This is a genomic window from Foliimonas ilicis, assembly GCF_039939195.1.
In the GTDB taxonomy this organism is placed as follows: Bacteria; Pseudomonadota; Alphaproteobacteria; order Rhizobiales; family Rhizobiaceae; genus Foliimonas; species Foliimonas ilicis.
The window spans coordinates 388,324-503,666 of the sequence record NZ_JBDUUH010000002.1 but is presented as its reverse complement, the minus strand read 5'-3'; the positions used below and the strand labels follow the sequence as shown (position 1 = coordinate 503,666).

Annotated in this window: 95 protein-coding genes and 1 tRNA gene (2 of these 96 only partly in view); 55 read left to right on the top strand and 41 right to left on the bottom strand. The window is 59.1% G+C overall.

Annotated features, from left to right (window positions below; genetic code table 11):
• A protein-coding gene (ileS, locus tag ABFT80_RS07955; RefSeq protein ID WP_347971334.1) for an isoleucine--tRNA ligase crosses the window boundary here: on the top strand, nt 1-2,255 show its 3' portion. Its footprint begins 817 nt before the window's first position; 2,255 of the gene's 3,072 nt are visible here — the last part of the coding sequence; its start codon lies off the left edge, out of view; it ends in the stop codon at nt 2,253-2,255.
• Between the two features lie 179 nt (nt 2,256-2,434).
• Nucleotides 2,435-3,121, top strand: a complete 687-nt coding sequence (locus tag ABFT80_RS07950) for a hypothetical protein (RefSeq protein ID WP_347971333.1) — start codon at nt 2,435-2,437, stop codon at nt 3,119-3,121.
• A gap of 309 nt (nt 3,122-3,430) precedes the next feature.
• On the opposite strand, the gene ABFT80_RS07945 is transcribed toward ABFT80_RS07950, so the two are convergent.
• The gene (locus ABFT80_RS07945) at nt 3,431-3,883 is read right to left on the bottom strand and encodes a nucleoside deaminase (RefSeq protein ID WP_347971332.1); all 453 of its coding nucleotides are present in this window, start codon (nt 3,881-3,883) and stop codon (nt 3,431-3,433) included.
• Nucleotides 3,884-3,960: 77 nt separating this feature from the next.
• Here ABFT80_RS07945 and ABFT80_RS07940 point away from each other — a divergent pair, with 77 nt between their 5' ends.
• The 5 genes from ABFT80_RS07940 to ABFT80_RS07920 all read left to right on the top strand — a co-directional run bounded on the left by ABFT80_RS07940 (nt 3,961) and on the right by ABFT80_RS07920 (nt 10,719).
• Entirely contained in the window at nt 3,961-6,096 is a 2,136-nt protein-coding gene (locus tag ABFT80_RS07940) for a pseudouridine synthase (protein WP_347971331.1), read from the top strand.
• Nucleotides 6,077-6,628 carry a 16S rRNA (guanine(966)-N(2))-methyltransferase RsmD gene (gene rsmD, locus ABFT80_RS07935; RefSeq protein ID WP_347971330.1) on the top strand — a complete coding sequence of 184 codons (552 nt, stop codon included), beginning with the start codon at nt 6,077-6,079 and terminating at the stop codon, nt 6,626-6,628. The genes ABFT80_RS07940 and rsmD overlap by 20 nt, the downstream gene beginning before the upstream one ends.
• Before the next feature lie 388 nt (nt 6,629-7,016).
• Nucleotides 7,017-8,501, top strand: a complete 1,485-nt coding sequence (locus ABFT80_RS07930) for a M16 family metallopeptidase (RefSeq protein WP_347971329.1) — start codon at nt 7,017-7,019, stop codon at nt 8,499-8,501.
• A 5-nt stretch (nt 8,502-8,506) separates the two neighbouring features.
• Nucleotides 8,507-9,850 carry a M16 family metallopeptidase gene (locus ABFT80_RS07925; RefSeq protein ID WP_347971328.1) on the top strand — a complete coding sequence of 448 codons (1,344 nt, stop codon included), beginning with the start codon at nt 8,507-8,509 and terminating at the stop codon, nt 9,848-9,850.
• Nucleotides 9,847-10,719 (top strand): patatin-like phospholipase family protein, encoded by an 873-nt coding sequence (locus tag ABFT80_RS07920; protein WP_347971327.1) that lies wholly within the window; start codon nt 9,847-9,849, stop codon nt 10,717-10,719. Before ABFT80_RS07925 ends, ABFT80_RS07920 begins: the two co-directional genes overlap by 4 nt.
• 100 nt (nt 10,720-10,819) lie before the next feature.
• Here the strand turns inward: ABFT80_RS07920 and ABFT80_RS07915 are convergent, their stop codons facing one another.
• The 4 genes from ABFT80_RS07915 to ABFT80_RS07900 form a co-directional block, all read right to left on the bottom strand.
• Nucleotides 10,820-11,686, bottom strand: a complete 867-nt coding sequence (locus ABFT80_RS07915) for a hypothetical protein (protein WP_347971326.1) — start codon at nt 11,684-11,686, stop codon at nt 10,820-10,822.
• A 106-nt stretch (nt 11,687-11,792) separates the two neighbouring features.
• Nucleotides 11,793-12,737, bottom strand: a complete 945-nt coding sequence (locus ABFT80_RS07910) for a lysozyme inhibitor LprI family protein (RefSeq protein ID WP_347971325.1) — start codon at nt 12,735-12,737, stop codon at nt 11,793-11,795.
• Nucleotides 12,738-12,947: 210 nt separating this feature from the next.
• Complete coding sequence (locus ABFT80_RS07905; RefSeq protein WP_455189900.1) at nt 12,948-14,324, bottom strand: MATE family efflux transporter; 1,377 nt, start codon at nt 14,322-14,324, stop codon at nt 12,948-12,950.
• Nucleotides 14,325-14,419: 95 nt separating this feature from the next.
• Complete coding sequence (locus tag ABFT80_RS07900) at nt 14,420-14,836, bottom strand: VOC family protein (protein ID WP_347971323.1); 417 nt, start codon at nt 14,834-14,836, stop codon at nt 14,420-14,422.
• 283 nt (nt 14,837-15,119) lie between these two features.
• On the opposite strand from ABFT80_RS07900, the gene ABFT80_RS07895 reads away from it, so the two are divergent.
• The 6 genes from ABFT80_RS07895 to lpxK all read left to right on the top strand — a co-directional run bounded on the left by ABFT80_RS07895 (nt 15,120) and on the right by lpxK (nt 20,700).
• Nucleotides 15,120-16,463 carry a TldD/PmbA family protein gene (locus tag ABFT80_RS07895; protein ID WP_347971322.1) on the top strand — a complete coding sequence of 448 codons (1,344 nt, stop codon included), beginning with the start codon at nt 15,120-15,122 and terminating at the stop codon, nt 16,461-16,463.
• On the top strand, nt 16,450-17,250 hold the full coding sequence (locus ABFT80_RS07890) for a 3'(2'),5'-bisphosphate nucleotidase CysQ (protein ID WP_347971321.1): 801 nt from the start codon (nt 16,450-16,452) through the stop codon (nt 17,248-17,250). Before ABFT80_RS07895 ends, ABFT80_RS07890 begins: the two co-directional genes overlap by 14 nt.
• 75 nt (nt 17,251-17,325) lie before the next feature.
• Entirely contained in the window at nt 17,326-17,577 is a 252-nt protein-coding gene (locus ABFT80_RS07885) for a DUF4170 domain-containing protein (RefSeq protein ID WP_347971320.1), read from the top strand.
• Nucleotides 17,577-18,368: a lysophospholipid acyltransferase family protein gene (locus tag ABFT80_RS07880; RefSeq protein ID WP_347971319.1), complete on the top strand. Its 792-nt coding sequence runs from the start codon at nt 17,577-17,579 to the stop codon at nt 18,366-18,368. The genes ABFT80_RS07885 and ABFT80_RS07880 overlap by 1 nt, the downstream gene beginning before the upstream one ends.
• Nucleotides 18,365-19,681 carry a lipid IV(A) 3-deoxy-D-manno-octulosonic acid transferase gene (waaA, locus tag ABFT80_RS07875; RefSeq protein ID WP_347971318.1) on the top strand — a complete coding sequence of 439 codons (1,317 nt, stop codon included), beginning with the start codon at nt 18,365-18,367 and terminating at the stop codon, nt 19,679-19,681. Before ABFT80_RS07880 ends, waaA begins: the two co-directional genes overlap by 4 nt.
• Before the next feature lie 2 nt (nt 19,682-19,683).
• The gene (gene lpxK / locus ABFT80_RS07870; RefSeq protein ID WP_347971317.1) at nt 19,684-20,700 is read left to right on the top strand and encodes a tetraacyldisaccharide 4'-kinase; all 1,017 of its coding nucleotides are present in this window, start codon (nt 19,684-19,686) and stop codon (nt 20,698-20,700) included.
• A 25-nt stretch (nt 20,701-20,725) separates the two neighbouring features.
• On the opposite strand, the gene ABFT80_RS07865 is transcribed toward lpxK, so the two are convergent.
• Together ABFT80_RS07865 and ABFT80_RS07860 are read right to left on the bottom strand one after the other, a co-directional pair.
• Nucleotides 20,726-20,959 (bottom strand): DUF2093 domain-containing protein, encoded by a 234-nt coding sequence (locus ABFT80_RS07865; RefSeq protein WP_347971316.1) that lies wholly within the window; start codon nt 20,957-20,959, stop codon nt 20,726-20,728.
• Nucleotides 20,960-21,029: 70 nt separating this feature from the next.
• Nucleotides 21,030-21,956, bottom strand: coding sequence for a LysR substrate-binding domain-containing protein (locus tag ABFT80_RS07860; RefSeq protein WP_347971315.1), 927 nt, complete (start codon nt 21,954-21,956; stop codon nt 21,030-21,032).
• A gap of 93 nt (nt 21,957-22,049) precedes the next feature.
• Here ABFT80_RS07860 and ABFT80_RS07855 point away from each other — a divergent pair, with 93 nt between their 5' ends.
• Entirely contained in the window at nt 22,050-22,943 is an 894-nt protein-coding gene (locus ABFT80_RS07855; RefSeq protein ID WP_347971314.1) for a DMT family transporter, read from the top strand.
• A 228-nt stretch (nt 22,944-23,171) separates the two neighbouring features.
• Here the strand turns inward: ABFT80_RS07855 and mutL are convergent, their stop codons facing one another.
• Together mutL and ABFT80_RS07845 are read right to left on the bottom strand one after the other, a co-directional pair.
• Nucleotides 23,172-25,016, bottom strand: a complete 1,845-nt coding sequence (mutL, locus tag ABFT80_RS07850; RefSeq protein ID WP_347971313.1) for a DNA mismatch repair endonuclease MutL — start codon at nt 25,014-25,016, stop codon at nt 23,172-23,174.
• Nucleotides 25,017-25,078: 62 nt separating this feature from the next.
• Nucleotides 25,079-27,154, bottom strand: a complete 2,076-nt coding sequence (locus tag ABFT80_RS07845) for a putative bifunctional diguanylate cyclase/phosphodiesterase (protein WP_347971312.1) — start codon at nt 27,152-27,154, stop codon at nt 25,079-25,081.
• Nucleotides 27,155-27,406: 252 nt separating this feature from the next.
• Between ABFT80_RS07845 and ABFT80_RS07840 the strand changes: the two genes are divergently transcribed.
• The 4 genes from ABFT80_RS07840 to ABFT80_RS07825 all read left to right on the top strand — a co-directional run bounded on the left by ABFT80_RS07840 (nt 27,407) and on the right by ABFT80_RS07825 (nt 31,663).
• Nucleotides 27,407-28,609 (top strand): acyl-CoA dehydrogenase, encoded by a 1,203-nt coding sequence (locus ABFT80_RS07840; protein ID WP_347971311.1) that lies wholly within the window; start codon nt 27,407-27,409, stop codon nt 28,607-28,609.
• A 103-nt stretch (nt 28,610-28,712) separates the two neighbouring features.
• Nucleotides 28,713-29,900, top strand: coding sequence for a glycine C-acetyltransferase (locus ABFT80_RS07835; protein ID WP_347971310.1), 1,188 nt, complete (start codon nt 28,713-28,715; stop codon nt 29,898-29,900).
• 160 nt (nt 29,901-30,060) lie between these two features.
• Complete coding sequence (tdh, locus tag ABFT80_RS07830; RefSeq protein WP_347971309.1) at nt 30,061-31,095, top strand: L-threonine 3-dehydrogenase; 1,035 nt, start codon at nt 30,061-30,063, stop codon at nt 31,093-31,095.
• A 64-nt stretch (nt 31,096-31,159) separates the two neighbouring features.
• Complete coding sequence (locus ABFT80_RS07825) at nt 31,160-31,663, top strand: HPP family protein (RefSeq protein WP_347971308.1); 504 nt, start codon at nt 31,160-31,162, stop codon at nt 31,661-31,663.
• Here the strand turns inward: ABFT80_RS07825 and ABFT80_RS07820 are convergent.
• Nucleotides 31,596-32,114, bottom strand: a complete 519-nt coding sequence (locus ABFT80_RS07820) for a MarR family winged helix-turn-helix transcriptional regulator (protein ID WP_347971307.1) — start codon at nt 32,112-32,114, stop codon at nt 31,596-31,598. The two genes, ABFT80_RS07825 and ABFT80_RS07820, sit on opposite strands and share 68 nt — an antisense overlap.
• 78 nt (nt 32,115-32,192) lie before the next feature.
• Between ABFT80_RS07820 and hmgA the strand changes: the two genes are divergently transcribed.
• Genes hmgA through ABFT80_RS07800 form a run of 4 tightly spaced genes read left to right on the top strand, consistent with a single transcriptional unit; the run spans nt 32,193 to nt 35,930 of the window.
• Nucleotides 32,193-33,506, top strand: a complete 1,314-nt coding sequence (gene hmgA / locus ABFT80_RS07815) for a homogentisate 1,2-dioxygenase (protein ID WP_347971306.1) — start codon at nt 32,193-32,195, stop codon at nt 33,504-33,506.
• On the top strand, nt 33,503-34,363 hold the full coding sequence (locus ABFT80_RS07810; protein WP_347971305.1) for an MBL fold metallo-hydrolase: 861 nt from the start codon (nt 33,503-33,505) through the stop codon (nt 34,361-34,363). Before hmgA ends, ABFT80_RS07810 begins: the two co-directional genes overlap by 4 nt.
• Nucleotides 34,364-34,384: 21 nt before the next feature.
• Nucleotides 34,385-35,398: a fumarylacetoacetate hydrolase family protein gene (locus tag ABFT80_RS07805; protein ID WP_347971304.1), complete on the top strand. Its 1,014-nt coding sequence runs from the start codon at nt 34,385-34,387 to the stop codon at nt 35,396-35,398.
• 1 nt (nt 35,399) lies between these two features.
• Nucleotides 35,400-35,930: a DinB family protein gene (locus ABFT80_RS07800; protein WP_347971303.1), complete on the top strand. Its 531-nt coding sequence runs from the start codon at nt 35,400-35,402 to the stop codon at nt 35,928-35,930.
• On the opposite strand, the gene ABFT80_RS07795 is transcribed toward ABFT80_RS07800, so the two are convergent.
• From ABFT80_RS07795 to hppD, 3 genes are read right to left on the bottom strand one after another with little or no spacing between them, the layout of a single operon-like run.
• A complete protein-coding gene (locus ABFT80_RS07795; protein WP_347971302.1) occupies nt 35,927-36,304 on the bottom strand; it encodes a type II toxin-antitoxin system VapC family toxin in 378 nt (125 codons plus the stop codon). The genes ABFT80_RS07800 and ABFT80_RS07795 overlap by 4 nt on opposite strands.
• Nucleotides 36,301-36,549: a type II toxin-antitoxin system Phd/YefM family antitoxin gene (locus ABFT80_RS07790; RefSeq protein WP_347971301.1), complete on the bottom strand. Its 249-nt coding sequence runs from the start codon at nt 36,547-36,549 to the stop codon at nt 36,301-36,303. Before ABFT80_RS07790 ends, ABFT80_RS07795 begins: the two co-directional genes overlap by 4 nt.
• Nucleotides 36,550-36,606: 57 nt before the next feature.
• A complete protein-coding gene (hppD, locus tag ABFT80_RS07785) occupies nt 36,607-37,719 on the bottom strand; it encodes a 4-hydroxyphenylpyruvate dioxygenase (protein WP_347971300.1) in 1,113 nt (370 codons plus the stop codon).
• A 116-nt stretch (nt 37,720-37,835) separates the two neighbouring features.
• On the opposite strand from hppD, the gene ABFT80_RS07780 reads away from it, so the two are divergent.
• The gene (locus ABFT80_RS07780) at nt 37,836-38,354 is read left to right on the top strand and encodes an Lrp/AsnC family transcriptional regulator (protein WP_347971299.1); all 519 of its coding nucleotides are present in this window, start codon (nt 37,836-37,838) and stop codon (nt 38,352-38,354) included.
• Between the two features lie 203 nt (nt 38,355-38,557).
• On the opposite strand, the gene ABFT80_RS07775 is transcribed toward ABFT80_RS07780, so the two are convergent.
• From ABFT80_RS07775 to aztA, 7 genes are all read right to left on the bottom strand, one after another.
• Nucleotides 38,558-38,896, bottom strand: coding sequence for a TIGR01244 family sulfur transferase (locus ABFT80_RS07775; RefSeq protein ID WP_347971298.1), 339 nt, complete (start codon nt 38,894-38,896; stop codon nt 38,558-38,560).
• A 14-nt stretch (nt 38,897-38,910) separates the two neighbouring features.
• Nucleotides 38,911-40,995 carry a 3-hydroxyacyl-CoA dehydrogenase NAD-binding domain-containing protein gene (locus tag ABFT80_RS07770; protein WP_347971297.1) on the bottom strand — a complete coding sequence of 695 codons (2,085 nt, stop codon included), beginning with the start codon at nt 40,993-40,995 and terminating at the stop codon, nt 38,911-38,913.
• A gap of 54 nt (nt 40,996-41,049) precedes the next feature.
• On the bottom strand, nt 41,050-42,276 hold the full coding sequence (gene zigA, locus ABFT80_RS07765) for a zinc metallochaperone GTPase ZigA (protein ID WP_347971296.1): 1,227 nt from the start codon (nt 42,274-42,276) through the stop codon (nt 41,050-41,052).
• Between the two features lie 77 nt (nt 42,277-42,353).
• Nucleotides 42,354-44,102, bottom strand: a complete 1,749-nt coding sequence (gene aztD, locus ABFT80_RS07755) for a zinc metallochaperone AztD (protein WP_455189892.1) — start codon at nt 44,100-44,102, stop codon at nt 42,354-42,356.
• A 138-nt stretch (nt 44,103-44,240) separates the two neighbouring features.
• Complete coding sequence (aztC, locus tag ABFT80_RS07750) at nt 44,241-45,185, bottom strand: zinc ABC transporter substrate-binding protein AztC (RefSeq protein WP_347971295.1); 945 nt, start codon at nt 45,183-45,185, stop codon at nt 44,241-44,243.
• Between the two features lie 19 nt (nt 45,186-45,204).
• Entirely contained in the window at nt 45,205-46,071 is an 867-nt protein-coding gene (gene aztB, locus ABFT80_RS07745; protein WP_347971294.1) for a zinc ABC transporter permease AztB, read from the bottom strand.
• On the bottom strand, nt 46,071-46,865 hold the full coding sequence (gene aztA, locus ABFT80_RS07740) for a zinc ABC transporter ATP-binding protein AztA (RefSeq protein ID WP_347971293.1): 795 nt from the start codon (nt 46,863-46,865) through the stop codon (nt 46,071-46,073). Before aztA ends, aztB begins: the two co-directional genes overlap by 1 nt.
• A 189-nt stretch (nt 46,866-47,054) precedes the next feature.
• Between aztA and ABFT80_RS07735 the strand changes: the two genes are divergently transcribed.
• Complete coding sequence (locus ABFT80_RS07735) at nt 47,055-47,399, top strand: RidA family protein (protein ID WP_347971292.1); 345 nt, start codon at nt 47,055-47,057, stop codon at nt 47,397-47,399.
• Nucleotides 47,400-47,460: 61 nt separating this feature from the next.
• Here ABFT80_RS07735 and hutC read toward each other — a convergent pair whose 3' ends face one another.
• Nucleotides 47,461-48,189: a histidine utilization repressor gene (hutC, locus tag ABFT80_RS07730; protein ID WP_347971291.1), complete on the bottom strand. Its 729-nt coding sequence runs from the start codon at nt 48,187-48,189 to the stop codon at nt 47,461-47,463.
• On the bottom strand, nt 48,189-49,544 hold the full coding sequence (locus ABFT80_RS07725; RefSeq protein WP_347971290.1) for a formimidoylglutamate deiminase: 1,356 nt from the start codon (nt 49,542-49,544) through the stop codon (nt 48,189-48,191). The genes hutC and ABFT80_RS07725 overlap by 1 nt, the downstream gene beginning before the upstream one ends.
• Before the next feature lie 84 nt (nt 49,545-49,628).
• Between ABFT80_RS07725 and hutI the strand changes: the two genes are divergently transcribed.
• From hutI to ABFT80_RS07685, 8 genes are all read left to right on the top strand, one after another.
• Entirely contained in the window at nt 49,629-50,858 is a 1,230-nt protein-coding gene (hutI, locus tag ABFT80_RS07720) for an imidazolonepropionase (RefSeq protein ID WP_455189899.1), read from the top strand.
• A gap of 174 nt (nt 50,859-51,032) precedes the next feature.
• Complete coding sequence (hutH, locus tag ABFT80_RS07715; protein ID WP_347971288.1) at nt 51,033-52,568, top strand: histidine ammonia-lyase; 1,536 nt, start codon at nt 51,033-51,035, stop codon at nt 52,566-52,568.
• Nucleotides 52,569-52,630: 62 nt separating this feature from the next.
• On the top strand, nt 52,631-54,307 hold the full coding sequence (hutU, locus tag ABFT80_RS07710; protein WP_347971287.1) for a urocanate hydratase: 1,677 nt from the start codon (nt 52,631-52,633) through the stop codon (nt 54,305-54,307).
• 31 nt (nt 54,308-54,338) lie between these two features.
• Nucleotides 54,339-55,664 carry a YjiH family protein gene (locus ABFT80_RS07705; protein ID WP_347971286.1) on the top strand — a complete coding sequence of 442 codons (1,326 nt, stop codon included), beginning with the start codon at nt 54,339-54,341 and terminating at the stop codon, nt 55,662-55,664.
• The gene (locus tag ABFT80_RS07700) at nt 55,665-56,231 is read left to right on the top strand and encodes a HutD/Ves family protein (RefSeq protein ID WP_347971285.1); all 567 of its coding nucleotides are present in this window, start codon (nt 55,665-55,667) and stop codon (nt 56,229-56,231) included. It abuts the gene before it with no gap.
• A gap of 290 nt (nt 56,232-56,521) precedes the next feature.
• A complete protein-coding gene (locus ABFT80_RS07695; RefSeq protein ID WP_347971284.1) occupies nt 56,522-65,092 on the top strand; it encodes a GH36-type glycosyl hydrolase domain-containing protein in 8,571 nt (2,856 codons plus the stop codon).
• Nucleotides 65,093-65,338: 246 nt separating this feature from the next.
• On the top strand, nt 65,339-67,108 hold the full coding sequence (locus ABFT80_RS07690) for a glucan ABC transporter ATP-binding protein/ permease (protein ID WP_347971283.1): 1,770 nt from the start codon (nt 65,339-65,341) through the stop codon (nt 67,106-67,108).
• Between the two features lie 83 nt (nt 67,109-67,191).
• Complete coding sequence (locus tag ABFT80_RS07685; protein ID WP_347971282.1) at nt 67,192-67,953, top strand: heme ABC transporter permease; 762 nt, start codon at nt 67,192-67,194, stop codon at nt 67,951-67,953.
• Between the two features lie 4 nt (nt 67,954-67,957).
• On the opposite strand, the gene ABFT80_RS07680 is transcribed toward ABFT80_RS07685, so the two are convergent.
• Together ABFT80_RS07680 and ABFT80_RS07675 are read right to left on the bottom strand one after the other, a co-directional pair.
• Nucleotides 67,958-68,194, bottom strand: coding sequence for an Lrp/AsnC ligand binding domain-containing protein (locus tag ABFT80_RS07680; RefSeq protein WP_347971281.1), 237 nt, complete (start codon nt 68,192-68,194; stop codon nt 67,958-67,960).
• 85 nt (nt 68,195-68,279) lie between these two features.
• Complete coding sequence (locus tag ABFT80_RS07675) at nt 68,280-69,182, bottom strand: alpha/beta hydrolase (RefSeq protein ID WP_347971280.1); 903 nt, start codon at nt 69,180-69,182, stop codon at nt 68,280-68,282.
• Nucleotides 69,183-69,248: 66 nt separating this feature from the next.
• Between ABFT80_RS07675 and ABFT80_RS07670 the strand changes: the two genes are divergently transcribed.
• The 13 genes from ABFT80_RS07670 (at nt 69,249) to ABFT80_RS07610 (ending at nt 85,908) form a co-directional block, all read left to right on the top strand.
• Nucleotides 69,249-71,543 carry a bifunctional salicylyl-CoA 5-hydroxylase/oxidoreductase gene (locus tag ABFT80_RS07670; protein WP_347971279.1) on the top strand — a complete coding sequence of 765 codons (2,295 nt, stop codon included), beginning with the start codon at nt 69,249-69,251 and terminating at the stop codon, nt 71,541-71,543.
• Complete coding sequence (locus tag ABFT80_RS07665; RefSeq protein WP_347971278.1) at nt 71,540-72,295, top strand: SDR family NAD(P)-dependent oxidoreductase; 756 nt, start codon at nt 71,540-71,542, stop codon at nt 72,293-72,295. Before ABFT80_RS07670 ends, ABFT80_RS07665 begins: the two co-directional genes overlap by 4 nt.
• Entirely contained in the window at nt 72,292-72,786 is a 495-nt protein-coding gene (locus tag ABFT80_RS07660) for a MarR family winged helix-turn-helix transcriptional regulator (protein ID WP_347971277.1), read from the top strand. Before ABFT80_RS07665 ends, ABFT80_RS07660 begins: the two co-directional genes overlap by 4 nt.
• Complete coding sequence (locus tag ABFT80_RS07655) at nt 72,779-73,591, top strand: enoyl-CoA hydratase family protein (protein ID WP_347971276.1); 813 nt, start codon at nt 72,779-72,781, stop codon at nt 73,589-73,591. Before ABFT80_RS07660 ends, ABFT80_RS07655 begins: the two co-directional genes overlap by 8 nt.
• Before the next feature lies 1 nt (nt 73,592).
• Nucleotides 73,593-74,750: an acyl-CoA dehydrogenase family protein gene (locus tag ABFT80_RS07650; RefSeq protein ID WP_347971275.1), complete on the top strand. Its 1,158-nt coding sequence runs from the start codon at nt 73,593-73,595 to the stop codon at nt 74,748-74,750.
• 1 nt (nt 74,751) lies between these two features.
• Complete coding sequence (locus tag ABFT80_RS07645) at nt 74,752-76,377, top strand: AMP-binding protein (protein ID WP_347971274.1); 1,626 nt, start codon at nt 74,752-74,754, stop codon at nt 76,375-76,377.
• Nucleotides 76,377-77,576, top strand: a complete 1,200-nt coding sequence (kynU, locus tag ABFT80_RS07640) for a kynureninase (protein ID WP_347971273.1) — start codon at nt 76,377-76,379, stop codon at nt 77,574-77,576. Before ABFT80_RS07645 ends, kynU begins: the two co-directional genes overlap by 1 nt.
• Before the next feature lie 171 nt (nt 77,577-77,747).
• On the top strand, nt 77,748-78,962 hold the full coding sequence (locus ABFT80_RS07635) for an ABC transporter substrate-binding protein (protein WP_347971272.1): 1,215 nt from the start codon (nt 77,748-77,750) through the stop codon (nt 78,960-78,962).
• Nucleotides 78,963-79,093: 131 nt separating this feature from the next.
• Complete coding sequence (locus ABFT80_RS07630) at nt 79,094-79,876, top strand: ABC transporter ATP-binding protein (protein ID WP_347971271.1); 783 nt, start codon at nt 79,094-79,096, stop codon at nt 79,874-79,876.
• Nucleotides 79,873-80,586, top strand: coding sequence for an ABC transporter ATP-binding protein (locus ABFT80_RS07625; protein ID WP_347971270.1), 714 nt, complete (start codon nt 79,873-79,875; stop codon nt 80,584-80,586). Before ABFT80_RS07630 ends, ABFT80_RS07625 begins: the two co-directional genes overlap by 4 nt.
• Nucleotides 80,586-81,608: a branched-chain amino acid ABC transporter permease gene (locus ABFT80_RS07620; RefSeq protein ID WP_347971269.1), complete on the top strand. Its 1,023-nt coding sequence runs from the start codon at nt 80,586-80,588 to the stop codon at nt 81,606-81,608. The genes ABFT80_RS07625 and ABFT80_RS07620 overlap by 1 nt, the downstream gene beginning before the upstream one ends.
• A complete protein-coding gene (locus ABFT80_RS07615) occupies nt 81,608-82,876 on the top strand; it encodes a branched-chain amino acid ABC transporter permease (RefSeq protein ID WP_347971268.1) in 1,269 nt (422 codons plus the stop codon). The genes ABFT80_RS07620 and ABFT80_RS07615 overlap by 1 nt, the downstream gene beginning before the upstream one ends.
• A gap of 149 nt (nt 82,877-83,025) precedes the next feature.
• The gene (locus ABFT80_RS07610) at nt 83,026-85,908 is read left to right on the top strand and encodes a hybrid sensor histidine kinase/response regulator (protein WP_347971267.1); all 2,883 of its coding nucleotides are present in this window, start codon (nt 83,026-83,028) and stop codon (nt 85,906-85,908) included.
• 303 nt (nt 85,909-86,211) lie between these two features.
• On the opposite strand, the gene ABFT80_RS07605 is transcribed toward ABFT80_RS07610, so the two are convergent.
• The 8 genes from ABFT80_RS07605 to ABFT80_RS07570 all read right to left on the bottom strand — a co-directional run bounded on the left by ABFT80_RS07605 (nt 86,212) and on the right by ABFT80_RS07570 (nt 94,135).
• Complete coding sequence (locus tag ABFT80_RS07605) at nt 86,212-86,379, bottom strand: hypothetical protein (RefSeq protein ID WP_347971266.1); 168 nt, start codon at nt 86,377-86,379, stop codon at nt 86,212-86,214.
• A gap of 67 nt (nt 86,380-86,446) precedes the next feature.
• On the bottom strand, nt 86,447-86,710 hold the full coding sequence (locus tag ABFT80_RS07600) for a DUF1488 family protein (RefSeq protein WP_347971265.1): 264 nt from the start codon (nt 86,708-86,710) through the stop codon (nt 86,447-86,449).
• 88 nt (nt 86,711-86,798) lie between these two features.
• Nucleotides 86,799-87,140 carry a hypothetical protein gene (locus tag ABFT80_RS07595; protein WP_347971264.1) on the bottom strand — a complete coding sequence of 114 codons (342 nt, stop codon included), beginning with the start codon at nt 87,138-87,140 and terminating at the stop codon, nt 86,799-86,801.
• A 59-nt stretch (nt 87,141-87,199) separates the two neighbouring features.
• Nucleotides 87,200-88,045 carry a sugar phosphate isomerase/epimerase family protein gene (locus ABFT80_RS07590; RefSeq protein WP_347971263.1) on the bottom strand — a complete coding sequence of 282 codons (846 nt, stop codon included), beginning with the start codon at nt 88,043-88,045 and terminating at the stop codon, nt 87,200-87,202.
• Nucleotides 88,042-89,388, bottom strand: coding sequence for a DUF6005 family protein (locus ABFT80_RS07585; protein ID WP_347971262.1), 1,347 nt, complete (start codon nt 89,386-89,388; stop codon nt 88,042-88,044). The genes ABFT80_RS07590 and ABFT80_RS07585 overlap by 4 nt, the downstream gene beginning before the upstream one ends.
• Nucleotides 89,385-90,653 carry an AMP-binding protein gene (locus tag ABFT80_RS07580; protein ID WP_347971261.1) on the bottom strand — a complete coding sequence of 423 codons (1,269 nt, stop codon included), beginning with the start codon at nt 90,651-90,653 and terminating at the stop codon, nt 89,385-89,387. Before ABFT80_RS07580 ends, ABFT80_RS07585 begins: the two co-directional genes overlap by 4 nt.
• 16 nt (nt 90,654-90,669) lie before the next feature.
• Entirely contained in the window at nt 90,670-92,382 is a 1,713-nt protein-coding gene (locus tag ABFT80_RS07575) for an IucA/IucC family protein (RefSeq protein WP_347971260.1), read from the bottom strand.
• Nucleotides 92,366-94,135, bottom strand: a complete 1,770-nt coding sequence (locus ABFT80_RS07570) for an IucA/IucC family protein (protein ID WP_347971259.1) — start codon at nt 94,133-94,135, stop codon at nt 92,366-92,368. The genes ABFT80_RS07575 and ABFT80_RS07570 overlap by 17 nt, the downstream gene beginning before the upstream one ends.
• 485 nt (nt 94,136-94,620) lie before the next feature.
• Here ABFT80_RS07570 and ABFT80_RS07565 point away from each other — a divergent pair, with 485 nt between their 5' ends.
• Nucleotides 94,621-96,081, top strand: a complete 1,461-nt coding sequence (locus ABFT80_RS07565; protein WP_347971258.1) for a phospholipase D-like domain-containing protein — start codon at nt 94,621-94,623, stop codon at nt 96,079-96,081.
• Nucleotides 96,082-96,154: 73 nt separating this feature from the next.
• A complete protein-coding gene (locus ABFT80_RS07560; RefSeq protein WP_347971257.1) occupies nt 96,155-96,982 on the top strand; it encodes an endonuclease/exonuclease/phosphatase family protein in 828 nt (275 codons plus the stop codon).
• Here the strand turns inward: ABFT80_RS07560 and ABFT80_RS07555 are convergent.
• The 6 genes from ABFT80_RS07555 to ABFT80_RS07530 form a co-directional block, all read right to left on the bottom strand.
• On the bottom strand, nt 96,979-97,419 hold the full coding sequence (locus tag ABFT80_RS07555; protein ID WP_347971256.1) for an acyl-CoA thioesterase: 441 nt from the start codon (nt 97,417-97,419) through the stop codon (nt 96,979-96,981). The two genes, ABFT80_RS07560 and ABFT80_RS07555, sit on opposite strands and share 4 nt — an antisense overlap.
• Complete coding sequence (locus ABFT80_RS07550) at nt 97,419-98,576, bottom strand: iron-containing alcohol dehydrogenase (RefSeq protein WP_347971255.1); 1,158 nt, start codon at nt 98,574-98,576, stop codon at nt 97,419-97,421. The genes ABFT80_RS07555 and ABFT80_RS07550 overlap by 1 nt, the downstream gene beginning before the upstream one ends.
• A 147-nt stretch (nt 98,577-98,723) precedes the next feature.
• Nucleotides 98,724-99,209 (bottom strand): hypothetical protein, encoded by a 486-nt coding sequence (locus tag ABFT80_RS07545; protein WP_347971254.1) that lies wholly within the window; start codon nt 99,207-99,209, stop codon nt 98,724-98,726.
• On the bottom strand, nt 99,206-100,108 hold the full coding sequence (locus ABFT80_RS07540) for a hypothetical protein (protein WP_347971253.1): 903 nt from the start codon (nt 100,106-100,108) through the stop codon (nt 99,206-99,208). Before ABFT80_RS07540 ends, ABFT80_RS07545 begins: the two co-directional genes overlap by 4 nt.
• Nucleotides 100,109-100,445: 337 nt before the next feature.
• Nucleotides 100,446-100,519, bottom strand: a tRNA-Gln gene (locus ABFT80_RS07535).
• Nucleotides 100,520-100,670: 151 nt separating this feature from the next.
• The gene (locus ABFT80_RS07530) at nt 100,671-101,612 is read right to left on the bottom strand and encodes a lysylphosphatidylglycerol synthase domain-containing protein (protein ID WP_347971252.1); all 942 of its coding nucleotides are present in this window, start codon (nt 101,610-101,612) and stop codon (nt 100,671-100,673) included.
• A 273-nt stretch (nt 101,613-101,885) separates the two neighbouring features.
• Between ABFT80_RS07530 and ABFT80_RS07525 the strand changes: the two genes are divergently transcribed.
• Entirely contained in the window at nt 101,886-103,259 is a 1,374-nt protein-coding gene (locus ABFT80_RS07525) for a Ppx/GppA phosphatase family protein (protein ID WP_455189898.1), read from the top strand.
• Nucleotides 103,256-103,960 (top strand): RlmE family RNA methyltransferase, encoded by a 705-nt coding sequence (locus ABFT80_RS07520; RefSeq protein ID WP_347971398.1) that lies wholly within the window; start codon nt 103,256-103,258, stop codon nt 103,958-103,960. Before ABFT80_RS07525 ends, ABFT80_RS07520 begins: the two co-directional genes overlap by 4 nt.
• Here the strand turns inward: ABFT80_RS07520 and ABFT80_RS07515 are convergent, their stop codons facing one another.
• The gene (locus tag ABFT80_RS07515; protein ID WP_347971250.1) at nt 103,961-105,376 is read right to left on the bottom strand and encodes an MFS transporter; all 1,416 of its coding nucleotides are present in this window, start codon (nt 105,374-105,376) and stop codon (nt 103,961-103,963) included.
• Between the two features lie 165 nt (nt 105,377-105,541).
• On the opposite strand from ABFT80_RS07515, the gene ABFT80_RS07510 reads away from it, so the two are divergent.
• The 4 genes from ABFT80_RS07510 to ABFT80_RS07495 all read left to right on the top strand — a co-directional run bounded on the left by ABFT80_RS07510 (nt 105,542) and on the right by ABFT80_RS07495 (nt 109,200).
• Nucleotides 105,542-106,522 carry an MBL fold metallo-hydrolase gene (locus ABFT80_RS07510; protein ID WP_347971397.1) on the top strand — a complete coding sequence of 327 codons (981 nt, stop codon included), beginning with the start codon at nt 105,542-105,544 and terminating at the stop codon, nt 106,520-106,522.
• Between the two features lie 193 nt (nt 106,523-106,715).
• Complete coding sequence (gene guaB, locus ABFT80_RS07505) at nt 106,716-108,218, top strand: IMP dehydrogenase (RefSeq protein WP_347971249.1); 1,503 nt, start codon at nt 106,716-106,718, stop codon at nt 108,216-108,218.
• A 9-nt stretch (nt 108,219-108,227) separates the two neighbouring features.
• Nucleotides 108,228-108,764 (top strand): hypothetical protein, encoded by a 537-nt coding sequence (locus ABFT80_RS07500; RefSeq protein ID WP_347971248.1) that lies wholly within the window; start codon nt 108,228-108,230, stop codon nt 108,762-108,764.
• 16 nt (nt 108,765-108,780) lie between these two features.
• Complete coding sequence (locus ABFT80_RS07495) at nt 108,781-109,200, top strand: MAPEG family protein (RefSeq protein WP_347971247.1); 420 nt, start codon at nt 108,781-108,783, stop codon at nt 109,198-109,200.
• Between the two features lie 500 nt (nt 109,201-109,700).
• Here the strand turns inward: ABFT80_RS07495 and rnd are convergent, their stop codons facing one another.
• Nucleotides 109,701-110,852, bottom strand: coding sequence for a ribonuclease D (gene rnd / locus ABFT80_RS07490; RefSeq protein ID WP_347971246.1), 1,152 nt, complete (start codon nt 110,850-110,852; stop codon nt 109,701-109,703).
• A 75-nt stretch (nt 110,853-110,927) separates the two neighbouring features.
• Nucleotides 110,928-112,178, bottom strand: a complete 1,251-nt coding sequence (locus ABFT80_RS07485) for an MFS transporter (protein ID WP_347971245.1) — start codon at nt 112,176-112,178, stop codon at nt 110,928-110,930.
• A 194-nt stretch (nt 112,179-112,372) separates the two neighbouring features.
• Between ABFT80_RS07485 and aspS the strand changes: the two genes are divergently transcribed.
• Entirely contained in the window at nt 112,373-114,163 is a 1,791-nt protein-coding gene (gene aspS, locus ABFT80_RS07480) for an aspartate--tRNA ligase (protein WP_347971396.1), read from the top strand.
• Nucleotides 114,164-114,417: 254 nt separating this feature from the next.
• A protein-coding gene (locus tag ABFT80_RS07475) for a magnesium transporter CorA family protein (protein ID WP_347971244.1) crosses the window boundary here: on the top strand, nt 114,418-115,343 show its 5' portion. The gene runs 55 nt beyond the window's last position; 926 of the gene's 981 nt are visible here — the first part of the coding sequence; its start codon is at nt 114,418-114,420; the stop codon falls past the right edge of the window.

Genomic DNA, 115,343 nt, shown 5'->3' with positions numbered 1-115,343 from the left:
GTGCGGTCAATTTTTCACCGCGCGTTTCCTACGGTCTTTATGAAGTCACGGCAGCCGAGAACGATTTCGGCCCGCAACCCGGTGAAAAGCTGATCTTCGCGTCCGCGTTGGCAGAAGATGCTGCCACGAAAGCGAAAGTGACATTGAATCACATTCGTAGCGTCACGGCGGAAGAGCTTGAAGCGACTACGCTTTCACACCCGTTCGCTGGCCTCGGCGGCGGCTACGATTTTGTTGTGCCGATGCTTCCCGGCGATCACGTCACAGACGATGCAGGCACCGGCTTCGTGCACACGGCACCAGGCCATGGTCGCGAAGACTTTGAAGCATGGATGGACGCGGCGCGCGGGCTTGAGGCGCGCGGTATCTCGTCCAAAATCCCCTTCACCGTGGATGATGGCGGCTATTTCACCAAAGATGCGCCGGGCTTTGGCCCGGATCGCGAAGGCGGAGCCGCGCGCGTTATCGACGACAATGGCAAAAAGGGCGACGCCAACAAGGTCGTTATCGAAGAGCTGATCAAGCGCAATGCGCTGTTCGCGCGTGGCCGGTTGAAGCACTCCTATCCGCATTCCTGGCGCTCAAAGAAGCCGATCATCTTCCGCAACACGCCGCAATGGTTCGTCCATATGGACAAGGAACTGGACGGTTACGGGAAGAACAACTCCTCATCCGACCCTTCGGGCCACCTTCTCCCACAAGGGGAGAAGGAAGGGGGCGGCATCGATGCAGGTGCCAAGCCCGACACGCTGCGCAATCGTGCGCTTGCCGCGATCGACGCCACGCGCTTCGTACCCGCAGCAGGCCAGACCCGTCTGCGCGCCATGATCGAAGAGCGCCCGGATTGGGTTCTTTCGCGCCAGCGCGCATGGGGCGTTCCGATCTGCGTTTTTGCCGATGTCGACGGAAACGTCCTGCATGACGCAGCCGTCAATGCCCGCATCATCGAAGCTTTCGAGGCGGAAGGCGCGGATGCGTGGTTCGCGGAGGGCGCAAAGGAGCGTTTCCTCGGCAATGATCACGACCACGCGAAATGGCAGCAGGTAACCGACATTCTGGACGTCTGGTTTGATTCGGGCTGCACCCATGCCTTCACGCTGGAAGATCGCCCCGATCTGAAATGGCCGGCGGACGTCTATCTCGAAGGCTCCGACCAGCATCGCGGCTGGTTCCATTCCTCGCTGCTGGAAAGCTGCGGAACGCGCGGCCGTGCGCCCTACAATGCAGTCGTCACCCATGGGTTCACCATGGACGAGGACGGTCGCAAGATGTCGAAGTCGCTCGGCAACACGGTCGTTCCGCAGGATGTCATGAAGCAGTCGGGCGCCGATATTCTGCGCCTCTGGGTCATGACGACCGATTATTGGGAAGACCAGCGCCTCGGCAAGAATGTGCTGCAGACCAACATCGATGCGTATCGCAAGCTGCGCAACACGGTGCGCTGGATGCTCGGCACGCTGGCGCATGATGAGGGCGAAAACATTCCGCTGGCCGAAATGCCGGAACTGGAGCGGCTGATGCTGCACCGGATCGCCGAACTGGATGATGCCGTGCGGGCAGGCTACGACGCGTTCGAATTCAAGCGCATCACACGTCTGCTGATCGACTTCATGGTGGTCGAGCTTTCGGCCTTCTATTTCGACATCCGCAAGGATTCGCTCTATTGCGACGCACCTTCGAGCCGCAAGCGCAAGGCGTCCGTCCAGGTCGTGCGCCATCTGTTCGACCATCTGGTCACCTGGCTGGCGCCGATGCTTCCCTTCACCACGGAGGAAGCGTGGCTTGAGCGCTATCCTTCGTCCGAATCGGTGCATCTGGAACAGTTCCGCGACGTGCCTGCCGAATGGCGCAACGATGCGCTGGCCGCGAAATGGCGCAAGGTCCGTCAGGTTCGCCGTGCGGTGACGGGTGCTCTGGAAATCGAGCGCGCGAAAAAGACCATCGGCTCCTCGCTTGAGGCCGCTCCAATTGTCCACGTGACCGATGGCGAGCTTGCAGCGGCGATTGCCGATGTCGATATGGCGGAAATCTGCATCACCAGCGGCATTCGCATCGAGACGACGCCTGCACCGGCCACCGCTTTCGTCGCGGAAGACGTGCAGGGCGTTGCGGTCGTGCCGGGCCTTGCCGACGGCACGAAATGCGCGCGTTCATGGCGTTTCACGCAGGATGTCGGTTCCGACGCGGAATTTCCCGATGTTTCGGCACGCGACGCGGCAGCGCTTCGCGAGCTGAAGGCATTGGGACGACTTTAAGCGATGCGGAAATGCAACGATCGGTGCAAAAAGGCACCGGTCGTTGCCGTTCTGGCACTTCTACGGTAAAAGCCGGACGCTCACTGACAAATTGTCGCCGGATTCCGGTGAAAGGGGTTGGTGGGGACGGATATAAATCCATCGGGTCCATCGAGAGGCGGTTAGCAGTGATATTTTGCATGACTGAGAAAAAGCAGGTGCGCGCGATTGCAATCGTGCCGCTGGTCATATCCGGTCTCGCGCTTTCCGGCTGTATCGGCTCGCCGACTTACGGCACGGACAAGACTGCGAATGAGCAGCTTGTTCAGGATGTTACCGGTGTGCTTTCCATAGGCCCGAAGGACAAGCCGAAGATCGATTACCGTCCGCGCCCGGAACTCGTAAAGCCTTCCGCTGGCGAGTTGCGCAATCTTCCTGCCCCGCAGGAAAACATTGCCGCAACCGGCAATTCAGCATGGCCGGAATCACCTGAACAGCGTCTGGCGCGCATTCGCGCCGAAGCGACTGAAAATCAGGGCAATCCCAACTACCAGTCGGAAGTGGTGGCGAACGTCAACGCGCCGGCCCCCGGTGGCCGCAAGCCTGTCGGCGTTTCCGACCGCGAATGGGAGCGGAATCGCGGCGCGTTCAACAACAGCGCCCAGCAGCGCGAGCAATTCAACGCGCGTCTGGCTGAGCAGCGTCAGGGAAGTGCGACGACACGCAAATATCTGAGCGAGCCGCCGCTGACCTATCGTGAGCCCTCCGGTGGCGCGCCTACCGGCGATGTCGGCGAGGACGAGCTCAAGAAGGAACGCCGCCTGAAGGCTGAGTCCCGCAAGAAGGGCGGCGGCACAAGCTGGCGCGATTTCGTTCCCGGCCTGTAAGCATCAATGCCCGGCGTAAAGTTGCCGGGCTAAAAAACTCTATTTTTACAAAAGCTTCGGCTTGAAACCAGAATCGGTTTTTAGGCGTTTTCCGTGTTTATGTAGTCGCGCGGCAGGCACCCCCCTCTGTCCTGCCGGACATCTCCCCCTCTAGGGGGGAGATTGGCTGACGCAACTCCCGGCCTTCATTCTACAACGTCAGAAATTGGTGTCGCGCGTTGATGATAAGATAATCTCCCCCCCTTGAGGGGGAGATGCCCGGCAGGGCAGAGGGGGGTACTGTCCCGCCAGCGTCTCAAATTAAGGACTTCAAACTTCCCGACGCTCACGGAAGAAGCGTTTGAGAATTTCGGATGATGGCTGCTCGGCGATGCCGGAATAGACTTCCGGCGCATGATGGCAGGTCGGCGACGAGAAAAACCGGACGCCGTTCACCACGCCGCCGCCTTTTTCGTCGGACGCCCCGAAGTAGAGCCTTCTTATCCGCGCGAAAGAAATCGCCGCCGCACACATTGCGCAGGGCTCCAGCGTCACGTAGAGGTCATATCCGTTCAGCCGTTCGGATCCGATTTTTCCTGCGGCTGCACGGATCACCACAAGTTCTGCATGGGCTGTCGGATCGCTGAGTTCGCGAGTCCGGTTTCCAGCACTTGCGACGAGTTCGTTGCCGAAAACGATCGCTGCACCCACCGGCACTTCGCCGCGTTGGGCCGCCGCTTCCGCTTCGGACAGGGCAATGGCCATGAAATCAGGGCGGTTCACGGCTTCTCCATTCTCATATTCCCCTCGCAACTGCCGGATGTTCCTGTTATCTACCCGCGCAAAGAGGCAAAGGCCACATGGACGACGATCGAAAAAAATCTCCGCGAAAGACTGGACCGAAAACTGGCGCGCCGCGCGGTGGCGATGGTCCGCGCAAGGGTGGAAAGCCCGGTTTCGGTGCAAAGCCGCGTTTTGAAGGCGGCAAGCCTTTCGAAAAGCGCGACGGTGCAGCAAAACCTTATGCCAAGCGCAGCGATGCTGCCGCAGGCGCAGAACGCCCAAAGCGCGATTTCAAGCGGGATGACCGTCCGCGCGAAGGCGGCGAGGCGAGGCCGGAACGCAGCAGTGCGCCTTTCCGCAAAGGCCCGCGCCCTGAAGGCAAGCCGCGTTTCGAAGGCGGCAAGCCTTTCGAAAAGCGCGAAGGTGCCGCAAAACCTTATGCCAAGCGCAGCGATACCGCAGGCGGCGAACGCCCCAAGCGCGATTTCAAACGCGACGACCGTCCTCGCGACGGCGAGGCGAGACCTGAGCGCAGCAGTGCGCCTTTCAACAGAGGTCCGCGTCCTGAAGGCAAGCCTTACGAGAAGCGCGACGGTGACGCACCGCGTCCGGGCCGATTTGAGCGTGGCGACAAGCCGTTCCGCAGCGGCCCGCGCCCTGAAGGTTCAGGCGCCGGCGGTGGCGAGCGCTCAGCCCGCCGTTTCGACAAGCCGCAGGGCGGTTTCGAAAAGCGTCCGCGGCCGGACGGTTTCAAGCGCGACGGCGAGCGCAAGCCGTTCGACGGTGAGCGCAAGCCGTTCGACGGTGAGCGCAAGTCGTTTGATCGGCCCGCTTTCGCGCGGCCTCGCGAGACGGAAGAAGAAAATACGGGCGAACGCATTGCCAAGCGGCTGGCCCGCGCTGGCATCGCTTCGCGCCGCGACGCGGAAGAGCTGATTGCGGCTGGCCGTGTGCGCGTCAACGGCAAGGTTCTGTCGTCGCCCGCGTTCAACGTGATGCAGGACGACACGATCGAGCTCGACGGAACGCTGATCCCGCCGATCGAGCGCACGCGTCTTTTCCTGTTCCACAAGCCTGCCGGTGTCGTCACGACGAACCGCGACCCGGAAGGACGCAAGACCGTTTTCGATATTCTGCCCACCGATTTGCCGCGTCTGATGACGGTCGGCAGGCTGGACATCAACACCGAAGGCCTGCTGCTTTTGACCAATGATGGCGGTCTTTCGCGCGTGCTGGAGCTTCCGGCAACCGGCTGGCTGCGCCGCTACCGCGTGCGCGTGCATGGCAAGGTCGAGGAATCGGCTCTGGCCGATCTGCGCGACGGCATTGCCGTCGATGGCGTTTTCTACGGCGCAATCGAAGCATCGCTTGACCGCGAGCAAGGCTCGAATGCCTGGCTGACCATCGGTCTGCGCGAAGGCAAGAACCGCGAAGTGAAGAACATTCTGGGCTCTCTCGGCCTGGATGTGACACGCCTTATCCGCATTTCCTACGGACCCTTCCAGCTTGGCGAACTCGCCGAGGGGCATGTCTGGGAAATGAAGGGCACGACGCTGCGCGAACAGCTTGGCGAACGCCTCATCGAGGAGTCCGGCGCGAATTTCGAAGCCGGTATCGTCAAGCCGTTCTCGAACAAGCCGACCCGCCGCTTTGAAGAGCGTCCGCGCGAGGAGCCGCAGGCAGAACGCGCGCCATATGCGCCGCGGCCTTTGAACATAGGCGAGGGTGGTCTGATCAAGGGCCGCAAGCGCACCCGCGAAACCATCCGCGATGATGCGCTCGGGCGTTTGCAGACCAGCCCGGAACGCGGCGCAAGGCCAGATCGAGGCGCAAAGCCGGAGCGTGGCCCCAAGCCCGACCGCGGTTTCAAATCGGATCGTGACGGCAAGCCGCAGCGCGGCGGAAAACGTGACGAGCGCGAGCAGCGCCCGATCGAGCCGCCAGGCGGCCGCAAGGTCAATGTCTGGATGGCGCCGGGCGCACGGCCGATAGGCAAGGGCCGGGCCGAAGCCGACAAGGCGCGTTCGGACGAAAAACGAAACGAACGGTTCGGCAAGGGTCCGGAGCGCAAGCCGCAGGATGGCAAGCCGCGCTTCGACAAGCCGCGCGGCGAGGGACCTCGCAAGGATGGCCCCCGTAAGGACGGACCGCGCAACGAGGGCAGGCCGTCTTCACCACGCCGGGGCAAAAACGATGCGGATCGTCGGCGGTGAGTTTCGCGGCAGGCCTCTGGCCACGCCGCGAAGCAGCGACATCCGCCCGACGACAGACAGGACGCGCGAAGCGCTGTTCAACGTTCTGGCGCATCGCTTTCCTGAAAAACTCCAAGGCGCACGCGTGCTCGATCTTTTCGCGGGCACCGGCTCGCTTGGCCTCGAAGCCATGTCGCGCGGCGCCGTCTATGGCATCTTCATAGAAGAATCGGCGGAAGGCCGCGGTCTGATCCGCACGAATGTCGAAGCTTTCAGCCTGCAGGGCCGCACCAAGATTTTCCGGCGCGATGCGACGAAGCTCGGACCCGCAGGCACGATCCAGCCCGTCGATCTGCTTCTGGCCGACCCGCCTTATGGAAAAGGCCTCGGCGAACTGGCACTACGCTCTGCCAAAGAAGGCAGCTGGCTGGCAAAAGGTGCGCTCTGCGTTGTCGAGGAAGCGGCCTCTGCCGCGTTCGATTTGGGAACGGGTTTTTCCGTTATTGACGAGCGCAGCTACGGCGAGACGATTATCCGCCTGATCGAGGCGTGAGTCTGTTTTTAGCGCGCTTCATTTTTAAATAGAAACGTTTGCGGGACAGCACCCCCCTCTGTCCTGCCGGACATCTCCCCCTCAAGGGGGGAGATTATCTTATCATTAAAGCGTAGCACCAATTGCAGCCGTCGCAGAACGAGGACGGAGGGGTGCGTCAGCCAATCTCCACCCTTGAGGGGGAGATTCCCGGCAGGGCAGAGGGGGGTGCCTCGCGCTGACTCAGAACATTTTCCTGCACTCAGCGCGAGTTATCAAAAGAACTCTGATCGCCCTCCCGTCCATGTTCGGCCTTTTTTGCGCTGCATAGGTGCTGAATGGCTTTCCGTATGGGGGCCGTGACCGATATAAGGGCGTCCGGGCACGTCGAAATTCCAAGGAGCTTTTTATGATTTTCAGAGCCGGTTGGCTTTCACGGCGTGGCCGTTTGTTCGTTTCGGCAGTTGCCCTGGTGGCATTTGTGCCTTTTGCGCAGGCTGAAGCGCCGAATATCAACCGGCAGGAACAGAAAGTCTCCAGTTTCCAGCTCGATAATGGCATGGAAATCGTCGTGATTCCCGACCACCGTGCGCCCATCGTCACGCATATGGTCTGGTACAAGATCGGCAGCGCGGATGAACCGCCGGGCAAATCGGGCATCGCGCATTTCTTCGAACATCTGATGTTCAAGGGTACGTCGAACCACAAGGCCGGTGAGTTCGGTGCCAAGATCGCCGAGATCGGCGGGCGCGAAAACGCTTTCACCTCCTATGATTACACGGCCTATTTCCAGTCGGTCACGCCCGATGCGCTGGAAACCATGATGGGTTTCGAGGCTGACCGCATGCGCAATCTCATTCTGACCGATGAAGTTATCGGACCGGAGCGCGACGTCATTCTGGAAGAGCGCCGCTCACGCGTCGAAAACGACCCCGAAGCGTTGCTCAGCGAAGAAGTGTCGGCCACTCTTTACCAGAACCAGCCCTATCGCATTCCGGTGATCGGCTGGATGCATGAAATCGAGAAGCTGAACCGCGTCGATGCTGTCGATTTTTACGACAAATATTACGCGCCGAACAACGCCGTGCTGATCGTGGCTGGCGATGTCGAGCCGGAAGCCGTGAAGGCGATGGCTGAAAAGACCTATGGCAAGGTTGCGCGCGGCCCCGATCTGCCGGCGCGTGTTCGCCCGGTCGAGCCGGAGCAGAACACGCATCGCACCGTCACCATGACGGATGATCGCGTAAGCGTGCCGAGCTTCTCCGTTCAGTGGGTCGTTCCATCCTACAACACCGCCAAGGATGGCGAGGCCGAAGCGCTCGACCTGCTGTCCGAAATTCTGGGCGGCGGCGTGCGCTCGCGGCTTTATCAGGAGCTGATCGTCGACAAGGGCATCGCATCGTCCGCAGGTGCGTATTTCCAGGGTACGATGCTCGATGACACGAGCTTCACGGTCTACGGCTCGCCGCGCGGTGAAGCCGAACTGGAAACGCTCGAAACCGCCATCAATGCGCAGATTGCGCGCATCGCCAAGGATGGCGTCAGCGATGCCGAGCTCGAAGAGGCAAAGACCCGCTTCGTCCGCAGCATGATTTTCGCCCGCGACAGCCAGTCCAGCATGGCCAATATCTACGGACAGACGCTGACGACCGGCGGCACGGTCGAGGAAGTCGCTGCGTGGCCGGACAAGATCAAGGCGGTCAGCGCCGATCAGATCAAGGCAGTTGCAGCGAAATATCTCGTGCCTGAGCGTTCCGTCACCGCCTATCTGTTGCCCGATCCGGAAAAGCCTGCGGCGCAAACCGCGCCGCCGTCCGGCGAGGCTGCGCCTGAACCGATGACGAATCCGGCGACCGACCCGGCAATCGCACCATCCGAAGGCAACGAGGAGTAAGCCGCATGAGACATATCGAAACCATGCGCCAACGCTTCGTTGGCGCCGCATTCCTGCTGCTCCTCGTGGTTGCCAGTGCAATTCCCGCCCATGCGGAAATGAAAATCCAGGAGGTCGCGACGCAAAAGGGCGTCGATGCCTGGCTGGTCGAGGATTATTCCGTTCCGCTCATCACCATCCGCTTTTACTTCGAAGGCGGCACGGCACAGGATCCGGCCGGCAAGGATGGTCTGGCCAATCTCATGACCGGCCTGTTCGACGAGGGCGCTGGTGATCTCGACAGCGCTGCCTTCCAGAAGAAGCTGGACGAATCTGGTGCGGAAATGTCGTTCACCGCAAGCCGCGACGGCATTTACGGCACGATGCGCCTGTTGGCCGAGCAGAAGTCCGAAGCGCTCGACCTGTTGAAGATGGCCGTTCAGTCGCCGCGCTTCGATCAGGCTCCGATCGACCGCATTCGTGCGCAGATCGTCTCCAGCATCCGCGCTTCGTCGCGCGATCCGCAGACGGAAGCGCAGGACAAATGGTCCGCCGCACTTTATGGCGACCATCCTTATTCCCGTCGCAGCGAGGGCAGCGAGGAAACACTGGCTTCGATCAGCGCCGAGGATTTGAAGACGTTCCACAAATCGATGTTCGCGCGCGAAAAGCTGAAAATCGCTGTCGTCGGCGCAATCGATGCCGAGACGCTGAAGGGCGATCTCGATGCCATCTTCGGCCCGTTGCCGGAAAAGCCGCAGCTTGTCGAAATCCCGGACGTCACGCCAAAACTCAACCAGACCGTGAAGGTGGAATATCCGCTGCCGCAGGCCAGCATGCAGCTTGCCTATCCGGGCGTGAAGCGCAGCGACGACGACTTTTTCGCCGCCGTTCTCATGAACCACATTCTCGGCGGCGGCACGTTCAGTTCGCGCCTGTTCGACGAGGTGCGTGAAAAGCGCGGGCTTGCTTATGGCGTCAGTTCTTCGCTGGTCAATTATGATCACGCCAATGCGCTTTCCATCGGCACATCGACCAGAGCCGACCGTGCTGGCGAAACGCTCGACCTCATCAAGACGGTCGTGCGCAGCATGACGGAGGGAGGCCCGACCGAGGCCGAATTGACAGCCGCGAAAAAATATCTGATCGGAGGTTATGCGATCAACAATCTGAATTCCTCCAGAGCGATCGCCAGCACGCTTGTCGAACTGCAGGTCGAAGGTCTTGGGGCGGATTACATGGAAAAGCGCGGCGATCTGATAAATGCTGTGACGCTGGAACAGGTGAAGGCGGCGGCGACCAAGCTGCTGATCAACGACCCTGCGATATTGATCGTCGGACCCGCAACCGCCGAGGAGAGCGGGGGATGACAGCGCCTCTTGGCGTGAAGAAGGCCTCGCCGGATCCAACATTCGGCGTGGCTTTTGGCGGCGGCGGTGCACGCGGCCTTGCCCACATCCACATCATCGAAACACTCGACGAGCTGGGCATAAGGCCCGTCGCAATCGCCGGTTCGTCCATCGGTGCCATCATGGGCGCGGGCATGGCGGCGGGCATGAAGGGCACCGAAATCCGCGAATATGCGAGTTCCGTGCTCAGCAAGCGCGCCGAAGTGGCCAGCCGCATGTGGCGCGCGCGGCCCGAAACTTTCGCGGCAATGGTGTCGGGCGGCCTGCGCGTCAGCCAGTTCAACATCGAACGCATTTTGAAGGCGTTTCTACCCGAGCAGATACCGACGGATTTCGCCACACTCGGCATCCCGCTGAAAGTGACCGCGACCGACTATTTCGGCCACACCACCAAGGTTTTCACCGACGGCGACCTGCACAACGCGCTTGCCGCATCCGCTGCTATCCCCGCCGTGTTCCGCCCGGTCCGGCGCGACGGCTGTGTGCTCATCGACGGCGGCATCTACAACCCCGTTCCGTTCGATCTGGTTCAGGACGAGGCCGATATCGTCATAGCCGTCGATGTCGTCGGCGCGCCGGTCGATGCAGGCCGTAAAAAGCCGAATTCCATCGATCTCATGTTCGGCGCAACGCAATTGATGATGCAGTCCATCATCGCCGGAAAGCTACTCCAAAGCCGCCCCGACATAATGCTCCGCCCCCCCGTTTCGAGGTTCCGCGTGCTGGATTTCCTCAAGATGGATGCGGTTATGGAGGAGACGGTTGGTGTTCGGGATGAACTGAAGCGGGCGATTGATAAGGCGGTTGGGGAGAAGCGACTGGGGGTTTAGCGGTGAAACCGTAAAGGCGACGGGCCAACCTGCCGACAGTCGAGCTGTACCTGCGAGGTTCCATAGACGACGCTGTTTTGCGTAGGCGGACAAGCGCAAATCAGGGTTGTGCCTTGATGTCGATCTTCCATAGCGTAGAGTAGATGCGAGCGGCGTCCTCAGGGTACTCTCGGTGCAGCTTGTTCTGCAAATACGTCAGATTGCTTTTCTGAGCTGAGCCTTCATATGGCCGACCGATTAGAATTAATGAACTATCTAGGCCTACCACTCGCTTTGGCGACCATGCGTCCAACAGCTCTACGTCACCAAATTTCCGACCCATGTGAACGATCAGTCCGTCGAGGAAAAACCGGAAAATTGGGATATCTGGGTATTTTGTACCTTCATGTTCTGGTGTGTTGATCACCTGCGCCAAAGGTGTATGAACTTGTGGTTCTCCGGCTTCCGTCAATGCGACCAAGACGACGGGCCAATCAGAATCCGCGGGCTTTTCCTCGCCCGCTACTATCTTCCTAAGGTGCTCGTTCGAGACCGCGTCTAGAAAAATTTCTGCGAACTCAAAGCGAGTGCTGATGGCGCTACGCCACAGAAGACTTAGAAAGAACAGGCGCAGGGCGCTGGTATCTACATCTGGGATTGTGATGAGCTCAAACTCATCCCCGAAGTTATGCCTCTCTGCCTTATTGGACAAAGGATAGTGGCGCCAAGTAAGCCCATGCTGCCGGATAATTTTTGCAGCAGCTGTGTCGATGTCCCGAAGGCGAGCTTCGCCAACTGCGGTGCAAATTCTACCGTCTACCCAACTGTTGAATTTCAGTTGAGGTTTGCTGCCAAAGCCAAACTGTATTCTGTGGGCTTGGCCCAAGGCCTTGTCGGCAAGGAACCTTGGGATGAGATGCGATTGTGCAAAGGGGCCTACGTGGCCGGTCAGCAAACACTTGCCAATAGCTTTCTGTCGTTTCGCCATTCCGAATCGCCAACCATCAACGGCAGTAGTGAACCAAATGAGAGGCCACTAAGCAATCCCGCTGCCCTGCAACTGTCGTCGGCATTTAGAGCGGCCCTAGCGCGCCTTAAAGATCGCCTTCATTTATTTTCATCCACCAATGGAGTGCTTCGACGCGATGCTTGATTTCTTCGGCGCGTGTTGATGCCCAAATCATCCCATACATAGAGCCGCCTTCTACAAGCGAGGCGCGCAGGTCGGCCTCGCGTCGGGAAAACTCTTCCCAAGCCGATTGACTGGCATGAAGCAGTTCGGAACTTACGTCCCCCTTTTTCTTAATAGCTTCGAGAAGTGAGCTCATTTCCGCCTCGATAGCTTCCACGGTCTCTCCTGCGGCGATATTCATCGCTAGCTGTGTGCGCGGCACTGAGCCATGGATCTCTCCAACCATCACCCAATCAGTTGCTTCAACAAACTCTTTTGCGGCCACAAGATACTTTTCAATTTCAGCGGGATCGAACGGCGGTTCTATGGGCAGTTCGTGCGTGAGAATATGGCGTACAGCGAAGAGTTTAGTGAGCTGTCGCATCATCGCATCGTAGTCGCGGATAATGGGTTTGAGCGGCCACCCATTTCGTTCCTCGGTCCAGCGTTCGTGGGACGTTTTGAGCTTTGCGACAAAGTTTGGGATCAAACTCTCCAGATAAGCGATAATTCGCGCTGGCTCATTGATGGAGATCGTATGCGCTATGAGATCACCAACCGAAATCTTCTTACCTTGCAACCCGGATAGGAGTGCGAAATCGAGGCGCGCACCTTTCGAAAGTTGTTCCGCACGTTGAAGGTAAGTGTCGCCCGAATCGACGAGCTCGCGCACCACATCCCGGACGAAAACCTCAACAATTGTGACTGTCCGCATTGGCACAAAATCGGCGAACATACCTGCATCCGCAGCCTTTTCCTTCCAAGCGCGAGCAAGCTGATCCAGTTCACCAATGAGCATTGAGGCGAGGCGGTTTGCACCGCGGCGCTTCTTCCACTCGATCATGTTTTCGATGTCGCTTTTTGCCATGCATCCCCCTAGTTGAAATCCTAGCAGATTTCGCCAGATGCGAGTTACATTATAGTGGCAAGGGGAGCGCTTTGCGCCCAGTCGGTTGTTCACCCTTGAATGATTGCCCTGTCGAGTGATTTGCGCGGTCTGTCCGCTTTGGCACCACCTGAAAAGTATTTGAACGGCTGAGTAGGGGTCGGTTGCCAACTGGCTGCTATCACCTCAACCTTACTGCACCGTCGCCGCCTTATCCGTCGAGAACGGCGACTCCGCTGCCGGTGGTGGATTTGGAATTTGGTCAGGTTCGACCATCGGCTCGTTTGCAATGTTTTTCACGACGCGGAAGCAGACCAGTACGGACAATATTCCGAACAGCACGGCACCCAGGCCCCAACCGGCAATGACGCCGATTGCGCCGTGGTAATGTGCGCCTACCCAAACGAAGGGAATGACGCCCAGCGTCGAGCGGCCCCAGTTGAAGACGGTCGAATAGGTCGGATAGCCGAGATTGTTGAAGGCGGCGCTTGAGACGAAGATCGCGCCGTTGAACAGGAACGAGCCTGCCGCGAAAAGGCAGAAGAACACGACGAGTTCGCGCGCCAGCCCTTCCGCGCCGAACAGTGAGGCGATGGGTTCTGCGAAGATCGCCAGCAAACCCCAGACGACCGAGACATAGACCAGCGTGAAGATCAGGCTGTCGCGCATGGTTGTAACGAGGCGGTCGTATTTTCTGGCACCGTAATTCTGGCCGAGGATTGGGCCGACTGCGCCCGAAAGCGCGAAAACCACGCCGAATGCGACCGGCAGTACGCGTCCGATGATCGCCCAGCCTGCAACGGCTGAATCGCCGAAGGCTGCGATTTCGGCGGTCACATAGGTATTGCCGACAGGCGTGGCGAGCTGTGTCAGCACGGCGGGGACGCCGATGGCGAAGAAGGGTTTTGCCGATGAGAGGAAGGCAGACCAGTTCGGCAGCTTGATGAGGCGGTGAACGTAATGCGCGCCATATATGCCGATGAAAAGCATCACGAAGCGCGAAAGAACCGTCGAGATGGCCGCGCCATCTATGCCGAGCCCGAACCCGAAAATGAAAAGCGGGTCGAGGACGGCGGCTGCAAGCCCGCTGCCGAGCGTCACATACATTGCCCGCTTGGCATCGCCCACGCCGCGCAGCACGCCGGATGCAGCCATGCCGAGCGCCATGATGGGCATGGACGGTATGACGATCTGGAGAAAGCGCGTTGCGAGCGTCAGCGTTTCGCCCTTCGCGCCGATCAGTTCCAGCATCGGATGGAGAAAAGGCCAGACGGCGATGGTGAACAGCGTCATCGTCACGCCCATATAGACCATGGATGCACCGCCCATCCGCGCCGCTTCCAGCCTGTCGCCGCGCCCCAGCGCCCGCGAGATCAGCGCACCGCAGGCGATGGTGAAGCCGATGGAGATGGAGACGGTGAAGAAGAGCAGCGTGGAGGCAAAGCCGATTGCGGCCGCCAGTTCATGGACGCCCAGCAGCGAGATGTAGAACAGATTGAGCGCGTCGACGATGAAGATCGCGATCAGCCCGACCGACCCGGTCGCCGTCATGACGACGACGTGGCGCATGGTCGAGCCGGTCGTGAACTTCGCGGTTTGGTCGGGCTGCTGCAACGCGTTCTCCAGATTAGCCGTAAAGTGCGGCTTGAATCACTTTGGCAGGTTTAGTGCGCAAATATCTGTTCCATCGAGCGAAATCCCTTGAACTCGAGCGCATTGCCGGAGGGATCGCGGATGAAAAGTGTTGCCTGTTCGCCGGGTTCACCTTCGAAGCGGTTCATCGGGCGCTCGATCCAGTCGATATCGTCGCGGCTTTCGAGGCGATCCGCCAGCTTCTGCCAATCGTCCATCAGGAGGACCGCGCCGAAATGGGGTATAGGCACGGTCTCGCCGCCGACTTTACCGTCATTCGCAGCCTGATCGGTCTGCTGTCGCAAATGAGCCGACATCTGGTGGCCGAACAGGTCGAAATCGACCCATGAGTCCGACGAACGGCCAATCGCGCAGCCGAGAATTTCGCCGTAGAAATTGCGGGTTTCATCGAGATCACGCACGGGAAAGGCAAGGTGAAACGGCGTCATGATATTCTCCTGGAGAAGTCTATATAGGGCGGTCGAATGTTAGAGACTGTTTGATAATTCGCCCTGCCGCGGCATATGGCGTGGTTTTCGAGAACCGGAGCGGAGCGTACATAAAGTACGTGAGCACCGGAAGCGCAGAAAACTGCGCTAGATGTCCGGCAGGGTAGAGTTTCCAAACAGTCTCGTAGGAGCCCATTGCACAACAGCGGGTGGAACAATAGATGGAGCGTGACATTCCCGCCCGTTTCGACCATTTCGCAGATAGCAAGTCAGGACAGCACTTATGAATGAGACGCTCGACGCAGCCAAGCTGACAGATCGCGTTGCAGCACTTGTCGATGCCGCGAAAAAGGCTGGTGCGGATGCTGCCGATGCAGTCGCGGTGCGTGGCCGCTCGACCGGCGTCTCTGTGCGTCTGGGCAAGGTGGAAGGCACCGAATCGTCGGAGAGCGACGACATTTCTCTTCGTGTGTTCGTGGGCAAGCGTGTTGCCAGCGTCTCGGCAACCGCCTCGTCCGATCCGAAGGTGCTGGCCGAGCGCGCCGTGGCCATGGCGAAAGTCTCGCCGGAAGATCCCTATCAGGGACTGGCCGATCAGGCGCTGCTCACCAAAACCATTCGCGACCTCGATCTTTTCGACGGAACGACTGTCACCGCCGACCAGCTTCGCGACGCAGCCCTTGCAGCGGAAGAGGCAGCATTGGCCGTTTCCGGCGTCACCAATTCCGGCGGCAGCGGCGCGAGCGCGGGGCTTGGCGGGCTGGTACTGGCGACGTCCGAAGGCTTCGTCGGGCAATATGTCGGCTCGCGCTTTTCGCGCTCGACCAGCGTGATCGCGGGCGAAGGTACCGGTATGGAGCGCGATTACGAATTCTCCTCGCGCATTCATTTCGCCGATCTCGACGCACCCGAAATCATCGGCAGGAAAGCTGGCGAACGCGCAGTGCGGCGGCTGAATGCGCGCAAGGCTGCGACCGGCCCGATCACGGTCGTCTTCGATCCGCGTGTGGCGCGCGGCATTGCGGGCCATCTGGCCGGGGCGATCAATGGCGCTTCGGTTGCAAGAAAAACCAGCTTCCTGCGCGAAATGATGGGCAAGCAGGTTGCGAGTGCGGCAATCACCGTCACCGACGAGCCGCTCAAGATACGTGGTCAGGCGTCACGGCTATTCGATGGCGAAGGCATCGAGGGTGAAAAGCTTTCGATGATCGAGAAGGGCGTGCTGGGTCACTGGTTTCTGTCTGTTTCGGCGGCAAAAGAGCTCGGCATGAAAACCAATGGTCGCGGCGTGCGTGGCGGGTCCTCCGTTACCCCATCCTCGACCAATCTGGCGATCGAGCCGGGATCTGCTTCGCCGGAGGATTTTCTGAAAGGCCTGAAAACCGGCTTCTACGTGACGGAAGTGTTCGGGCAGGGCGTCGATATGGTGACAGGCGAATACAGCCGCGGCGCATCCGGTTTCTGGATCGAGAATGGCGAACTGGCCTATCCGGTGTCGGAAGTCACCATCGCGTCCAACCTCAAGACCATGTTCCTGAACATGGTTCCGGCAAACGATGTCGACCGCAATTTCGGAACTGCCGCACCGACCCTGCTGATCGAAGGCATGACCCTTGCCGGCAACTGAGTTTTTCGCAGCAAAAAACGACGATCTGCGCTTGTTGCTGGATGCGGCAGCGGAGGCCGGGCGCATCGCCATGCGTTATTTCGGCCAGACCCAGGAAGTCTGGATGAAGGCCGGGCAATCGCCGGTGGGCGAGGCCGACTACGCGACCGACAAATATCTGCGCGAGACTTTGCTGGCCGCGCGCCCCGATTATGGCTGGCTGTCGGAAGAAACCACGGACACGTCCGAGCGGCTGAATGCGCGGCGCACATTCGTCGTCGATCCGATCGACGGCACGCGCGGTTTCATCGCGGGCAAGGATATGTGGTGCGTCAGCGTCGCAATCGTAGAGGACGGTCGCACGCTTGCGGGCGTGCTTGAATGTCCCGCAAGAGGCGAGACGTTCTGGGCACTGCCGGGCAAGGGCGCGTGGAAGAACGACGTGCAAATCAAGGTTCGCGAGGCGGTCGCGCCTTACGAAATCGGCGGTCCCAAGGCGATGATCGATGCGCTGCCGGAAGAACTTCATGCCATGCTGCTCAACGTTCCCTACATCCCCTCGCTTGCCTACAGGCTGGCGCTGATTGCCGAGGGATCGCTGGATGGCAGCTTCGTAAAGCCGAGCTCGCATGATTGGGATATAGCCGCAGCCGACCTCATTTTGCGTGAGGCGGGCGGCGATTTTCTGGACGCGCAGGGTGAAAAGCCGCGCTATGGCGAGACCGAAATCCGGCATGGCGCGCTGGTCGCCGGAAGCGGCTTTTTGCTACCGATAATGGCAAAGACGCTTGCAACGCTGACTGCTTGAACAGTAGCGGTTTCAAAACGCGTCGAATTCATTTAGACAAGCGGCAGAATTTACCGATACGATTCAGGAATGGACATGGCTGAAGAAAACGACAAGAAGCAGCTTCTGCATCTGGTTTTCGGCGGCGAGCTGAAATCGCTCACCGGCACGGAATTTCGCAATCTCGATGAAGTTGACATGGTCGGCATTTATCCCGACTACGCTTCGGCGCAGGCTGCATGGAAAGCCAAGGCGCAGGAAAGCGTCGATAATGCGCATATGCGCTACTTCGTGGTTCATCTTCACAGGCTGCTCGATCCGGATCCCAATCTGAACGGTAAGGGCTGATGGAGCGACGTCCCGCTGTGCCGCAGGCTGCAAGCCTTGCGGTGCAGAAAAAGTGCGGGGATAGAGTGTCGAAGAAGTTTTGGCGCAAGATCAGGAAGCCGCTGGCGCAGTCGCGCTTCGCAAAAGCGGCATTGACCAGCATTCTGGCCAATTTCCTGCGTCTGGTGCGCCTTACCAATCCGATGGCTGCCGGATCGTCCGACCTTGCCGAGGCGAGCGCCACTTTGACGCCCGGCATCATCACGCTCTGGCACGGGCAGCATCTGCTTGCGCCCGTGATCTATCCGCGCGGTCGCGGTCTGGTGGCGATGGTTTCGCGCAGTGCTGATGCCGAACTCAACGCGAAAGTGGTCGAAAAGCTCGGTATCGAGGCCGTGCGCGGCTCCGGCGGGCGAGAGGGCAGCCGCCACAATGCGGATAAAGGTGGCGCGCGCGCGCTGATTGCCCTGAAAAAGGCGCTTGATATGGGCAAGAACGTCGCCATGATTGCAGATATTCCGCATGGAACGCCGCGCCAGTCAGGGCTTGGCGTCATCACACTGGCAAAGCTTTCGGGCCGCCCTATCATTCCTGTGGCGATTGCCACCAGCCGGCGCAAGGTTCTGGAAAAATCCTGGGACAAGACGGCGATCAATCTGCCGTTCGGCCGTTGCGCCATCATCATAGGCGAGCCGGTTCGGGTCGATGCACAATCCGAGGCTGACGACATGGAAGCCAAGCGCGTGGAACTCACAAATTCGCTGAACAATGCGACCGCCGAGGCCTATCGCATCGTCGATGGTGGCAAATGAGCGAGCGTTGGGCGCGCGCCTTTCTTACCGCCTACCGCTTCGCGGGTGCTGCGGCCTTTCCGTTGATCGGCGGCTACGTCGCCTGGCGCTCCAGCCGCGGCAAGGAAGATCATGCCAGACGCCGCGAGCGCTATGGCCGCGCAGGCCATCCGCGCCCGGCAGGCCCGCTGATCTGGGTGCATGCGGCAAGCGTGGGCGAGACGGTTGCCGTCATTCCGCTGGTCGAAAGCATCGTGAACTACGGCATCAATATCGTGCTGACGACCGGCACCGTGACCTCCGCGCAGGTTGCGGAAGAGCGGTTGGGCAACCGCATCATCCATCAATATGTACCGCTTGATCTCAAGCCTGCCGTCAATCGCTTCCTCAACCATTGGAAGCCGGATCTGGCGATCATCGCGGAATCCGAAATCTGGCCGATGACGATACTGGAACTCGGTTCGCGCCGCGTGCCGCAGGTTCTGGTCAATGGTCGTCTTTCGGACCGGTCTTTCAAGTCGTGGAAAAAGCGTGCCTATATCGCCGAGGCGCTGTTCGAGCATCTGTCCCATGTCGTCGCCCAGTCGCCACTGGATGGCGAGCGCTTCACCGCTCTTGGTGCGCGTCCGGTTACGATTTCCGGCAATCTGAAGGTCGATACGGCACCGCCGCCCGTCGATGAAGAAGCGCTGGGCCAGATCGAACGGCAATTGGGCAACCGTCCGCGCTGGGCTGCTATTTCGACGCATGACGGGGAAGAGCTCGTCGCTGCCGAAGTGCACCAGATGCTGAAGGCGCGCCACAAGAAGATATTGACCATTATCGTGCCGCGTCACCCCGACCGTGCGGCAGCGCTGACGGAAGAATTCACAGGGCTTGGCCTCAAGGTCGCGCGGCGCAGCCTGAACGACGAAATCACGCCCGATACGGACATATTGCTGGGCGACACGATCGGCGAAATGGGCCTTTATCTGCGGCTCACCGAAATCGCATTCGTCGGACGCTCGCTGACCTCCGAAGGCGGCCAGAACCCGCTCGAACCGGCAATGCTGGATACAGCGGTTCTCGCAGGCCGCAACGTCCAGAATTTCCGCGAAGCCTATCAGCGGCTCATCACCAGCGGTGGCGCGAAGATCGTGCGCGACCGCGATATGCTTGCCGGTGCGGTGAACTTCCTGCTCGTCAACGACCGCGCGCGTCAGGACATGATGGACGCTGGCATATCCACGGTCGATGAGATGCGCGGCGCGCTTGCACGCACGCTGAAAGCGCTCGATCCCTACATCCAGCCGCTTATCGTACAGGCTCGCCTCAAAGGCGCGAACGGAGCCTGAGCATGGTGAGCGAAGCGCCTCCCTTCTGGTGGGAAAAGCCGGATTGGCGCGCATGGTCGCTCTATCCGTTGTCGTGGAGTTATGGCGCGGTTGCTGCTCGCCGCATGGTGACGGCGAAACGCGTGCCGATCGATCTGCCGGTCATTTGCGTCGGCAATTTCACGGTCGGCGGTACCGGCAAGACGCCTGTTTCTATCGCATTGGCCAAGGAAGCCGCACGGCAGGGCCTGAAACCGGGCTTCCTCTCGCGCGGTCATGGCGGAAGTTTCAGCCAGCCGCATCTTGTCGATCTCGGACATGACAGCGCCAAGCATGTCGGCGACGAACCGCTGCTTCTCGCACGCCACGGACTGGTCGCGGTCACGCCCGACCGTGTGGAAGGCGCGCGCCTTTTGCTGCGCCACGGCTGCGATATTCTCATCATGGACGATGGTTTCCAGAGCGCGCGCATTCGCATCGACTATGCGCTGGTGGTTGTGGATGCCCGCTTCGGCCTCGGCAATGGCCATGTCATCCCCGGCGGACCGTTGCGCGCGCCGCTTATCCAGCAGATGCGATTTGCAGACGGCGTTTTACGCATGGGGCAGGGCGATGCTGCCGAGCGCGCTATCCGGCTGGCCTCGCGCGCTGGCAAGGCGGTGTTCGATGCCTCAATCGCGCCGGAAGAAGATCCCGGTCTCCAAGGCCGTCGTTTTCTGGCCTTTGCCGGGATCGGCCACCCGGAGAAGTTCTTCGATACGGTGCGCAATGCTGGCGGCAGGGTGGAGCGCGAAAAGCCCTTTCCCGATCATCATTTCTACGGATCGGAGGATATTTCAAATCTGTGGAAGGCGGCGCAGGACGAGGGCCTTCAGCTTATCACCACAGCGAAGGACGCCGTAAGGCTTAACCATGAGGTGGCACCTCCTGAGTTCCTGGAAAATCTGACTGTTCTGGATGTGGAAGCCCGCTTCGACAACCCGCAGACACCTGCACGCATCGTCGCCTATGCGCGGGAAGCCTGGCGTCGCAGGCGGTGAAAATCCGCGTTGGTGAGGTTAGTGCCTAACCCCGCTTGCGCAATTCCGGATGCGCTTCAATCTCGCGTGCCAATGAAACCGACGCATTCACATAAGGCTCCTGACGCGCGACGCTCCAATATTTGAGCTCGTCAAGCGGGATCGTGTCGCCGGTCACCGCGCAGCGCACGAAGGCTCCGGGGCTGGTCACCTGAAAATCGCCGTCGAGATAACGGATCTGGGCTTCGCGCCCGCCGGGGCCTTCAAAACGGTTCATCATCGTCCATAACTCGCAAACATCGTCATGCTTCTTCGGCCACAAATCGACCGGAAGGTCAAGCAAGGTCGGCCTAACGATCACTCTTCAGAAAGGCCTCGACTTTTTCCGGAGGCAAGCCCGCCTGAATGCCGATGCGCTTCGCAAGCTCGCATGCGGCGGGTCTTGGCTGCCCCTCGGGGCGATCCATCCAGTAGGAAACGGGGTTGAGCGCCACGCGCTTGTCCACCTCCTTGAGCCTGCCGGAAGCAAGCTGGTTCTTGGTGAGCGGTGGCCGCGCCAGTGCAATTCCAAGACCATGGGCGGCGGCATCCAACACGAGATTGTAATCCTCGAAGCGCCTGTCCTGCAGCCTTGGTTTGTAGTCGATGCCGTGCGCGCCAAACCATGCGCGCCAGCCGGAGGCGTCGGAATCGTGGATCAGCGGATAGGCCAGCAACCGGTCCGGCGCGCCCTTGCCGATTTTGTTCGCAAGCGCTGGCGAAGCGATCGGGAAGCAATGTTCCTCGAAAAGCTGCACTGACACGCGTCCGGGAATGCGGCCGCGTCCGCATCGAATGGAAATGTCGATGCCTTCGTCGGCAAGGTCGGCCTGTCGTGCATCGACTTCCAGAACGATGCGCAGTTTCGGTTCGCCCGCTTCCAGTTCGGCCAGACGCGGCATCAGCCAAAGCCCGCTGAGCGAGGGGATCGATGTCAGGCGAACCACGGCCGGTCCGCGCGGTTCGCTCCAGCGGTCCGTCGTGTCGGCGATCAGCGCGAAGGCCTCGCTGGTGCGCAGGAAAAGGCGCTGGCCTTCCATCGTCAGCGACACGCCGCGCGCCCCGCGTTCGAAGACGCGAAGGCCGAGCCAGGTTTCGAGTTTCGCAATCTGGCGACTGATCGCGCCATGCGTGAGGTTCAGCCTTTCGGCAGCGGACGAGAAGCTTCCCGTTTTCGCCGCCGCCTCGAAAGCGCGCAATGTTTCCAGAGGAGGAATTGTCTTCAAGCTGTGATCCATGCTCACAGCTATGCCTCTAATTATTCGTTTGTCAATCAGCTCGGCGCGGCGTCTTTTATGAGCACAACAGCTTTCAAAGCCGAGGACAAAACGATGAGCGCCACCATGGAACTGCCGATAGCAGACAAGAAGATCGACACGACAACCACCTTAGTCGTCGCGATCACGATCGTCGGCTGGGCCTCGGCGTTTCCAGCGATACGTGCCGGGCTCGATGCTTTCGGGCCGCTGGAACTGGGTGCACTGCGCTTTACGATCGCTGCCGTTCCGGCCGCCATATTGCTGGCGATTTTCCGGCCCGCTTTGCCGAAATGGAACGAGATCTGGCGTTTCGCGACTGGCGGCATCGTCTTCGTCGCGCTCTATACGGCATTGCTGAATTACGGCGAATTGACCGTCTCGGCGGGCGCTGCCAGCTTCATCATCAATGTCAGCCCCATCCTCACAGCCATCTTTGCCGTGGTCTTTCTGTCGGAACGCTTTCCGCTCGTCGCATGGATCGGCACATTCGTTTCCTTCGCAGGCATCGGCATCATCGCCTTAGGCGAGGGGGAGGGTTTCGGCTTCGAGCCGGGCGCGTTGCTGATTCTTGGCGCGGCGTTCTGCACGTCCTTCAACACGATCGTCCAGAAGCCGCTTTTCGCCCGCCACAAGCCTTTGACGGTTTCCGCCTGGAACATGGTGATCGGCGCGTTGGCCTTGTCTCCGGCCCTACCGAACGCGCTTCATCAGGCAGGTACTGCCAGCTTCGAAGGGCTTTCGGCAGCAATCTATCTGGGCGTCGTGCCGAGCCTGATCGTCTATGGAAGCTGGGCCATCACGCTATCGCGCCTCCCGGCATCCCGCGCCTCGAACTTCCTTTACTGCGTGCCGCCCGTCGCGACCATCATCGGCTTCCTGTGGCTCGGCGAAGTTCCCGGCACGCTCGGCATTATCGGGGGTGTTCTGGCGCTAGGCGGCGTGGCGCTGGTGAATTTGAAGCGTTAGAATCTTTTATCTTTAGATAGAAACGCTTGCGGGACAGCGCCCCCCCTCTGTCCTACCGGACATCTCCCCCACGAGTGGGGAGATCATCTTGTCATCAGCGCACGGCACCAATTGCTGGCGTTGCAGGATGAATGCAGAGGGTTGTGTCAGCTAATCTCCCCACCTGTGGGGGAGATGTCCGGCAGGACAGAGGGGGGCGCCTCGCGATTCTATCAAAATTGGAACGATCTAACGACGCCCAAACAATCGCTCAATATCCGCCAGTTTCAACTCGATATAGGTCGGGCGCCCATGATTGCAGGTGCCCGATCCGGGTGTCGCTTCCATCTGGCGAAGTAGCGCGTTCATCTCTTCAGGTCGCATGTGCCGGCCGGACCGGACCGATCCATGGCAGGCCATGGTGGCAGCGATCGCATCCAGCCGATCCTTCAACGTGTCGGCGGTGTCGTTTTCCGCGATCTCGTCGGCAAGATCGCGGATCAGGCTTGCTACATCCGTCTGGCCAAGCATCGAAGGCGTTTCGCGCACGGCCACCGCACCCGGTCCGAACCGTTCCAGAACGAGGCCAAAGCGGCTGAGCGTTTCGGCATGGGAAGCAAGCCGCGAAGCGTCATCTTCCGGCAAATCGATGATTTCGGGCAGAAGCAGCATCTGCGTCGGCACGGCGCGCGCATTGAGTGCCTGCTTCAACGCTTCATAGACCAGCCTTTCATGAGCCGCGTGCTGATCGACGATGATCAGCGAATCCTCGGTCTGCGCCACAATATAGTTCTTGTGAACCTGCGCGCGGGCCGCGCCCAGTTGCGCCGAAAGCAGAGCTACATCGGCCTCGCCATGGCCTGCACGGGCATCCGCACTTTCCAGTGGTTTTTCGCCGAAAAGCGCCTGCGGCCGTTCCGAAAATCCCTCGTCCAGCGGCCGGAAATGCGAGCGTGCCGGATCGTATTCCGGCGAACTCGCCGCCCTGAATGCCGGATTGTAGGTGCGATGGCCGTTCGCCGGGCCGGAATGTGCATAGGCGGAAGCGCCGGGCCGGAACGCATTGACCATGCCTTCCGCACCGGTGGTGGCGGAGCGTATGCCCGCTGCCGTAAGTGCCTGCCTTATCGCCCCGATGATCAGGCCGCGCACCAGACCCGGATCGCGGAAGCGCACGTCAGCCTTCGCCGGATGCACGTTCACATCGACATAGGCCGGGTCGATATTGAGAAACAGCACGGTCACGGCATGGCGGTCGCGCGGCAGCACGTCTGAAAAAGCGCCGCGAATGGCGCCCGCAATCAGCTTGTCGCGCACCGGCCTGCCATTCACATAGGCATATTGCTGGAGCGCATTTGCCCGCGTGTAGGATGGGATCGAGACGTGGCCCGACAGCGAAACGCCGTCGCGCACCGCATCGATGGGAATTGCGTTGTCGGGAAATTCCTTGCCCATGACCTGCGCGATGCGCCGCAATTGCCCGTCAGGCGTCTGGTCGCCAGCCGCGAAATCCGTGGTCGAGCGGTCGGTGCCGGAGATGGTGAAGCGCACATGCGGGAAGGCGATGGCAATGCGCTTCACCACATCGCTTATCGCCGTGCTTTCGGCGCGCTCGCCCTTCATGAATTTGAGCCGGGCGGGCGTCGCGAAGAACAGGTCGCGTACTTCCACCGTCGTCCCGCGATTGGCCGGTGCGGGTTTTGTCGGCAACACGCGTCCGCCATCGATGCCGATCTCGTAGCCGCTATCGGCATCCGCCGAACGCGAGCGGATCGTCAGTCGCGACACGGAGCCGATCGAGGGTAGGGCCTCACCGCGAAAGCCCAGCGAGCGTATGTCGTGAATGTCGTCGGAAAGCTTCGACGTGCAATGGCGCGAAATCGCCATCGGCAATTCGTCCATAGGAATGCCCGACCCGTCGTCGCCCACGCGCAGCAGAGAAAGTCCGCCGCCTGCGGTCGCGACCTCGATTTTGGTCGCACCGGCGTCGAGCGCGTTTTCGACAAGCTCCTTCACCACGCTGGCGGGGCGTTCGATAACCTCGCCTGCGGCGATCTGGTTGATCATCGTTTCTGTGAGCTGGCGTATGGGCATGCCCGATTATACGGGATTCGGTGCCTGCTGCGATAGCGACGGTTGAGAAATCCCGATGAATATCAGGCGCGTCCATTGCTGCTGATGGCGAGCTGCGGCCGTTTCGATTTGGCAGACAGAAGCCAGTCGCGTGCCTGTTCCGCGGGCATCGGGAAAGCGATGGCATAGCCCTGCACCTGATCGCAGCCAAGGCGGCTCAGGCAATCGAGTTCGGCCTGCGTTTCGGCACCTTCCGCAACGACGGAGATGCCGAGCCCGTTTGCAAGCTCGGTCACTGCCTTGACGATCTTGGCATTGCCTTGCTCGGCGTCGATATTCTGCACGAAGCGGCGGTCGATCTTCAGGCGGTCGATCTCGTTGGGATCGACATGGCTGAGCGATGCGTAGCCGGTCCCGAAATCGTCCAGTTCCAGATGAATGCCCGTCGCGCGGATATGGCGCAAAGTTGCCGCGATACCGGTCTTTTCATCGTCAAGAATGACGGATTCGACGATTTCCAGAGCCAGTTTTTCGGCAGGAAAGGAGAATTTGCGTAAATCTTCGAAAAGTACCCGGTCGAATTCCGGCTCTATCAACTCGACGCCCGAAACATTCACCGCGAGACGGCCGAACTCGATGCCCGCCTGATGCCAGTCGGCAGCGGCCTTGATCGCCTTTCGCCGCACGATCCGGCCAATATCCACCATCAGCCCGCTTTTCTCAGCAACGGGAATGAAGCCGCCTGGCGGCACGATGCCATATTCGGGATGTTTCCAGCGCACCAGCACCTCGACGCCGACCACCTGACCCGAGGAAATCGAAACCTGCGGCTGGAAGTAAGGCACGAAGGCTTCCGTCTCGATGCCGACAACCAGATCCCGCTCGACGCGTTTGCGGTGATCGACTTCGCCACGCAATTCTTCGGAGAAGAAGGAGATCATCCCGCCGCCCTGCTTCTTGGCGGCGTAAAGTGCGAGATCGGCATGGACGATCAGATCCGAGGCATTGTCCGCATCCACCGGGTAGACGGCGATACCGGCGCTGGCGTCCGGATTGATGACGGAACCTTTGAAGTTGATGGGCTCGTTGATCGCATCGATTATGCGTTCGGCAACCGTGTTGATGTCTTCAGTGCTACCTGCACCGCTCAGGATCATGGCGAATTCGTCGCCGCCCAGACGGATGCAGAGGTCGGATGCGCGGCAGCAATCGCGCAGCCGCTGTGCCGTCACCACGAGAACGTAGTCGCCGGCCGAATGGCCCAGCGTGTCGTTGATCTGCTTGAAGCGATCGAGATCGATCTGCACGACCGCCAGCCGCTCCTGCCGCCTGTGCGCCGTGCTGAGCAGCGCATCGAAATGGTTGGTCATATAGGCGCGGTTGTAGAGGCCGGTCAGGCCGTCATGCACGGTCAGGAATGCCATGGAATTGCGCGCATCCATGAGCTCGCGGGTGCGGCGCAGAATGGCTTTCGACATGGGCCGGAAGATGAAGAGCGCCACCAGAAGGATCACCAGGATCGTCGCGTAGAACAGGATGCGATGAACGCTCATCAAATTGTCGAGCTGCTCCACCGCCATTTTGTCGAGGCGATAGTGAAGCGCCGTATAGCCGTCCAGCGTGGTGCTGGCGACCGTTTCGTCCAGCCGCGCCCGCTCGCGCCCGGCCAGATAGCGATGGTCCGCATCGGCTATGTTCAGACGGGTTTCAAAAGCGGAAATGAAGCGCCAGCCATTGGCCGCGAGGCTGAGCGAGAAGTAATCGAGGTGGTATGGCTTGGCGAAAAGGATGTGTTCGACGGAGTTGGGATCGTTGATCTTTTCCGGGTCGTTGGTCGCGCCGGTTTTCGTGAGAAGCAGATCATAGTTCTTCTCGAATTCTTCGGTCGCGTCCCTTAGCGCTACAACAAGCGGCGGCTGGCGTTCAGACGGTGCGGAATCGATCGTGTTCGCCAGAAACACGATGCGCTGGGAAAGCGCGCGCTGCATGCTGACGATGGTCAGCAATTCACCGTCGCTTTGCCTTGAATTGATCATTTTCTGGAGCAAAATGAAGGATGCCAACGCCATTGCTGCAATAATCAGCAATGCGATCCAGTATGCGCTTTTGATCAGAAGTATGATCGCGCGAGAGTTTGCCGTTGCCGGCTCTGCAGACATGGAATCGAAGCCTTTTCGATCACGCAGCTTTTCGAGTTGAATTCATCGTACAATATCGCAGGTTAATACATTGAAAAGCGGGAATATTCACAAGCATCTTTACGCTTAATAACAAGCATGCTTACGCAAGGGCGTTCATGTTCGGTATGCGCCTTCGGACTGAAATCCTTATTCGCAGAAAAGACCTTTGCGAAAAGTGGTGACAGGCGTTAAGCTGGATACTTCAAGCTTCAAATAAATTTGGGAAATGCTATGAACTTCGCGAACAAGGCGCATCAGGCAAGTTTCGTTTGGGACGATCCTTTCCTTCTTGAGGATCAACTTTCCGAAGATGAGCGCATGGTGCGCGACAGTGCTGCGGCTTTTGCCTCCGACAAGCTCGCCACCCGCGTCAATGATGCGTATTTAAACGAAGTCACCGATCCGGCTATCTTCCGCGAAATGGGCGAGGCGGGCCTGCTCGGGATCACGATCCCCGAAGAATATGGCGGCCTTGGCGCTGGCTATGTTACCTACGGTCTGGTCGCCCGCGAAGTCGAGCGCGTCGACAGCGGCTATCGCTCGATGATGAGCGTGCAGTCCTCGCTGGTCATGTTCCCGATCCATGCTTACGGCTCCGAGGAGCAACGCAAGAAATACCTGCCGAAGCTCGCTTCGGGCGAATGGATCGGCTGCTTCGGCCTGACCGAGCCGGATGCCGGTTCCGATCCGGGCGGTATGAAGACGCGCGCTGAAAAGACGGCGAACGGCTACAAGATTTCCGGGTCGAAGATGTGGATTTCGAATGCGCCCATCGCCGACGTGTTCGTCATTTGGGCAAAATCTGCCGAGCATGACAATCAGATCCGCGGCTTCGTTCTCGAAAAGGGCATGAAGGGTCTTTCCGCACCTAAGATCGGCGGCAAGCTTTCGCTGCGCGCGTCGATCACCGGCGAGATCGTCATGGATGGCGTCGAAGTCGGCGAAGATGCCTTGTTGCCCAATGTTTCGGGCCTGAAAGGTCCGTTCGGCTGTCTCAACCGCGCGCGCTACGGAATTTCTTGGGGCGTTATGGGTGCTGCCGAAGATTGCTGGCACCGCGCCCGTCAATATGGCCTCGACCGCAAGCAGTTCGGCCGCCCGCTGGCGCAGACGCAGCTTTTCCAGAAGAAGCTTGCCGACATGCAGACCGAAATCGCGCTCGGCCTTCAGGGTTCGCTGCGCGTCGGCCGTCTCATGGACGAGCACAAATTCGCACCCGAAATGATCTCGCTGGTCAAGCGCAACAATTGCGGCAAAGCGCTCGACATCGCGCGTCAGGCCCGCGACATGCATGGCGGCAACGGCATCCAGATCGAATACCACGTCATGCGCCACGCCCAGAACCTCGAAACCGTCAACACTTACGAAGGCACGCACGACGTCCACGCGCTGATCCTCGGCCGCGCGCAGACGGGTTTGCAGGCGTTTTTCTAGAGGCTTTCTGGACGCGCTGGCATTCGTGTCAGTGCGTCCGCAAAATTAAATTTGACAAGCAGGCGGCCATCTTCATCCTGAGATCAACCTCGAAGGGCACCCGATGACCGACGCATTCATTTCGCACCTCTCTTCCGAACTCGACGGTTTGAAATCCGCTGGGCTCTACAAGTCCGAACGCGTCATAACCTCCACGCAGTCAGCGGAAATTGAAGCAGACGGCCGCAAGGTATTGAATTTCTGCGCCAACAATTATCTGGGCCTTGCCGACAGCGACACGCTCCGCTCATCCGCCAAAGACGCCATCGACCGCTATGGCTACGGCATGGCCTCGGTGCGCTTCATCTGCGGGACGCAGGAAGAGCACAAGGCGCTCGAAAGCCGCATTTCCGGCTTTCTGGGAATGGAAGACACGATCCTCTATTCGTCCTGCTTCGACGCAAACGCCGGCCTCTTCGAAACGCTGCTTTCCGAAGACGATGCCATCATCTCCGATGCTCTTAACCATGCCTCGATCATCGATGGCGTGCGGCTCTCCAAGGCGAAGCGGTTTCGTTATGCCAACAACGACATGGGCGCGCTTGAGGAAGAACTCAAAAGGGCCGAAGGCAGCCGTTTCAAGCTGATCGCGACGGATGGCGTGTTTTCGATGGATGGCATCATCGCCAACCTTGGAGGCATTTGCGATCTTGCTGAAAAATACGGCGCGATGGTCATGGTGGATGACAGCCATGCGGTTGGTTTCGTCGGTGAAAAAGGACGCGGCTCACCGGAATATTGCGGTGTCGAGGGCCGCATCGACATTATTACCGGTACGCTCGGCAAGGCACTCGGCGGCGCATCCGGCGGCTATACGAGTGGTCGCGCGGAAATGGTCGAATGGCTGCGCCAGCGCTCGCGGCCTTATCTGTTTTCCAACACGCTCATGCCCGCGATTGCCGGAGCTTCGCTGAAAGTTTTCGACCTGATCGACGACGGCGACGATCTGCGCCGCAAACTCTACGTCAACGCTGCCCGCTTCCGCGAAGGCATGAGCGCGCTGGGCTTCAAGCTCGCCGGGGCAGGTCATCCGATCATCCCCGTCATGCTCGGCGATGCAGCACTTGCGCAGGACATGGCCGCAAAGCTGCTCGATCGCGGTATCTATGTAATCGGCTTCTCGTTCCCCGTCGTGCCGAAAGGACAGGCCCGCATTCGCACGCAAATGTCGGCTGCGCATTCGCCGCAGGATATTGAGCGTGCGATTGAAGCGTTTGGCGAGGTTGGGCGTGAATTGGGTGTGATTTCATGATGAATGTGTCTGCAATACACCCCCCTCTGGCCTGCCGGCCATCTCCCCCTCAAGGGGGGAGATTACTCTCGTCATCGATACAGCAAATCTCCCCCCTTGAGGGGGAGATGGCCGGCAGGCCAGAGGGGGGTGCTGCTTCGCATCCGCGGGAGTTACGCTGATGTCCAACATGATGCGCGCACTCGTCAAAGCGAAAGCCGAACCCGGTATCTGGATGGAAGAGGTTCCGCTTCCCGAGATCGGCCCGAATGACGTGCTGATCAAAGTCAAGAAAACCGCGATCTGCGGCACGGATGTTCATATCTACAATTGGGACCAATGGGCGCAAAAGACGGTGCCGGTTCCTATGGTCACAGGCCATGAGTTTGTCGGCACCGTCGCGGATTTCGGCGCAGCCGTAACCGAATATAAGGTCGGCCAACGCGTCTCCGGCGAAGGCCATATCGTTTGCGGCCATTGCCGAAACTGCCGCGCGGGCAGGGGCCATTTGTGCCGCAACACGCTGGGTGTCGGCGTGAACCGCCCCGGCGCGTTCGCCGAATATCTGGCGATCCCGCAGCACAATGTCGTGCCGATCCCCGACGATGTGCCCGATGAAATCGCCGCGATCTTCGATCCGCTGGGCAATGCGGTGCACACCGCGCTTTCTTTCGATCTGGTCGGTGAGGATGTTTTGGTAACGGGCGCCGGGCCTATCGGCATCATGGGCGCGCTGGTCGCGCAATGCGTCGGCGCGCGCAAGGTCGTCATTACCGACATCAACCAGACCCGCCTCGCGCTGGCCAAAAAGCTCGGCGTGCATCACGTTGTCGATGCCTCGAAGGAAAAGCTGCGCGATGTGATGCCAGCACTCGGCATGACCGAAGGCTTCGATGTCGGGCTGGAAATGTCGGGGGCCGCACCGGCCTTCCGCGACATGATCGACACGATGAACAATGGTGGCAAGATCGCCATTTTAGGCATCGCGCCGACCGGCTTCGAAATTGACTGGAACAAGGTCATCTTCAAGATGTTGCATCTGAAAGGCATCTATGGCCGCGAAATGTTCGAGACCTGGTACAAGATGATCGCGCTGGTGCAGGGGCCGCTCGATGTGTCGGGGCTGATCACGCATCGTCTCGGCATCGACAGCTATATTGATGGTTTTGAGGCCATGAAAAGCGGAAATTCCGGAAAAGTCGTGCTGGATTGGTAGTTTTTGCCTGTGAAGCGCAGGAAAATGCGGCTATGACGACCCAAATTCGTCCGGTCCGGCATTCATGCGCAGATATTTACAAGCCCTAGTCACACGACACGAAACCATCGTCGATCCGGTCTCGAACCTCAAAGCGGGGATAGGCGCCGTCCTCGGCATGGTCGCCGTTGGCGCGCTCGCCGCCTTCACCGAACTGCCGCTTCTTCTGGCGCCGCTCGGCGCGACCGCCGTGCTTTTGTTCGGCCAGCCTTCCAGCCCGCTGGCGCAGCCGATAAACGTCATGGGCGGGTATCTGATCGGTACGCTGATCTGTGAACTGGCCTTCGAAATATTCCCCGGCGCCTGGATGGCGGCTGCAATCGCGGTCGGTCTGACTGTCGTGATTATGCGCACGCTGCGGGTCACGCATCCGCCCGCCGGTGCGATACCCATCCTCGGTTTCGGCCAAGGGTCGCACGGCGCTCAGCTTTTTACCGTGGTTCTGATAGGGTCGGTCATTCTCATAGCGATCGCACTCGTGGTCCACCGGATACCGCCGCGCCGCGACTATCCGCACCATCTGGACTGACCTTCGCGCCGCGAAGTTTTAGAAGCTTTTCCAGCGCCGCTATTCCGGCAGCAACCGCTGCACGGTCCGGCGCGCTCATCCGCTCGAGAAGTTTCGCCTCAAAACCTTTCGCAAGCGGCACCATTTCGCGGTAAATCTGCCTGCCAGCCTTGGTAAGCGTCAGATTTTCGACGCGCCGATCGCCCGAAACAGTCTCGCGCACAAGCCATTTGCGCTTTTCAAGTTCGGCCACGGCGCGCGAGACCTTGGTCTTGTGCATCGATGAATGCTCGCCGATGGCGGTTGCCGTCATCGTCCCATATTGGCCGAGCGTCGCGAAAGTCCGCCACTCCGGCCGGGTCAGGCCGTGGCGCTCCTTGTAGAGCCGCGCGAAATCCTGACTGACGGCATCCGCGATACGGTTCAGCCGGTAGGGAAGGAATGCCTCCAGCGCCAAAATCTCTTCCGTCATCGCAGCATCCGCATGTTGATAGTTACATTTTCAATAGTTACGTTTGTAACAAATATCGGTCGTCGATGGGAGGTCGTGATGGCTTTTTCTTATATGCCGGGTTTCGGCAATGATTTCGAAACGGAGAGCCTTCCCGGCGCGCTGCCGCAAGGTCGGAATTCGCCCCAGCGCCCGGCCTATGGGCTTTACGCCGAACAGCTTTCCGGCTCGCCCTTCACGGCGCCGCGCGGCACGAATGAGCGCTCCTGGCTTTATCGCATTCGGCCCAGCGTGAAGCATACGGGCCGCTTCAGCCCGCTTGACCTGCCCTTATGGAAAACCGCGCCTGCCACGCGCGATCACGATCTTCCGCTTGGCCAATTGCGCTGGAACCCGATACCGGTGCCGCAGGAAAAGACAGATTTCATCTCCGGCATGCGCACGATCACCACAGCAGGCGACGCGATGGGGCAGTCGGGCATGGCCGCACATCTTTATGTCGCCAATGCCGACATGGTGGACGATCATTTCTTCAACGCCGATGCCGAATTGCTGATCGTGCCGCAGGTTGGCGGCGTGCGTTTTGTCACCGAAATGGGCGTTATCGAAACACTTCCCGGCGAGATTTGCATCCTGCCGCGCGGGCTGGTCTTCAAGGTCGAACTGCTTGAGGCGGAAGCTCGAGGCTACATCTGCGAAAATTATGGCGCGAAATTCACGCTGCCGGATCGCGGACCGATCGGCGCGAACTGCCTTGCCAATCCGCGTGATTTCAAAACGCCGGTCGCATGGTTCGAGGAAAAGGAAACGCCGTGCCGCCTGATCGTTAAATGGTGCGGCCAGTTCTACGAGACCGAGCTTGGCCATTCGCCGCTCGATGTCGTTGCATGGCACGGCAATTACGCACCTTACAAATATGATCTGGCGACGTTTTCGCCCGTCGGCGCGATCCTTTTCGACCACCCGGACCCGTCGATTTTCACCGTGCTCACCGCGCCATCGGGCGAGGAAGGCACGGCGAATGTGGATTTCGTGATCTTCCCGCCGCGCTGGCTGGTTGCGGAAAACACCTTCCGTCCGCCATGGTATCATCGCAACATCATGAGCGAGTTCATGGGGCTGATCCACGGTCAGTACGATGCGAAGGAAGAAGGTTTCACGCCCGGCGGCATGAGCCTGCACAATATGATGCTGGCGCATGGGCCGGATGCCGGCGGCTTCGAAAAGGCGTCGCGCGCCGACCTAAAGCCGGTCAAGCTTGAGCACACGATGGCCTTCATGTTCGAGACGCGCTTTCCTCAGCAAGTGACTCGTTTTGCAGCGGAAAGCGAATGCCTGCAGGACAATTATGCCGATTGCTGGAGCGATCTTAGAAAGCGCTTCAACGGAACGCTGGAAGGCGACTGGTCTTGAGTGAAAGGCTGGTTCTGCTCGGCACCAAGGGCGGCCCGGCAATCAGGCCGGGCGGTCCTTCGCCTACATCGTCACTGCTGGAAATCGGCGGACGCGTAATCGTCGTCGATTGCGCGCTGGGCGTGACACGCGGGCTGACCGATGCAGGCGTCAGCCTGAAAGCGCTGGACTTAATCTTCATCACCCATCTTCATTCCGACCATGTTCTGGAACTCGGGCCGCTTATTCACACAGCATGGACGGCCGGATTGGCGACGCCTGTAAAAGTGTTCGGACCCGCAGGCACTGCCGATTATTGGCGCGGTTTCCTGCAATCCATGAAATTCGACATCGATATTCGCATCATCGACGAAGGCCGCCCGGACATTCGCAACCTCGTCACGGTCACGGAATTTAGCGAGGGCGCGGTGCTGGATGAGAACGGCTTGAGGGTCATAGCGCTACGCGTCGATCATCCGCCCGTCACCGAATGTTTTGCCCTGCGCTTCGAGTTTGGCGCGAGAAGCGTCGTCTTTTCAGCCGATACCGCCTATTTCCCGCCGCTTGCCGAATTCGCGAAAGGTGCGGATATTCTCGTTCATGAAGCGATGCTTGAGGATGGCGTGGACCGCCTCGTCGCCCGCACCGGCAATGGCGCGCGGCTGAAGGAGCATTTGATGGCAAGCCACACGCTTGCCGCTGACGCCGGGCGAATTGCCGATGCTGCGAAAGTCGGACGGCTGGTGCTCAATCACCTCATTCCGGCCGACGATCCTGAGTTTGGCGAGGCTGAATGGCAGGAGGCCGTTCGGAAAAGCTGGAATGGTGCCTTGACGATTGGTCGCGATGGCCTTGTTGTGGAGTTGGCGGACGATTGAGCCGCGCATTGGGAGGACTACATGAAACTTGCCACATTGAAGAATGGATCGCGCGACGGGAAACTGGTCGTGGTTTCGCGCGACCTTACGCGGTGCACCGATGCCTCCTTTCTCGCGCGCAACCTTCAGGCGGCATTGGATGATTGGCAGCGTATTGCGCCGCATCTGGCGGCTCTCTCCGAATCTCTCGATCATGGCGCGGTTCCCGCCGAGCGCTTTCATGAGCATAACGCGCTCTCGCCTTTGCCGCGCGCCTATCAATGGGCGGACGGTTCGGCTTACGTGAACCACGTCGAACTCGTGCGCAAAGCGCGCGGTGCCGAGGTGCCGGAAAGTTTCTGGTCCGACCCGCTTATGTATCAGGGCGGCTCGGATTCCTTCCTCGCGCCACGCGACCCGATCCCGCTGGCAGACGAGGCATATGGTGCCGATCTCGAAGGCGAAATCGCGGTTATCGTCGACGATGTGCCGCAAGGTGCCAGCGTCGATCAGGCGCGCGATGCGATCCGCCTCGTAATGCTGGTCAATGACGTGTCCCTGCGCGGCCTGATCCCCGGCGAACTGTCGAAGGGGTTCGGCTTTTTCCAGTCCAAGCCCTCATCGGCGTTTTCGCCGGTCGCCGTCACGCCGGATGAACTTGGAAGCGCGTGGGATGGCGGCAAGCTGCATCTCCCGCTGGTCATCGATCTCAACGGCAAGCCCTTCGGCCGCGCCAATGCAGGCGTCGATATGACATTCGATTTTCCGCAGCTCGTCGCCCATGCGGCAAAGACCAGGCCATTGGTGGCAGGAACGATCATCGGTTCCGGCACCGTCTCCAACAAGCTGGATGGCGGCCCAGGAAAGTCGGTGGAGGCAGGAGGTGCAGGCTATTCCTGCATTGCTGAAATCCGCATGATCGAAACGATCGCCAGCGGCACACCGAAAACGCCGTTCATGCGCGTTGGCGACACTGTTCGCATCGAAATGAAGGATGAATCCGGCCATTCGATCTTCGGCGCAATCGAACAGACGGTCGAAAAACACGCGAACTGAGATGGGCCTTCTCGCGCATAATCGCGCGATGGCGCGCAACAACCGCTGGTGCAACCATGTCTTGCTGCGCGCCTGCGCCGGTCTTGACGCGGAAGCTTTCGTGGCGACACGAACGTCCTTCTTTCCCTCGATCGCCGCGACGCTGTCGCATATCTACTTCGTCGATCTTTTGTACATCGACGCGCTGGAAGAGGGCGGGCGCGGGCTTGGCGTCTTTGACGACGAAATCGTGTTCGGCCATGCCTCGGAGCTTCATCCGCTGCAGACTGAAGCCGATCTTCGGCTTATGAGGGTCTGCGACGAATTAAGGGAAGTCGATCTGGAGCGCCGAGTTATCGTCGACCGTGGCGATGACGGGAATGTACCGGAGCGCATCGATCGTGTTCTGGCGCATCTTTTCCAGCACCAGATTCACCATCGCGGACAAGTCCACGCGATGTTGGCGGGAACGTCGGTGAAACCGCCGCAGCTTGATGAGTTTTTTCTGGATTTTGAGCGTGACCCGGAAATCGAGAGGCTTGGGTTGGCCTAGGCCAGCGTCACGTCATAGTTGGAAAAGTGCCCGTCAGCAGTGACCAGCGTCAGTTCCTCAAGCTGTGCCTGAGCTATCAACAATCGATCGAATGGATCGCCGTGATGACGCGGAAGTGAGGTTGTTTGCAAGACGTGACGGGGGAGAATGGGCAGCAATTCGACATCGCTGGCCTCGATTGTTTCCAATAGCTTGTCAGGCATCGAAAGTTTGCCGGTAGCCGATTTGATAGCTATTTCCCAAAGCGAAGCAACGCTTAGAAATTTCGGCGCGTCGCCCAGCAATATCTCGTCATGCACTTTGGAGATGCGTTTGTCGTCCGCGAGGTCCCAAAGAAAGATGTGGGTGTCGAGAAGATAACCTCGATCACTCACGAAACGTATTCATCCCATTCCGGGCCGAGCACGTCAAAGTCCTCGGCAATCCAGATTTGGCCTTTCATGGCGCCGCGCAACTTCTTTTTCGGCAGAGCATCGGCACTTGCCGCGATCTCGACGATCGGCTTTCCATGGCGTGTAACGACAAAGCGCTCGCCAGCCTCGGCCCGTTTCAGGATTTCCGAAAATTTTGCCTTCGCCTCGGCAGCGCTGAATGTTGTCGCCTTGCCCTCAATATTCATAGCTTGATCCTTTATGACCATAATTTAGGTCATAAAGGATCCGCCTGCAATGGCATTCTACTCCGCAGCCTCCACCTTGATAACCCCGCGCCGGATCTGATCTTCCTCAATGGATTCAAACAAAGCGCGAAAATTGCCTTCCCCAAAACCTTCATCGCCCTTCCTTTGGATGAACTCGAAGAAAATCGGGCCGATCACTGTTTTTGAGAAGATTTGCAGCAGGATTTTGGTCATGCCGCCATCGACCACACCTTCGCCGTCGATCAGGATGCCGTGCTCCTTCATGCGATCGATCGGCTCGTCATGGCCGTTCACGCGCTCGTGGCTCTTTTCGTAATAGGTTTCAGGCGGCTTTGGCATGAATTTCAGGCCGTTTGCAGCGAGCCTGTCGGTGGCGACGAAAATGCCGTCCGTGCCGACCGCGATGTGCTGGATGCCTTCGCCCTTGTATTTGCGCAGATATTCCTCGATCTGACTCGTATCGTCCTTGGATTCATTCAGCGGAATGCGGATTTTGCCGCAAGGCGAGGTTATCGCGCGGCTCATCAGGCCGGTGATGCGTCCGTCGATGTTGAAGAAGTGGATTTGCTTGAAGCCGAACAGCTCGCGGTAGAAGGCCCACCATTTGTCCATCTGGCCGCGATAAACATTGTGGGTCAAATGGTCGAGATAATAGAAGCCGACGCCCTTCGGCTTAGGGTCGCGCTCACCCATCCATTCGAATTCGGCATCGTAGGCCGAGCCCTTTTCGCCATAGGTCTCGATGAAATAAAGCAACGATCCACCAATGCCGACGATGGCAGGCACGTCGAGCGTCTTGTCGTCGCCCTTATAGGGCTCGGCACCTTTCGCGACCGCTTGGTCGAAAGCGTGTTTCGCATCAACCACGCGCCAGGCCATCGAAGGCGCGCATGGGCCGTGCTCTTCGATGAAGCGCGAGGCGTGCGAGCCGGGTTCTGCATTGACTACATAGTTGATGTCGCCCTGGCGCCAGACGGTGATGTTTTTCGTCTTGTGACGGGCAACCGGCGAATATCCCATGCGCTCGAACAATTCGGCCAGCTTTTCAGGTTCGGGATGGGCGAACTCGACGAATTCGAAGCCGTCCGTGCCGGCCGGATTTGCGGCGCTGATCTTGGCTGGCGGTGCGTCGTGTGGAAACGGTCCCATTCAATCCTCCTGAAGTGTCGAGAAGATTGTAGGTCCAAACGCTCGCAAGGTGCTTGCATTCGCACGCCCCAGATGATCCAGATATGCGTGATATACGCATGATTGGAGAAAAAATCATGGAAAGCGCGCATCTGGACAAGTTTGACCGCAAGATATTGTCAATCCTGCAGGAGGATGCGCGGCTGACGAACAACGATCTTTCCGAGCGCGTGAACCTCTCGGCCTCGCAATGTTCGCGCAGGCGGCAGCGGCTGGAAGAGGAGGGGTTCATAAAGGCCTATCGGGCGATCCTTGACCGCGACAAGGTCGGCTTTCCCCTGGTCAACGTGATCTCGGTGACGCTCGCGACGCATAATCGCGACAATGCGCAGCGCTTTGCCGATCTCTTGGAAAAGCTGCCGGAAGTGCAGGAGGCGCACGCGCTGACCGGCGAGATGGATTACATTTTGAAGGTGGTGACGCCCGATCTGAAATCGCTGGCCGATTTCGTCAACGGGGTGCTGCTGCCGCATGAATCCGTGCAGCATGTGAAAACGGCGATCGTTTTGCAGACATTGAAGGAAACCGGCGCGCTGCCTTTGCGTGAGGCCGCGCCGGAAGTGACGCGCCCGGTTGGGCGCATCAGGAGTTTTTAGTGCCTACATCTTAACGCTGGCGGGACAGCACCCCCCTCTGGCCTGCCGGCCATCTCCCCCTCAAGGGTGGAGATTGCCATGTCATGAACGCGGGGTACCAATCGCTGGTGTTGGAGAATGAAGGCAGAGAGTTGTGTCAGCCAATCTCCACCCTTGAGGGGGAGATGCCCGGCAGGGCAGAGGGGGGTGCCTCGTGAAACGTTCTAGTTCTTGTTCTGCTGCACCAGCGCATAAAGGTTCGTACAGCGTGCGCCGGAGCGGCAATAGGCGAAAACCGGGCCGTTGAGTTCGTCGAGGGCTGCCCCCATGTCGTTGACGTTTTCGCTGGTGATCTGGCCGCTGACGACCGGAATGTAGCGGAACTCAAGCCCTGCTGCCTCGACTGCTTCCTTCACCGCGTCGGCGGAAGGCTGGCCGGGCTGCTCATCGTCCGGGCGATTGCAGATGACGCTGTTGAAGCCTGCGGCCTTCACATCCGCCACATCCTGCGGCTGAATCTGGCCGGATACGGAGTAATCTTCGGTGATCTGGCGATATTCCATGACGAAAATCCTTCTTATTTCTTGGCCAGAATGTGAGCCAGCGACACGCCTTCCGCAACTGCATTTTTTAACAGTTCGGACGGTTTGAAAACATCGTTTCCGGTTTTCCGATGCCAATGTTCAAGACGCTCGACGATCTTGCCCAGACCTTCGGTCTCAGCCCAGAACATCGGGCCTCCCTTGCCGACCGGAAAACCGTATCCGTTGACCCACACTATATCGATGTCGGAAGGCCGCGCGGCAATAGCTTCTTCGAGAATGCGCGTGCCTTCATTGATCATCGGATAGAGCGTGCGCTCGGTGATTTCCTGCGCGTCGATCTTGCGGCGCTCAATGCCGCGTACCTTTGCCTTTTCCTCGATCAGGCGGGCGACATCCGGGTCCGGCACGGGTTTGCGCGAGCCCTCCGGGTAGAGATAGACGCCCCGGCCGGTTTTCTGGCCAAAATGACCTTGCTCGCAAAGCGTATCGGCGATGATCGCCGTCTTGCCCAGCGCCTTCCTGTTGCGCCAGCCAATGTCGAGACCAGCAAGGTCCCACATCTGGAACGGCCCCATCGGCCAGCCGAAATCCGTGAAAACCTTGTCGACTTCGGCAGGTGACGCGCCTGCGAGCAGCAGCGCTTCGGATTCCGAACCGCGCGCGCCAAGCATCCGGTTGCCGACGAAGCCGTGGCAGACGCCGACGACGACCGGGATTTTCCCGATTTTGCGGCCAAGCGCTACGGCAGTCGCCAGCACGTCCGGCGCTGTCTTTGCTCCGCGCACGATTTCCAGCAGCTTCATGATGTTGGCGGGCGAGAAGAAATGCAGGCCGACGACATCCTGCGGTCGGCTGGTCGAATCCGCGATTTCGTTGACGTCGAGATATGAGGTGTTGGTGGCTATGATCGCCTTGTCGTGCGCAACGGCCTCGATTTTGGCGAAAACGTCCTTTTTGACCGCCATTTCCTCAAAAACGGCTTCGATTATAAGGTCGCAATCGCCAAGATCGGCATAATCGGTCGTGGTTTTGAACAAAGACAGGCGCTTTGCCTTGGCGTCTTCGCTGAGCGAGCCGCGCGACACCGAGACGGTGTAGTTCTTCTCGATCGTGCCAAGCCCGCGCTTCAGCGCATCCTCGTTCATTTCCAGAAGCGTGACCGGGATACCGCCATTGGCGAAAGCCATCGCGATGCCGCCGCCCATCGTACCAGCGCCGATGACGCCGACGCGCTTGATGGATCGCGGCGTTACATCCTTGCTGACGCCCGGAATTTTTGCCGCTTCACGCTCGGCGAAGAAGAGATGACGCTGGGCGCGCGATTGCTCGCCGGAGACGAGCTTTTCGAAAAGCGCACGCTCTTTCGCCAGCGCCTCATCGAAAGGCAGGGTGATTGCATTGCGGACTGCCTCCGCACAGGCAATCGGCGCTTCCAGACCGCGTGCTTTTTTAGCGAGTTCGGCAGCCTTTTCATCGAAAGCTGCGAGATCGGCATCGCGAATTTCATCGGAACGGTCGCGGATCGGCGAAAAATCGAGGCCGGCCTCAACCTTTTCGCGCGCAAATCGCACGGCATTTGCCACAAGCTCATCTTCGAACACGGCATCGACCAGACCGTTTTCACGCGCATCTTGCGCCGAAATCGGTACGCCGGACACGATCATCTCAAGCGCCTTGATCGGCCCGACGAGGCGCGGCAGACGAACGGTTCCGCCACCGCCCGGAAGAATGCCGAGCTTCACTTCCGGCAGGCCGAGCTTGGCCGCTGCGTCCGCGATGCGGAAATGGCAGCCGAGCGCCAGCTCAAGTCCGCCGCCGAGCGCTGTTCCGTGGATTGCAGCGATTGTCGGCTTTTTGATCGTCTCCAGAAAGGCGATGATGTCGCTGAGATCCGGCCGCTGCATCGGCTTGCCGAATTCGGTGATGTCTGCGCCGGCAACGAATGTCCGTCCGGCGCAGGCGATCACGATGGCCGAGACGCCCGCATCGCCGTCCAGCTCGCGCAGGAGCGCCAATATCGGCTCGCGGACGTGAAAGCTCATCGCATTCACCGGCGGATTGTCGATGGTGACGATTGCGATTTCGCCATCGCGGCGGACGGTCACGTACTCGGCCATATCTCACTCCCAGCATGCCAGATAGGAGCCGAGTAGGGCGAAATGACCCTGCGGTCAATTGTTGTTGGCAGGCCGCCAATCCGGGAACGGGTCTTCGAGATCGCGCCAGCGCTCCGGCTCGAAGGTATCGTCTTCGACAAGGCATGTGTCGAGTTCGGCGCGAATGCGAACCTCGTTCATCGGGTCGCAACCGATGAAGACGAGTTCCTGCCGCCTGTCGCCCCATATGGGATCGAGATAGGGCTTCATCACCTCCAGCCATTCGGGGTGATCGGGCCAGCGATTGCGCGGAACCGACGCCCACCAAAGGCCGCGTTTTCCGGTCCTGACCAGAGCGCCTGCCTGACTGAATTCACCGACATGATGCGGGCGGGTTGCCAGCCAGAAAAAGCCCTTGGCGCGCACCACGCCCGGCCAGTCGCGATTGACGAATGTCTGGAATTTCATCGGATCGAAGGGACGGCGCGCGCGGTAGACGAAGGAGCGTATGCCATATTCCTCGGTTTCGGGAATGTGGTCCCTGAAACCGTTCAATTCCTTGAACCACAGCGGGTGCTGCTCGGCCTTTTCGAAATCGAAGCGCCCGGTGTCGAGTATCTTGTCGAGCGAAACGCGACCGAAATCGGTTTCGATGATTTCCGCGTCGGGGTTCAACGAGCGGATGATGCGCTGCGCCATATTGCGCTCGCCGGGGCGGGCGGCGTCGATCTTGTTCAATATGATGACGTCGGCGAATTCGATCTGCTCGACCAGAAGATCGACAAGCGCGCGCTCGTCGCCTTCGCCAGCCGTTTCGCCACGGTCCCGCAGAAAATCAGTCGAGGAGTAGTTTTTCAGGAGATTTGCGGCATCGACGACCGTGACCATCGTGTCGAGGCGCGCGACATCGGAAAGGCTCTGGCCGTTCTCATCGCGGAAGTCGAAGGTGGATGCGACGGGCAGGGGTTCGGAAATGCCGGTGGATTCGATCAGCAGATAATCGAACCGGCCTTGCTCGGAAAGCTGGCGAACCTCGTTCAAAAGATCATCGCGCAAAGTGCAGCAGATGCAGCCATTGGTCATTTCGACCAATTGTTCCTCGGTGCGCGAGAGGTTCGCGCCGCCATCGCGGATCAAGGCGGCGTCGATGTTGATCTCGCTCATGTCGTTGACGATGACCGCGACGCGGCGGCCTTCGCGATTGTTGAGAACATGGTTGAGAAGCGTGGTCTTGCCCGCGCCAAGAAAACCGGAAAGCACGGTGACGGGCAGGCGATTTGAGGGTTTGGCTGTGTCTAGCATGGCGTGCCTCCTGGTGTTTCGGGGAAGAAGCGCCCGGCCCTGGATGGCCGGGCGGACAATGCGGGTGATTCAGGCCGTCAGTGCGCCATCATCTCGTGCACGATCTCCTTCGCATCCAGGGAGGATGCATAGTAGGTCGGCCAGTTCGTCACTTCCTCCAGCAAACCTGCGCGGTCATCGCCCCAGTAGAGGTGATAGTGATCGGCCTTTTCCGGCGCGATCTTGTGGTCGCTGAACTGGATGTATTGCGGGGCGGCGGCGTCACCCCCGGTCTTTTTGAAGATGAAGCGCACGCCGCGATTGCCCGCCTCGTAAGTCAGGATTTCATGGCCGTCGCTGGCATAGCGGGCCTCAAGCGGTTTCCCGCCCTCGAAGAACTTTACGCTGTCGCCATCGATTTCGATGCGCTCGACATTGGTCCGGTAGCCGATTTCGTAGTAGGCGCGATATTCGTCGGCGCTTTTGTCTCCGTGTTCGGCCTTGTGCGCCATGACCGGATCGAGCGTTCCGTCCTGCAGATAGGAATAGACCGACTGCCAATCTCCGGCCCAGTCCGACAGGGCGCGCTCCTTGACCTGATCGTCCTCAAAATAGCCCTTGTAAAACGGATCGTTGTGATCGTGGCCGTGTTCGTGGACTTCTCCGGAGCCGCCGACCGCGACGATGTTGAAGGGTTTGCCTTCGACGGCAACTTCGCGCACCGGCTCGAATTTTTCGGCATCGAGAACATGGATGCGGCTCTTCAGCGGATCGGTGACGAAGATTTCATCGCCAGCAACCGCGATGCGCGGGCGCGGGTCGTTCCAGTGGCCGTCCATGCTGTAGGGATCGGTGAGTTTTACGGATTTGACGATTTCGCCGCCAACCACATCCAACTGATGGAGCGAACCGTCCTCGGTGAAGATGTATGCGAATTTCGGACGCACGGAATCGACGGCGAAATGCACCCGGCGCGTCGGCAGCTCGATCAGGCGGAAGCCTTCCGCACCCTCCGTCGGGTCGATGAGAACGACGCGGTTCGGTCCGTAATTGCCGAGGAAATATTGCAGGCCTTTTCCGCCGAGCAGGGTCGTCGTTTTTCCCTCGGGAAGCGTGTCGGGGTAGGGAACATGCTCGATCGCAGGGCCTTCAGCGCCTGATTTCACGACCAGCAATCCGGTTGCGCAGGCGATTGCCAGAATATTGCCCGACGAGGCTTCGCCGTGCAGGTCCGGGCAGGCATTGAGCTCGCCGATTTTTTCGCCATCGTCACCCAGCACCTGAATGCCGATCGGCAATTCGTCCGGCCTGTCCTTGTTCGGCTCGGTCAGAAGCACGTGCTTGCCATAGGCGACCGCCACGCCGTGATGCGGGGCATCGGCGTGAACATCGAGCGTTTCGGATTTGCCTTCGAGGGCCGCCGTTTCGGTCAGGATGCGGACGACGCCTTCTCCATCGAAGAACAGCGCGATCTTGCCATTGTGATCGACGAAATGGGACGGCTTCTTGCCCGCGACGGTAACGTCCGTCAGCTTCGGTGCTTCGATCTTTATATCGCCGTGGTCGCCATGATCTTCGAAGGCGATGCCCGACGAAATTGTGGACACGACATCATTGTTGCCCTGAACGGCGAAGATCGTCTTGCCGCTATCGGTGCGGTAGAGGCGGGAAGGGCCGGTGAGTTCGAAACTGTCGATCACTTCGCCGGAGCCTGCATCTATCGCGCGGACAGTTGCACTTTCATGGTCTGCGACGAACAGGCGCCAGGCGCTTTTTCCCTCCGCCGCGGCGGGCGCGCAAAACGCGAGCAGCGCCAGTGCCGAGATCGTGTTTCTGAGATGGGACATGATTTTCCTTCCAGTTTTTGGACGAGCGAAAGCCTTCGCCTGCAAATGTGCAGCCGAATGGATGGATTGTTATTTTATAACGTATATTACCGAGAGCTGAAAAACGGGACCGGAGTCCCGCCTTTCACGGTGAGGAAATCAACTTCCCTGAACGGCGCCTTTAATCGTCGCGATGTTGTGTTTCATCATGTCGATATAGGTCGCGGCCGGACCGTCGGCCTTTGAAAGCGCATCGGAATAGAGCGAGCCGCCAATCTTCAGATCGGTTTCGGATGCGATCTGCTCGATGAGGCGCGGATTGGTGATGTTTTCCACGAAAATCGCGGATGCCTTATCTTCGCGCACCTGCTTGATGAGGGCTGCGACATCGGCGGCGGATGCTTCGGATTCCGTCGAGACGCCTTCGGGCGCGAGGAACTTGATGCCATATTCATGCTCGAAATATTTGAACGCATCATGCGAGGTGATGATGACGCGCTTGTCTTCGGGAATGCTTGCCACTGCCGCCTTTATTTCCGTGTCGAGGGCTTCGAGCTTGGCCTGATAGGCTTCGGCATTGGCTTTGTACGTGTCGCATCCGGCAGCATCGGCGGCGCAGAAGGCCTCCGCGATGTTCTTCACATAGACTTCCGCATTGTGAACCGATTGCCAGGCGTGAGGATCGAACTCGCCATGATGATGGTGGCCTGCCTCATGCGCGTGTCCTTCCTCGCTTTCATGGGCGTCTTCCTCATTCTTGAGCACTTCGCCGCCCTTCGTCAGTTCGACGATTTTCGCCTTCGTGCCGCTGGCTTCGACCAGACGCTGAAGAAAGCCTTCGAACTGGAGGCCGTTGGACAGCACGACATCGGCCTTCGAGAGAGCGACGGCATCGGCCGGGCGCGGCTCATAAACATGGGCGTCGCCATCCGGCCCGACCAGAGTGGTCAGGTCGATGCGGTCGCCGCCGACATTCTTCGCGAAATCCTCGATAATCGAGAAACTGGCGACTACTTTGATGTTTTCAGCCGACGCTGCGGACAGAGCGAAGGGGGTTAATGTTATAACAGTCGAAAGAGCGGCGAGGCGAAAGGCTTTCAACATTGGGAGATTCCTTTTGTGTTTAGGCTGTGCGGTGCCGGTGCTGACGCGCGCGGATATTGAGAATGCCGCGCGTGCCGAAAAGCATGGATGCGATGTAGACGACACCGGCGGAAAGGATGATCGCCGGGCCGGAGGGCAGGGAGGCGTGGTAGGAAAGCAGCAGACCCGCGATGCAGGACACGCAACCGATGAGGATTGCGAGCAGGCACATCGGCTCGACGCGCGCGGTCCAGAAGCGGGCACCGGCAGCAGGCAGCATCATGAGGCCAACCGCGAGAAGCGTTCCAAGCGCCTGAAAGCCGCCGACGAGATTGAGCACGACTAGGCCGAGAAACACGAAATGCACAGGTGTTCCAAGGCGGCTTACGGAGCGCAAAAACAGCGGGTCGAGACATTCCGCAATCAGCGCGCGCCAGAAAATCGCCAGCAGCAGAAGCGTGACGCCGGTTATCATGGCGATAAGCGACAGCGCATCGTTGTTAAGCGCAAGGACCGTGCCGAAAAGGACATGCATGAGATCGACGCTGGAGCCGCGCATCGAAACGATAAGAACGCCGAGCGCCAGCGAAATCAGATAGAAAGCGGCCATTGAGGCGTCTTCTTTCTGGATGGTGAAGCGCGATACCGCACCGGCGCCAAGCGCCACCAATACGCCTGCGGCAAGGCCGCCGATCGTCATCGGAACGATTTGCAGCCCGTAGAGCAGGAAGCCTGTGGCCGCGCCCGGCAGAATGGCATGGGCCATCGCGTCGCCGGTAAGGCTCATGCGGCGCAACATGAGGAATACGCCGACGGGGCAGGAGCTGAGCGACAGCATCAGCGAGCCGAAAAGCGCGCGCTGCATGAAGTTGAATTCGACGAAGGGAGCTATGAGAAACTCGTACATCACGCCGCCTTTCCCGAATGGGAATGGTCGTGTCCTTCGGCGCTATGGTCGTGCGGGTGTTTGTCTTCGCCGCACCACGGGGCGTTTTCGCGCCATGCCTCGTCGAAGCGCCTTGCGCGCAGCAGGTTTTCGGCGTGAAGCGTCTCGTGTGTTTCGCCCCAAGCGACGGGCTGGCGGGCCAGCAGCAGCGTTTCGGGAAAGTGCTCGCGCACCAGTTCGAGATCGTGAACGACGACGAGGATCGTGCGCTTTTCGCCATGCCAGCGCTTGATGAGCGCGATGAGATCGCCGACCGTTTTCGCATCGACGGCATTGAAAGGCTCATCAAGCAGGATCAGATCGGCATCCTGCACCAGAACGCGCGCGAAAAGCGTGCGCTGCAACTGGCCGCCGGAAAGCGTGTCGATGGGGCGTTTTTCGAAACCTTCGAGGCCGACGGCGGACAGCGCTTTCGAGACGCTTTCGCGGTCTTCCTTCGTGTGGCGTCCAAGCAGCCCGCGACGCGGCCAAAGGCCCATCGAAACCAGATCGACGACGCGCGCCGGGAAGGAGCGATCGAGTTCCGATTGCTGGGGAAGGTAGGCGATGCGCGTGCCATTGCCTGTCAGGCAGACGCCGGACATCGGTTTCAATACGCCGACAATGCCCTTCATCAGCGTGGATTTGCCAGAGCCATTCGCGCCGACAACGGCAGTCAGCGAGCCGGTCGCGACGGTGCCGGTCAGGTGATGCACCGCCGGATGGCTGCTGTAGCCAAGCGTCAAATCTTTGAATGTCAGGCAGGCGTCGGTCATCGGTGATCTTGCGCAGGTGAATTTGGATTATCGAGTTATGTGATATTATTACATTCGTCAACCGCAAAGATGGTTTTGTGGTGGAGAGCGAGCCTTGAAGGACGCACCCCTCACCCTTGCCAGTTTTCCGGGAACAGACGATAAGGCGCGCAGGCCACGTGGCCCGTTGATTATCGAGAGGAAAACTAGATGAGCATTCGCCGTATTGAAGCCGGACCGCGCATGAGCCAGGCCGTCATCCATGGAAACACGGTCTATCTTGCAGGGCAGGTGGGCGAGCCGGGTACGAGCGTCACCGACCAGACGAAGGCCGTTCTGGCTTCGGTCGATGCGTTGCTGAAGGAAGCCGGTTCGGACAAGTCGAAGATCCTCCAGGCAATCATCTGGCTGGCCGACATGAAGGATTTCGCCGAAATGAACGCCGTGTGGGACGCATGGACGGACGGCACGAACACGCCAGCCCGCGCCACCGGCGAAGCCAAGCTCGCGACGCCTGACTACAAGGTCGAGATCATCGTCACGGCTGCGATCTAAAACGAATGTCGCCCGAAAATGGATGCCGGTTTCGGGATTAAAGACATGCGCAAGAACGCCTTCAAGGCGTGAAGCGGGCGACCAGCGTGTGGCTGTCCGCTGAATAGACAAAGCGCACATGGGTTACGGGTTTTTCCGAACTCCATGTGCGTCGCTCTACAACAAGGCACGGCGCGCCGCTTGCGATTTCCAGCGCCGCCGCCGTCTCTGTGTCTGCCGCCGCAGCACTTATGCGATGTTCGGCAGCACTCCACGGAACACGGTTGACCAGCCAGGGACCGGATGCGGTTTCGCGAAACGGCTCGTCGCTGGCTTCGGGAACCGAAGTGAGGCTGATCAGGCGTTCTTCGAGGCAGAAGGGCCGCTTTCCCGCAAAATGCCTGCTTTTAAGAAGCAGAACCGGCTCAGCCACGGTCAGGCCGAGCACCATCTTGTCGGATGCCGTGCTTTTGCGGCGCGATCTTTCATCCAGTTGATAGCGATAGGGTAGACCGAGCGCTTCGACTTCGGCTCGAATGTCGTTGATTTCGAGAATCGCGGCTTCCGAATGCGGGCGGCGTACGAAACTGCCTGAGCGCCGTCGCCGTTCGATCAGGCCGGTGCGCGCCAGTTCCGACAGCGCCTTGCTGACGGTCATGCGCGAGCAGCCATATTCTTCCGTCAGCTCATGCTCATAAGGAATGCGGTGCCCCGGCTTCCATTCGCCGTTGACGATGCGCGCGCTTATGTCGGCAAGGATGCGCTGGTGGAGCGAAACCGTTTCGGTGGATTTTTCCGGCAGGGCCGACATCAGGCAGAACTCAATTCCTTCATCGCCGCCTTATATCGCGTTGCGACATTATCGCGATGGATATGTTTGCCGTCGCTGACGAGTTTTCGGCCCTGTACCCAGACGCTGTCGATTGCCGCGCCATTGGCGAAAATCCACGCGTCGAGGATCGCGTCGTCGGTCTTGCCGGTAAGGGTAGGGTGGTCCGCACTGAGCGAGACGAAATCGGCAGGCGCGCCAACCGCGAGTTCAGATGGACCGGCACCGAGAGCGACTGCACCGCCTGCAAGCGCACCGTCGAACAGCGTGCGGCCGTTCGACTGGCCGGGTGCGGCCAGAACGTTGCGGGCGCGGTGGGCGAGGCGCTGCGAATATTCATATTGGCGCAATTCGTCGGGCAGGCCGATCAAGACGTTGGAATCCGAGCCGATGCCGAATAAGCCTCCCTGCTCCCGAAACAGGGGGCCTTGAAACGTGCCGTCACCGAGATTGGCTTCAGTGATCGGGCAAAGCCCGGCAATCGCGCCGCTCTTTGCCATGCCGATCGTCTCGGCGTTGGTCATGTGAGTCGCATGGATAAGGCACCAGCGCTCGCTGACATCCGCATTCGCCAGTAGCCAGTCGACGGGGCGCTGACCGGACCACGCGATGCAATCCTCGACTTCCTTCACCTGCTCGGCAATGTGGATGTGGATCGGCGTGCCGGGCGAAAGCGTTGCCAGCGCCGAAAGTTCGTCCGGCGAAACGGCGCGCAGACTGTGCGGCGCGACGCCGACAATCGCGGTCTTTTGCGATTTCACTGCATTCCGGCAGCCTTCGAGAAGCTTTGCATAGGAATCCAGATCATTGATGAAGCGGCGCTGGCCGTCTCCGGGTGCCGCGCCGCCGAATGTCGAGTGGGCGTAAAACACCGGCAGCAAGGTCAGGCCGATGCCGGTGTGCCCGGCAGCAGCGGCGATGCGCTCGGCCATTTCTGCAATGTTATTATAATGTGTGCCATCGCGGTCATGGTGCAGATAATGAAACTCGCCGACGCGGGTGAACCCGGCCTCCAGCATTTCGACGTAAAGCTGGGCGGCGACGGCCTCCGCCTGATCCGGGGTCATCGAGAGCGCGAAACGGTACATTACATCGCGCCAGCTCCAGAAACTGTCCGCAGAGTGGCCGCGGGTTTCGGCAAGCCCGGCCATGCCGCGCTGGAATGCGTGGCTGTGCAGATTTGGCATGCCGGGCAGGAGAATCGCGTGGCGCTCGTCGCCGGGCTGCGGCGCGGCGTTCGGGGTGACGCCGGTGAGCAAACCATCCTCCCAGACAAGCCGGACATTGGAATGCCAACCATTTGGCAGCAGGACCTTTTCCACGAAAATCGCCGTCACTCAATTTCTCCATCAGGAAATAACTTGCGCCTGTTTCTCATATGTATATACATAAACCGTTCTTAAGGGGAACGAAAAATGAGCATGTTTGACCCTAAGGCGGCATCGGATGGCAAGCGTTTGTGGCGAAATGCCCGTCTCGCAACCCTCCGCGAAGACCAGCCGGGAATTGGCATCGTAGAGAACGGAGCGATCGTCGCTGAAAGCGGCGTGATCGTTTATGCCGGTTCCGAACAGGATCTGCCCGCATCGATGCGCGACGCACAAATAACCGACTGCGAAGGCCGCTGGATCACGCCCGGCCTGATCGACTGCCACACACATCTTGTCTATGCGGGCGACCGCGCCAAGGAATTCGAGCTTCGGCTTGCCGGTGCAAGCTACGAGGAAATCGCGCGCGCTGGCGGCGGCATCGTCTCGTCGGTAAAGGGCGTTCGCGAGGCGAGCGAGGATCGTCTGGTCGCGGAAACGCTGCCGCGTCTCGACGCGCTGATCGCCGAAGGCGTCACCACGATCGAAATCAAATCCGGCTACGGGCTGGACGTCGACAGCGAGCGCAAATCGCTGAAGGCCGCGCGCCGGTTGGAGCGCGAGCGCGCGATTTCCGTGTGTACGACGTTTCTCGGTGCACATGCGCTTCCGCCGGAAGCCAAGGGCGACAAGGCCGCTTTCATCACCAGCATCGTTGAAGACATGCTGCCCGCGATTGCGGCGGAAGGTCTGGCCGATGCGGTCGATGGTTTCTGCGAAGGCATCGCGTTTTCGCCTGATGAAATCGCCCGGTTGTTCGATGCGGCCAAGGCGCTGAACCTTCCGGTCAAGCTGCATGTCGACCAATTGTCGAATTTGCATGGTGCCGCCCTTGCCGCCCGCTACGGCGCACTTTCGGCAGACCATCTCGAATATACGGATGAAGAGGGCGCGCTAGCGATGGCGCAGGCAGGCACGGTTGCCGGTATTCTGCCGGGCGCATTCTACTTCATACGCGAGACGAAAAAGCCGCCGATCGAGCTTTTCCGCAAGCATGGCGTGAAGATGGCCGTTGCAACGGATAGCAACCCCGGCACGTCGCCGCTGACCTCGCTTCTTCTGACGATGAATATGGCGGCCACGCTTTTTGGTCTGACCGTCGATGAATGCCTTGCCGGCGTGACGCGCGAAGCAGCGCGGGCGCTTGGCCTGCTCGAGCGCACCGGTACGCTGGAAGCCGGAAAATCCGCCGATCTCGCCATCTGGAACGTCGAGCGCCCGGCCGAGCTTGTTTATCGCATGGGTTTTAACCCGCTGCATGAAAGAGTTTGGAGGGGGATGTGATGGTTGCGCTAAGTCGCCCCCACTCCGTCCCTACGGGCCACCTCTCCCCCTGCCCGGGGGAGAGGAAGGGCTGCCGCAATGTCGGCGCTTATCCAGCTTGGTTTCCTCTCCCCCGTATGGGGGGAGAGGTGGCCCGAAGGGACGGAGTGGGGGCACTTACTACGGGGAAAGCCAATGACTGATCTCGTTCTAAACCCCGGTCACGCAACACTCGCCGACTGGCGCGAAATTTATCGCGGGGCGGACGCCTCGCTCGATCCGTCCTGCAAGCCTGCGATCCGTGCAAGCGCTGAAACCGTGGCGAAGATCGTCGCTAAAGGCGAGCCGGTTTACGGCATCAATACGGGTTTCGGAAAGCTCGCCAGCGTGCGCATCGACGCGGCTGATCTGGAAACGCTTCAGCGCAATATCGTGCTGTCGCATGCAGCCGGTGTCGGCGAGCCGATGCAGCCTGCGGTCGTTCGACTGATGATGGCGTTGAAGCTTGCGAGCCTCGCGCAGGGCGCTTCGGGCGTTCGTGAAACAACGGTCGATCTGCTTGAGGCCATGCTGGTAAAAGGCGTGGTTCCGGTTGTGCCTGCACAAGGTTCGGTCGGAGCATCGGGCGATCTGGCGCCGCTTTCGCATATGACGGCGACGATGATTGGCGTCGGCGAAGTCTGGTTCGGCGGCGAGCGCCTTTCCGCCGAAGACGGTTTGGCCAAGGCCGGGTTGAAGCCGGTGACGCTGGGGGCCAAGGAAGGTCTGGCGCTGCTCAACGGCACGCAGTTTTCCACGGCCTATGCGCTGGCCGCATTGTTCGAAGCGGAAACACTTTTCAAATCCGCACTCGTCACTGGCGCGCTTTCGACGGATGCCGCGCGGGGTTCCGATGCGCCGTTCGATCCGCGCATTCATCTGCTGCGCAAGCATGAAGGCCAGATCACAACCGCAGCCGCGCTGCGCGAGCTCATGGCCGGAAGCGCCATTCGCGCCTCGCATCTGGTTGGCGACGAGCGTGTGCAGGACCCGTATTGCCTGCGCTGCCAGCCCCAGGTGATGGGCGCAGCATTGACAATTTTGCGGCAGGCAGCAGTGACTTTGGAAACCGAGGCCAACGGTGTCACCGACAATCCGCTGATTTTCTCGGAAGACGGCACGGCACTTTCCGGCGGCAATTTCCATGCGGAACCGGTGGCTTTCGCGGCGGACATAATCGCGCTTGCGGTCTGCGAAATCGGCTCTTTGTCGGAACGCCGCATCGCCATGCTGGTCGATCCGGCGCTTTCGGGAATGCCTGCGTTCCTGACACCGAAGCCGGGTCTGAATTCCGGTTTCATGATCCCGCAGGTGACGGCGGCGGCGCTTGTTTCGGAAAACAAGCAGCGCGCCTATCCGGCAAGCGTGGATTCGATCCCGACATCGGCCAATCAGGAAGATCATGTCTCGATGGCCGCCCACGGCGCGCGCCGTCTTTTGCCGATGATCGAGAATGCGACCGCAGTGATCGGCATCGAATTGCTGGCTGCGGCGCAAGGCTGCGATTTTCATGCGCCGCTGGCGTCGAGCACACCGCTCGAGGCCGTGCGCAAGCTGATCCGCGCGCAAGTCCCGCATCTCGACAATGACCGGCATTTCCACCCCGACATGGAAAAGGCGATTGCGCTGGTTCGCTCCGGCAAGGTCGCCGACGCGGCGTCTGCGGTCGCGCTTCCGGGCGTCGAGGGGTGAGGAAATTTTGAAGGCGCCATTCTTTCGCGCCACGAAGCTCCCGTTTTAAAAGGAATCCACTCATGACCAAGCCAACCCGCATCGACAATGAGCGCGTCATCCGCGCTGCGACAGGTACGGAGCTTTCGGCCAAAAGCTGGCTGACCGAAGCGCCGCTGCGCATGTTGATGAACAATCTCGACCCGATGGTTGCCGAAAAGCCGAGTGAACTGGTCGTCTATGGCGGCATCGGGCGCGCCGCGCGCGACTGGCAGAGCTACGACCGTATCGTCAGCGCTTTGCGGGCGCTTGAAAACGACGAGACGCTGCTGGTTCAGTCCGGCAAGCCGGTCGGCGTTTTCCGCACCCATGCGGATGCGCCGCGCGTGCTGATCGCCAATTCGAACCTCGTGCCGCATTGGGCGAACTGGGACCATTTCAACGAGCTCGATAAGAAGGGCCTGGCGATGTACGGCCAGATGACGGCCGGTTCGTGGATTTACATCGGCAGCCAGGGCATCGTTCAGGGCACCTACGAAACCTTCGTGGAAATGGGCCGCCAGCATTTTGATGGCGATCTTTCCGGCCGCTGGATTCTGACCGCCGGTCTTGGCGGTATGGGCGGCGCGCAGCCGCTGGCAGCCACCATGGCGGGCGCATCCTGCCTTGCCATCGAATGCCAGCCAAGCCGCATCGAGATGCGCATCAAGACCGGCTATGTCGATGTACAGGCAAAAGACCTCGACGACGCGCTGGCGATCATCGAACAGGCGAAGAAGGACAAAAAGGCGATTTCCGTGGCGCTGCTCGGCAACGCTGCCGACATCTTCCCCGAACTGGTGAAACGCGGCGTGAAGCCGGACGCCGTGACCGATCAAACTTCGGCGCATGATCCGGTCAACGGGTATCTGCCGCAGGGCTGGACGGTTGCCGAGTGGGAAGAAAAGCGCGAGCGCGACCCCAAGGCGGTTGCGAAAGCTGCGCGCGCTTCGATGGCCGTTCAGGTCAAGGCGATGCTCGATTTCCACGAACAGGGCATTCCGACCGTCGATTACGGCAACAACATCCGCCAAATGGCGAAGGAAGAGGGCGTCGAAAACGCCTTCGATTTTCCCGGCTTCGTGCCTGCCTATATCCGTCCGCTCTTCTGCCGGGGCATCGGTCCGTTCCGCTGGGCAGCACTTTCGGGCGACCCGGAGGACATCTACAAGACCGACGCCAAGGTGAAGGAACTGACGCCCGGCAATACGCATCTGCACAACTGGCTGGACATGGCCAGAGAGCGCATCCACTTCCAGGGTCTTCCGGCGCGCATCTGCTGGGTCGGGCTTGGCGACAGGCATCGTCTGGGTCTTGCCTTCAACGAAATGGTCAAGAGTGGTGAGCTGAAGGCTCCGGTCGTCATCGGCCGCGATCATCTGGATTCTGGCTCGGTCGCCTCGCCAAACCGCGAGACGGAAGCGATGCAGGACGGCTCGGACGCGGTGTCCGACTGGCCGCTGCTCAATGCGCTTTTGAACACGGCGTCGGGCGCGACATGGGTTTCGCTGCATCATGGCGGCGGCGTCGGCATGGGCTTCTCGCAGCATTCCGGCATGGTCATCGTCGCAGACGGCACGGATGACGCGGCGCGCCGTCTGGAGCGCGTGCTGTGGAACGATCCGGCCACCGGCGTCATGCGTCATGCCGATGCGGGCTACGATATCGCCATCGATTGCGCCAAGGAACACGGCCTGAACCTGCCCGGAATTCTGGGCTGACGGTCGCAACAAAAGTAAAGGTTTCGATACAATGTCGGATATTACAAGCGATGCCACCGCACCGCGCGGACCAGCCCTGATAAGGCTGGTATTATATAGCGCGATCGGTATTTTCATGTTTTTCGTGCCGATCACCATCGGCGGAAAATCCACCATCCCGCTGGATCATGCAGCGACAGCGCTTGTCACCTATGCGCGCCCGTTCGCGATAGCCTTCGTCTGTCTGTTGATTGCCTATGGCGCGATCGCGCCCTTCGTGAATGGCGGCTGGAGCAGGAACATCACCGAGCGCGTCTTCTCGGTGCTTCGCGTGCTCGGCCTTGTGCTGACGGCGATGTATCTCATTGGGGTCGGTCCGGCTCTGCTTTTTGCGCCCGACATGCTGCCGTTCCTGTTCGACAAGCTGGTGCTTTCGGTAGGATTGATCGTGCCGATAGGCGCGCTCGCATTGGCTTTCCTGATCGGCTACGGGCTTCTGGAATTCACAGGCGTTCTTGTTCAGCCGGTCATGCGGCCTATCTGGCGCACGCCGGGCTGGTCGGCAATCGACGCGGTCGCCTCCTTCGTCGGCAGCTATTCGCTGGCGCTGCTCATCACCGACAGGGTCTTCAAGGAAGGCAAATACACCGTCCGCGAAGCAGCGATCATCGCGACGGGCTTCTCCACCGTCTCGGCGACCTTCATGATCATCGTCGCCAGAACGCTGGACCTTATGGGTTCGTGGAATCTTTATTTCTGGTCGACGCTGGTGGTTACGTTCATCGTGTCGGCAATCACCGCGCGGCTTTGGCCGATCGCCGGAATGGAGCACCCGGAAGACCGCGACAAGCCGCTGCCGGAAGGCCGTGGCCGCTTCCAGACGGCAATCGACGCTGGCGTCGAACAGGCGACGATCGCAAAGCCTTTGCCGGTCATGCTGCGTGACAGCTTCCTCGATGGCCTGCGCATGGCGTCGATCATCCTGCCCAGCATCATGGCGGTCGGTCTGCTTGGCCTGCTTGCAGCCAAATACACGCCGCTGTTCGACGTGCTCGGCCTGCTGCTTTACCCGTTCACCTGGATCGCGCAGCTTTCCGAACCGATGCTTGCCGCAAAGGCGTTGGCCTCCGGTTTTGCCGAAATGTTCCTTCCTGCGATCCTTCTGGCGGAATCCACCGTCGATGTGAAATTCATGGCGGCGGTTGTCTCGGTCAGCCAGGTTTTGTTCCTGTCGGCATCCATCCCTTGCGTGCTGGCAACGTCCATTCCGCTCAGCATGAAAGATCTGGTCGTCATCTGGTACATCCGCACAGCGCTCAGCATTCTGGTGACTGCGCCTATCATGTGGCTGGCCATCGCAATGGGCTGGCTCGCGTAAATGCGGATAATTCGCGCGGCCGATCATCAAGTCATGCCGTGGAAAAACGGCGGGGGACAGACGGCGGAAATCGCCGTTTTCCCTGCCGATGCTGCGCTGGCCGATTTTGGCTGGCGCATCAGCATGGCGACGGTCGCCAGCGACGGGCCGTTTTCGGTGTTCGAAGGGATAGATCGAACACTGACGGTGCTTGAGGGGGCAGGGCTTATCCTCGCAATCGAGGGACAGCCACGACATACCCTCACGACCAGCTCCGCGCCGCTGTTCTTTGCTGCCGATGCCGCCACCAATTCATCATTGATCGACGGCACTGTAACCGACCTGAACGTGATGACGAGGCGCAGGCGCTACACGCATTCCGTCCGCCGTCTCGACATCGAGCGGGACACTTCGCTCACGATTTCCGCATCAACGACGCTTATTTTTTGCGCATCAGGCAATCTCGAGGTCGAATCGCAAACACTGTCGCGCTTCGACGCCATTGTTCTGGAAAACGCCCAAAACCTCGATCTGCGCCCGCATGACCGGGCATCATTAATCGTGATCGAGATCGACCCGGCCGCGTAACGCGCGCCCAACTGCCCGAAACTCAGGGCATATCGCCGGAGACACTGTATTTGTCCCGGCGAAAACGCTATTCTGCAAACATTAAAAAGCCGGAATTCAGCCTTTTGCGAGCGTTGTGGGGACGCTCGTTGAAGGAAAGTCTGACATCACGATTCATTACATTGATGTTGCAATGGGAAAAAGCCTGCACAGCCTCATTTTCCGTGCAACCAAATGCCATTAGAACGGTTTAAAACACGCGTCGCAAAGTCCCGCTTTGCGCGGGCGATGTATAACGGAAAAAAATTTACATGAATATTCAGGCCGATTCCGATCGGATCAAAACCGCACTTCCCCTTTTCCCGGCACAGGCTGAACAGCCTATCCGTTCAAACTTTCTCCCTGCTGAAAAATTGCGGGCTTTGGGCGAGGCGGTTGCAAGAGACGGTGTCAAAACCTCTTACGGGCTCGAATCCTTTGATTTTCAGGCGCGAAATCGCGATAACGCAGCCAAAATCCTCGAAGTCTACACCTCAACCAACGCAGCGCAGGCGCGCGGCGAGCCGATAACGCCGGCCGCACAATGGTTGCTGGACAATAATTACCTCGTCGAAGAGACGATCTTCCAGGTCAAGCGCGATCTGCCGCGCCGCTTTTACAAACAGCTTCCGACGATGGAACTGGCCGACGGCACGCAGGCGCCGCGTGCCCTGGTTCTCGCCTGGCTTTACGTCGCGCATTCCGACAGCGCCGTCTTCGACCACATGTTCAAGGCTCTGGTCGAAGGCTATCAGAGCGTCGACCCGCTCAAGATCGGCGAATTGTGGGCGTTGCCTTCCTTCCTGCGTTTCGTTCTGATCGAAAATCTCCGCAGGCTTGCCGTTCGGGTGAATCGCGCGCGTGAAATGCGCCAGATCGCCAACGAGGTCGCCGACAAGGTGCTTTCGGAAGACGATGGTGCCGACCGTCAGACGATCCTTGCGCAATATACGGCGCATGCGCGCGACACGACATTCGCAACGCAGCTTCTCTACCGTCTTCGTGACGGCTCTCAGCATGCCGGCAAGGCGCTTGTCTGGCTGGAGGAGGAACTTGAGAAGTCCGGCTCGGACGCCGAAGAAATTACCATCAGCGAACACCAGACCCTGTCGGCTGGCAATGTCACCACCGGCAACATCATTCGCGGCCTGCGTCTCATCAACGACGTCGAGTGGCCGGAGTGGTTCGAAACCGTCAGCCGCGTGGATTCGCTGCTTCGAGCGCGCACTGGCTATGACGATCTGGATTTCCAGTCGCGCGATCAGTACCGCACCGCGATCGAAGATCTGGCGCGCCGTTCGGGAAAGAGCGAATACGAGGTTGCTGTCGCCGCCACCGAAATGGCCGGTTTCGAACCTGCGGAAGTGCAGGACGAGAACGACACGCGCGGCGAGATCAAGGGGGCGACAAAAAACGATGTCGGTTTCTTCCTCATTGGCTCTCAGCGTCAGGAACTGGAAAAAGAGATAGGCTACAAGCAGAGCTTCATGCTCGCGCTTCGCCGGTCGTTCAGCCAGACGGATTTTTGGGGCATCGTTATCCCGGTTACGCTGCTGACGATATTCCTGGTTTCGATGGCAGGGTTCGCTCTTGCGAATCTGGGTTTGAGTACGCCTGCTATCGCGTTGATGCTGCTGCTTTTTGCCGTTCCGGCAAGCGAGGGCGCGCTTGGCTTCTTCAATACGGTCGTCCTTTTGTTCCTCAAACCGACGCGTCTTGTCGGCTATGAGTTCAAGAAGGGCATTCCGGCCGATGCACGCACATTGGTCGTGGTGCCGTCGCTGATCGGTTCGCGTGACGACATCGACGAAAATGTCCGCAATCTCGAAGTTCATCACCTTGCCAATATGGGCGGGGAAATTCACTTCGCGCTGCTTTCGGATTGGCCGGACAGCAAGGTCGAGCAAAGCCGCGACGACAAGGAAATTCTGGAATATGCGCGCGCAGAAGTGGCGCGGCTGAACGAGCGCTACCCGCAAGCCGGGTCGCCGCGTTTCTATCTTCTGCATCGCCGCCGTCTCTATAATGACAACGAAAAATGCTGGATGGGCTGGGAGCGCAAGCGCGGCAAGCTGCATGAGCTGAACCTTCTGCTGCGCGGCGACCGTGACACGACTTTCCTGCCGCAGGACGTGCCGCTGCCGGCGAAAATCGTCCATGTGATGACGATGGATGCGGATACCAAGATGACGCGTGGCGCGGTCACGCGTCTTGTCGGCAAGCTCTGCCATCCGCTCAACAAGCCGAAATTCGACGAGAAGGCGCGTAAGGTCACGTCCGGCTATGCGATTTTGCAGCCGCGCGTCACGCCTTCGCTGACGACCGGCGACGAAGCTTCGTTCTTCCAGCGCGTGTTTTCGGCCAATCGCGGCATGGACCCGTATGTCTTTGCCGTCTCCGATCTCTATCAGGACGTCTATGGCGAAGGCTCGTTCACCGGCAAGGGCCTCTATCATATCGACGCGATGGAAGCGGCGCTGAAGGAGCGCATTCCCGAAAACACGATCCTCAGCCACGATCTGCTCGAAGGCGCGCTTTCGCGGGCCGCACTCGTTACCGATGTCGAATTGGTCGAGGATTACCCGACCCGATATTCGGTCGATGCTTCACGCCAGCATCGCTGGGCGCGTGGCGACTGGCAGCTTCTGAGCTTCATTTTCGATCCGAAGTCGGGCGTTCCGGCACTTTCGCGCTGGAAGATGATCGACAATCTGCGCCGCTCGGTCACGCCGATTTTCTGGGTCATGGCGGCGATTGCGGGTTGGACCTTCCTTCCCGTGACGCAGGCGGGGCAGTGGCAGGCGCTGCTGATCCTTTCGCTGTTCATGGCGCCGACCTTCGACATCGTTCATGGCATTCTGCCGAAATCGGGTGACGGCACGGCGCGGGGCCATTTCACCGCACTGGCGCGCGACGTGGCCTTCGGAACTGCGATGGTCGCGCTGAAAACGGTGCTTATGGCGCATCTCGCCTGGATGATGGGCGATGCGATTATCCGCACCGTCTATCGCCTGTTCGTCAGCCGCGAACACATGCTGGAGTGGCGCACCGCTTCGCAGGCCCACAAGGTCGGCGGCAACGATCTGGGCGCATACTACTCCATGATGTACGGCGCGGTGGTCATCGCCGTGATCGGCCTGGCGATACCCGTCATGGCGGATTCGACCGGCGCATTCGTGGCCTTCGTCTTTGCCATTTTCTGGGCCGGTTCGCCTGCTTTCGCATGGCTGGTCAGCCGCTCTGCCGAGACGGAGGACCGCCTGCGCGTGTCCGAATCCGACACGGTAAAGCTGCGCAAGATCGCACGTCGCACATGGCTCTATTTCGAGACTTTCGTCGACGAAGAAAACAACATGCTTCCGCCCGACAATTTCCAGGAAACACCGCTTCCTGTCGTGGCGCACCGCACATCGCCGACCAATATCGGCGTCTATCTTCTGTCGGTCGTTTCGGCCCGCGATTTCGGCTGGATCAGCTTGTCGGAGGCGGTGACACGCATCGAGGCGACCATGTCCACGATGGAGCAGATGAAGCGCCATCGCGGCCATCTGTTCAACTGGTACGAGACGAAGAACCTTGCACCGATGCAGCCGCTTTACGTTTCGGCGGTCGATAGCGGCAATCTTGCCGGGCACCTCGTTGCGGTTGCTGCCGCCTGTGCGCATTGGGCCGAAGCGCCTTCGGTGCATCTGCAGGGCGATTTCGACGGCCTGCTCGACAATGTCTACGTGCTGGAAGATTGCCTGGACGAACTTCCCGACGACCGCCGTCAGCTTCGCCCATTGCGCCAGCGTCTTCAGGATCGTCTGGAAGGCATGCAGCGCGCAGTCGATTCCATCAAGAAGCAGCCGGAAATGGCGTCGATCCGCACCATCAATCTGGCAGTGCTCGCAGGCGAAATCCGCAAGCTCGCAACGCAGATCAATGCGGAAATGAAATCGCAGCAGAGCGAGAATCTCGCAATCTGGGCAGGCAAGCTGGAAGCGACAAGCGAGGCGCATGTGCATGATGCGCATAGCGATGAGACATCCGTCGAGACGCTGCGCGAACGTCTGCTGGCGCTGCGCGAACGCACCCGCAAATATGCTTTCGAGATGGATTTCTCGTTCCTGCTTCGTCAGGAGCGCAAGCTTCTGTCCATCGGCTACCGTGTCGACGAGCATCAACTCGACGAAGCCTGCTACGATCTGCTCGCTTCCGAAGCGCGCCTAACCAGCCTGTTCGGCGTGGCAAAGGGCGATCTGCCGACCGAACATTGGTTCCGTCTCGGCAGGCCGCTGGTCGAAATCGGTTTCCAGGGCGCGTTGATGTCATGGTCGGGCTCAATGTTCGAGTACCTCATGCCACCGCTGGTCATGAAGGAGCCGCAGGGCGGCATTCTCAACCAGACGAGCAAGCTCATCATCCGCCGCCAGATGCAATATGGCCGCTCGAAACGTATTCCGTGGGGTATTTCGGAAGCCGCATACAATGCGCGCGACCGCGAGATGACCTACCAGTACACCAATTTCGGTGTGCCGGGTCTGGGTCTCAAGCGCGGGCTTAGCCAGAATACGGTCATCGCGCCTTACGCTACGATCCTGGCTGCGCAGTTCATGCCCGAAGAGGCGGTCGAAAATCTCGAACGTCTGGACAGTATCGGTGCGCTTGGCCGCTACGGCTATCATGACGCCGTGGATTTCACGCCGCAGCGTGTGCCGGAAGGTTCCGACCATGCGATCGTCTACAATTATTATGCGCACCATCAGGGCATGTCGATTGTCGCGATTGCAAATGCGATCTTCGAAGGACGTATGCGCGACCGTTTCCACAGCGATCCGGTGATCGAGTCGGCGGAACTTCTGCTTCAGGAAAAAGCGCCGCGCGACATTCCGGTCGCAGTCGTGCGCACTGAAGTCGAGGAGCGGAGCAAGGCGGAAGTCGTCGAGCAAAGCCCGGACATTCGCGCTGTTCTCAACCCGTTGCGGGCGCTGCGCGAAACCAACCTCATGTCGAATGGCCGCTATTCGGTCATGGTCACCTCCACCGGCACCGGCTACAGCCTATGGAACGATCTTGCCGTTACGCGCTGGCAGCCGGACCCGACGGAAGACCGGATGGGCACGTTCCTGTTCCTGCGCGACACGGAAACGGGCGATTGGTGGTCGGCGACCGCCGAGCCGAAACGCGCCGAGAAAGAACAGACGCAGGTCCTGTTTTCGGACGACAAGGCGACCTTCGCCAAGTCGGTCGGCACCCTGCGCTCGGAAGTCGATTGCATCGTTGTTTCGGAAGGAAACGGCGAGGGCCGTCGCGTTACCCTTTGGAACGAGGGCAATACGGATCGGCACATCGAAGTCACCTCCTATGCCGAGCTGGTGCTTGCGCCCGAAGTTTCGGACAGTTCGCATCCGGCATTTTCGAAAATGTTCGTCGAGACGGAGATTTCTCCCAACCGCAACATCATTTTCGCCAATCGCCGCAAGCGCGACGATAGCGAACCCGACATCGGCCTTGCGCATTTCGTGACGGATGCTTCTGGCCTGCCGCGCGATGTGGAAGCCGAAACCGACCGCCGCGCCTTCATCGGACGTGGCCGCACGATCGCCAATGCGGCTGCATTCGACAAGAATACAAAGCTTGGCGGCAATGCCGGTTTCGTTCTCGATCCGGTCATGGCGCTGCGTTGCCGCGTGCGCGTTCCGGCCAACAAGAAGATTTCGCTGACTTTCTGGACCGTTGTCGGTGCGAACCGGCAGGAACTGGAAGACGAGATCAATCTTCTCGACCATGCCGAAAGCTTCTCGCGCCAGACCGTTCTGTCATGGACCCGCTCGCAGGTTCAGACCCGTCATCTGGGCTTGAGCCTGACTGATGCGGCGAATGTCCAGAAGCTCGCACGCTATCTGCTTTACCCGAGCCCGTTCCTGCGCTCGCCTGCGGATGCGATTTCGAGCGGGCTTGGACGCCAATCGACGCTTTGGCCGATGAGCATTTCTGGCGATTTCCCGATCTTTGCGGTGCGCATCAGCGACGTTGCGGACATCGAGATCGTCGCGCAATCGCTGCGCTTCCAGGAATATATGCGCGCGCGGGGCCTGCTGGTCGATCTGGTCATCGTCAATGAGCAGGCCTCGTCCTACGTGCAGGATCTCCAGCAGGCTATTGAATCGCTTTGCGAAAACAGCCGCCTGCGCGGCAATGAGCTAGGCCCGCGGCAGCATATTTTCGCCGTTCGCCGCGATCTGATGGACGACGATTCCTACAAGACGCTGCTCGCGGTGGCGCGGATTGCGCTGCATACGAGAAATGGCACGATCTTCGATCAGATCGAACGTGCCGAGGCGGCCGCATTGCAAAGTCGCGATGCGCAGGCACTGATTGCGGCAGATCCCGCAGCGCCGAAGGAAGCAACAGCGGTTGCCGTTGCATCCTATGATGCGAAGCCGGCGGATGGCGGCGACCTTGAGTTCTGGAACGGGTTCGGTGGTTTTGACCGCGACGGACGCGACTATGTCGTGCGCCTGACCGGCAATCGCTCGACGCCGCAGCCCTGGATCAATGTGATTTCCAACGCTGCATTCGGCTTCCACACATCGGCGGAAGGCGCGTCCTTCACATGGAGCCGCAACAGCCGCGACTTCCAGTTGACGCCGTGGTCCAACGATCCTGTCACCAACCGGCCGGGCGAGTCGATCTATATCTACGATCACACGAGCGGCAAAAGCTTCTCGCCTTTCGCGGCGGTTCTGCGCGATCCGTCGGTGGTCTATGAGGCGCGTCACGGGCAGGGCGTCAGCACCTTCAGTGCCAAGCGCGGTACTGTTTCAGCCGAACTGACGCAGCTTGTGGACACGGAAGATTCCGTCAAGATTTCGCGTCTGACGCTGAAGAACTCCGCACCGATGGCGGCAAAGCTGCGCATTTACGCCTACGCGGAATGGGTGCTCGGCAACAACCGTGCGAGAACGGCGGCCACGATCCTTCCGTCAAAAGACGAGAAAACGGGTGCGGTTCTGGCCAGCAATCCGTTCGGGATGGATTTTGCCGAGCGCATTGCCTTCCTTGCAGGCGAGGGCGGCGAAGAAAGCATCACCTCCGACCGTCAGGAGTTTCTTGGCCAGCACGGCAGCGTCGAGGCGCCCCATGCGGTGGTTAACGGTGCTGCACTTTCGGGCAAGCTCGAGGCCGGAACCGATCCGTGCGCGGCAATCGCGCGCGATGTCGAGATACCGGCAGGCGGCGAAATCTCGCTGATCTGGTTGCTGGGCGACGCAGGCTCTACGGATGAAGTGCGCGAATTGGTGACGCGTCACCGCGAGCGTTCATTCGATGAGCGTCTTGTCGAAAACGAGCAGAAATGGCGCGGTTTCCTCGACACGATTCAGGTCGAGACGCCCGACAAATCGCTCGATGCGATGGTCAATCATTGGCTGCCCTATCAAAGCCTTGCCTGCCGTATTCAGGCGCGCTCGGCCTTTTATCAGGCAAGCGGTGCGTTCGGCTTCCGCGATCAGCTTCAAGATACGCTTTCGCTGCTTATGCACGATCCGTCCTTGGCGCGAGATCAGATCGTCAACGCTGCAAAGCGCCAGTTCCTTGAGGGCGATGTGCAGCATTGGTGGCTGCCGCGCACGGATGCAGGCGTTCGCACGATGATTTCCGACGATGTCGTGTGGCTGGCTTATGGCGCGGCGCGCTATGTCGAAGTGACCGGAGATGCGGATTTCCTGAAGACGGAAATCCCCTTCATCAAGGGTCCGCTTCTGGAAGAGGGCGCGCATGATGCTTTCTTTACGCCGGAGGTTTCGGACAAAAGCGGCACGCTCTACGAGCATTGCGCGCTGGCGCTCGACCTCGCAATCAAGCGTACGAGCGAAGGTGGCCTGCCGCTCATTCTGGGCGGAGACTGGAACGACGGCATGAACCGCGTCGGCGAGGGCGGTAAGGGCGAGAGTGTATGGCTCGGCTGGTTCCTGCTCGGCACGTTGCGCGATTTCATTCCGATTGCGCAGGCACAAGGCGATGCGAAGCGCGCCAAGGCCTGGGAGAGCCACGCAAAGGCGCTCAAGAAAGCGCTGGAAGCCACCGCATGGGACGGCGACTGGTACCGGCGCGGCAGCTTCGACGACGGCACGCCGCTGGGCTCGCATCTTTCCGATGAATGCCGGATCGATTCCATCGCTCAGTCCTGGAGTGTTCTTTCCGGTGAAGGCGATCCCGAGCGGGCGCTGAAAGCCATGAACTCCGTAATGGAGGAATTGGTCGATGATGAATTGAAGATCGTAAAACTCTTCACGCCGCCTTTTTCGAATACGGATAAGGATCCCGGCTACATCAAGAGCTATCCGCCGGGCGTTCGCGAAAATGGCGGGCAATACACCCATGCTGCAACATGGTTCGTCATCGCTTTGGCCAGATTGGGCAAGACTGACGACGCCTATCGCTGCTTCAGCATGCTGAACCCTGTCCAGCACGCGCTGGACCAGAAGGCTGCCGAACAGTACCGCGTCGAGCCTTATGTCGTTGCCGCCGACATCTATTCCGGGCAGCCGAAGGGCGGCCGCGGCGGCTGGACCTGGTATACGGGTTCTGCCGGATGGCTCTATCGCGCCGCTGTCGAGGGTATTCTGGGCATCGAGCGAAAGGGCAACCGTCTGCTCCTCGATCCGAAGATCCCTTCCGACTGGAAAGGCTATTCCGCCACGATCAGGATCGACGGTTGCGAGTATAAAATTGCCGTTGAGCGCAAAGCCGGGACGAGGGAAACATCGGTATCGATAGACGGAAAAGCTGCCGCAAATGACGGGATTCCGCTCGGCAAAAAGAAGAACGTTTCCGTCCAAGTCATGATTCCAGAGTAGGAATCCGGCCCTTTGGCGGACTTTACACCGCGCGGCTTGCCTTCGTTCTGCCGCGCGGTCGCCATTTTTCCTTTCTTCTCAACTGGTTAGATATCACGCCACGTTAACGCCCGTAGCGATGTTTTGTATAAAAAATCGGAACAGATACCCCTTCGGTGCATTGTTTTGGCCATAGGTAAGAGATATTTGTTAGCGATGTTGCGGTGCACAAACGTGCCCGCCGTGTTGCCTAGGCGGAGTAATTAGGTGTCTTTGCTTGAAATTTACTGGAGAGCTCTCCGGTATCTTGGAGCCGAAAAGCGTAAAGTAGCGTTCATTTGCTCCGCCAACATTGTCCTCGCGATCGTCACGATCGCCGAGCCAATTCTGTTTGGCCGCATCATCGACGCCATTTCCGAGCGCGCTAATGTGACCATGCAATTGGCGACGTGGGCGGGCCTTGGCGCGTTCAACATCGTCGCATTCGTTCTGATTGCCCGCAGCGCGGACCGCTTTGCTCACGCAAGGCGCGCCGAAGTGCTGTGCGAATCCTACGAAAAGACGGTGACGATGCCGCTGGCATGGCATCATGAGAACGGCACCTCGAACACGCTTCAGACCCTTATCCGTGCAGTGGAAACGCTGTTCACGATGTGGCTTGAGTTCATGCGCCAGCATCTCACGACCGCTGTGGCGCTGCTTCTGCTGATCCCTACCGCGATTTCCATGGATTTGCGTATGTCGATCGTCCTGCTGACGCTTGGCGTGCTTTACATCGTCGTTGGCCGTTTGGTCATGCGCAAGACGAAGCAGGGGCAGGCAGATGTCGAAGGCCATTACCGCACGGTCTTCGCGCATGTCTCCGACTCGGTCAGCAACGTTTCCGTCATTCAGAGCTACAATCGAATCGGTATCGAGACGCAGGCCCTCAAGGCCCTCGTCCGCAAGCTTATCGATGCGCAGTATCCGGTTCTCGACTGGTGGGCGCTTGCAAGCGCGCTGAACCGCCTTGCTTCGACGATTTCCATGATGGTCGTTTTGATGATCGGTGCGCTTCTCGTTTCGCGCGGCCAGCTTCGTGTTGGCGATGTGGTTGCCTTTATCGGCTTCGCGCAGCTTCTCATCTCGCGTCTCGACCAGATCACGCAGTTCGTGAATCAGATTTTCGAAGGGCGCGCCAAGCTTGAGAATTTCTACAAGCTCGAAGATGCGGTTGCCGAGCGCGTCGAGCCGGAAGGTCTTGTCGATCTGGAAGGCGTTCGCGGCGACATTCGCTTCGAGGAAGTGAACTTCGAGTTCCCGAATTCGGGTCAGGGCGTTGCCGACGTGTCGTTCGAGGTTCGCGCCGGTCAGACGGTTGCTATCGTTGGCCCCACGGGTGCCGGCAAGACGACGCTCATCAACCTTCTCCAGCGTGTGTTCACGCCACAGTCAGGCCGCATCCTCATCGACGGTATCAATACGAAGACGGTCAGCCGCAAGTCGCTCCGTCATTCGATCGCGACGGTGTTCCAGGATGCCGGTCTGCTCGACCGCTCCATCGAACAGAACATCCGTGTCGGCCGCGACGAAGCGACCTATGACGAGATTCATTCGGCTGCAAAGGCCGCTGCCGCTCAGGATTTCATCCTGAACAAGAGCCATGGCTACGATACCGTGGTTGGCGAGCGTGGCGGCCAGCTTTCGGGCGGTGAGCGTCAGCGTATCGCGATTGCTCGTGCGATTCTGAAAAACTCGCCGATCCTCGTGCTCGACGAGGCGACGAGCGCGCTCGACGTCGAGACAGAATCGCGCGTCAAGGAAGCGATCGACGGTGTGCGCGCAAACCGCACCACCTTCATCATCGCTCACCGTCTGGGCACCGTACGCGATGCCGACCTCGTCCTGTTCATGGACAAGGGCCGCATCGTCGAAATGGGCGGCTTCGATGAATTGTCGGAAAAGGGCGGCCGTTTCACCGCACTGCTGCGCGCCGGCGGTCTGGTTGCCGACGAGGAAAAAGAGCGCATCGGTCCGTCGCTTGTTCACGCGGCCTGATGAGGTTTCACTAACCCGTCAACGCCATTGCGAAGCATCCGGTCAGGCTTTATGTACTGGCCGGATGATCATGTTGAAGCCCCATGAGTGATACGACAGCGCGGCGCAGCCGCTTTGCCGATCTTGCAAACCCGACGCGCTTTCTGGCGTTGGCGCAGACGCTTTTGCCATGGCTTTGGGCCATCACGGCGCTTCTGCTCGCCACCGGGCTTTATCTGGCTTTCGCAGCTCCCGAAGATTATCAGCAGGGCATAACCGTCCGCATCATGTACATCCATGTGCCTTTCGCCTGGATCGCCATGATGTGCTACGGCCTGATGGCGATCTCGGCCATCGGCACGCTCGTCTGGCGCCATCCGCTGGCGGATGTGTCGCTGAAAGCCGCAGCACCGATCGGCGCGGTATTCACCGCACTCGCGCTGCTCACAGGCTCGATCTGGGGCAAGCCCATGTGGGGAACATGGTGGGTTTGGGACGCGCGCCTGACATCGGTCTTCGTGCTGTTCATCATGTATCTCGGCCTGATCGCGCTGACGCGCGCGCTCGACGATCCGTCGCGCTCGGCCCGAGCTGCCGCGATCATCACGCTGGTCGGCTCGGTCAACATCCCGATCATCAAATTCTCGGTCGATTGGTGGAACACGCTGCATCAGCCCGCATCTGTGTTCCGTCTCGACGGCCCGACGATCCATCCGAGCCTGCTGTGGCCGCTGCTGATCTCGGCGCTGGGCTTTACGATGCTGTTTTTCACGCTGCATCTGATGGCGATGCGCAACGAGATCTGGCGCCGCCGGGTTATGGCAATGCGCTACGTGGCCGCGCGCCGGGCTGATCGCAAGGCTTAGCGCCTCAAAACGCCTTGAACGTCAGCGTCGTCAGCGAACGCACAATCCCAGGCACATTCGCGACCTTCTCATTGATGAACTTGCCCACATCGACGCCGTCCTCGATATAGATTTTCATCATCAGATCATACTCGCCGCTGGTCGAATAAAGCTCTGACGCGACCTCGCGCTCGAAAATCTCGTCGGCCACATCGTATGTCTTGCCGGGCTGGCATTGCAGTTGAACGAACACGGCTCTCATCACGACCTCCGATGCATGTAAAATCAATATGTTGGAGCGCGGCCATGATTCAAAATCTCACGGCCTTCGCTCCATTGTTCAGGTCTTACAGGGCAAGCAGCGTTTTCACCAGCCTGTGTTCGGGGTCCATCAGACCGTCGATGATATCGTAGTGGTGGCGGCCTTCTTCTTCGACAGATGATATTGCGATGTCGAAACCGCTCCAGGCATTTGCCAGAAGCGCGTTCTGGCGCAGGAATTCCGGCCGCTCATCCGCGCCTACCCAGCACGTTACGTCGATGCCATCCACAGGCTCGAGCAGGGCAGGGCTCTCACTGCGCGCCGCCTCAATATCCAAGCCGAATTTTTCATTCATGCTCGTCTTCATGAGGGGGCGCAGATCGTGAAGGCCGGAAAGCGATACGGTCTTTTTAATCCGCGCGAGAACGTTGTTCGAAAGCGGCGAGCTACGTGAGACCATCCGCGTTACCATCTGCCCGCCTGCCGAGTGTCCGATCGTGTGGATAGGCCCGTCGATCTCTCCGGCGGCTGCGGTAATGGCTGCGCCGATCTGCGTGGTGATCCCGGAAATCTTCGCTTCGGGGCTTAGCACATAGGAAGGCATGGCGACGGTAAAGCCGTGTGCGAGCGGACCTGCGGCCAGATGCGACCAGTATGATTTATCGAATGCCAGCCAATATCCACCGTGAACGATGATGGCCAGACCCTTGGGCAAGCCCTCCGGCAGATAGAGATCGTAGCGGTTGCGCTCATGCGGGCCGTAGGAGATATTAGCGCGAAGACGGTTTGCGGATGCGGCCTTTTCCCTGAATTCCGCCGCAAGCACAGACCATTTAGCGGGATAGGCACTGCCATCGGCAATGTAGGCGCCGTTCGTGAAGGCGTCGTTCCAGTCTTTGGTTTCCGGCATGGGGCAATCCTGCTTGAGATCATGCACCATCGCCAGCCCCGCTGACAATTTCAAGTCGCATACATTAATTTCAAGCATGAAATTTCAAGCTTGAAATTATTCTGCTTGGGTGCAATCCTTCACGCAACAAGAGGGAGACGCGACATGAAGATCGCTTGTTTGGGAGGTGGTCCGGCTGGGCTCTACTTCGCCATCAGCATGAAGCTGCGCGACCCGGATTCGCAGATCACCGTCATCGAGCGCAACAAGCCGGACGATACATTCGGCTGGGGCGTGGTCCTTTCCGACGAGACCCTCGACAATCTGGCTGAAAACGACGCGGTCAGCGCGGCGTCCATCCGCTCGCATTTTGCCTATTGGGACGACATCGCCGTTCATTTCAAAGACACGAAGACGGTTTCGACCGGCCATGGCTTCTGCGGCATCGGCCGCAAGAAGCTGTTGATGCTGTTGCAGGAGAGGGCGCGCGAGCTCGGCGTCGAGCTTCGCTTCGAGACGAATGTCGAAAGCGTTGCGGATTACGCCTCGCAATATGATCTGGTTGTCGCCGCAGACGGGCTGAACTCGCGGGCGCGCAAGGAGTTCGAAGCCGAATTCGAACCTGACATCGACAGCCGCAAATGCAAATTCGTCTGGCTCGGCACGCATCAGAAATTCGGCGACGCATTCACCTTCATTTTCGAGGAAACCGAGCACGGCTGGGTCTGGGCGCATGCCTACCAGTTCGACAATGACACCGCGACTTTCATCGTGGAATGCAGCGAGGAAACCTGGGCGAAGTTCGGCTTCGGCGAAATGAGCCAGCAGGAAAGCATCGAGACCTGCCAGCGCATTTTCGCCAGGCACCTCGGCGGTCACGATCTGATGACAAACGCCACCCATATTCGCGGTTCGGCCTGGCTTAATTTCCCGCGTGTGCTTTGTAAGCGCTGGTCCTATCGCAACATCGCACTTCTGGGTGATGCGGCAGCGACCGCGCATTTCTCCATCGGCTCCGGCACCAAGCTGGCGCTGGAAAGCGCGATTGCTCTTGCCGATCTGGTTTACAAGGAAAAGTCGCTGGAGCGCGCATTCGAGCGCTATGAGGACGAACGGCGGACGGAAGTGCTCAAGCTGCAATCGGCGGCGCGCAATTCGCTGGAATGGTTCGAGGACGTCGAGCGTTACTTCGATCTCGATCCGGTGCAGTTCAACTATTCGCTGCTCACCCGCTCGCAGCGCATAAGCCATGAAAATCTGCGCCTGCGCGATCAGAAATGGCTGGAAAGTGCTGAGCGCTGGTTTCAGGAGGCGGCGGGTGCTGCGCAGGGAACGCGCCGCGCGCCGATGTTCGCACCCTTCAAACTGCGCGATATGGAGTTGAAGAACCGCATCGTCGTTTCGCCGATGGCGCAGTACAAAGCCGTCGATGGCACGCCGACCGACTGGCATCTGGTGCATTATTCCGAGCGCGCAAAGGGCGGGGCGGGGCTGGTCTATGTCGAAATGACATGCGTCAGCCCGGAAGGCCGCATCACGCGGGGCTGTCCGGGGCTTTATGCGCCGGAACATGAGGTTGCGTGGAAGCGCATCGTCGATTTCGTGCATGCCGAGACCTCCGCCAAAATTTGCTGCCAGATCGGCCATGCAGGCCGCAAAGGCTCGACAGGGCTTGGCTGGGAAGGGTCTGATCTTCCGTTAGAAGATGGCAATTGGCCGCTGCTTTCATCATCCGAGCGCCCTTGGTCGCCGAAGAACCAGACGCCGAAGGCGATGGGTCGCAGCGAGATGGATATGGTGCGCGATCAATTCGTCGCTTCCGCCGAAATGGCTGACCGCGCCGGTTTCGACATGCTGGAAATCCACGCCGCGCATGGCTATCTGCTGTCGTCCTTCATCACGCCGCTGACCAACAATCGCACCGACGAATATGGCGGCTCGCTCGAAAACCGCATGCGCTACCCCTTGGAAATCTTTCAGGCGGTTCGCGAAGTCTGGCCAAGCCACAAGCCGATTGCCGTTCGTATCTCCGCCAATGACTGGGTGGGCGATGAGGGCGTGACGCCTGAAGAAGCAGTCGAAATCGCGCGGATGCTTCAGGAGGCAGGTGTCGATATTTGCGACGTGTCGGCAGGCCAGACCTCGATCAATGCGCGGCCTGTCTATGGCCGCATGTTCCAGACGCCGTTTTCAGATCGCATTCGAAATGAAACAGGCATGGCGACGATGGCTGTCGGCAACATATTCGAGCCGGATCATGCCAATTCGATCCTGCTTGCCGGTCGTGCCGATCTCGTCTGTCTCGCAAGGCCGCATCTGTCTAACCCGTACTGGACGCTTCATGCGGCTGCCACGCTTGGCGACCAGCAAGAGGAATGGCCGCTGCCCTATCTGCCGGGCCGGGATCAGCTTCGCAGGCTTGCCGAGCGTTCGGATGCAACCAAGGAGCGTGCCGTATGACACTCGAAGGAAAACGCGCATTGGTGACGGGCGGCGGCTCCGGTCTAGGCGCGGCTATCGCTTTGGCGCTTGCGGAAGCCGGTGCGGAGGTGTTCGTTTCAGGGCGCCGGGCGTCTGCACTCGAAGAGATTTCGGCGCGTTCGGAACGGATTTCGCCAATAGTTGCAGATGTAACCAAAGAAGATTCATTGCGCGAAATGTTCGCGGAAATCGCCAAGGGCGGTGCGCCCGACATCGTGATCGCTAATGCGGGTGCCGCCGAAAGCGCGCCCTTCCATCGCACCGACCGCGATCTCTGGCAGCGCATGCTGGACGTCAACCTGACCGGTGTGTTCCTCACCTTTCAGGCCGCAATGCCGCTGATGAAGACAAACCCCAATGGCAGGCTTATCGCGATTGCCTCGACGGCTGGCCTCAAGGGCTATTCCTATATGTCGGCTTACACCGCCGCAAAACATGGCGTTGTCGGGCTTGTGCGCGCGCTCGCGCATGAGGTTGCGACTACTGGGCTTACCGTCAACGCGATCTGCCCGAGCTTCACCGAAACGCCGATGCTGGAACGATCCATCGAAAACATCATCGAAAAAACCGGCAAAAGCCGCGAATACGCGATGAAAGCCTTGTCGTCGGGCAACCCGCAAGGGCGCTTCATTCGCCCGGAAGAAGTGGCTGGAACCGTGCTCTGGCTTTGCGGGCCGGACGCAGGTTCTGTCACCGGACAGGCGATCTCCATATCAGGGGGCGAAATATGAATTTTCTCGCCAATGACGATGCGGCCCAGGCCGATGTGAAGCGCCAGCGCCTACGGGTCTGGCTGCGGCTTTTGAAAACGACGCGGCTGGTGGAAGCGACCGTGCGCGAAAACCTGCGGGTCGAATTCGATACGACGCTGCCGCGCTTCGACGTTCTAGCAGCACTCTATCGCTTCGAGACCGGACTGAAGATGACCGAGCTTTCGGCAGCCCTTCGCGTCTCGAACGGCAATGTAACCGGCATTGTCGAGCGGCTTGTCGCCGATGGCGCGGTGCTGCGTGTGCCGGTGGCGGGCGACAAGCGCGCAACACTAGTCAGGCTGACGAATAAGGGCCGCGACGAGTTCGCGCGCATGGCGTCTGCCCATGCGGAATGGATCGCCAATATTCTCGACGATCTGTCGGAGGAAACCTGCGATCGCCTCATCTCGGCACTCGATACGGTCGGCGCGTCTTCGAAACTGACGGGCCGGGAGGGTGCCGATGACTGATATGACGAACCACGCGCCGAAGCATTTTCGCTGGAGCGCGAAGGATGGCATCGCCACGATCACGCTCGACAGGCCGGAACGCAAAAACCCGCTGACCTTCGAAAGCTACGCTGAGCTGCGCGATACGTTTCGCGCGCTGGTCTATGCCGATGACATCAAAGCCGTCGTTTTCGGCTCGAATGGCGGAAATTTCTGCTCCGGCGGCGATGTGCACGACATTATCGGCCCGCTGCTCGACATGGATATGAAGAGCCTCCTGAATTTTACGCGTATGACCGGCGATCTGGTCAAGGCGATCATGGGCTGCGGAAAGCCGGTGATCGCGGCCATCGACGGCGTCTGCGTCGGGGCGGGCGCGATCATCGCGATGGCGTCCGATTTGCGCATCGCGGCACCTGAAGCGAAAACGGCATTTCTGTTTACGCGTGTTGGGCTTGCCGGATGCGACATGGGCGCATGCGCGATCCTGCCGCGCATAATCGGACAGGGCCGCGCTGCCGAATTGCTCTACACCGGCCGCTCGATGGATGCGGCGGAAGGCGAGCGCTGGGGTTTCTTCAACCGCGTCGTTTCGGCCGAAACGCTGGATGCGGAAGCGCTGAAATTGGCGCAGCGCCTGGCCGAAGGCCCGAATTTCGGGCACATGATGACCAAGACCATGCTCAATCAGGAATGGTCCATGTCCATCGAACAGGCCATCGAGGCAGAGGCGCAAGCGCAGGCGATCTGCATGCAGACCGCGGATTTCAAACGCGCCTTCGATGCCTTCGTCGCCCGCGAAAAACCAGCTTTCAAGGGCGATTGAAATGGCGGATAAGAGTTTCCTCGACTGGCCCTTTTTCGAAGACCGGCACCGCAAATTGTCGGCGGAACTGGAAATCTGGGCCGAAAGGGAACTCGTCCATATCGATCACGACAATGTCGACGACGCCTGCCGCGCACTGGTCGCTAAACTTGGCGAAGGCGGCTGGCTGAAACATTCCGCCGTCGATCCGCAAGATGCCGCAAGCGCGCTCGACGTGCGCAGCCTGTGCATCATCCGCGAAACGCTGGCGCGCCATGACGGGCTGGCCGATTTCGCATTCGCCATGCAGGGGTTGGGAACCGGCGCGCTGTCGCTTTTCGGTTCGGGTGTGCAAAAGAGCGAATGGCTGACCAAGACGCGCGCCGGAAAGGCGCTTTCGGCATTCGCGTTGAGCGAGCCGAAATCCGGCTCCGATGTCGCCAATCTTGAGCTTTCCGCTGAGAAAAACGGCGAATTCTACGTGCTCAACGGCGAGAAAACGTGGATTTCAAATGGCGGAATCGCGGATTTCTACACGGTCTTCGCGCGAAGCGAGGATTTGCCGGGCGCAAAAGGCATTTCCGCTTTCGCAGTAACCGCCGATACGCCAGGCTTGCACATCGCCGAACGGCTCGAAGTCATCGCGCCCCATCCGTTGGCCAGGCTGTCATTCGAGAACTGCCGCGTGCCTGCAAGCGCGATGATCGGCCAGCCGGGGCAGGGGTTCCGCATCGCCATGTCGGTGCTCGATGTTTTCCGCTCGACGGTGGCCGCGGCTGCACTCGGCTTTGCGCGGCGCGCGCTCGACGAAACGTTGGACCGGGCGCGCTCGCGCAATCTGTTCGGCGCGCCGCTGGCCGATCTGCAGATGGTGCAGGGGCATATCGCGGATATGGCACTCGACATCGATGCAGCGGCACTTCTGGTTTACCGCGCCGCGTGGCTGAAGGATTCGGGCGCCGCCCGCGTCAGCCGGGAAGCGGCGATGGCAAAACTCTACGCCACGGATCACGCGCAAATCGTCATCGACAAGGCGGTGCAGATCCATGGCGGCGATGGCGTACGCAAGGGAAGCGTGGTCGAAAAACTCTATCGCGAAATTCGCGCACTTAGAATCTATGAGGGGGCTTCGGACGTGCAGAAAGTGATTATCGCCAGACAAACGCTTGCGGGAGGGTGACATGCTTGGAGCATCCGCCCATACCGACACTTTCGCGCGCGACAACCTTCCGCCGCTCGAGCAATGGCCCGACCTGCTGCTGGATGGGTTCGACTATCCAGACCGCCTGAATGCAGGCGTCGAACTGACCGATGCGATGGTCGGCAAAGGCTTTGGCGACCACACGGCGCTGATCGGCAATGGCCGCCGCCGCACTTATAAAGAACTGACCGACTGGTCGAATCGCATCGCGCATGCGCTGGTCGAAGATTATGGGGTAAAGCCCGGCAACCGCGTGCTGATCCGCTCCGCCAACAATCCGGCGATGGTTGCCTGCTGGCTGGCCGCGACGAAGGCTGGTGCCGTCGTCGTCAACACGATGCAGATGCTGCGCGCAGGCGAACTGGCGCAGGTGGTAGACAAGGCGGAAATCACGCTGGCGCTCTGCGACACGCGTATTCTGGATGAGCTAGTCGCTTGCGCGAAGACCAGCCAATTTCTGAAGCAGGTCATCGGCTTTGACGGCACGGCCAATCACGATGCTGAACTCGACCGTGTGGCACTTGGCAAATCCGTGAAATTCGAAGCGGTCGCAACCGCCAGCGATGACGTCGCGCTGCTGGGCTTCACGTCGGGCACGACCGGCGAGCCAAAGGCGACGATGCATTTCCATCGCGATCTGCTGATCATCGCCGATGGGTACGCAAGGGAAGTTCTGGCCGTCACGCCTGACGACATTTTCGTTGGTTCGCCGCCGCTGGCCTTCACATTCGGCCTTGGCGGACTGGCGATCTTCCCGCTGCGTTTCGGTGCGGCGGCAACGCTTCTGGAACAGGCGACGCCGCCGAAGATGATCGAGATTATCGAGACCTATAAGGCGACGATCAGCTTTACCGCGCCGACCGCTTACCGCGTGATGCTGAATGCGATGGAGGAGGGCGCCGACCTGAGTTCGCTTCGCGTTGCGGTTTCGGCGGGCGAAACTCTGCCTGCGCCGATCTACGACGCCTGGATGAAGAAGACCGGCAAGCCGATGCTCGATGGCATAGGTGCGACCGAAATGCTGCATATCTTCATTTCGAACCGCTTCGGGGACTCGGCTCCGGCTTCAACCGGCAGGCCGGTTGGCGGCTATGAGGCGAAGATCGTCGATGACGACATGAATGAGGTGCCGCGCGGCGAAATCGGCAAGCTGGCGGTTCGCGGCCCGACCGGCTGTCGCTATCTTGCAGACGACCGGCAGGAAAAATACGTCCGCGATGGCTGGAACCTGACGGGCGATGCCTTCTATCAGGACGAGCAGGGCTATTTCCACTTCGCGGCTCGCTCGGACGATATGATTATCTCGTCCGGCTACAATATTGCCGGGCCGGAAGTGGAGGCAGCACTTCTGGCGCATGATCTCGTCAGCGAATGCGCGGTAATTGGCGCGCCTGACGAGGAGCGCGGGCAGATCGTTGAGGCGCATGTCGTGCTGGTTGCCGAGGCTTCGCCCGACGCTTTGACGATCAAACTGTTGCAGGATCATGTGAAGAATGCGATCGCGCCTTATAAATATCCGCGCTCGATCAAATTCGTGACAGCCCTGCCAAAGACGGCAACCGGTAAAATCCAGCGCTTCGCTCTCAAGAAAAAAGTCCCTGCCTGATGACGATCGACATATTTGAACGCACGAAGGCTCTGTTCGACCTGCCGGAAGGCATCGTTTATCTGGATGGCAACTCGCTTGGGCCTCTGCCGAAAGCCGCACGCCAGCGGGTGTTGACGGAGATCGATGAGGGTTGGGGCAAGAGCCTGATCCGCGGCTGGAACGACCGCGATTGGATCGGCCTTCAGGCGTCCACCGGCGACCGTATTGCAAAACTGATCGGCGCGCCTGCGGGAAGCGTGATTGCGTCGGATTCCACGTCCATCAATCTTTTCAAGGCGTTGACCGCTGCACTTGAATCAGCAGGCGAACGCAAGATCGTGCTTTCCGACAGCGGAAATTTTCCGAACGACCTTTACGTTGCGCAAGGTGCACTTGCCGCACTCGACAAGTTCTATGTGCTGAAGATAGTCGCGCCGGAAGAAATTGCCGACGCAATCACCGACGAAGTCGCCGTGCTGATGATCACGCAGGTCGATTATCGCACAGGCCGTTTGCACGACATGGAAGCGCTGACCGCCAAGGCGCGGGCGAAGGGCGTGCTTACGATCTGGGATTTATGCCATTCTGCAGGCGCGCTGCCGGTCGAACTTGAGCGCTGCGGCGTCGATTTCGCGGTGGGCTGCGGCTACAAATATTTGAATGGCGGCCCCGGCGCTCCTGCCTTCATTTACGTTCGGCCCGGTCTTGCAGACAGTGTGAAACCATCACTCGCCGGATGGATGGGGCATGATGCGCCATTTGCGTTCGACCTCGAATATCGTCCCGCGAAGGGCATTGACCGTATGCGCGTCGGCACACCGCCGATCCTGTCGCTTGCAGCGCTTCATACGGCGCTCGAAGTATGGGAGGGCGTCGATCTCCATGCGCTCAGGGCGCGCTCGATTGCGCTGTGCGACCGCTTCATCGAGGAGGTCGAGCGTCGCTGCCCTGATCTGGAACTCGTTACCCCACGCGATGCAGCCATGCGCGGCAGTCAGGTTTCGTTCCGATTTCACGAAGGCTATGCGGCGATGCAGGCGGTGATTGCGCAAGGTGTGATCGGCGATTTCCGCGCGCCCGACATGATGCGTTTCGGCTTCACGCCCCTCTATATCGGGATCGACGATGTGCTTGAGGCTGCGGGCAGGCTAGAGCGTGTAATGCGCGAAAAATTGTGGGATCGACCAGAATACCGCAATAAAAACAAGGTTACGTAACGGGGAGATCACGGAAGATTTCATCCGTGACACTTGTTGAACGCATAGTCTTTCTATAGGACCAAAGGTCAATCGGGCGGGGAGTTAGCAACGGATTGGTGGAACACCGTTGCCATTGCCTGATGCGCAAAACCGGATTGCCGGTAATCGACACCAAGCAGGAGGAATATTATGAAAAGCATTACCAAAAATCTCATCGCGGGCGCGATGTTGAGCACCGCGATTCTCGCGGGCTCGGTTGCTGCCCATGCCGATGTGAAGATCGGCTTTCTCGGCGGGTTCACTGGCCCGATCGAAAGCCTCGTGCCGCCGATCTTCGACGCGGCAAAGCTTGCCGTTAAGGACGTCAACGATCAGGGCGGCATTCTCGACGGCCAGACGCTGAATATTATCTCGGGCGATTCGACCTGCGCGGACGCGACCGCCGCATCAAACGCTGCCGACCGCATGGTCAACTCCGAAAAGGTGACCGCGCTCGTCGGTCCGCTCTGCTCGGGTGAAACCATTGCTGCTGCAAACAACGCAGCCATTCCCGGCGGCGTTCTTCTGATCTCGCCTGCGGCGACTTCGCCTGCATTGACGACGCTGGACGACAAGGACCTCGTGTTCCGCACGACCTCGTCGGACTCCTACAGCGGCGAAACGCTGGCCAAAATCCTGAAGGAGAAGGGCACCGACAACATCGCCATCACATACGTCAACAATGACTATGGCAAAGGCTTTGCGGACGCACTTGAAGCAGCTTTCAAGGCTGCCGGCGGCACCGTTTCGGGCAAGGACGCGCATGAAGACGGCAAGGCGGATTACCGCGCCGAAATCGGCTCGCTCTCCGCTTCGGGCGCAGACACGCTTGTCGTGCTCGCTTATGTCGATGGCTCTGGCTCGACCATCATCCGTCAGGCTCTCGAAGGCGGCGACTTCTCGAAATTCGCAGGCGGCGACGGCATGGTCGGCGATACGCTCGTAACCAATATCGGCGAAGGCCAGCTCGACGGCATGGTCGCGACCCGCATCGGCAATGCGAGCGGTCCGGGTACCGAAGTCTATCTCAAACTCGCCAAGGACGCCGGCCTCGACCCGAACGCCAATTTCGGTGCGCAGGCTTATGATGCCGCCTTCATGATCGCTCTTGCGATCGAAAAGCTCGGCAAGGATTCGCGCGAAGGCCTGAGTGCGGCACTGCGCGAAGTGTCCTCCGAGCCCGGTGAAGTCATTCTTCCGGGCGAATGGGAGAAGGCCAAGAAGCTGATCGCGGAAGGCAAGGACATCAATTACGAAGGCGCTGCAGGCAGCCACGAATTCGACGAAAACGGCGACGTTCCCGGCAACGTCATCGAAATGGTCGTCGAAGGCAAAGGCTTCAAGGAAGTCACCGCCGCGCAGTAAAGCCACGAACGAGTGCAGGAAGGCCGCCGGGACGCGGCCTTCCTGTCAATTGCCAAGAAACGCAGCGGATGGACCGGCATGTGGGGTGCCGGGCGAGGGACCCGAATGCGTTCGAAAATATTGGGGTAGGCGTGAACGCGCTCATCGAAGTCAGAAACGTAACCAAGCGCTTCGGCAATGTCGTTGCGGTCAATGATTGTTCGCTCAAGGTCGAGAGAGGCACCATAACCGGGCTGATCGGGCCGAACGGTGCAGGCAAGACCACCATGTTCAACATGGTGGCAGGCGCTTTCGCGCCGACCTCCGGCAGCATATGGCTGGACGGCAGGGACGTGACGGGCATGCCCGCGCACGAACTTTTCGAACACGGCCTGTCGCGCACCTTCCAGATCGCGCAGGAATTCTCGCACCTTACGGCGCTTGAGAATTTGATGGTCGTGACGGCGGGAAAATCCACCGAATCCTTTTTCGATGCCTGTTTCCGGCGCGGGCGCGTCGGCATGATCGAGACGGCAACGCGCCGCAAGGCCGAGGAAGTCATCAAGGTTCTGCGGCTCGAGCATGTGCGCAACGAGCGCGCGGGGAATTTGTCGGGTGGTCAGAAAAAGCTGCTCGAACTTGGCCGCGTCATAATGGCCGACCCGATGGTTGTGCTGCTGGATGAGGTCGCGGCGGGCGTCAACCGCACGCTGCTGAACGATCTGGCCAGCGTGGTTGAATCGCTGAACCGCGACAGGGGCCTGACCTTCTTCGTTATCGAACACGACATGGATCTGATTGCGCGGCTTTGCGATCCGGTCATCGTGATGGCCGCAGGCACGGTCATGCTGCAAGGCCCGATGAACGAAATCCGAAAGAATCCGGAAGTGATCGAAGCCTATTTCGGCGGCGCGCCTGTGGGAGACGCCGCATGAGCATTCTGAAAATGACGAATGTGCACGCCGGTTATGGCGGTGCGAATATTCTGAACGGCGTCGATATGGAGATCGATGTCAACGAAATCGGCGTGATTGTCGGGCCGAACGGTGCGGGCAAATCGACGTCGCTGAAAGCGCTGTTCGGCCTGCTGACGATTTCGGAAGGCACCGTCGTCTTCGACGGCAAGGACGTGACAAACGAGAAGCCGGAAAATCTGGTGCGCGGCGGGCTGTCCTTCGTGCCGCAGGAATTCAACGTCTTTCCGACCATGTCGGTGCGCGAAAACCTCGAAATGGGCGCTTATGTGCGCAAGGGCGATTTCAAGCATCTCATCGAAAAGATGTTCGAATATTTCCCGCCGCTTCGCGACAAGCAGAAGCAGCCTGCGGGCGAGCTTTCGGGCGGTCAGCGCCAGATGGTGGCCATCGGCCGTGCGCTGATGGTCGAACCGAAGCTGCTTTTGCTGGACGAACCGACCGCCGGTCTTTCGCCGCTCTATATGGGCGAGATTTTCGAGCGCGTCGTTGCCATCAACAAGATGGGCGTCGGCATATTGATGGTCGAGCAGAATGCGCGCCAGGCGCTGGCCATCGCGCATCGCGGCTTCGTGCTCGCCAGCGGGCGCAACTCTTTCACCGATACCGGCCAGGCATTGCTCGACAATCCGGAAGTGGCCGAAAGCTTCCTCGGCGGAGGAAAACACTGATGGAAAATGTAGGATTGCTGTCGGCGCTGCCGATCAACGAAATCGTATTCTTCATCAACAAGGTCGTGATTTCCGGCATGATCATCGGCTCGGTCTACGCGCTTGGCGCGGTCGGGCTGACGCTTGTCTGGGGCATTCTGCGCTTCGCGAATTTCGCGCATGGCGATCTGATGACCTTCGGCGCATTCATGGCCTTCGTGCTGACCGCGATGATGCCGGGCATCGGTGCCGCTATTGGCCTGCCGACCGCCTTCGTCGTGATGCCGATTGCGATGCTGATTACCGCGGGCTTCACGATCTTCCTCGACAAGGCGTTCTACCAGCCGCTGCGCAAGACAAATCCGAAGCCAATCACGCTGGTCATTGCGTCCTTCGGCGTGATGCTGATGCTGCAGGGGCTGATCCGCCTGATCTGGGGCACCGCGCCGCGCAATATGTATGTCGGCCCGAAGGAGATTTATCGTGTTCCCTTTGGCGGCAGGGACATCATCGTCACCGAGCCGCAGCTTCTGCTGATCCTGTTCACCATCGCCAGCATCGTTGCGCTGCATTTCTTCCTGACGCGATCGCGCACCGGCAAGGCGATGCGGGCAATGTCCGACAATGCCGATCTGGCACGCATTTCGGGCATCAGCACACAGCAGGTCGTGCGCACGACATGGATCATTTCGGGCAGTCTTGCCGCAGCAGCCGGAACACTGCTTGCCATGGATGTCAGCCTCAAGCCCGATCTGAGCTTCAACCTTCTCCTGCCGATCGTGGCGGCGATGATCGTCGGCGGCATCGGCCAGCCTTACGGCGCAATCAGCGGCGGGCTGATCGTCGGCTTCACGGAGACGGTCGCCGTTTTCAACTGGGCGATATTGCTGCGGCCTTTCAGGGACCGCTTCCCCGAATGGCTCGAAATACCGGCCAACATTTCCTTCGTGCCGACCGAATACAAGCTGGTCGTGCCGTTTGTGATCCTCGTTGCGGTTCTTATCTGGCGGCCCAACGGCATATTTCGCGGAAAGGTGCTGTGATGAAAGCACTCGATCTTCGCACTGCCGGCCTGATCGGCGGCCTCATTGTCATCGTCGCACTCGTATTCGCCTGGCAGGGCAATGCCTATGGCTTGCGCATGCTGGTCGAGGCGAGTTGTCTTGCCATCATCGCACTCGGCCTGAATGTTCAATGGGGCTATGCGGGCTTGTTCAATGCAGGCGTGATGGGTTTCATCGCCATTGGCGCATTCGGCGCAATGCTGATTTCGTTTCCGGTCAACCCGGTTTTCTGGGATTCGGCAGCGCCCGGACTGCTGGCCCACATGGGCTTCATCATCCTGATCGGCGGCACGATCACCTTTCTGCTCAGCCGCAGCAACCGCTATGGCGTCCCGAAAAAGCTGCGCACATTGCTCACCGTGATCGCCGGCGCGACGACATATCTGATGGCCGAAAGCGCGCTTGAACCGGCGGCAAGCCTGATCGAGCAGAATTCGGGCTTCATCGGCGGCTTCGGGCTTCCGGTCTGGTTGGGCTGGCTGTTCGGCGGCATTATCGCCGGTGCGCTGGCATGGTTCATAGGTCGCATCACGCTCGGCCTGCGCTCGGATTATCTGGCGATCGCGACGCTCGGCATCGCCGAAATCGTCAAGGCATTCCTCAAAAACGCCGATTGGGCGACGCGCGGAACGCTGACCGTCTCGCCGCTGCCATGGCCGGTGCCGACAGCAATGGAGGTCGGCTTCATCGCGGCGCGTTCTGCCTATCTCTGCATTACCGCTCTTCTCATCGTGGTGATTTTCGTGCTTCTCCAGCGCGGCTGGGCGTCGCCCTGGGGGCGCATGATGCGCGCAATCCGCGAAAACGAACTGGCGGCGGAAGCAGTCGGCAAGGATGTGAACCGTCGCCGGTTGGAAATGTTCGTGCTCGGCAATTTCATCGTCGGTGTGGGCGGTGCGGCATTGATCAGCTTCGGCGGCATTTTCGATCCGAGCGGCTTCTCGCCGATCAATCATACATTCCTCGTGCTGATCATGGTCGTGCTTGGCGGCTCCGGCAACAATCTGGGCGCCATATTCGGCGCGCTTCTGGTCTATGTCATCTGGACGATGTCGGAGCCAGCAGCGCTTATCGCCTTCCACTATGGCGCAAGCTGGCTGCAAAGCGCGTTCGACATAACGCCGCCTGCCGATTTGCCGACGCGGGCTCTGCAGATGCGCGTTTTCGTCATCGGCCTGACGATCATTCTGGTGTTGCGTTTCGCGCCGAAGGGCCTCATTCCTGAGCGGGTTATGAAATACGAGTAAACGTCTGATCGGAATCTACTTTTCCCATATCGATCAGTCACGTTTCCCGTAAAAAGTGTAGCGGCGTATCACTGTACAATCCGTGCAATCTGTTGCTAGAAACTTGCCGATCGTCCTCGTAATTTCAGGTCGGAGAGAGAGAATTACTGATGCTGCGTGCTCTGCCAGATGGAGCTATTGATGCGGAAGGCCTCTTCAACGCATCGCCCAATCCCTACGTGGTTCTCGACACGCATCTGAACATCGTCGGTATGAACGAGGCTTATCTCGCGATCACCATGCGCCAGCGCGATGCATTGCTGGGTGTCAACATGTTCGAGGCGTTTCCGAGCGACCCGGATTCGGTAAATGGCATGATGCTGCGGCAGTCGCTGCAGCGCACGATTGCGACAAAGCGCGTCGATTATCTGCCGATTATTCCCTATGCGATCGCGCGGGCGGACGGTTCGATGGAAGAGCGCTTCTGGAGCGCGACGCATACGCCGATTTTCGACGCTGAGGGCGAGGTTGCGTTTGTTCTGCAGAACACGGTGGACGTCACCGAACTGCACAATCTTCGCCTGAGCGCTTCGGGCAACATGATGCAGGTGCAGTCCGGTCTGATTCAGCGTGCGGACGCTGTTGTCAATGAAAACAGGCTTCTTGGCGCCGAGGGGGAGCATTTGCGGAGCCTGTTCGTTCAGGCGCCGAGTTTCATGGCCGTGGTGACCGGCCCCGAACATGTTTTCGACATCGCCAATACGGCCTATTTGAATCTGGTCGGCGATCGCCCGCTGATAGGCAGGAAAGTACGCGATGCGATTCCCGAAGTTGTAGGGCAGGGCTTTGTCGAACTGCTCGATGAAGTCTATTCGTCGGGCAAACCCTACATCGCCAATGAGGTGAAGGTTTTTCTGCGCAGGCATGAAGGTCGGCCGGAAGAGGAGCGCCATGTCGACCTGATCTACCAGCCTCTCTTCGGGGAAGACGACAAGATCACCGGCATCTTCGTGCAGGGCCACGATGTAACGGAGCAGCGCAAAGCGAAAGACGCAGCGCGCGAAAGTGAGTTGCGCTTCCGCTCCCTGGCTCAGTCGATGCCCAATCATGTCTGGACGAGCCTGCCGGATGGCCAGTTGGACTGGTTCAACGATCAGGTCTACCAATATAGCGGCCACAGTGCAGGTGAACTCGACGGCGATAAATGGGCGGCGATCGTCCATGAGGATGATCGCGAAAACGCTGCATCCAATTGGGTGAAGGCGCTCGGCACGGAAAAGCTTTACCAGACTGAATTTCGTCTGCGGCGTTTCGATGGATCGTATCGCTGGCATATCGCACGCGCGGTTCCATCGCGCGGGTCGGATGGCAATATCGTCCGGTGGGTCGGCACGAACACCGATATTGAAGACCAGAAAAGAACGGAAGAGCAGCTCGAATTCCTCAACACGACACTTGAGGATCGTGTCGAGGAGCGTACGGCCGAATTGCTGGAAGCACAGGCCGTGCTTCGCCAGACGCAGAAGATGGAAGCCATCGGAAATCTCGCGGGCGGTATCGCGCATGATTTCAACAATCTGCTTCAGGTCATCGGCGGGAATCTCCAGCTCGTGATGAAGGATTTCACCGGCAACGAATTGGCCGAACGCAGGCTGAACAATGCGCTGTCCGGTGTCACGCGCGGCGCCAAGCTTGCCTCGCAAATGCTGGCCTTCAGCAGACGCCAGCCGCTGGAGCCCAAGGTCGTCAATCTCGGGAGGCTGGTGCGTGACATGGATCACATCATCCGGCGCAGCATTGGTGAGGCGATTGAAATCGACAGCATCGTCGGCGGCGGGCTGTGGAATACGCTGGCCGATCCCGGCAATGTCGAAAACGCGCTTCTCAATCTCGCGATCAATGCGCGCGATGCGATGGACGGTCAGGGCAAGCTGACGATCGAGGCAGGCAACGCCTATCTCGACGAGGCCTATTCAAGGACACATGACGAGGTTACGCCTGGTCAGTATGTTATGCTGGCGGTAAGCGACACGGGCGCCGGAATGACGCCTGAGATCATCGAGAAGGTGTTTGATCCGTTCTTCACGACCAAGCCGGAAGGCAAAGGCACGGGTCTCGGCCTGTCCATGGTCTATGGCTTCGTCAAACAGTCCAATGGGCATATCAAGATCTACAGCGAACCGGGCGTCGGAACGACGGTGAAGCTTTATCTGCCGCGCTCATTCCATGCCGAGGACACGCTTTCCGACGTCGAGAGCGGCCCGTTGGCTGGAGGCAGCGAAACCATTTTGGTGGCGGAGGACGATGAGGCGGTGCGCGACACGACCGTCGCTCTGCTGAGCGAACTCGGCTACCGGGTTCTCAAGGCCAAGGATGCAGACAGCGCTTTGACCATCGTCGAGAGTGGCGTTCCGATCGACCTTCTGTTCACCGATGTCGTCATGCCAGGCCGCGTAAAAAGCACCGAACTTGCCCGCGCGGCGAAAGAGCGGTTGCCCAACATCGGTGTGCTGTTCACCTCCGGCTACACCGAGAACTCCATCGTGCATGGCGGGCGGCTGGATCAGGGCGTTCAATTGCTGAGCAAGCCTTACACGCGCGAAGCGCTGGCCCGCAAAGTACGCTCCATCCTCGCGCGCGCCGAGCAGGAAAAGCGGATTTCTCCCGTTTCGCCGAAGCCGGTGTCGCTGGAAGGCCTTCGAGTTCTTTTGTGCGAAGACGATGCGATCATCCGTATGACAACGGCAGACATGCTGCAGGATATGGGTGTTGTCGTACTGGAGGCGGGGTCTGCAACGGAAGCCATGGCACTGGCCAGGACGGAATTCGTGCACCTGCTCGTAACCGATGTCGGTTTGCCGGACATGTCAGGCGTGGAGCTTGCGGACAAAATTCGCGCCGCGCTTCCCGATTTGCCGGTGATATTCGCAACCGGGCACAGCGATGTGCCGGGTACGGAGAATATGCCGATGGTCGATATTCTGGTGAAGCCCTACGATGAAAAAGGCCTTCTTGCCGCGATTGCGCGGCTTGTCGCCGAAATTTCCAGGTAATCTGCCCGTAGTTTCGATCTTAATGAGAACTGATTGGACCCTGCTATTCGCGGGCGGTTCCATGCGTCTATATTGTGGACAAAAAGATTGGCTGGCCCGATAGGTAGAATTTGCGGGTAAATATTAACGAGTCGTTAACGCGAAACGCGCACGGTCGTCATGCATGAAATTCTCCCTGAACTTCATGCAGGCGGCCCTGGATCACCCCCAACACCCCTGTCCAGGGTCGCCACCTGAGCCCTGGAATAATGCGCTCGGCACAGTATGCGCAGCGCGGGTTGTGATGTTGGGGTTTCAAGAAAATCAGAGAAGCCGATTGTCTTCAGCCACCTGTTTCGCGCGTCTGCGCGTTCCGTCCGTATCAGCCTTGACGCGCCGCTCGGCTTCGCGGTCCCGGATGGGAGCAGGCGTTTTTTCATCGGCATTCTTCGGCGCAGGGGGCGGAGGCAGCTTCTTTTCGAATACGATCATGTCGCGTTCCTTTGGTTGGGGAGGGTTCAGAGCGTTCGCACGGTGCTCGCGTCGGCTTACAAGCCGGTCAGCGTGCCAGATCCGACGAGGTCAGAACGAATCTGTTCTGATGGCTCTTGTTGTAAGCCTTGCGCGCTGCGTCCCGTATGGTTTCGAGCGCGTTGTCGAATGCAGCGAGATAACCGGTTTCGGCGTCTTTCGCGCTTTTGGCAGTCAGGGCCTCTACCTCCAGAGCGAATTCGATCTGGGACATGCCGTCATGGCCAACGAAACGGATGCGCTTGTGCGCTTCGTCATAGCTGCGGCTGGGGTTGGGAAAGGTCAGGCTCATGATTGCCTCGAATTTACGTAGCAGTCCGGAACAGAAGCCCCACCGCTTAAGGCGCTGTGGGGCCGATTGTTAGCGAGTGTTATCACTGTCACTTTTTCGGTTTGCCTTGCGCGTTGCCGCTCGGAACCTGCTTTACCAATGAACCCAAAACCGGTTCTGGCTTGGAAGGGGCCTTTTCCTTCTTGGGCTTGCGAACTTCGCGATTGCTGCGCACTTGACCTTTAGCCATGGTATTGATCCTTTGGGTATGAGGGCCGATAGAAACAACCGACGTGTGGCCGGACGCAGCTGTGTATTCGCTGCCGCAATAATAAGCGGCAATCTTCAGAATTTGCGTGTCGATTTCGGAAGAAAGCTGCGGAAAGTCTTCCGCATGCCGAAAGAACCAACCGAATAAGTAAATCGTAGGCGTGGAATACGGTTTTAGCAAGACTAAAAGCGTACGCGGTGACGCTCGAAGCCCTGCATGTCAGCGCGCTAGTTTAAACTTTACGCCGTTGCGGTGCGTATCGGCGCTTCGCGGTCCGCCAGAAGCAGGCGGATGTTGCGTGCATCATTGGCGAGTATGTTGAAGCAATCGCCGCCGAACCATTCCAGCGAGGCAGCCACGTTGTCGCGGTCGAAAAGCGCGTCGAGAAATTCCAGATAATCGACGGTTCCGTCGAACAATGGCGTCATGCCGCTGCGCTTGCCTGCCGCGGCATAGACATTCGACGGCTCGAATATGCCCAGATCTGCACGCGAACGAACATTTTTCAGATGGTAATGCTGGATATGCGGCAGCAATTTCTGATGCGCTTCCAGCGGATCGTCGCCACCTTCCCAGACATGCAGCGTGTCGAAATTGACCTTCAGCGCGGGGTGGTCGACATCTTCGATAAGCCGCATCGTGGACGCCAGAGTGTCGGCCAGCGTTCCCGGATGGGTCTCGACCAGCACCGAGCAGCCCTGATCTTCGGCGATCATGCAGGCGTCCTTCAGGCGCGTAGATAGCCGCCAGCGCGCTTCGGGCGAAGTTTCGTTGCTTCCCGTCTTCCCAGCGAATGTCCGCACTTTCCGGGCACCCCATCGGCGCGCCAGGCGGCAGAGATCTGCGGTCGCGTAGCGCAAAGAAGCGAGATCGTCGTCGAGCGGCAGGTAATCGCTGACCATCGGCACGGAGAGGCCGAAACCCGCCATCCAGGCGGCGTCGCGGTCCGTCATGTGCTGCATGTTGCGCGCATGAGCACCCCAGAGTTCGATGCCGTCGAAGCCGTTGCTGGCGGCCCATCGCGCAATGTCTTCGAGCGACAGGAGATGGTGGCGGAACGTGATGGTGCAGAGCGACAGCTTCATTCGGCTGCATCCTGATGGGGCTGAGGTACGGGCGCCAGGCTGCGCGCATCGCACCAGACACGGTATGTCTGCGCCAGACGTCCTTTCAGGTCGCGTTCCATGGCATCCAGCGCGTCGAGCTTTGCAAAGACCTGCGCTGCATGAGCGGAATCGCCGGTCTGGCCAAGTTTCATCACCGCGTAATGAAGCGCCTTGAATTCCTGGATAAGCGCCTCGATTTCTTCGCAGATCACATCGAATTCTGCATTCGAAAGCTTCATCGAGCGCCAGAAAAAGGCGAATCCATGCTCCAGCGCATATTTGCGGATGGAGAGAACCGGCAGTTCGCGCAGTGCCACCGACAGGTCGGATAGCTGCACACCATCTCGCTTTTCGATATGCGCCTGAACGATGTCGCGCGTGGCGCGCGTCAGCAGGTTCTCGTCTTCGTGAAAGCAGGCGAGGAAGTAGTCGCGCAGATCGGCATCGCGCGGCTTTCTGATATCGGCTGCATCGAACACGAAACCGCCTGCCACAGTCGGCTGCATGATCGCATTGATGACTTTATCTTTCTCGATCCGGCCTTCCCAGCGAAAATCGGGATCGAGAACCATCCAGATTGCCGGGTCTTCGGTGTTTTCGAGCATCAGATAATGCGGGAAGGGGTTCTGGTTGAACTTGTTCTCCCGCTCCGGCAGGTGAAACAGATCGAGCATGACCATCACATACTCGGACGGATTCTTGGTCTCGAGAAGCTCGATCATGGTTGCGACATTCTCGGCCTTCGACGCTTCCGGCCTATACCACTGCCGGACTTCCGGCCCGTAGATGCGCTGGAACCAGTCGCGAAAGAAATCGTGGTTGATTTCCGGCGCGTGGTAGGCAAGCCGCCAGCGCTCATCGACCGCAAAGCCCGCATCCCATACACCAAAGAAGAACGGCCGGTGATCGAGCGTGCCGGTCTGCTTGACCGCATGGCAGACATTGCTGACGAAGCAATGAACCTTGATGTCGATATAGTCTTCGCCATGCACGCCAACGCGCTCCGCGGCCTCCTGCTCGGAACGCTGGAAAGTCAAAGGCTTGGCAGCTTTTTCGGACTCGACTTCTGAAGCAGGCGCATCGACGAACAACCGCGCCAGATCCTCCACCGTATCGAGGTCTTGGCGGCTGATGACTTCTTCCGGCAGCGCCACGCCATGGTCGAGTTCAAGGCTCAGCATGATTTCGAGAATGAGCACGGAATCGAGATATAGGTCCTCGTTCAACTGCGCTTTCGGTGAAAAACCATCCATGTGCTGATGGTTCAGCTTGTCGCGCAGGATCGTTTCGATGGCGATCAGGACTTCGTTGTAATTCATCATGCTGCCTCTGTGCGTGCTGCAAATTCACCGGCGCTGTAGCGCGCGGCCACATCGCGTCTGCTGATTTTTCCGTTTGCCTGACGAGGGATCTGGTCGATCTGCAGGATTTCCGTCGGCAATTGGTGACTGGCGAGACGATCCGCGCACCATTGGCGCAGTTCTGCCTGTCCGATCGCGCGATCCGCGCTGAAGAGGAGGGCTACGCGCTCACCTGCGAATGTGTCCTGCTTGCGGAAAACGACGGCATCGCTGACGCCGTTCATCGACATCACCACGTCTTCGACTTCCTTCGGATAGACGTTCAGGCCTGAAACATTGATCATGTCGTCGAGGCGCGAAACGAAAACCAGCATACCGTCCGCACGGCGATAGCCCAGATCGCGTGTTTCGATCGCGATGCCGTTACGTTCCAATACGATTTCTTCCGGCTTACTGCTGTCGCCCTCATTGCGTAGCGAAAAGCGCGGAAGCACATAGCCGATTTCGTTTGCCGCCTGAACATCCGGGTTGATCGCGATGCAACCGGCTTCCGAACAGCCATATTGCTGAAACATATGCTTCGATTTTGCGCGGATTTGGTTGAACCATGGCTCGGGCAGCAATGTGCCGGAGGTCATCGTGGCATGAATGCTTTCGCCTTGCGGCAAAAGACGCGCCAGCGTGTGAAGGATCACGGGCGATGAAAGCAAATAAGGCCGCTCAGTTTCGCGCAGTTTACGCAGAAGGAATTTCGGATTGCCTGTATCGAGGATCACCGGCGTCTGGCCGCGCTTCAGCGCCATCAGGATGCCGCAGATCAGCCCGTAGGAATGCGTGGTCGGGCAGGCGACAAGCGGCGTCATGTCCTGCGGTTCGGAGAAGGCCGAGATGTAGCTTTCGATCTCGTCGTCGATATCGCTCCATGCGCGCGCGATGCATTTCGGCGCGCCGGTCGTGCCGGAACTCATCTGAAGCAATTGCGCCGTCTCATTGGCGCGTTCCTCGCAGATCGGCTCGCCTTCCAAACGATTGTAAAAAAGCCAGTTGCAGTTCGCGGCTTCCGCCTGCCGCCGCGCTGCCGCATAAGGCGTCGAAGGATGCAGCGGCAGCACGCTTGCACCCGCCTCGCGCGCGGCGAAGAAAAAGGCGAGCCAATCCTGCGCTTCTGCGAAGCACACCGCGAAGCGGTCGCCCTTGCGCTGGTCGAGATTAGCGATCGTGGCCATGCGTTCCGACGCGTCGCGGAACCATGCCTGGTCAAATACGGTGTCGTTGATTTCGATCATATCTGCACTCCTGAGATTAGGCGGCAACCGAAAGACTGTTGGGGATTTCGTGAGCGCATATCGTGCCCGGCGCGCGGAGCTTTCGCGTCAGCAGGGATTCCGTGAAAATGCGCGGTTTGGAATGGCCGAGCTGGTTCTGGCGCTCCGCCAGACCATGTTCGTCGGCGTAGACGCTCAAGCGTCTGGAAACATTTGCCCAGAAGACGGCTTCATCAAGCCCGTAGCAATGGTCGAGCAGATGCGAAATCTCGGCCAGATTGTAGATGAACAGCGCGTCGATCACCAATTCGCCCAGCAGTTCGACGCTTTCCATCCAGTAGAATTCGTTGGGTTCTGCCTTGGCATAGGCCGGGTTAAGCGCGACGAAATCCGGCACCTTGCCGGGATCGCGAAGGAAATCCGGCGCATATTCGAGACTGTCGTGGAAATCGCGCAATGCCAGCCGCACCGGCCAGCCATCGCGATGGATCAGGACAAGATTCTGGCCGTGCGATTCCGTGGCAAAACCATGCGCGACCAGCAGATGCCATATCGGCATGGCAACCGTTTCGATGAGTTGATCCGTCCACCTATCCAGTTCATGGCGTTCGATCCAGTCCGCGATGAACGGCCTGCCATCATGCTCCACCATCATCAGCGCGTTCAGCGGCACGGCGGCTTCGCCGGGCTTGAGATAGCTATCCACGCTTTCGCGCCAGATCACCGCGAGTTCACCGGCGAGCGGGCCGTCCCGATCAGCGATGACACCGGCATATTCACCGAGAATGGTCAGCGGATAGCGCTCCGAAAAAAGCGGATCGTCGGAGACGAGGTCGTTCAGCCAGTCCGTAAGCACAGGTGCCGTGCACACGGAATATGGCTCGATGATGCGTTTTGCCGATGAATTCACAAGGTTCATCGGCAGTTTGATATTGGCGCATTCGGGATGGTCGATGTTGAACAGGGTGCGCACAGACTGGCTGGCAATGTAGCGATCACCCGCCGTTCCCAGAAAATGCGCCGAGCCATCACTGATCCAATTCGATAGCCCGGAATTCTGAAGCGCTTGCCATTGCCACGGATGCAGCGGCAGCAGGCCGAATTTCGTGGCATCGTCGCAGCATTCGCGGCGGCGGCCGTCCAGAAGCGCGTAAGTCTCGGCACCAAGTTCGGCTATCCAGAACTCCCTTTCGGGAAGGGGAAGCGCCGAATGCAAATACGCGCGCGACACCGCAAGCCAGATCAACTGGAAGGAGTTGCCGGCCTCAGGGCCGTAAGCCGCATGATCTTCATGCGTAAAGCCGGTGCGCGCCTTGAAGCAGGGGTGGTAGGGGTGTCCTTCGTCAAGCCCGGCATCCAATTGCGCAAAGGGCAGGTCGCGCCGCAGGCGAGGCGGCAGATTGTCGTTGTTCCAGGCGGTGAAACCCAGCGTCTGTTCCAGCTCGAACAGCAATTGTGCGCGATGTTCTGCCGAGCCTTTTAGGCTTGAGACCAGATCGCCGATAGCAGGGCGGACCCAGTTGTTGCCCGCCTGCTGTTCAATCGTTTCGGGACGAATTCTGATCCGGCCGAATGCGCCGATCCGGCCCTCGCAGCGAAACGAGGCATCGGCTTGGCCCCATTCGAAAAGCGTGCCGCGATCTTGGGCAGAGGCGACATGATCGACAAGGCCTTCATAAATCGCAGCCTCGACGAGCTGCCGGATGATCCGCAATTCAGGGTCGCCATGACGATCAAGAGGCAAGGGCATGGGCAGCCTCCGTCACGAGCGCCAATCCGCCGCCGCTCAGCGGATTTGGAATTTGCGTGTAAAGCGTGTGGCCGCCCGCCGCGAGTTCATCGACATTCTTGAGGCGTATTGCGAGATTGGCTTTCGCGGTGATGCTCGGTCTGTTCAGTAGGCCGGATGCAAAATCGCGACCGCCGCCGCTCAGTTCTCTGGCCAGTTTGGCCAGACGCAAACGAAGGATCGCGATCAGATCGGCCTCGCGCGTCAACCCGTCATGACCGGCACGCGCGATGACCGAGAAGATCTGATTGACGATGAGATAATATGAAAAGCGCTCGCGAATTTCGCGATCATCAAAGAAAAGTTCGCGCGTTTGCGTCAGTTCGGGCAGCAATGTGCACCAACGCGCCTTGAAATTGTTCGACAGGTAGAAGCCTTGGCTGTCGCGGTAGAAATATTTGCGCGGAAGCCCTTGGGAAATGTCGAGCAGGCTGTTTTGCTGATGCGCTTCCAGCGCTACGCCGAACTTGTCGTAAAGCCGTACCAGAGGGTCGAGAGCGCAATCGAGATAGGCTTCGAACCATCTGCGGCAGGCTTCGCGCGGAAGTACATCCTGCTCGCGGGCCACGCGCCGGACAAGGCTTTCCAGCCGAGATTTCTCGCCGGGCAACGGCTCTGCCGTCAGAGCCGAAACGGTAATCGTCGTTTCTTCGAAACCATCGCGCAACGGGTTCTCACGGAAAATCACCTCGAATCCGCTTTCATCCTGTCCCGGCATTTCAAGCGTGACGTAGGCGCTGTCGTGAAGGAAGCCGAGGCGAGGGTCCAGATCGTTCATCCCGGCGCGTGCGAACAGCCGCGCGACGGCCACACCGGCATCGAGCTCATGCTTGCGGTTCAGCCGCTGCGAATTGGTGATGCGCACCGGCAGGGAGAATTTTGGCATCCAGGCGGCATCCGGGCTGAATACGGTCCTCACCGAGGATGTCGCCATAAAGCGCGGGCCTGCCGGTCCGAGATGGCGAAGCGCGCCCGATGCGCAAAGCGCCCGCACATTCGGGGTGAGCATCAGGGCTTCCGCCTGCAGGGGATGCATGGGGATGAGGGCTTCGTCATCAGTCAGCGCAAATTTGCCGATCTCCTCGCCGAGCAGCGATTCAACGATCGATCGGGTGGGAACGTCTGCTGAATCCTGCCGGACGATTTCTGCCTTGGCCGCAAAATAGGTGAGCTGAAAATCGCCGCGCAGCTCCGGCGCGTAGGCGACCTGCTGCCAGCTCGTCATGCCTTGAAGGCTTTTCGGAGTGGGGTGCAAAGGATGCCCGAAATAGAGCGACTGCTCGCCGCCAATGAAGCCGCTCTGCGGCGATCCCGCAGTGGCATCGAGATAGCGCTTGGTCGCCTGATAGCTTTGCAGCACGCGCTCGAACAGTTCGAGTTCGCTATGACGCTGCTCGCCGGAGCGCCGCATGCTGTCCCCGGCCGCCTGAATGAGCAGATAACAGACGGCAATCGGCTCGATCTCGCGCCATGCGGGTTCCGTTCGTCCGCGCTGCCATATCCGTCCGAAAAGATGCATTCCGCAAAGCGATCTGGATTTGAGCTCTATGCGAAGCACTGTGTTGCGCGTCGGCAGCGTGAGTTCCACGCAATCGACATTCGTTCCATCTACACGGTGAAACACCGGAATGCCGGGGTCCATCTCGCGTAGATAGCTGTTTGCGAAGCTTCGGAACGTTGCCTGTTCCGCTACAACCTGATTCTGATTTGTCATGTTTTTGGCGAAAGACATTGCTTTCGGGGAAACGGCTGTCGCCCCGTTTTGAAAAATCTTGGGTTGATTTCAACTTAACAACCGATCGTGCGCGGCTGTCCCCACCACGATTGCGATTTAAAGTTAACTGTGATTGTCAAGTTATAGCAGTTGGGTTGTCTGATCAACTGGTTACAACGCCAAAATGTAACGGATACATGTGATCAGGTTGTCTCATAATGAGACGAATTTAAAAAATATCCATATATATCATGCGGTTATAAATATTACCGAATGTCTCAAAATTCTATCTGATGCATCGCGCGCACTTCCTGCCCCTCCTTGATCACCCAAGGTCAGGCTGCAGCAGGAAATCACGGTTTCTTATCCGCTTGTCGGCGCATCGATTTTTTTCGGCATCACGCCGCATGATTTTATGGCTGCGTGACGCGGCTGGAGGTTGCAATCAATTGCGTTCCGCTGTGTGTCGCTAGATAGTCCGAACCATGTTCCAGACGATCTCCGCTTACTGGCCACATATCCTTGCTGTGATTTCGGTGCTGATGGCGACCGCAGCAGCCGTCCACGCGACCATGACCAAGGAGGAGGTTCGCACCGCCCTTGGCTGGGTCGGCGTCATTCTCCTTTCGCCGGTCGTCGGGGCGCTCATCTATGCCGTTGCCGGTGTGAACCGCATAAGGCGCGCCACGATCACGCTGCAACGGTCTGCTTTAGGCGATGACACCCTGGCGCATCTGGAGCGATACGACGTGCCGGAGCAGCTTGTCCGAGAGCGCTTCGGCCAGCAGTTTCTGGCCATGAAAATCCTGGGCGACAGGGTTACGCGCAATGCCCTGACATCGGGAAATTCGATCGTCACGCTGAAAACCGGCGATGAAGCCTACTCTGAAATGTGTGCCGCGATCGAAGCGGCGCAACGCAGTGTGCTGCTCGAAACCTACATTTTCGACAATGACGACATCGGTCGCCGTGTCGCCGATTGCCTTGCTGCGGCAGTGGCGCGGGGCGTGGAGGTTCGGGTGCTTATCGATTCGGTCGGCGCGCGATACTCGGTGCCGAGTATTCTTGGCCGCTTGCGCAAGGGAGATGTGCCGGCAAGCGTCTTCAACGGCAACATCATCATCGGCCTTCGGCTTCCCTATGCGAATTTGCGGACCCATAGAAAAATCCTGATCGTGGATGGCCGTGTCGCCTTCACCGGCGGAATGAACATCCGCAAAGGGTTCACCGAGGAGTTCTCTGGAGATTCCTATGCGCATGATACGCATTTCAGGGTGTCCGGCCCTGTCGTCGCCGACCTGTTTTCGATTGCCGCATCGGATTGGCGCTTCACCAAGAAAGAAGTTCTGAGAGGCGAGGCGTGGCAGATCGAAACGCCGCCCTATGAGCCGGATGGCCCGATGCTCATCCGCGCGGTTTCATCCGGGCCAGATGCCAGCAACGAGACGAACCACAAGATGCTGATCGGTGCGTTTTCCATCGCGCGCAAATCCATCCGCATCATGTCGCCCTATTTTCTGCCGGACCGCGAACTGATCAGCGCGCTGATAACGGCGGCGCGGCGTGGCGTGGAAATCGATGTCGTGGTTCCCGCCGTCAACAATCTCGTGCTTGTCGATCGCGCGATGACGGCCCAGTTCGATCAGATTTTGAAGAATTACTGCCGCATCTGGCGCGCGTCAGGGCCGTTCGACCATTCCAAGCTGCTGGCAGTCGATGGCACCTGGGCCTATGTCGGCTCGTCCAATCTCGATCCGCGTTCGCTGAGGCTGAACTTCGAGGTCGATCTGGAAGTTCTCGATGCCGAGTTCGCAACGAAAATCGATGATAGAATCGGCAACGCAATCGCGACTGCCGTGCCAGTAAAACTTGAAGATTTGCGCGCGCGGCCCTTCATCGCGCGGCTCATCGACAAGATTTTGTGGCTCGGTTCGCCTTACCTTTGACAGCGTGCCGTTCGACACTATCTTGGACGCCAGCGGTTGGCTTTACGCACAAAGAGGATCATCAGCGGAACGTATGCGCAAAAAGCAGCCCAGCCTCCCGGCAAGCATCATTGCTTCCATTCGGAAAAGACATGAGCGCGGGGAAGGGACCATCTCCCGAAAACCGCATTCTACGGAAACCCTTGTTGCGTCCTACAACATCCACAAATGCGTCGGCGCAGACGGCAAGTTCGATCCTGAACGGATAGGCACCGTCATTGGTGAAATCGGCGCGGATGTCATCGCGCTGCAGGAAGCCGACAAGCGTTTCGGCGAGCGTGAGGGCCTTTTGAACATGGCCCGTCTGGAGCGTGAAACCGGACTGGTGCCGGTGCCGATTTCGGGAAACGTCAAGGGCCATGGCTGGCATGGCAATGTCCTGCTTTTCAAGCAGGGCGTGGTGCGCGACGTTCACCAGATCAAACTGCCGGGGCTTGAGCCGCGCGGTGCCATCGTCGCCGAAATCGATCTGGAAGAAGGCAGCGTCATCAGGATCATCGCCGCGCATCTAGGCCTGCTGAGACGCTCACGTGCCCAGCAGGCACGCGTCATGATGGACATCATCGACAGCCGCGAGGAAAAGCCGACCCTACTTCTTGGAGATTTGAACGAGTGGCGTCTTGGAGATCGCTCCTCGCTCAACACATTGCGCGATACATTCGGCCCTTTACCGCCCGCCGTGCCGACATTCCCCGCCAGCCTGCCGGTTCTGGCGCTCGACCGTATCATCGCAAACCGCGAGGGCATGATATCGGCGGTGCAGGCGCATGACAGCCCGCTTGCGCGCGTCGCATCCGATCATCTCCCGCTAAAGGCGTTCGTGACCGTGCCGTCACTCCTTCAAAAGACCGACGCCGCCTAGCTTTTCACAAGCGTCTCCAGCGCGGCCCTTAGCGGCGCGGCGAGAGGCGAGGGCCGATGCGTGGCGGCGTTGACATAGACATGCACGAAAAACCCTTCCGCCGAAGCCTTGTCGTCATCATTGCGGAACAGGCCGATCTCGTAGCGCACTGAAGATGAGCCAAGCCGCGCAACGCGCAATCCGGCGCTGACCATGTCTGGAAATTTGATTTCCGCATGGTAGCGGCAGCCGGTTTCGGCGACGAGGCCGCGTTGGGCGCTGTTGCGCGGGTCGAGCAGGCCGTGCTCGATCAACCAGCCATTCACGGCAGTATCGAACAGTGAGTAATGGACCACATTGTTCAGATGGCCATAGACGTCATTGTCCATCCAGCGCGTGGGGATTTCGCGAAAGGTGATGTAATCGGCGCGCGTTCCCGGCGGCGTGCGCTCTGCCATCACCATGCCGCCTTATAGATGGAAAGCGCGTCTTCTTCCGTCACCGGGCGCGGATTGTTGACCAGAAGCCGGCCCTGTTTCATGGCGTCCGCGGCCATCTTCGGCAAGGCATCTTCGGGAATATCCACATCGCGCAGGCGCGTCGGCATGTTCAGCTTCAGGGCCAGTCTTTCCAGTGCCGTAATGAAGGCATCGCAGCGGCCTTGCGTGCCGATCTCGGCAAGTTCGGGAAAGGCGTCGGCGGCGATTTCGGCATAGATCGCACTGGCCGCAGGCGCATTGAAGCGCAGCACATGCGGCAGAACGAGCGCGTTGGAAAGCCCGTGCGGGATATGGAACGTGCCGCCGATCGGATAGGCCAGCGCATGCACCGCCGCGACCGGCGAATTGGCAAATGCTTGCCCGGCCAGCATCGAGCCGAGCAGCATGGCCGATCGTGCTTCGACATTCTTGCCGTTCGAAACGGCGGCTTCGATGTTGGCACCAAGAAGCCGCAACGCTTCCCGCGCCAGCATTTTCGATAGCGGATTGTTGTTGGCATTGACGGATGCATAGGCCTCGATCGCGTGAACCATCGCATCGACGCCCGTCGCGGCGGTGATCGCAGGCGGCAGGCCGAGCGTCAAATCCGCATCCAGCACGGCAATATCGGGCAGAATGAGCGCGCTCGACACGCCGCGCTTTTCTTCCTCGCCAACGGTGATGATCGAAACCGGCGTGACCTCCGAACCGGTTCCGGCAGTCGTCGGCACCAGAACCAGCGGAAGGCGCGGCCCCTTCGCATTGCCAACGCCCCATGCAGCATCGAGCTCTTCGCCCGAACCGAGCAGCAGCGCCGCAAGCTTGGCAACGTCAAGCGACGAACCTCCGCCGAAACCGACGATACCGGTAGCACCCAGCGCCCGCCCAGCCGCGACCGCCTCCATAAGCGTCGCCTGAGAAGGGTCCGCCTCGACCTTGTCGAACACCGTCACCTCGACGCCCGCACCCTCGAGCGAAGCAATTGCCGGATCGCAAAGCCCAAGCCCGCGCAAACCCGGGTCAGTCACGACCAAAACCCGCGCCCCCAAAACAGCCCCTGCGACTTCGGCTAGCTGCGCGGCAGCACCATTTCGAAAAACAAGCGACTTCGTTGTGTTGAAAACAAAAGACTGCATGGTTTCCTGTTCTTTGGTGGTTTCAACAACAAGCAGCATCCATAGGAAAGGCCGTTGGCGTCAATTTGCATGGTCAGTGTAAGTGGGGGGTAGGCATGTTGCTAATCGATCCATCCGAAGGCCATACTTATGGACGGAACATCATTTTTAGCTGGCCGTTTTCTTGGCGGAAATCGCATCTTCCATTCGTTTCTTTTGAATTTCCTTTAGTGAGCTTGGTAAGCTCAAAGAAATCCAAAATGAAAAGCAAGTAAGAAAAAAGCAAACAAACTGAATGTATTTATAGTATTTATCATTTTGCTGAGATAAAGAAAAAACAAAAAGAAATGCTAGTAATATAACGTATAAGATAAAAATATCTGTATGTCGATGAAGTTTCCTTTGTGTTTCTCTTGCTGCGATGAAATCTTTCCGCCATGAGCTTTCTAGTATCATGGTCGGTTCTCCTAGTATGGATATAATAGCAATTATGACGCCGGCTAAGATTGAAAATACGGTTGCTATATAAGAAAGTGCGTCTGCCTTGTTTTCGAGGCGATCAGAAAAATAATACCCTAGGAATGCAGAAATTATTATGCCAAAAATGGCATATAATATTCTCCCGTAAGAAATTTTTCTTTTTAAGTCACTCATTGAACGTCGTTCAGAAAGTTGACCGCATTATTCCAGGCGAGTGTATAGCTAAGGAACGCTGGTCCCCCAGGTTGAGTGTAGGTGCTTCGGAGTAAAAGCTGGTCGCGAGTAAAGTCATTCCCTCTAAGAGTTTTTATCTTAAAGTCGTCGTTTCCTTCTATTGCTTCAGTTGCAATTGCTGTTAGGCTTTCGATTTGATCTAGTGCTGCGCTTTTCTTGAAATTCAAAACAAGATGCGTATCCGCCATGGATAGGCGCTCTACTTCGTTGTCCGTAAACTCATCATGAAAGCGGGCGGAAATCGCGGCCTTCACGCTCTGTGCGAGATAGCTTTGCAAAGATTGTGGTTGCCCTTCAATTTGCTGAACAGCCTCTGCATGGGCAAGGGTTAGGCCTAGATCAAGAAAATGCACCCCTTCGTCTAAGAGTTGCCGCAAGACTTCTGGATCAGCTCGAGCGGCTAACGTAAACCGGTTGGTAATTGCAGGCTCATGTTCCAAAGCTAGCAGACCTCGGATGGCTCTTTCCACGAATTTAGGATGCACAATCCCATGCGATACAAATCCAATAGAGTCTTGCCCCACTACTACTGCAATCTCGCGTTCCGTAAACTCTGCGCCCTCTGGTGCTGGCGCGTCAGCAAGATCTCCATTTACCACGCCTTGCGCTTGTGGCGTTACGCCTTTTCGCGCGCCGTTTACATGAGTTGAGAAATGCAAGCAGATGCGATCGCCAAGATCGTTTCTGTGGCGGAGTTCACAAGTTTCGTGAGCAATCACGTAGCGAGTATTTTCTATATGCGGACGCGCCTCTAAAACAATTCTTAAAAGAGAAACAACATTATCTGTATTCTGTGGGTTGAACCACTCTACTCGCCGAAAATGAATTGTTTTTTTCATAAACAAAATCCTGAATGCGAAACTGATTAAGTATCATCTTATCCTTTTCTTGGTGTTTCAATGTTGGATTGCAATTTTGATTCGGTGATGACGCTTATCCACAGACCTATTTAAAGGATAATCGGTGAAATTAGTAAAATCAAGATATTTGTTCGTGATTTGTTCTTTTATGGCCGGGAATCGAATTTGATACGGCGAGCTTGCGCGGATTGACTCTCGGAAAACGGGCGTTGTCACTGGGCATGGGTTGGACTATTTCTGACCCTCAGGACTGTTTATGTGCGCGCCGAAGGTGTGGCCGAAATTGTATTGAATTGGGATTGAAAATAAAAAATCTTGGCTGGGGAACCTGGATTCGAACCAGGACTAACGGAGTCAGAGTCCGTGGGTCTACCGTTAACCTATTCCCCAACAAGGAAGGATTTGCGTTAAATCCTTTGATGCGGCTTGGACCCGTTTCGGCGCACGGACCGCATCCGTTCGTGGGCGCCTTTTAGCACATTAATCGGGTCGATCAAGAGCCGTCTCCAGACTGTGCGAAGAAATTCGACGGCTGTGAATTTCAGACCCTGTTTCGCCGTCCGAATTGCGAGCGCTCGAACACCAGAACGAGCAGCAGGGCGATTGCGAACGGGATCAGAAGGTAGAACAGCCGGAAGACGAGCAGGGCGGCGAGTACGGAGGCCGGGTCCATTTCCGGCAGGCCAATCAGAAATACGACTTCGAAGACGCCAAGCCCGCCCGGCGCATGCGAAATGAGGGCTGCCGAAAACGACACCAGAAAGATGCCGAGAATGATGAGGAAGCCGGGATTTCCCTCCGCTGGAAGCACGAAATAGATGATCGAGGCGGCAGCCACGATTTCCAGCGGGCCGATGATCAACTGCCGCGTCACGATGGGCAGGGCCGGATAGTGAATCTGGAAGCTTTTTATCTTCAGGGGTTTCAGATGCAGCCAGCTTCCGAAGATATAGGCAATTACGAGGGCGAGCAGAAGGAAGCCGGCGGCGCGTCCGAAATTGAAGCTGATCAGGTCCGAATCGGCAAAGCGGCTCATCAGTTCCGGCTTGAGAATGAGCACGACGGCTCCAACGACGACGGTCGAAAGCAGGAATGTGAACAGGCAGATCGCGACGAGCACGCCCACTTCCTGGCCGGTAAGCCCGCGGCTGACATAGGCGCGGTAGCGGATCACCGCGCCCGAAACGACAGAGCCGCCGATATTATGGGCAAGGGCGTAGGTGGTGAAGGAGCAGGCGGTGACGAAGGGCCAGGAGACTTTCTTGCCGATATGGAGGAGGGCGATGTGGTCATATCCGGCGAGTGCGGCATAGGCGGCGATCGCTGCGAGTGCCGAAAGCAGCCAGCCGCGCATGGGTATCGCTACGAGGCCGTCCCATACGTCGTCGAGCGAGATGCCCCGCAATTCGTGATAGAGAAGCCACGCCGAAACCGCGACCGCCAAGAGGCCGATTACCGGCCAGATGAAGTCCTTCCATGTCATCGTAACGCGTTCACCATGCTTGCTGTATCGGTTTCCCGAAAGAGGAACGGGCCGAAAAAGAAACGGGCCAAAAAGAAACGTGATAGAATCGTGCGATCGCGAAATCGCAGCGTTGTTTCAGCAATGCCTTATCGAAGCTGGCTGTTCAACCTTTAGGGTTGCTGAGCGCGGCGAAAGAGGGCGCTTTCCAAATCTTACTCTATTGGTGAAAGGGCGCGAGGCTGCTATCTTCACGGCAACGAGACATATTTGGCGCCTGTGCTGCACCCTTCGATGGCGTGCGCGGCGCCGGAAGGGAATAGCGTGAAGAATCCGGAACCCGGTGCGAAAGTACCGGACCCGGGCGTAGCAAGGGGCGTTCCATTGCCGAAAAAGGGCGAGGAACGTCGATCTGCGGGCGCTGGCGAGCCGTCGCTCTTGACCGGACGAAACGCCACCGGAGCAGATACGCCCCCCAAAAAAGGAAAGAAACGCCGCAAGCGCAGGCGTGGCCGCAAGGTTTTTGCGCGCGATTCTGTGGCTGCTGCGGCAGGCGGTGCAGCGAATGGTTCAGCATCAGCTATCGTCGCGCGTCCTGAAATCGCGGTGTCCGCGCGTAGCGTTCAGCCGGATTTGCCGCTGCGGCGCGCGCCGCAGAACGAATTGCCGGTCTTTGCAGCGCTTGATCTGGGCACCAACAATTGCCGCCTGCTGGTGGCCATTCCAGGCCGCCCCGGTCAGTTCCGCGTCATCGATGCCTTTTCGCGAATCGTGCGGCTGGGTGAAGGCTTGTCCGCAAGCGGCAGGCTTTCGCAGCCTGCGATGGATCGCGCCGTCGAGGCGCTCAAGATTTGCGCCGATAAATTGCGCAGCCGTACATTGTCGCGCACGCGCCTGATCGCGACCGAGGCATGCCGCTCCGCCGAGAACGGCGCCGAGTTCATTGCGCGCGTCGAGACGGAAGCCGGGCTGAAACTCGAAATCATCGACAGGCAGACGGAAGCGCGGCTTGCGGTTTCGGGCTGCGGCTCGCTGGTCGACAGGGATACGGACGGCGTCGTGCTGTTCGACATTGGCGGCGGCTCTTCCGAAATCGCGCTGATCGACCTTTCCAAACGCCGCACGTCGCGGCTTGCCGATCATATCGTTTCATGGACCTCGCTGCCGGTCGGCGTCGTCTCGCTGGCCGAGCGATTCGGCGGCAATATCGTCACCCGCGAAATATTCGCCGCGATGGTGAACGATGTTGCATCGATGCTCGATGCCTTCGAGGGGCGGGATCGGCTTGGCAAATTGGTGTCGGGCCAGCGCTTTCATCTTCTGGGCACATCGGGAACAGTCACGACGCTTGCAGGCGTGCATCTGGGGCTGGAACGATATGACAGGCGTCGCGTCGATGGGCTCTGGATGGACAATACCAGCGTCGATGCGATGATCGAAAAACTGCTCGGATGGGATTTCAAGCAGCGCGTCGCCAATCCTTGCATCGGGGCGGATCGTGCCGATCTGGTATTGGCTGGCTGCGCGATCCTTCAGGCCATCCGTCAGGTTTGGCCTTCGGAGCGTTTGCGGGTTGCCGATCGCGGCCTGCGTGAGGGCATATTGAGCGAGCTCATGGCGGATGACGGCGTGTGGCGGCGAAACAAATCGAACGGCAGGCGGCCATAATGAAGAAACCCACAAAAACAGGCGGCGCTTCATCGCGTGTTCTCAGAACGCGCATCAAGAAGAAAAGCGGCTTGAAGGAATCCTCGCGCCGCTGGCTCGAGCGTCACATGAACGATCCTTACGTTCAGCGCTCCAAGGCAGAGGGCTATCGCTCGCGCGCGGCTTACAAGTTGTCCGAGATCGACGATCGCTACAAGCTTTTGAAGCCGGGCATGAAGATCATCGATCTGGGTGCGGCCCCCGGCGGCTGGTGCCAGATCGCGGCGGAGCGAACCGGCTCGTCTGCTGAAAAGCCTGCCGTCGTCGGCATCGACTATCTTGAAATGGACCCGGTGCCCGGCGCCGAAATCCTGCTTCTGGATTTTCTGGACGATGACGCGCCTGAAAAACTGATGGCCGCACTGGGCGGTGCGCCCGACATCGTGCTTTCCGATATGGCGGCCCCCACGACCGGGCATCGCCGCACCGACCATCTGCGCACCATGCATCTTTGCGAAGTGGCTGCGGATTTCGCCATGTCGGTTCTAAAGCCGGGTGGGCATTTTCTGGTCAAGACGTTTCAAGGCGGCACGGAAGCCTCGCTTCTCGATGCCCTGAAAAAGAGCTTCAAATCCGTGCATCACGTAAAGCCGCCGGCATCGCGCGATGAATCGGTCGAGCTTTATCTGCTGGCGAAAGAGTTCAAAGGCCGCCCCGCTTAACTAGCGGGTCGGCGGCAAAGGCTCGTCGGCGCTGCTCTCGGCCAGCCGATGCCCTGAAACCTCGCTGCCCGCATCTCCCGGCAGACGGTAAAATGACAACGCCGCGAACGCCGTCACCACCGCGACCGAGAAGAAGGCCGTGGTGAAGGCCGAAAGGCCGATCGGCTCGCCCGTCACATAGGCATGACCTTCCAGCAGACCGCCAGCAAGCGCGACGCCAAGTGCGATGCTTATCTGCTGGGTAACGGCTGCAATCGCGGTTGCCTGACTGGCATCCTTGTCTTCGATGTCGGCAAAAACCAGCGCATTGGCCGATGTGAAGAACAGCGAGCGAAGGAAGCCAGCACCCAGCAGCACCGCAATGATGATTGCGGGCGACGTATAGGGTGTGAACAGCCCGTTCGCCGCGATGAAGACGGATGCGAGAATCGACGATGCGATGAGCACGGTGCGGAACCCGCCTGTTCTCAGCGTGAACGGCGCCAGAAACTTCATCGCCAGCGCGCCGACCGCCGAAGCAAATGTCAGCATGCCGGATTGAAAGGGCGAGAGGCCGAAACCGAGCTGGAACATAAGCGGCAGCAGGAAAGGCACCGCGCCATTGCCGATGCGGAACACTGCGCCGCCGACGACTGACGCGCGGAACACCGGGTTCTTGAACAATTGCAGCTTGAGGATCGGGAATTTCGCGCGTCTGGCATGCACCAGATAGATGACCCCGGAGACGATCCCCACCAGCAGGGTTGCGATGCCGATTATCGGCGGCAACGCAGGCAGGCTGACGACCGAAAGACCGAAAACGACGCCAGAGGCTGCAATCGCCGAAAGCAGAAATCCGGGCATGTCGAGCGGAGCGCTTCCGCCGACCGGAACATCGGGCAGAAAGCGTGTAGCAAGCAGAATGCCTGCAATGCCGATCGGCACGTTGATCAAAAAGATCCAGTGCCAGGTCATGAAGGTGGTGATGAAACCGCCGACCGGTGGCCCGACGAGCGGTCCGATAAGGCCGGGTATCGTCAGCCATGCCATGGCCGAAACGAGCTCGCGGCGCGGCGTGGCACGCACCAGAACCAGCCTTGCCACAGGCGTCATCATCGCGCCGCCCATGCCCTGAAAGAACCGTGCGACCACAAATACGCCCAGCGAATTGGCCATAGCGCAGGCTATAGAGCCGACGACGAATACGGCGATTGCGATACGGAACACGTTCTTCGCACCGAATTTGTCGGCCATCCAGCCGCTTACCGGGATGAAGATGGCGAGCGAGACGAGATAGGCCGTCAAAGCCAGTTTCAGCGCGACCGGGCTTGTGCCGATATCGAGCGCGATTGCTGGCAGCGAAGTGGCGATCACCGTCGAGTCCATGTTTTCCATGAACAGGGCGACAGCAAGAATGAGGGGAACGATGCGGTTCAAGATGTTACCTTCGGGGTAGCCACTTTTGGCTCAAATCCCGTTTCTTGTCGATAGATTTGGCATTTCGCCGGATTTGCGAGGGCTTCTCACGAATGTTTGAAGGGGTGAAGTGTGGGAACTGGTCGCCGCACTTGTATGTTCTCCTCAAACACAGGGAGACGAATGATGGAATTACCAATGGATCGCCGCACGCTCTTCAAGCTAGGTGCCGCCGGAACGACTGCGCTGGCAATGCCGCAAATCATGGTGCGCGCCGCCCATGCAGAGGTTCCGATGACAAAAGTCGGCAATCCCGGCTTCAACCGCTTCAAGCTTGGCGGGTTCGAAGTAACGACGATACTGGACGGACTTCGCCCGGGCGATGGTCCACATCCGACCTTTGGTGAGGATCAGCCGGCAGAAGCGGTTGCCGAGCTTATGGCGGCGAATTTCCTGCCTGCCGACCGGTTCGTGAACGGTTTCTCGCCGGTTCTCATCAATACGGGTTCGGACCTCATTCTTTTCGATACGGGTTTTGGCGCAGCCGGGCGTGAAAACGGCCTCGGCCAATTGCGTTCGCGCCTGGAAGAATCCGGCTACAAACCGGAAGACGTCACCGCAGTCGTCATCACGCATATGCATGGCGACCACATCAGCGGCCTTCTGGAGGACGGTTCTCCGGCTTTCGCGAACGCAAAACCGATCTTCGGCAAGCTGGAATATGATTTCTGGACGGCACCCGAACGCGCGAGCGGCCCGACGGAAGGCAATGCCAAGGCAGTTGCAGCCAACATCGTGCCGCTGGCCGAAAAGGCGACCTTCATCGAAGACGGCACGGAAGTCGTTCCGGGTATTACGGCCAAAGCCGCTTATGGGCATACGCCCGGCCATTTGGTCTTCACGCTCGAATCGGAAGGCCGCAAGCTTGTCCTGACCGCGGACACGGCAAACCACTATGTCGCTTCGCTGCAGAAGCCGGATTGGCATGTTCGTTTCGACATGGACAAGGAGCAGGCCGCCGCGACCCGCAGGGAAGTGTTCGGCATGATCGCCTCGGAGAAAATTCCGTTCATCGGCTATCATATGCCGTTCCCGTCGGTCGGCTATATCGAGACGATCGACACCGGTTTCCGCTATGTGCCGGAGACCTACCAACTGGACCTCTAGACACCGCGATTCCGGCTCGTCTCTGAATGGCAATGTCTGCACCTCGCGGGCGTGACCAAAAAAACGGCTGATTCTGCGCCTTTTCATGATCGAAAAGACGTGGTACCAGCCGGTGCCAATCCTGAAAGGGAAGATACGAGTCGGCGCAGCCTTTCGGCCAAGCGTCTTATTTATGCATCCAGGGGCTTGGCACATGTCAAAGATCATAGAAACCGCGACCGGAGCTTTGGCTCTTACTTTTGATGACGTGCTGCTGCAGCCCGGCCATTCCGAAGTCATGCCCGGCGAGACCGACATCCATACGCTGATCGCGGGCGACATCGAATTGAACGTGCCGATCATCTCGGCCGCCATGGACACAGTGACCGAAGCGCGTCTGGCGATTGCCATGGCGCAGGCAGGCGGCATTGGCGTTATCCACCGCAATTTCACCCCCGCCGAACAGGCCGAGCAGGTCCGTCAGGTCAAGAAATTCGAATCCGGCATGGTCATCAACCCGGTCACGATCGGGCCGGACGCGACGCTTGCGGATGCGCAGTCGCTAATGCGCACGCATGGCATTTCCGGCATTCCCGTCGTCGAAAACGGCGGCAAGGGCGGCCAGAAGACGGGCCGTCTCATCGGTATCCTGACCAACCGCGACGTGCGCTTTGCTTCCGATCCCGCACAGCGCGTCAGCGAGTTGATGACGCATGAAAATCTGGTCACGGTGAAGGAAAACGTCGATCAGGAAGAAGCCAAGCGCCTGCTGCACCAGCGTCGCATCGAAAAGCTGCTTGTGGTTGATCCGTCCGGCAATTGCGTCGGCCTGATCACCGTCAAGGACATCGAGAAGTCGCAGCTCAACCCGCATGCGACCAAGGACAGCCAGGGCCGTTTGCGCGCCGCTGCAGCAACCAGCGTCGGTGCCGATGGTTTCGAGCGTGCTGAGCGGCTGATCGATGCAGGTGTCGATCTGCTCGTCATCGACACCGCGCACGGCCATTCGCAGCGCGTTCTGGACGCGGTCACCCGCGCCAAGAAGCTTTCGAATTCGGTGCGCATCATGGCGGGCAATGTCGCGACGGCGGCAGGTACGCAGGCGCTTATCGATGCCGGTGCGGATGCAGTGAAGGTCGGCATCGGGCCGGGCTCGATCTGCACGACGCGCATCGTTGCTGGCGTCGGCGTTCCGCAGCTTTCGGCCATCATGTCGGCAGTCGAAACCGCGCACAAATCGGGCATCTCGGTGATCGCCGATGGCGGCATCAAATATTCGGGCGATCTTGCCAAGGCGCTGGCCGCTGGCGCCAATGCCGCGATGATCGGCTCGCTTCTTGCAGGCACGGACGAAAGCCCCGGCGAAGTCTATCTGCATCAGGGCCGCTCGTTCAAAGCCTATCGCGGCATGGGCTCGGTCGGCGCCATGGCGCGCGGTTCGGCGGACCGTTATTTCCAGGCGGAAGTTCGCGACACGCTGAAGCTCGTGCCGGAAGGCATCGAAGGCCAGGTGCCCTACAAGGGGCCGGTCTCCGGCGTTCTGCACCAGCTTGCAGGCGGCCTGAAGGCTTCGATGGGTTATGTCGGCGGCAAGAACCTCGAAGAGTTCCGCGAACGCGCAACCTTCGTGCGTATCTCCAATGCCGGTCTTCGCGAAAGCCACGCCCATGACGTGACGATCACCCGCGAAAGCCCCAACTATCCCGGCGGAGCCTGATAGCCCGCCATGCGCGTGCTTCGCCATACCGAAGCGCTGTGCACATGCGCAGGCATTCTGTTCTGCGCGATGACGCTGCTCGAGCTTGTCTATTTCCGAAGCTTGAGCGGCGGCATAATGTCGGTCGACATGCGCCCGCTGGGCTTTACGCCCGATGACGGCTTTGAATGGACGACGGCGCTCGGCCCGCGCGGCAGCGAAACGGTGATCGTATGGCACTATCTCACCTTCGATCTCCTGTTTCCCGCTCTGTTCGGCCTGGCGCTGGCCAGCCTGATCATCCGGCTGGGCATGAATTTCCCCCGCTTCCAGAAGCTGCCGTCGCGCATTCGTGACGGTTTCGGTTTGGCATTGGCCGCACCCGGCGTTCTGGCTGACTACGCCCAGAATTTCGCCGTCACGCGCATACTCTCCAATCCGCTTAGCGCGACGCCGGAATCGTGGACGGTCGCGTCGGGGCTGATCGTCACCAAATTTGCGCTTTATGCTGTCCCGCTGACGGTAATCGTGGCATTTCTGCTCGCGAGTAGAAAATACGCCAAATAGGGGCAGGGAATAGAATATGAATCCAATCGCAATTTTCTGGCCTGTGGTGGCACAGGTTCTTCTGGTCTTTCTCGTTTATTTCCTGCTTTCCAAGCGCCGTTTCGCGGCTTTCAGATCTGGAACCTTTAAGGCTGGAGAGTTCCGCGAGCGCAAATCCGAACCGGCCGAAAGCACGACGACCTACAACAATCTCGTCAACCAGTTCGAACTGCCGGTGCTGCTTTACGTCGTCTGCATCAGCCTGTTCGTCACCAATGGCGTTTCATACGTCACGGTGCTGTTGGCATGGATTTTCGTGATTTCGCGCTACGCGCATGCCTTCGTGCATGTGACGATCAACCGGTTGCGCTATCGCCGCCCGTTGTTTGTGGTTGGTTTCCTGTCGCTTGGGCTTTTGTGGGTTTGGTTCGCGCTGCATCTTCTTGGGATGGTTTGAGACCAAACTTCATCATCGCCACGCCCGCTTTCCGCGTCTGGCTATTGTCAAAGAACCGGGAAGCGGGGCGCTTGGCCGTGCCTTCCTAGTAAGTGATATATGTGGCGCGACGTCCGCACCCCGCCGGTGTCTGCTACCCGGTTGGTCGGGCACAATGTCTCCTGCATTCAATAGTGCAGGAAAACATCGCGGTTTTTCCGCACGCTTTCAGAAGTTTCACCGGCAGGGTTTGTCACTTCCTGCGATGAACGCATCTTCGACGCGCCGACCTGTCGGATGCCCTCGGGTCCAGCAGCTACCGTAGCTGTTGGCGGGAGGTCACCGCTGCCTGAACCGATACCCGGTGCGCACCGGCTTCCCGCTCAGACAGTGGGGGAGATGATAGGTGCGGGATGAAGGGGGTGAATAAAAAACATGAAATTGGAGTTTTTATTCACACGCAATGGTTTGATTGTGCGTGCTTCGACAGGCTCAGCATAAGGGAAGCTAGGCGCTACCCCTCAGACCTCAAAAACCACAATCTTGCGATCCTCGAATTTTATCGCGATCTCTCCGCGCACAAGCCTTAGCGCCTGCTGCCCAAACACCTCCGCGCGCCAGCCATTGAGGGCAGGCACGTCGGCCTTTTCGCCTTCGGCCGCAATGCGATCGATGTCGTCGCTGGACGCCAGAACCTTTGCGGCAACGCCTTCCTGCTCCGCTATCAAACGCAGAAGGACTTTCAGGATTTCAGTTGCGGCATTCGATCCTTCAGGCGATTGCTGCTGCCTTGGCAGGCGCGGCATCTGTTCTTTGGGAATCGAAAGCGCGGCATTGACCACGACCAGAAGATCTGTTGCCGTAGACGAGCGCTCCCAGCCCTTGGGAACGGTGCGCAGGCGGGCAAGGGCGGTCGCATCGCGCGGCTGTTGCTGGGCGACTTCATAGATCGCGTCGTCCTTCAAAACCCGGCCGCGCGGAACGTTGCGCTCGCGTGCCTCGCGTTCGCGCCATGCCGCCAGCGCCTGCACGACGGCAAGCTCCTGCGGCTTGCGCAGCCGCATCTTCAGGCGCTTCCATGCGTCTTCGGGATGCGGATCGTAAGTGTCGCGCGATGTGAGGATTTCCATTTCCTCGTTCAGCCAATGCGCGCGGTTGTCGCGTTCGAGCTGGCCTTTGAGACGCTCATAGACGTCGATCAGATGCGTGACGTCTGCCAGCGCATATTCAAGCTGCTTGTCTGAAAGCGGACGATGGCGCCAATCGGTGAAGCGCGATGTCTTGTCGAGCTGCTGTCCAGTGATCTTCTGAACTAGCTGATCGTAGGAAACACTGTCGCCGAAGCCGCAGACCATTGCCGCAACCTGCGTATCGAACACCGGATGGGGAATAAGCCCGCCCAGATGGAAGATGATTTCGATGTCCTGACGGGCAGCGTGAAAAACCTTCACGATCTTTTCGTCGGCCATCAGCGTGAAAACGGGGGCAAGATTTATCCCCGGAGCCAATGGGTCGATGAGCGCGGTAACGCCCGGCGCTGCCATCTGGATCAGGCACAGTTCCGGCCAGAAGGTCGTTTCGCGAATGAATTCGGTATCGACGGTTACGAATTCGGATTTAGCCAGAGCCGCGATGACCGTTTCGAGCTCTTCCTGTTTGGTGATGACGTGCATTTAATCTCTGATGGCGAAATGAAACATTCCACCTTTCCTTTCAGCAGCAAGGGCATCCGTCAAGCGCGGTGCCTGTCAGTGTCCATTGGTGTTTCTGTCGTTCTTGGTGCCTTTGCCGCCCGCCAGCCTGGCGAAAATCGTCGATGTCCGCAGAAGTGCGATGAAGCGTCCGCGTCTGTTTGCCGGCACGGAAGCCGTTGTGCGCATGCGATAAAGCGTGATCAGGACGAATATAAGATAGATCGCGGCGGTGAAGCTGAACAGGGCGGACGGGCCGAATATTTGCATGAAATAGGAGGCGATGACCGGCCCGCCGATTGCGCCGAAGGAGTAGAAAAGCATCAGCGCGGCATTCACCAGAACGAATTCGCCCTTGTCGGCGCGGTCATTGGCATGGGCGGCCGACAGCGAAAATAGCGGCATGGCGAATGAGCCGAAAATGAAGATCAGTACGAAATTAGCCAGATTTCCGGTGCCTGCCAGAAACACCAGCGCCAGTGCGGCGAGCAGTGCGCCGAAGGTCGTAACCAAGAGCACCTTGCGGCGGTCCCAACGATCAGACAGATAGCCGAGCGGATATTGGATGATCGCGCCGCCGATGATGCCGACGCTGACGAAGGTCACGACATCGGTGACCGACATGCCGATCTGCTCCGCATAAACGGGCGAGAGCGTGCGGAAGGCGCTGTTGGTGACGCCGACGGCGACGCAGCCGATGCAGCCAAGCGGCGAAATGCGCCAGACCCGGCCAAGATCGAGCTTCACGTCTTCGGGCGGCGTCGGATTGGTGCGGTCGCCGAGCGATACCGGCACCAGCGAAACGGTAATCATCATCGACATGATGGCGAAGATCGTGAAGCCGCCAGCGCCGAAAACGGGAATCAGGAACTGCGCGCCGGTGACAGAGCCGATATCGACGATGCGATAAAGGGCCAGAACGCGCGCGCGGTCCTTATTGCTGACGCCGGAATTGAGCCAGCTTTCCATGATGGTGAACAGGCCGGCGAAGCAGAAGCCGGTCGTGAAGCGGATCACCGACCACATCAGCGGGTCGATGACCAGCACGAGCATCAGCGTTCCGGCGGATGCGAGCGCGGCGAGCGCAGAGAAGGAGCGCACATGGCCGACCGATTTCATGATGCGCGTGATGAAGATGCAACCGAGCAGAAAGCCTGCGAAATAGGCGGTGCCCATGAAGCCGATGGTCGATGCCTCAAAGCCTTCCGATGCGCCGCGCAGCGCAACCAGCGTGCCCTGCAAACCATTGCCGCCCAGCAATATGCCGGCGGCGACGAGAAGCGGTATGAGCGGGCGGATGGAGGACATGAAATGCGAACTGCCAACGGCGGATGTCTTTTATAGGGCTTTTGCGACACTATAAGCCAGTCTCGATTGCCGCCCGGATTGGTCCACAAGCCGCTTTACCTTGACAAAACCGGGCACCCATGCGTTTTTCGCGCAAATTCGCGCCGGGCCTCATCAATCCGGCCCGTCCATCACATTCGGAACATCCCATGACCATGCATCGCTACCGCAGCCATAACTGCGCTCAATTGAGAAAATCGGACGTTGGAACCAAAGTTCGCCTGTCGGGCTGGGTCCATCGCGTTCGCGACCATGGCGGCCTGCTTTTCATCGATATTCGCGACCATTACGGCCTGACGCAGATCGTCGCCGATCCGGATTCGCCAGCTTTCAAAGTGGCCGAAACCGTGCGCGGCGAATGGGTGATCCGCGTTGATGGCGAGGTCAAGGCGCGTCTTGAAGACACGGCCAACAAGAACCTGCCGACCGGCGAGATCGAGATTTCCGCGCTCGAGATCGAAGTGCTTTCGGCGGCCAAGGAATTGCCGCTGCCGGTATTCGGCGAGCCGGACTACCCGGAAGACATTCGCCTGAAGTATCGCTTTATCGATCTGCGCCGCGAAACGCTGCATCGCAACATCGTACAGCGCACGAAGATCATCGCGGAAATGCGCAATCGCATGAGCGAAACCGGCTTCACCGAATATTCGACGCCGATCCTGACGGCATCCTCGCCGGAAGGCGCGCGCGACTTCCTGGTGCCGAGCCGCATCCATCCGGGCAATTTCTACGCGCTGCCGCAGGCGCCGCAGCAGTACAAGCAGCTCATCATGGTGTCGGGCTTCGATCGCTATTTCCAGATCGCGCCCTGCTTCCGCGACGAAGACCCGCGCGCCGACCGTCTGCCCGGCGAATTCTACCAGCTCGACCTCGAAATGAGCTTTGTCGAGCAGGAAGACGTGCTGGCCACGATGGAGCCGGTTATGCGCGGCGTGTTCGAAACCTTCGCCGCCGGAAAGCCGGTGACGCAGGAATTCCCGCGCATTCCTTACGATGTCGCGATGCGCAAATACGGCTCCGACAAGCCGGACCTGCGCAACCCGATCGAAATGCAGCAGGTTTCCGATCATTTCCGCGAGTCGGGCTTCAAAGTGTTCGCAAACATCCTCGCAAATGATGCGAAAGCTGAAGTCTGGAGCATTCCGGCCAAGACTGGCGGCAGCCGCGCATTCTGCGACCGTATGAATTCATGGGCGCAGGGCGAGGGACAGCCGGGCCTCGGCTACATCTTCTGGCGCAAGGAAGGCGAGAAGATCGAAGGCGCAGGCCCGCTGGCAAAGAACATCGGCGAGGAACGCACCGAAGCGATCCGCCAGCAGCTCGGTCTGGGCGATGGCGACGCGGCGTTCTTCGTTGCGGGCGACCCCAAGAAGTTCGTGTCCTTTGCAGGTGCAGCGCGCACCCGCGCGGGCGAGGAACTGAACCTCGTCGATCGCGACCGTTTCGAGCTTTGCTGGATCGTCGATTTCCCGTTCTTCGAATGGAACGAAGACGAGAAGAAGATCGATTTCGCGCACAATCCGTTCTCCATGCCGCAGGGCGGCATCGATGCGCTGAACGGGCAAGAGCCGCTCGGCATCAAGGCATTCCAGTACGACATGGTCTGCAACGGCTTCGAAATCGCATCCGGCGGCATCCGCAACCATCTGCCCGAAACCATGGTGAAGGCATTCGAGATGGTCGGCCTGTCGCGCGATACGGTCGAGGAGCGCTTCGGCGGCCTCTACCGCGCGTTCCAGTATGGCGCGCCGCCGCATGGCGGCATGGCGGCTGGCATCGACCGCGTGGTCATGCTGCTTGTGGGTGCGAAGAACCTTCGTGAAGTCACCATGTTCCCGATGAACCAGCAGGCATTCGATCTGCTGATGGGCGCGCCTTCCGTGGCCTCGCCGCAGCAATTGCGCGAACTCGAACTGCGTGTCGCGCCCGTCAAAAAAGACGCCTGACACCAACTGTTTCGACCAAACCAAAACCCCTCAAGGCCTGGCCTTGAGGGGTTTTTCTTTTGCGGTGTTTCCGGCTTGACTTTTGGTCTGCAAGGGAGCATCGAGCCGGCAGGTAACAGATCGAAGAGTTACCGTTTCAAGGACAATGAGATGAACCCCGACAGTCGAAGTTCGACGTCTTACAAAATGATCAACTCGTCTCTCTAGAGTCCTTCTGGCACTCCGAGGCGGGTTTCTCGTCGCAGGAGTGTATTATGCTGCTTACCTATTCGCGTGAGGCAAACCATCTGACCCCGGCTCAAACCGGTGCGGCAGACCCTTTGGCCATCGTCTGGTACGATCTGATCAATCCGTCGCGCGAGGAAGAGACGCTGGTCGAGCAGGCGCTCGGCATCGGCATCCCGACCCGCGCCGAAATGGACGAGATCGAGCTGTCGGCACGGCTTTATCAGGAAGACGGTGCGGAATTCATGACCGCGACCGTGCTGATGGGGCTGGAAACCGGCGATCCAGTGAGAAAGCCCGTCACCTTCATTCTCAAGGGCAAGACGCTGGTGACGGTTCGTCATGCCGATTCGCGTCCGTTTTCGGCATTCGCCGCACGCTGCCAGAAGCCCAATGGCACGATCTGTTCGGATGGCGAGGCGGTGATGGTTGGCGTCATGGAATCGATCATCGACCGGATGGCGGACGTGCTTGAGCGTGCCGGCAACGAGATCGACACGATTTCGCGCGAAGTTTTTCGCAGAAAAGTGTCCAACGCGACCAAAAAAACGCGCGATCTGCAGTCGCTGATCGAGCAGATCGGCCAGAAGGGCGATTTCCTGACCGCGATCCGCGAAAGCCTCGTCAGCATAACGCGGCTGGTTGCGTATCATGCAGCGCTCGACAGCCCGCAGCGTAAATCGACGAAGGAAGTGAAGCAACGCATCAAGCTCGTGCAGCGCGATGCGCGTTCGCTAGGCGAACATGCGAACTTCCTGTCGAGCAAGATCAATTTCCTGCTCGATGCGACGCTCGGCCTGATCAATCTGGAGCAGAACCAGATCATCAAGATCTTCTCGGTCGCAGCCGTCGTCTTCCTGCCGCCAACCCTTGTGGCATCAATCTACGGCATGAACTTCGAAATCATGCCGGAATTGCATTGGGATTTCGGCTATCCGATGGCAATCGGCATGAT

What these genes read in the sequence shown, in the direction of transcription:
- ABFT80_RS07580 (WP_347971261.1), bottom strand. Translation starts at nt 90,653, where the DNA reads ATGATCGAAATCAACGACACCGTATTTGACCAGGCATGGTTCCGCGAC.
- guaB (WP_347971249.1), top strand. Translation starts at nt 106,716, where the DNA reads ATGTCAAAGATCATAGAAACCGCGACCGGAGCTTTGGCTCTTACTTTT.
- ABFT80_RS07910 (WP_347971325.1), bottom strand. Translation starts at nt 12,737, where the DNA reads ATGGCAAAAAGCGACATCGAAAACATGATCGAGTGGAAGAAGCGCCGC.
- ABFT80_RS07905 (WP_455189900.1), bottom strand. Translation starts at nt 14,324, where the DNA reads ATGCGCCACGTCGTCGTCATGACGGCGACCGGGTCGGTCGGGCTGATC.
- ABFT80_RS07500 (WP_347971248.1), top strand. Translation starts at nt 108,228, where the DNA reads ATGCGCGTGCTTCGCCATACCGAAGCGCTGTGCACATGCGCAGGCATT.
- ABFT80_RS07835 (WP_347971310.1), top strand. Translation starts at nt 28,713, where the DNA reads ATGACCGACGCATTCATTTCGCACCTCTCTTCCGAACTCGACGGTTTG.
- aztC (WP_347971295.1), bottom strand. Translation starts at nt 45,185, where the DNA reads ATGTTGAAAGCCTTTCGCCTCGCCGCTCTTTCGACTGTTATAACATTA.
- ABFT80_RS07660 (WP_347971277.1), top strand. Translation starts at nt 72,292, where the DNA reads ATGAATTTTCTCGCCAATGACGATGCGGCCCAGGCCGATGTGAAGCGC.
- ABFT80_RS07895 (WP_347971322.1), top strand. Translation starts at nt 15,120, where the DNA reads ATGAATGAGACGCTCGACGCAGCCAAGCTGACAGATCGCGTTGCAGCA.
- ABFT80_RS07545 (WP_347971254.1), bottom strand. Translation starts at nt 99,209, where the DNA reads ATGAGTGACTTAAAAAGAAAAATTTCTTACGGGAGAATATTATATGCC.
- rnd (WP_347971246.1), bottom strand. Translation starts at nt 110,852, where the DNA reads ATGCACGTCATCACCAAACAGGAAGAGCTCGAAACGGTCATCGCGGCT.
- ABFT80_RS07615 (WP_347971268.1), top strand. Translation starts at nt 81,608, where the DNA reads ATGAAAGCACTCGATCTTCGCACTGCCGGCCTGATCGGCGGCCTCATT.
- ABFT80_RS07620 (WP_347971269.1), top strand. Translation starts at nt 80,586, where the DNA reads ATGGAAAATGTAGGATTGCTGTCGGCGCTGCCGATCAACGAAATCGTA.
- ABFT80_RS07800 (WP_347971303.1), top strand. Translation starts at nt 35,400, where the DNA reads ATGGGCCTTCTCGCGCATAATCGCGCGATGGCGCGCAACAACCGCTGG.
- ABFT80_RS07675 (WP_347971280.1), bottom strand. Translation starts at nt 69,182, where the DNA reads ATGCTTGAAATTAATGTATGCGACTTGAAATTGTCAGCGGGGCTGGCG.
- ABFT80_RS07485 (WP_347971245.1), bottom strand. Translation starts at nt 112,178, where the DNA reads ATGTCCTCCATCCGCCCGCTCATACCGCTTCTCGTCGCCGCCGGCATA.
- ABFT80_RS07840 (WP_347971311.1), top strand. Translation starts at nt 27,407, where the DNA reads ATGAACTTCGCGAACAAGGCGCATCAGGCAAGTTTCGTTTGGGACGAT.
- waaA (WP_347971318.1), top strand. Translation starts at nt 18,365, where the DNA reads ATGAGCGAGCGTTGGGCGCGCGCCTTTCTTACCGCCTACCGCTTCGCG.
- hutC (WP_347971291.1), bottom strand. Translation starts at nt 48,189, where the DNA reads ATGTCGGCCCTGCCGGAAAAATCCACCGAAACGGTTTCGCTCCACCAG.
- ABFT80_RS07915 (WP_347971326.1), bottom strand. Translation starts at nt 11,686, where the DNA reads ATGGCGAAACGACAGAAAGCTATTGGCAAGTGTTTGCTGACCGGCCAC.
- ABFT80_RS07685 (WP_347971282.1), top strand. Translation starts at nt 67,192, where the DNA reads ATGAGTGATACGACAGCGCGGCGCAGCCGCTTTGCCGATCTTGCAAAC.
- ABFT80_RS07680 (WP_347971281.1), bottom strand. Translation starts at nt 68,194, where the DNA reads ATGAGAGCCGTGTTCGTTCAACTGCAATGCCAGCCCGGCAAGACATAC.
- zigA (WP_347971296.1), bottom strand. Translation starts at nt 42,276, where the DNA reads ATGCTAGACACAGCCAAACCCTCAAATCGCCTGCCCGTCACCGTGCTT.
- lpxK (WP_347971317.1), top strand. Translation starts at nt 19,684, where the DNA reads ATGGTGAGCGAAGCGCCTCCCTTCTGGTGGGAAAAGCCGGATTGGCGC.
- ABFT80_RS07790 (WP_347971301.1), bottom strand. Translation starts at nt 36,549, where the DNA reads ATGAATATTGAGGGCAAGGCGACAACATTCAGCGCTGCCGAGGCGAAG.
- ABFT80_RS07665 (WP_347971278.1), top strand. Translation starts at nt 71,540, where the DNA reads ATGACACTCGAAGGAAAACGCGCATTGGTGACGGGCGGCGGCTCCGGT.
- ABFT80_RS07555 (WP_347971256.1), bottom strand. Translation starts at nt 97,419, where the DNA reads ATGGCAGAGCGCACGCCGCCGGGAACGCGCGCCGATTACATCACCTTT.
- aspS (WP_347971396.1), top strand. Translation starts at nt 112,373, where the DNA reads ATGCATCGCTACCGCAGCCATAACTGCGCTCAATTGAGAAAATCGGAC.
- ABFT80_RS07590 (WP_347971263.1), bottom strand. Translation starts at nt 88,045, where the DNA reads ATGAAGCTGTCGCTCTGCACCATCACGTTCCGCCACCATCTCCTGTCG.
- ABFT80_RS07925 (WP_347971328.1), top strand. Translation starts at nt 8,507, where the DNA reads ATGAGACATATCGAAACCATGCGCCAACGCTTCGTTGGCGCCGCATTC.
- kynU (WP_347971273.1), top strand. Translation starts at nt 76,377, where the DNA reads ATGACGATCGACATATTTGAACGCACGAAGGCTCTGTTCGACCTGCCG.
- hutH (WP_347971288.1), top strand. Translation starts at nt 51,033, where the DNA reads ATGACTGATCTCGTTCTAAACCCCGGTCACGCAACACTCGCCGACTGG.
- ABFT80_RS07825 (WP_347971308.1), top strand. Translation starts at nt 31,160, where the DNA reads ATGCGCAGATATTTACAAGCCCTAGTCACACGACACGAAACCATCGTC.
- ABFT80_RS07655 (WP_347971276.1), top strand. Translation starts at nt 72,779, where the DNA reads ATGACTGATATGACGAACCACGCGCCGAAGCATTTTCGCTGGAGCGCG.
- ABFT80_RS07605 (WP_347971266.1), bottom strand. Translation starts at nt 86,379, where the DNA reads ATGATCGTATTCGAAAAGAAGCTGCCTCCGCCCCCTGCGCCGAAGAAT.
- ABFT80_RS07610 (WP_347971267.1), top strand. Translation starts at nt 83,026, where the DNA reads ATGCTGCGTGCTCTGCCAGATGGAGCTATTGATGCGGAAGGCCTCTTC.
- ABFT80_RS07600 (WP_347971265.1), bottom strand. Translation starts at nt 86,710, where the DNA reads ATGAGCCTGACCTTTCCCAACCCCAGCCGCAGCTATGACGAAGCGCAC.
- ABFT80_RS07865 (WP_347971316.1), bottom strand. Translation starts at nt 20,959, where the DNA reads ATGATGAACCGTTTTGAAGGCCCCGGCGGGCGCGAAGCCCAGATCCGT.
- ABFT80_RS07650 (WP_347971275.1), top strand. Translation starts at nt 73,593, where the DNA reads ATGGCGGATAAGAGTTTCCTCGACTGGCCCTTTTTCGAAGACCGGCAC.
- ABFT80_RS07635 (WP_347971272.1), top strand. Translation starts at nt 77,748, where the DNA reads ATGAAAAGCATTACCAAAAATCTCATCGCGGGCGCGATGTTGAGCACC.
- ABFT80_RS07525 (WP_455189898.1), top strand. Translation starts at nt 101,886, where the DNA reads ATGGCGTGCGCGGCGCCGGAAGGGAATAGCGTGAAGAATCCGGAACCC.
- hutU (WP_347971287.1), top strand. Translation starts at nt 52,631, where the DNA reads ATGACCAAGCCAACCCGCATCGACAATGAGCGCGTCATCCGCGCTGCG.
- ABFT80_RS07560 (WP_347971257.1), top strand. Translation starts at nt 96,155, where the DNA reads ATGCGCAAAAAGCAGCCCAGCCTCCCGGCAAGCATCATTGCTTCCATT.
- ABFT80_RS07930 (WP_347971329.1), top strand. Translation starts at nt 7,017, where the DNA reads ATGATTTTCAGAGCCGGTTGGCTTTCACGGCGTGGCCGTTTGTTCGTT.
- ABFT80_RS07880 (WP_347971319.1), top strand. Translation starts at nt 17,577, where the DNA reads ATGGAGCGACGTCCCGCTGTGCCGCAGGCTGCAAGCCTTGCGGTGCAG.
- ABFT80_RS07900 (WP_347971323.1), bottom strand. Translation starts at nt 14,836, where the DNA reads ATGACGCCGTTTCACCTTGCCTTTCCCGTGCGTGATCTCGATGAAACC.
- ABFT80_RS07855 (WP_347971314.1), top strand. Translation starts at nt 22,050, where the DNA reads ATGAGCGCCACCATGGAACTGCCGATAGCAGACAAGAAGATCGACACG.
- ABFT80_RS07645 (WP_347971274.1), top strand. Translation starts at nt 74,752, where the DNA reads ATGCTTGGAGCATCCGCCCATACCGACACTTTCGCGCGCGACAACCTT.
- tdh (WP_347971309.1), top strand. Translation starts at nt 30,061, where the DNA reads ATGTCCAACATGATGCGCGCACTCGTCAAAGCGAAAGCCGAACCCGGT.
- hmgA (WP_347971306.1), top strand. Translation starts at nt 32,193, where the DNA reads ATGGCTTTTTCTTATATGCCGGGTTTCGGCAATGATTTCGAAACGGAG.
- ABFT80_RS07860 (WP_347971315.1), bottom strand. Translation starts at nt 21,956, where the DNA reads ATGGATCACAGCTTGAAGACAATTCCTCCTCTGGAAACATTGCGCGCT.
- ABFT80_RS07530 (WP_347971252.1), bottom strand. Translation starts at nt 101,612, where the DNA reads ATGACATGGAAGGACTTCATCTGGCCGGTAATCGGCCTCTTGGCGGTC.
- ABFT80_RS07570 (WP_347971259.1), bottom strand. Translation starts at nt 94,135, where the DNA reads ATGACAAATCAGAATCAGGTTGTAGCGGAACAGGCAACGTTCCGAAGC.
- ABFT80_RS07585 (WP_347971262.1), bottom strand. Translation starts at nt 89,388, where the DNA reads ATGATGAATTACAACGAAGTCCTGATCGCCATCGAAACGATCCTGCGC.
- ABFT80_RS07700 (WP_347971285.1), top strand. Translation starts at nt 55,665, where the DNA reads ATGCGGATAATTCGCGCGGCCGATCATCAAGTCATGCCGTGGAAAAAC.
- aztD (WP_455189892.1), bottom strand. Translation starts at nt 44,102, where the DNA reads ATGTCCCATCTCAGAAACACGATCTCGGCACTGGCGCTGCTCGCGTTT.
- ABFT80_RS07495 (WP_347971247.1), top strand. Translation starts at nt 108,781, where the DNA reads ATGAATCCAATCGCAATTTTCTGGCCTGTGGTGGCACAGGTTCTTCTG.
- ABFT80_RS07820 (WP_347971307.1), bottom strand. Translation starts at nt 32,114, where the DNA reads ATGACGGAAGAGATTTTGGCGCTGGAGGCATTCCTTCCCTACCGGCTG.
- ABFT80_RS07845 (WP_347971312.1), bottom strand. Translation starts at nt 27,154, where the DNA reads ATGTCTGCAGAGCCGGCAACGGCAAACTCTCGCGCGATCATACTTCTG.
- ABFT80_RS07540 (WP_347971253.1), bottom strand. Translation starts at nt 100,108, where the DNA reads ATGAAAAAAACAATTCATTTTCGGCGAGTAGAGTGGTTCAACCCACAG.
- ABFT80_RS07550 (WP_347971255.1), bottom strand. Translation starts at nt 98,576, where the DNA reads ATGCAGTCTTTTGTTTTCAACACAACGAAGTCGCTTGTTTTTCGAAAT.
- ABFT80_RS07920 (WP_347971327.1), top strand. Translation starts at nt 9,847, where the DNA reads ATGACAGCGCCTCTTGGCGTGAAGAAGGCCTCGCCGGATCCAACATTC.
- ABFT80_RS07705 (WP_347971286.1), top strand. Translation starts at nt 54,339, where the DNA reads ATGTCGGATATTACAAGCGATGCCACCGCACCGCGCGGACCAGCCCTG.
- hutI (WP_455189899.1), top strand. Translation starts at nt 49,629, where the DNA reads ATGTTTGACCCTAAGGCGGCATCGGATGGCAAGCGTTTGTGGCGAAAT.
- ABFT80_RS07695 (WP_347971284.1), top strand. Translation starts at nt 56,522, where the DNA reads ATGAATATTCAGGCCGATTCCGATCGGATCAAAACCGCACTTCCCCTT.
- ABFT80_RS07775 (WP_347971298.1), bottom strand. Translation starts at nt 38,896, where the DNA reads ATGGAATATCGCCAGATCACCGAAGATTACTCCGTATCCGGCCAGATT.
- ABFT80_RS07625 (WP_347971270.1), top strand. Translation starts at nt 79,873, where the DNA reads ATGAGCATTCTGAAAATGACGAATGTGCACGCCGGTTATGGCGGTGCG.
- aztA (WP_347971293.1), bottom strand. Translation starts at nt 46,865, where the DNA reads ATGACCGACGCCTGCCTGACATTCAAAGATTTGACGCTTGGCTACAGC.
- ABFT80_RS07575 (WP_347971260.1), bottom strand. Translation starts at nt 92,382, where the DNA reads ATGCCCTTGCCTCTTGATCGTCATGGCGACCCTGAATTGCGGATCATC.
- ABFT80_RS07735 (WP_347971292.1), top strand. Translation starts at nt 47,055, where the DNA reads ATGAGCATTCGCCGTATTGAAGCCGGACCGCGCATGAGCCAGGCCGTC.
- ABFT80_RS07510 (WP_347971397.1), top strand. Translation starts at nt 105,542, where the DNA reads ATGGAATTACCAATGGATCGCCGCACGCTCTTCAAGCTAGGTGCCGCC.
- rsmD (WP_347971330.1), top strand. Translation starts at nt 6,077, where the DNA reads ATGCGGATCGTCGGCGGTGAGTTTCGCGGCAGGCCTCTGGCCACGCCG.
- ABFT80_RS07885 (WP_347971320.1), top strand. Translation starts at nt 17,326, where the DNA reads ATGGCTGAAGAAAACGACAAGAAGCAGCTTCTGCATCTGGTTTTCGGC.
- ABFT80_RS07770 (WP_347971297.1), bottom strand. Translation starts at nt 40,995, where the DNA reads ATGGCCGAGTACGTGACCGTCCGCCGCGATGGCGAAATCGCAATCGTC.
- aztB (WP_347971294.1), bottom strand. Translation starts at nt 46,071, where the DNA reads ATGTACGAGTTTCTCATAGCTCCCTTCGTCGAATTCAACTTCATGCAG.
- hppD (WP_347971300.1), bottom strand. Translation starts at nt 37,719, where the DNA reads ATGGGACCGTTTCCACACGACGCACCGCCAGCCAAGATCAGCGCCGCA.
- ABFT80_RS07950 (WP_347971333.1), top strand. Translation starts at nt 2,435, where the DNA reads ATGACTGAGAAAAAGCAGGTGCGCGCGATTGCAATCGTGCCGCTGGTC.
- ABFT80_RS07805 (WP_347971304.1), top strand. Translation starts at nt 34,385, where the DNA reads ATGAAACTTGCCACATTGAAGAATGGATCGCGCGACGGGAAACTGGTC.
- ABFT80_RS07565 (WP_347971258.1), top strand. Translation starts at nt 94,621, where the DNA reads ATGTTCCAGACGATCTCCGCTTACTGGCCACATATCCTTGCTGTGATT.
- ABFT80_RS07780 (WP_347971299.1), top strand. Translation starts at nt 37,836, where the DNA reads ATGGAAAGCGCGCATCTGGACAAGTTTGACCGCAAGATATTGTCAATC.
- ABFT80_RS07940 (WP_347971331.1), top strand. Translation starts at nt 3,961, where the DNA reads ATGGACGACGATCGAAAAAAATCTCCGCGAAAGACTGGACCGAAAACT.
- mutL (WP_347971313.1), bottom strand. Translation starts at nt 25,016, where the DNA reads ATGCCCATACGCCAGCTCACAGAAACGATGATCAACCAGATCGCCGCA.
- ABFT80_RS07670 (WP_347971279.1), top strand. Translation starts at nt 69,249, where the DNA reads ATGAAGATCGCTTGTTTGGGAGGTGGTCCGGCTGGGCTCTACTTCGCC.